This is a genomic window from Pedobacter nototheniae (genome assembly GCF_032678625.1).
Classification (GTDB): domain Bacteria; phylum Bacteroidota; class Bacteroidia; order Sphingobacteriales; family Sphingobacteriaceae; genus Pedobacter; species Pedobacter nototheniae_A.
Genome location: NZ_JAVTSO010000002.1, coordinates 692059 through 807401 on the forward strand (window position 1 = coordinate 692059; position 115343 = coordinate 807401).

103 protein-coding genes (2 of these 103 only partly in view) are annotated in these 115343 nt (G+C 35.6%); 57 read left to right on the forward strand and 46 right to left on the reverse strand.

From position 1 onward, the window contains the following. Positions 1–736: the 3' portion of a glycoside hydrolase family 125 protein gene (locus R2Q77_RS08670; RefSeq protein ID WP_316803325.1), read on the forward strand. 689 nt of this gene lie to the left of the window's left edge; only the last 736 of its 1425 coding nucleotides appear in the window; its start codon lies off the left edge, out of view; the stop codon is at positions 734–736. Positions 737–2109: 1373 nt separating this feature from the next. Here R2Q77_RS08670 and R2Q77_RS08675 read toward each other — a convergent pair. Further along, positions 2110–3069, reverse strand: coding sequence for an alpha/beta hydrolase (locus tag R2Q77_RS08675; protein ID WP_316803326.1), 960 nt, complete (start codon positions 3067–3069; stop codon positions 2110–2112). A 189-nt stretch (positions 3070–3258) separates the two neighbouring features. Between R2Q77_RS08675 and R2Q77_RS08680 the strand changes: the two genes are divergently transcribed. After that, the gene (locus R2Q77_RS08680) at positions 3259–4302 is read left to right on the forward strand and encodes a metallophosphoesterase (protein ID WP_316803327.1); all 1044 of its coding nucleotides are present in this window, start codon (positions 3259–3261) and stop codon (positions 4300–4302) included. Positions 4303–4305: 3 nt separating this feature from the next. On the opposite strand, the gene R2Q77_RS08685 is transcribed toward R2Q77_RS08680, so the two are convergent. Further along, positions 4306–5538, reverse strand: a complete 1233-nt coding sequence (locus tag R2Q77_RS08685; protein ID WP_316803328.1) for a GAF domain-containing sensor histidine kinase — start codon at positions 5536–5538, stop codon at positions 4306–4308. Between the two features lie 139 nt (positions 5539–5677). Between R2Q77_RS08685 and R2Q77_RS08690 the strand changes: the two genes are divergently transcribed. Beyond that, entirely contained in the window at positions 5678–7153 is a 1476-nt protein-coding gene (locus tag R2Q77_RS08690; protein WP_316803329.1) for a glycoside hydrolase family 130 protein, read from the forward strand. A gap of 123 nt (positions 7154–7276) precedes the next feature. Here R2Q77_RS08690 and R2Q77_RS08695 read toward each other — a convergent pair whose 3' ends face one another. Beyond that, positions 7277–9547, reverse strand: coding sequence for a glycosyltransferase (locus R2Q77_RS08695; RefSeq protein WP_316803330.1), 2271 nt, complete (start codon positions 9545–9547; stop codon positions 7277–7279). A gap of 136 nt (positions 9548–9683) precedes the next feature. On the opposite strand from R2Q77_RS08695, the gene R2Q77_RS08700 reads away from it, so the two are divergent. The 3 genes from R2Q77_RS08700 (at position 9684) to R2Q77_RS08710 (ending at position 12576) form a co-directional block, all read left to right on the forward strand. After that, positions 9684–10454: a Ku protein gene (locus R2Q77_RS08700; protein WP_316803331.1), complete on the forward strand. Its 771-nt coding sequence runs from the start codon at positions 9684–9686 to the stop codon at positions 10452–10454. A gap of 78 nt (positions 10455–10532) precedes the next feature. Further along, on the forward strand, positions 10533–11375 hold the full coding sequence (locus R2Q77_RS08705) for an AraC family transcriptional regulator (RefSeq protein WP_316803332.1): 843 nt from the start codon (positions 10533–10535) through the stop codon (positions 11373–11375). A 91-nt stretch (positions 11376–11466) separates the two neighbouring features. Beyond that, positions 11467–12576, forward strand: a complete 1110-nt coding sequence (locus R2Q77_RS08710) for an agmatine deiminase family protein (protein WP_316803333.1) — start codon at positions 11467–11469, stop codon at positions 12574–12576. Positions 12577–12666: 90 nt separating this feature from the next. On the opposite strand, the gene R2Q77_RS08715 is transcribed toward R2Q77_RS08710, so the two are convergent. Then, positions 12667–13785, reverse strand: coding sequence for an alpha/beta hydrolase (locus R2Q77_RS08715; protein WP_316803334.1), 1119 nt, complete (start codon positions 13783–13785; stop codon positions 12667–12669). Between the two features lie 148 nt (positions 13786–13933). Here R2Q77_RS08715 and R2Q77_RS08720 point away from each other — a divergent pair, with 148 nt between their 5' ends. From R2Q77_RS08720 to R2Q77_RS08730, 3 genes are read left to right on the forward strand one after another with little or no spacing between them, the layout of a single operon-like run. Further along, positions 13934–14299 (forward strand): STAS/SEC14 domain-containing protein, encoded by a 366-nt coding sequence (locus tag R2Q77_RS08720; protein ID WP_316803335.1) that lies wholly within the window; start codon positions 13934–13936, stop codon positions 14297–14299. 37 nt (positions 14300–14336) lie between these two features. Next, a complete protein-coding gene (locus R2Q77_RS08725; protein WP_316803336.1) occupies positions 14337–14489 on the forward strand; it encodes a hypothetical protein in 153 nt (50 codons plus the stop codon). A gap of 26 nt (positions 14490–14515) precedes the next feature. After that, positions 14516–15322 carry a mechanosensitive ion channel family protein gene (locus tag R2Q77_RS08730; protein WP_316803337.1) on the forward strand — a complete coding sequence of 269 codons (807 nt, stop codon included), beginning with the start codon at positions 14516–14518 and terminating at the stop codon, positions 15320–15322. Positions 15323–15328: 6 nt separating this feature from the next. On the opposite strand, the gene R2Q77_RS08735 is transcribed toward R2Q77_RS08730, so the two are convergent. After that, entirely contained in the window at positions 15329–15697 is a 369-nt protein-coding gene (locus R2Q77_RS08735) for a response regulator transcription factor (protein ID WP_316803338.1), read from the reverse strand. Between the two features lie 130 nt (positions 15698–15827). Here R2Q77_RS08735 and R2Q77_RS08740 point away from each other — a divergent pair, with 130 nt between their 5' ends. The 4 genes from R2Q77_RS08740 to R2Q77_RS08755 all read left to right on the forward strand — a co-directional run bounded on the left by R2Q77_RS08740 (position 15828) and on the right by R2Q77_RS08755 (position 19511). Continuing rightward, positions 15828–18041 carry an ATP-binding protein gene (locus R2Q77_RS08740; RefSeq protein ID WP_316803339.1) on the forward strand — a complete coding sequence of 738 codons (2214 nt, stop codon included), beginning with the start codon at positions 15828–15830 and terminating at the stop codon, positions 18039–18041. 1 nt (position 18042) lies between these two features. Then, positions 18043–18462 (forward strand): response regulator, encoded by a 420-nt coding sequence (locus R2Q77_RS08745; protein ID WP_316803340.1) that lies wholly within the window; start codon positions 18043–18045, stop codon positions 18460–18462. A 91-nt stretch (positions 18463–18553) separates the two neighbouring features. Then, the gene (locus R2Q77_RS08750; RefSeq protein WP_316803341.1) at positions 18554–19138 is read left to right on the forward strand and encodes a biliverdin-producing heme oxygenase; all 585 of its coding nucleotides are present in this window, start codon (positions 18554–18556) and stop codon (positions 19136–19138) included. Positions 19139–19331: 193 nt separating this feature from the next. Further along, positions 19332–19511 (forward strand): hypothetical protein, encoded by a 180-nt coding sequence (locus tag R2Q77_RS08755; protein ID WP_010602585.1) that lies wholly within the window; start codon positions 19332–19334, stop codon positions 19509–19511. Positions 19512–19710: 199 nt separating this feature from the next. Here R2Q77_RS08755 and R2Q77_RS08760 read toward each other — a convergent pair whose 3' ends face one another. From R2Q77_RS08760 to R2Q77_RS08775, 4 genes are all read right to left on the reverse strand, one after another. After that, on the reverse strand, positions 19711–20835 hold the full coding sequence (locus tag R2Q77_RS08760; protein ID WP_316803342.1) for a hypothetical protein: 1125 nt from the start codon (positions 20833–20835) through the stop codon (positions 19711–19713). A gap of 1 nt (position 20836) precedes the next feature. Next, on the reverse strand, positions 20837–21127 hold the full coding sequence (locus R2Q77_RS08765) for a hypothetical protein (protein WP_316803343.1): 291 nt from the start codon (positions 21125–21127) through the stop codon (positions 20837–20839). A gap of 273 nt (positions 21128–21400) precedes the next feature. Further along, positions 21401–22450, reverse strand: coding sequence for an HmuY family protein (locus R2Q77_RS08770; protein WP_316803344.1), 1050 nt, complete (start codon positions 22448–22450; stop codon positions 21401–21403). Between the two features lie 29 nt (positions 22451–22479). Then, positions 22480–24552: a TonB-dependent receptor gene (locus tag R2Q77_RS08775; protein WP_316803345.1), complete on the reverse strand. Its 2073-nt coding sequence runs from the start codon at positions 24550–24552 to the stop codon at positions 22480–22482. A 102-nt stretch (positions 24553–24654) separates the two neighbouring features. On the opposite strand from R2Q77_RS08775, the gene R2Q77_RS08780 reads away from it, so the two are divergent. Then, positions 24655–25578, forward strand: a complete 924-nt coding sequence (locus tag R2Q77_RS08780) for an AraC family transcriptional regulator (RefSeq protein WP_316803346.1) — start codon at positions 24655–24657, stop codon at positions 25576–25578. A 28-nt stretch (positions 25579–25606) separates the two neighbouring features. Here R2Q77_RS08780 and R2Q77_RS08785 read toward each other — a convergent pair whose 3' ends face one another. Continuing rightward, a complete protein-coding gene (locus R2Q77_RS08785) occupies positions 25607–26620 on the reverse strand; it encodes a LacI family DNA-binding transcriptional regulator (protein ID WP_316803347.1) in 1014 nt (337 codons plus the stop codon). Between the two features lie 157 nt (positions 26621–26777). On the opposite strand from R2Q77_RS08785, the gene R2Q77_RS08790 reads away from it, so the two are divergent. The 13 genes from R2Q77_RS08790 to R2Q77_RS08850 all read left to right on the forward strand — a co-directional run bounded on the left by R2Q77_RS08790 (position 26778) and on the right by R2Q77_RS08850 (position 42214). Beyond that, the gene (locus R2Q77_RS08790) at positions 26778–28130 is read left to right on the forward strand and encodes a Gfo/Idh/MocA family protein (RefSeq protein ID WP_316803348.1); all 1353 of its coding nucleotides are present in this window, start codon (positions 26778–26780) and stop codon (positions 28128–28130) included. Positions 28131–28366: 236 nt separating this feature from the next. Further along, the gene (locus R2Q77_RS08795) at positions 28367–28954 is read left to right on the forward strand and encodes an RNA polymerase sigma factor (RefSeq protein WP_316803349.1); all 588 of its coding nucleotides are present in this window, start codon (positions 28367–28369) and stop codon (positions 28952–28954) included. A 77-nt stretch (positions 28955–29031) separates the two neighbouring features. Next, positions 29032–30243, forward strand: a complete 1212-nt coding sequence (locus R2Q77_RS08800) for a FecR family protein (protein ID WP_316803350.1) — start codon at positions 29032–29034, stop codon at positions 30241–30243. 278 nt (positions 30244–30521) lie between these two features. After that, positions 30522–33842 carry a SusC/RagA family TonB-linked outer membrane protein gene (locus R2Q77_RS08805; protein WP_316803351.1) on the forward strand — a complete coding sequence of 1107 codons (3321 nt, stop codon included), beginning with the start codon at positions 30522–30524 and terminating at the stop codon, positions 33840–33842. Between the two features lie 27 nt (positions 33843–33869). After that, a complete protein-coding gene (locus R2Q77_RS08810) occupies positions 33870–35432 on the forward strand; it encodes a SusD/RagB family nutrient-binding outer membrane lipoprotein (RefSeq protein WP_316803352.1) in 1563 nt (520 codons plus the stop codon). 99 nt (positions 35433–35531) lie between these two features. Next, a complete protein-coding gene (locus tag R2Q77_RS08815; protein ID WP_316803353.1) occupies positions 35532–36623 on the forward strand; it encodes an MBL fold metallo-hydrolase in 1092 nt (363 codons plus the stop codon). A 58-nt stretch (positions 36624–36681) separates the two neighbouring features. Beyond that, complete coding sequence (locus R2Q77_RS08820; RefSeq protein ID WP_316803354.1) at positions 36682–37044, forward strand: hypothetical protein; 363 nt, start codon at positions 36682–36684, stop codon at positions 37042–37044. Positions 37045–37115: 71 nt separating this feature from the next. Then, the gene (locus tag R2Q77_RS08825) at positions 37116–37922 is read left to right on the forward strand and encodes a hypothetical protein (RefSeq protein WP_316803355.1); all 807 of its coding nucleotides are present in this window, start codon (positions 37116–37118) and stop codon (positions 37920–37922) included. Position 37923: 1 nt separating this feature from the next. Beyond that, the gene (miaA, locus tag R2Q77_RS08830; RefSeq protein WP_316803356.1) at positions 37924–38850 is read left to right on the forward strand and encodes a tRNA (adenosine(37)-N6)-dimethylallyltransferase MiaA; all 927 of its coding nucleotides are present in this window, start codon (positions 37924–37926) and stop codon (positions 38848–38850) included. Positions 38851–38964: 114 nt separating this feature from the next. Next, positions 38965–39468, forward strand: a complete 504-nt coding sequence (locus R2Q77_RS08835; protein ID WP_316803357.1) for an outer membrane beta-barrel protein — start codon at positions 38965–38967, stop codon at positions 39466–39468. A 147-nt stretch (positions 39469–39615) separates the two neighbouring features. Then, entirely contained in the window at positions 39616–40161 is a 546-nt protein-coding gene (locus R2Q77_RS08840) for a hypothetical protein (protein WP_316803358.1), read from the forward strand. A 97-nt stretch (positions 40162–40258) separates the two neighbouring features. Then, positions 40259–40792 carry a DUF3347 domain-containing protein gene (locus R2Q77_RS08845; protein WP_316803359.1) on the forward strand — a complete coding sequence of 178 codons (534 nt, stop codon included), beginning with the start codon at positions 40259–40261 and terminating at the stop codon, positions 40790–40792. Between the two features lie 132 nt (positions 40793–40924). Next, entirely contained in the window at positions 40925–42214 is a 1290-nt protein-coding gene (locus R2Q77_RS08850) for a citrate synthase (protein WP_316803360.1), read from the forward strand. A gap of 202 nt (positions 42215–42416) precedes the next feature. Here the strand turns inward: R2Q77_RS08850 and R2Q77_RS08855 are convergent, their stop codons facing one another. The 5 genes from R2Q77_RS08855 to R2Q77_RS08875 all read right to left on the reverse strand — a co-directional run bounded on the left by R2Q77_RS08855 (position 42417) and on the right by R2Q77_RS08875 (position 47606). After that, positions 42417–43559: a DUF3667 domain-containing protein gene (locus R2Q77_RS08855; RefSeq protein WP_316803361.1), complete on the reverse strand. Its 1143-nt coding sequence runs from the start codon at positions 43557–43559 to the stop codon at positions 42417–42419. A gap of 25 nt (positions 43560–43584) precedes the next feature. Beyond that, positions 43585–44970: a nucleoside permease gene (locus tag R2Q77_RS08860; protein WP_316803362.1), complete on the reverse strand. Its 1386-nt coding sequence runs from the start codon at positions 44968–44970 to the stop codon at positions 43585–43587. Positions 44971–45163: 193 nt separating this feature from the next. Next, a complete protein-coding gene (locus R2Q77_RS08865) occupies positions 45164–45778 on the reverse strand; it encodes a bifunctional nuclease family protein (protein WP_316803363.1) in 615 nt (204 codons plus the stop codon). 49 nt (positions 45779–45827) lie between these two features. Beyond that, positions 45828–46799 carry an electron transfer flavoprotein subunit alpha/FixB family protein gene (locus R2Q77_RS08870; RefSeq protein WP_316803364.1) on the reverse strand — a complete coding sequence of 324 codons (972 nt, stop codon included), beginning with the start codon at positions 46797–46799 and terminating at the stop codon, positions 45828–45830. 69 nt (positions 46800–46868) lie between these two features. Further along, a complete protein-coding gene (locus R2Q77_RS08875) occupies positions 46869–47606 on the reverse strand; it encodes an electron transfer flavoprotein subunit beta/FixA family protein (RefSeq protein WP_316803365.1) in 738 nt (245 codons plus the stop codon). A 62-nt stretch (positions 47607–47668) separates the two neighbouring features. On the opposite strand from R2Q77_RS08875, the gene R2Q77_RS08880 reads away from it, so the two are divergent. Together R2Q77_RS08880 and chrA are read left to right on the forward strand one after the other, a co-directional pair. Next, the gene (locus R2Q77_RS08880; protein WP_316803366.1) at positions 47669–48004 is read left to right on the forward strand and encodes a tetratricopeptide repeat protein; all 336 of its coding nucleotides are present in this window, start codon (positions 47669–47671) and stop codon (positions 48002–48004) included. Between the two features lie 26 nt (positions 48005–48030). Continuing rightward, positions 48031–49248, forward strand: a complete 1218-nt coding sequence (chrA, locus tag R2Q77_RS08885; RefSeq protein ID WP_316803367.1) for a chromate efflux transporter — start codon at positions 48031–48033, stop codon at positions 49246–49248. 76 nt (positions 49249–49324) lie between these two features. Here chrA and dnaB read toward each other — a convergent pair whose 3' ends face one another. After that, positions 49325–50896: a replicative DNA helicase gene (gene dnaB / locus R2Q77_RS08890; protein ID WP_316803368.1), complete on the reverse strand. Its 1572-nt coding sequence runs from the start codon at positions 50894–50896 to the stop codon at positions 49325–49327. A 200-nt stretch (positions 50897–51096) separates the two neighbouring features. Between dnaB and rlmB the strand changes: the two genes are divergently transcribed. Next, positions 51097–51864, forward strand: a complete 768-nt coding sequence (rlmB, locus tag R2Q77_RS08895; protein WP_316803369.1) for a 23S rRNA (guanosine(2251)-2'-O)-methyltransferase RlmB — start codon at positions 51097–51099, stop codon at positions 51862–51864. A gap of 65 nt (positions 51865–51929) precedes the next feature. On the opposite strand, the gene R2Q77_RS08900 is transcribed toward rlmB, so the two are convergent. Both R2Q77_RS08900 and R2Q77_RS08905 read right to left on the reverse strand, forming a co-directional pair. Then, positions 51930–53021: a mannose-1-phosphate guanylyltransferase gene (locus tag R2Q77_RS08900; RefSeq protein WP_316803370.1), complete on the reverse strand. Its 1092-nt coding sequence runs from the start codon at positions 53019–53021 to the stop codon at positions 51930–51932. Between the two features lie 14 nt (positions 53022–53035). Further along, positions 53036–54004 carry a KpsF/GutQ family sugar-phosphate isomerase gene (locus R2Q77_RS08905; protein WP_316803371.1) on the reverse strand — a complete coding sequence of 323 codons (969 nt, stop codon included), beginning with the start codon at positions 54002–54004 and terminating at the stop codon, positions 53036–53038. Positions 54005–54095: 91 nt separating this feature from the next. Between R2Q77_RS08905 and recQ the strand changes: the two genes are divergently transcribed. The 4 genes from recQ to R2Q77_RS08925 all read left to right on the forward strand — a co-directional run bounded on the left by recQ (position 54096) and on the right by R2Q77_RS08925 (position 58579). Continuing rightward, positions 54096–56285: a DNA helicase RecQ gene (gene recQ / locus R2Q77_RS08910; RefSeq protein WP_316803610.1), complete on the forward strand. Its 2190-nt coding sequence runs from the start codon at positions 54096–54098 to the stop codon at positions 56283–56285. Positions 56286–56365: 80 nt separating this feature from the next. Beyond that, positions 56366–57178 (forward strand): 3-deoxy-8-phosphooctulonate synthase, encoded by an 813-nt coding sequence (gene kdsA, locus R2Q77_RS08915; RefSeq protein WP_316803372.1) that lies wholly within the window; start codon positions 56366–56368, stop codon positions 57176–57178. After that, positions 57178–57897, forward strand: a complete 720-nt coding sequence (locus tag R2Q77_RS08920; RefSeq protein WP_316803373.1) for a DUF2071 domain-containing protein — start codon at positions 57178–57180, stop codon at positions 57895–57897. The genes kdsA and R2Q77_RS08920 overlap by 1 nt, the downstream gene beginning before the upstream one ends. Positions 57898–57913: 16 nt before the next feature. After that, positions 57914–58579: a hypothetical protein gene (locus R2Q77_RS08925; protein WP_316803374.1), complete on the forward strand. Its 666-nt coding sequence runs from the start codon at positions 57914–57916 to the stop codon at positions 58577–58579. A gap of 3 nt (positions 58580–58582) precedes the next feature. Here R2Q77_RS08925 and R2Q77_RS08930 read toward each other — a convergent pair whose 3' ends face one another. Then, positions 58583–60469 (reverse strand): OmpA family protein, encoded by a 1887-nt coding sequence (locus R2Q77_RS08930; protein WP_316803375.1) that lies wholly within the window; start codon positions 60467–60469, stop codon positions 58583–58585. Positions 60470–60507: 38 nt separating this feature from the next. Next, positions 60508–61131 (reverse strand): 7-carboxy-7-deazaguanine synthase QueE, encoded by a 624-nt coding sequence (locus R2Q77_RS08935; protein ID WP_316803376.1) that lies wholly within the window; start codon positions 61129–61131, stop codon positions 60508–60510. 107 nt (positions 61132–61238) lie between these two features. Between R2Q77_RS08935 and R2Q77_RS08940 the strand changes: the two genes are divergently transcribed. Further along, complete coding sequence (locus R2Q77_RS08940; protein ID WP_316803377.1) at positions 61239–61574, forward strand: Rieske (2Fe-2S) protein; 336 nt, start codon at positions 61239–61241, stop codon at positions 61572–61574. Here R2Q77_RS08940 and R2Q77_RS08945 read toward each other — a convergent pair. From R2Q77_RS08945 to lepA, 4 genes are all read right to left on the reverse strand, one after another. Further along, positions 61571–61993 (reverse strand): PIN domain-containing protein, encoded by a 423-nt coding sequence (locus R2Q77_RS08945; protein ID WP_316803378.1) that lies wholly within the window; start codon positions 61991–61993, stop codon positions 61571–61573. The two genes, R2Q77_RS08940 and R2Q77_RS08945, sit on opposite strands and share 4 nt — an antisense overlap. Positions 61994–61996: 3 nt before the next feature. Continuing rightward, entirely contained in the window at positions 61997–62245 is a 249-nt protein-coding gene (locus R2Q77_RS08950; protein WP_316803379.1) for a DUF6364 family protein, read from the reverse strand. A 103-nt stretch (positions 62246–62348) separates the two neighbouring features. Next, on the reverse strand, positions 62349–63230 hold the full coding sequence (locus R2Q77_RS08955; protein WP_316803380.1) for a bifunctional 5,10-methylenetetrahydrofolate dehydrogenase/5,10-methenyltetrahydrofolate cyclohydrolase: 882 nt from the start codon (positions 63228–63230) through the stop codon (positions 62349–62351). Between the two features lie 84 nt (positions 63231–63314). Next, entirely contained in the window at positions 63315–65102 is a 1788-nt protein-coding gene (gene lepA, locus R2Q77_RS08960; protein ID WP_316803381.1) for a translation elongation factor 4, read from the reverse strand. 258 nt (positions 65103–65360) lie between these two features. Between lepA and R2Q77_RS08965 the strand changes: the two genes are divergently transcribed. Then, positions 65361–66581, forward strand: coding sequence for a glycoside hydrolase family 27 protein (locus R2Q77_RS08965; RefSeq protein ID WP_316803382.1), 1221 nt, complete (start codon positions 65361–65363; stop codon positions 66579–66581). An 87-nt stretch (positions 66582–66668) separates the two neighbouring features. On the opposite strand, the gene R2Q77_RS08970 is transcribed toward R2Q77_RS08965, so the two are convergent. Together R2Q77_RS08970 and R2Q77_RS08975 are read right to left on the reverse strand one after the other, a co-directional pair. Continuing rightward, positions 66669–68093 (reverse strand): MATE family efflux transporter, encoded by a 1425-nt coding sequence (locus R2Q77_RS08970; protein WP_316803383.1) that lies wholly within the window; start codon positions 68091–68093, stop codon positions 66669–66671. A 243-nt stretch (positions 68094–68336) separates the two neighbouring features. Further along, on the reverse strand, positions 68337–68756 hold the full coding sequence (locus tag R2Q77_RS08975; protein ID WP_316803384.1) for an acyl-CoA thioesterase: 420 nt from the start codon (positions 68754–68756) through the stop codon (positions 68337–68339). A 359-nt stretch (positions 68757–69115) separates the two neighbouring features. Between R2Q77_RS08975 and rpsO the strand changes: the two genes are divergently transcribed. Then, the gene (gene rpsO, locus R2Q77_RS08980; protein ID WP_131537188.1) at positions 69116–69400 is read left to right on the forward strand and encodes a 30S ribosomal protein S15; all 285 of its coding nucleotides are present in this window, start codon (positions 69116–69118) and stop codon (positions 69398–69400) included. 176 nt (positions 69401–69576) lie between these two features. Next, a complete protein-coding gene (pnp, locus tag R2Q77_RS08985; protein ID WP_316803386.1) occupies positions 69577–71712 on the forward strand; it encodes a polyribonucleotide nucleotidyltransferase in 2136 nt (711 codons plus the stop codon). Positions 71713–71840: 128 nt separating this feature from the next. Here the strand turns inward: pnp and R2Q77_RS08990 are convergent, their stop codons facing one another. After that, complete coding sequence (locus R2Q77_RS08990; protein ID WP_316803387.1) at positions 71841–72536, reverse strand: toxin-antitoxin system YwqK family antitoxin; 696 nt, start codon at positions 72534–72536, stop codon at positions 71841–71843. A gap of 71 nt (positions 72537–72607) precedes the next feature. On the opposite strand from R2Q77_RS08990, the gene R2Q77_RS08995 reads away from it, so the two are divergent. The 6 genes from R2Q77_RS08995 (at position 72608) to R2Q77_RS09020 (ending at position 79144) form a co-directional block, all read left to right on the forward strand. Next, positions 72608–73198, forward strand: coding sequence for a hypothetical protein (locus tag R2Q77_RS08995; protein ID WP_316803388.1), 591 nt, complete (start codon positions 72608–72610; stop codon positions 73196–73198). Positions 73199–73262: 64 nt separating this feature from the next. Next, positions 73263–73934 (forward strand): ribulose-phosphate 3-epimerase, encoded by a 672-nt coding sequence (gene rpe / locus R2Q77_RS09000; RefSeq protein WP_316803390.1) that lies wholly within the window; start codon positions 73263–73265, stop codon positions 73932–73934. A gap of 15 nt (positions 73935–73949) precedes the next feature. Further along, positions 73950–74324 (forward strand): DUF2255 family protein, encoded by a 375-nt coding sequence (locus tag R2Q77_RS09005; RefSeq protein ID WP_316803391.1) that lies wholly within the window; start codon positions 73950–73952, stop codon positions 74322–74324. 67 nt (positions 74325–74391) lie between these two features. Then, on the forward strand, positions 74392–76812 hold the full coding sequence (locus R2Q77_RS09010) for a TonB-dependent receptor (RefSeq protein ID WP_316803392.1): 2421 nt from the start codon (positions 74392–74394) through the stop codon (positions 76810–76812). A gap of 237 nt (positions 76813–77049) precedes the next feature. Further along, the gene (serC, locus tag R2Q77_RS09015) at positions 77050–78123 is read left to right on the forward strand and encodes a 3-phosphoserine/phosphohydroxythreonine transaminase (RefSeq protein ID WP_316803393.1); all 1074 of its coding nucleotides are present in this window, start codon (positions 77050–77052) and stop codon (positions 78121–78123) included. A gap of 70 nt (positions 78124–78193) precedes the next feature. Further along, on the forward strand, positions 78194–79144 hold the full coding sequence (locus tag R2Q77_RS09020) for a D-2-hydroxyacid dehydrogenase (RefSeq protein ID WP_316803394.1): 951 nt from the start codon (positions 78194–78196) through the stop codon (positions 79142–79144). Positions 79145–79379: 235 nt separating this feature from the next. Here R2Q77_RS09020 and R2Q77_RS09025 read toward each other — a convergent pair whose 3' ends face one another. After that, positions 79380–79901: a hypothetical protein gene (locus tag R2Q77_RS09025; RefSeq protein ID WP_316803395.1), complete on the reverse strand. Its 522-nt coding sequence runs from the start codon at positions 79899–79901 to the stop codon at positions 79380–79382. Positions 79902–80019: 118 nt separating this feature from the next. Then, positions 80020–80799, reverse strand: coding sequence for an SAM-dependent chlorinase/fluorinase (locus R2Q77_RS09030; protein ID WP_316803396.1), 780 nt, complete (start codon positions 80797–80799; stop codon positions 80020–80022). Positions 80800–80902: 103 nt separating this feature from the next. Here R2Q77_RS09030 and R2Q77_RS09035 point away from each other — a divergent pair, with 103 nt between their 5' ends. From R2Q77_RS09035 to R2Q77_RS09050, 4 genes are all read left to right on the forward strand, one after another. Further along, positions 80903–81862: a PhoH family protein gene (locus R2Q77_RS09035; RefSeq protein WP_316803397.1), complete on the forward strand. Its 960-nt coding sequence runs from the start codon at positions 80903–80905 to the stop codon at positions 81860–81862. A gap of 147 nt (positions 81863–82009) precedes the next feature. Next, positions 82010–82954, forward strand: coding sequence for a phosphoribosylaminoimidazolesuccinocarboxamide synthase (locus R2Q77_RS09040; protein WP_316803398.1), 945 nt, complete (start codon positions 82010–82012; stop codon positions 82952–82954). Between the two features lie 43 nt (positions 82955–82997). Next, entirely contained in the window at positions 82998–83375 is a 378-nt protein-coding gene (locus R2Q77_RS09045) for an STAS domain-containing protein (protein ID WP_316803399.1), read from the forward strand. A gap of 73 nt (positions 83376–83448) precedes the next feature. Continuing rightward, positions 83449–84354 (forward strand): ribonuclease Z, encoded by a 906-nt coding sequence (locus R2Q77_RS09050; protein ID WP_316803400.1) that lies wholly within the window; start codon positions 83449–83451, stop codon positions 84352–84354. A gap of 70 nt (positions 84355–84424) precedes the next feature. Here the strand turns inward: R2Q77_RS09050 and R2Q77_RS09055 are convergent, their stop codons facing one another. The 3 genes from R2Q77_RS09055 to R2Q77_RS09065 form a co-directional block, all read right to left on the reverse strand. After that, positions 84425–85378, reverse strand: a complete 954-nt coding sequence (locus R2Q77_RS09055; RefSeq protein ID WP_316803401.1) for an MlaD family protein — start codon at positions 85376–85378, stop codon at positions 84425–84427. A 195-nt stretch (positions 85379–85573) separates the two neighbouring features. Further along, complete coding sequence (locus tag R2Q77_RS09060; RefSeq protein ID WP_316803402.1) at positions 85574–86353, reverse strand: N-acetylmuramoyl-L-alanine amidase; 780 nt, start codon at positions 86351–86353, stop codon at positions 85574–85576. A 27-nt stretch (positions 86354–86380) separates the two neighbouring features. Then, positions 86381–87244 (reverse strand): N-acetylmuramoyl-L-alanine amidase, encoded by an 864-nt coding sequence (locus R2Q77_RS09065; protein ID WP_316803611.1) that lies wholly within the window; start codon positions 87242–87244, stop codon positions 86381–86383. A gap of 74 nt (positions 87245–87318) precedes the next feature. Between R2Q77_RS09065 and R2Q77_RS09070 the strand changes: the two genes are divergently transcribed. From R2Q77_RS09070 to trxA, 5 genes are all read left to right on the forward strand, one after another. After that, positions 87319–89973 carry a putative LPS assembly protein LptD gene (locus R2Q77_RS09070; RefSeq protein WP_316803403.1) on the forward strand — a complete coding sequence of 885 codons (2655 nt, stop codon included), beginning with the start codon at positions 87319–87321 and terminating at the stop codon, positions 89971–89973. Between the two features lie 4 nt (positions 89974–89977). Next, the gene (locus R2Q77_RS09075) at positions 89978–91219 is read left to right on the forward strand and encodes a competence/damage-inducible protein A (protein WP_316803404.1); all 1242 of its coding nucleotides are present in this window, start codon (positions 89978–89980) and stop codon (positions 91217–91219) included. Between the two features lie 61 nt (positions 91220–91280). Beyond that, positions 91281–92624: a dihydrolipoamide acetyltransferase family protein gene (locus tag R2Q77_RS09080; protein ID WP_316803405.1), complete on the forward strand. Its 1344-nt coding sequence runs from the start codon at positions 91281–91283 to the stop codon at positions 92622–92624. Positions 92625–92656: 32 nt separating this feature from the next. Then, positions 92657–93301, forward strand: coding sequence for a hypothetical protein (locus R2Q77_RS09085; RefSeq protein WP_316803406.1), 645 nt, complete (start codon positions 92657–92659; stop codon positions 93299–93301). Positions 93302–93350: 49 nt separating this feature from the next. Further along, positions 93351–93647, forward strand: coding sequence for a thioredoxin (gene trxA / locus R2Q77_RS09090; protein WP_316803407.1), 297 nt, complete (start codon positions 93351–93353; stop codon positions 93645–93647). Here the strand turns inward: trxA and pdeM are convergent, their stop codons facing one another. Both pdeM and R2Q77_RS09100 read right to left on the reverse strand, forming a co-directional pair. Further along, positions 93648–94286, reverse strand: coding sequence for a ligase-associated DNA damage response endonuclease PdeM (pdeM, locus tag R2Q77_RS09095; RefSeq protein WP_316803408.1), 639 nt, complete (start codon positions 94284–94286; stop codon positions 93648–93650). 6 nt (positions 94287–94292) lie between these two features. Continuing rightward, positions 94293–96770, reverse strand: a complete 2478-nt coding sequence (locus tag R2Q77_RS09100) for a ligase-associated DNA damage response DEXH box helicase (RefSeq protein ID WP_316803409.1) — start codon at positions 96768–96770, stop codon at positions 94293–94295. Between the two features lie 144 nt (positions 96771–96914). Between R2Q77_RS09100 and R2Q77_RS09105 the strand changes: the two genes are divergently transcribed. Further along, positions 96915–97631, forward strand: coding sequence for an outer membrane beta-barrel protein (locus R2Q77_RS09105; protein ID WP_316803410.1), 717 nt, complete (start codon positions 96915–96917; stop codon positions 97629–97631). Here R2Q77_RS09105 and R2Q77_RS09110 read toward each other — a convergent pair. Together R2Q77_RS09110 and R2Q77_RS09115 are read right to left on the reverse strand one after the other, a co-directional pair. Continuing rightward, on the reverse strand, positions 97628–99223 hold the full coding sequence (locus tag R2Q77_RS09110) for an ATP-dependent DNA ligase (protein ID WP_316803411.1): 1596 nt from the start codon (positions 99221–99223) through the stop codon (positions 97628–97630). The two genes, R2Q77_RS09105 and R2Q77_RS09110, sit on opposite strands and share 4 nt — an antisense overlap. Before the next feature lie 3 nt (positions 99224–99226). After that, positions 99227–100255 carry a ligase-associated DNA damage response exonuclease gene (locus tag R2Q77_RS09115; RefSeq protein WP_316803412.1) on the reverse strand — a complete coding sequence of 343 codons (1029 nt, stop codon included), beginning with the start codon at positions 100253–100255 and terminating at the stop codon, positions 99227–99229. Positions 100256–100381: 126 nt separating this feature from the next. Between R2Q77_RS09115 and R2Q77_RS09120 the strand changes: the two genes are divergently transcribed. After that, the gene (locus R2Q77_RS09120; protein WP_316803413.1) at positions 100382–101020 is read left to right on the forward strand and encodes a SatD family protein; all 639 of its coding nucleotides are present in this window, start codon (positions 100382–100384) and stop codon (positions 101018–101020) included. Further along, positions 101020–101727 carry a DUF3307 domain-containing protein gene (locus R2Q77_RS09125; protein WP_316803414.1) on the forward strand — a complete coding sequence of 236 codons (708 nt, stop codon included), beginning with the start codon at positions 101020–101022 and terminating at the stop codon, positions 101725–101727. The genes R2Q77_RS09120 and R2Q77_RS09125 overlap by 1 nt, the downstream gene beginning before the upstream one ends. Before the next feature lie 57 nt (positions 101728–101784). On the opposite strand, the gene R2Q77_RS09130 is transcribed toward R2Q77_RS09125, so the two are convergent. The 7 genes from R2Q77_RS09130 to R2Q77_RS09160 all read right to left on the reverse strand — a co-directional run bounded on the left by R2Q77_RS09130 (position 101785) and on the right by R2Q77_RS09160 (position 110893). Further along, positions 101785–103953, reverse strand: coding sequence for a S9 family peptidase (locus R2Q77_RS09130; protein WP_316803415.1), 2169 nt, complete (start codon positions 103951–103953; stop codon positions 101785–101787). Between the two features lie 93 nt (positions 103954–104046). Then, a complete protein-coding gene (locus R2Q77_RS09135; RefSeq protein ID WP_316803416.1) occupies positions 104047–104697 on the reverse strand; it encodes a hypothetical protein in 651 nt (216 codons plus the stop codon). A gap of 26 nt (positions 104698–104723) precedes the next feature. Beyond that, complete coding sequence (locus tag R2Q77_RS09140) at positions 104724–105500, reverse strand: enoyl-CoA hydratase/isomerase family protein (RefSeq protein WP_316803417.1); 777 nt, start codon at positions 105498–105500, stop codon at positions 104724–104726. A gap of 43 nt (positions 105501–105543) precedes the next feature. Then, the gene (locus tag R2Q77_RS09145; RefSeq protein WP_316803418.1) at positions 105544–107637 is read right to left on the reverse strand and encodes a ComEC/Rec2 family competence protein; all 2094 of its coding nucleotides are present in this window, start codon (positions 107635–107637) and stop codon (positions 105544–105546) included. 3 nt (positions 107638–107640) lie between these two features. Then, complete coding sequence (locus R2Q77_RS09150) at positions 107641–109671, reverse strand: helix-hairpin-helix domain-containing protein (RefSeq protein ID WP_316803419.1); 2031 nt, start codon at positions 109669–109671, stop codon at positions 107641–107643. Further along, entirely contained in the window at positions 109661–110461 is an 801-nt protein-coding gene (locus R2Q77_RS09155; RefSeq protein WP_316803420.1) for a hypothetical protein, read from the reverse strand. The genes R2Q77_RS09150 and R2Q77_RS09155 overlap by 11 nt, the downstream gene beginning before the upstream one ends. 96 nt (positions 110462–110557) lie before the next feature. After that, positions 110558–110893 (reverse strand): MerR family transcriptional regulator, encoded by a 336-nt coding sequence (locus R2Q77_RS09160; protein ID WP_131537154.1) that lies wholly within the window; start codon positions 110891–110893, stop codon positions 110558–110560. A 116-nt stretch (positions 110894–111009) separates the two neighbouring features. Between R2Q77_RS09160 and alaS the strand changes: the two genes are divergently transcribed. Then, positions 111010–113625 (forward strand): alanine--tRNA ligase, encoded by a 2616-nt coding sequence (gene alaS / locus R2Q77_RS09165; RefSeq protein ID WP_316803421.1) that lies wholly within the window; start codon positions 111010–111012, stop codon positions 113623–113625. A gap of 66 nt (positions 113626–113691) precedes the next feature. Here the strand turns inward: alaS and R2Q77_RS09170 are convergent, their stop codons facing one another. From R2Q77_RS09170 to R2Q77_RS09180, 3 genes are all read right to left on the reverse strand, one after another. Next, a complete protein-coding gene (locus R2Q77_RS09170; RefSeq protein WP_316803422.1) occupies positions 113692–114201 on the reverse strand; it encodes a hypothetical protein in 510 nt (169 codons plus the stop codon). Positions 114202–114325: 124 nt separating this feature from the next. Next, positions 114326–114853: a hypothetical protein gene (locus tag R2Q77_RS09175; protein WP_316803423.1), complete on the reverse strand. Its 528-nt coding sequence runs from the start codon at positions 114851–114853 to the stop codon at positions 114326–114328. A gap of 226 nt (positions 114854–115079) precedes the next feature. Beyond that, positions 115080–115343, reverse strand: partial view of a hypothetical protein gene (locus R2Q77_RS09180; protein WP_316803424.1) — the 3' portion only. It continues 339 nt past the right edge of the window; 264 of the gene's 603 nt are visible here — the last part of the coding sequence; its start codon lies beyond the right edge, outside the window; it ends in the stop codon at positions 115080–115082.

Sequence of the window (115343 nt, forward strand, 5' to 3'; positions counted from 1 at the left end):
CGAAACCAATAAGCCTACAGATAGTTTACCAATGTCTGGTTATGGTTTTCCGGTTAACCCGGTTGGTTTGATTTGCTCGGCATTCCGTCCAAGTGATGATGCAACAATTTTTCCTTTCCTAATTCCATCTAATTTCTTTGCCGTAACCAGTTTAAAGCAGGCAGCAGAAATGATTAAGGCGTTGCAAAGCGATAAAGCCTTAGAAAGCAACTTATTAAATTTAGCTAATGAAGTAAATGAAGCCATTCAAAAACATGGCATTATTAACCACCCAAAACATGGTAAAATTTATGCTTTTGAAGTAGATGGTTTTGGAGGTGCTTATATCATGGACGATTCTAATGTACCGAGTCTTTTAAGTTTACCTTATTTAGGCGCGATTAGTGCTGATGATCCGATTTATAAGAATACCAGAAAATTTGCCCTTTCAAAAGATAACCCATATTTCTTTAAAGGAACAGCAGGCGAAGGAATTGGTGGCCCGCATTGTGGACAGGATATGATTTGGCCAATGAGTATAACCATGCGTGGTTTAACCTCAAAAGATGATGCTGAGATTAAATGGTGTATTGAAACCCTTCAAAAAACACATGCAGGTAAAGGTTTTATGCACGAATCGTTTCATAAAGATGATCCTGCAAACTTCACCAGATCTTGGTTTGCATGGTCTAATACACTTTTTGGCGAATTATTATGGAGAACTTACCATGAAAAACCAGCTTTATTGAAGGCATAAATAGTAAATAACAGGCAAGGATACGGAGCAATTTACTCCGTGTCCTATCTGAATCATTCATATGGCTAAGTTGAGTTAAAATGATCGGGCAGCAACGGGAGCGGGGCTGCAGCTCCCTGAATGCGAATAACTGCTCATTTCCTGATTTTAATTATTAATTGACACTCCATTAAATAATTTTCTTATCAGGCTTTTGGTTGGTGTTATTACCAATCAAAGGAAATTACTTTGATAGCTGGTGATAACACCAGTCGAAGGAAAAATGCTATACGCTCCAGCTGCTCATTTCCTGGCTTACATCATTGCGAGGAGGAACGAGGAAGCAATCTTTGAAGCTTAAAAATAGTATTCAATAATTTCTTTTATATTTTTTTTGAAAGCAAAGCCTGCGGTTCTTCACAAACTTTGTTCATGCTTTACGCTGTATCCCGATAGAAAAAATCGGGGATGCCGCTGCAATCAGGTTTATAAATGCAAATCAGCATTTTAAAGAACTCACTTTGTACCTAAACCCGATCAAAGTGAATGCCGATCTTTCATCGGGCAGCAACGGGAGCGGGGCTACAGCTCCCTAATTGCGAATAACTGTTCATTTCCTGATTTTAATTATTAATTGATATTCCATTAAATAATTTCTTATCATGCTTTTGGTTGATGTTATCACCAATCAAAGGAAAAGGATACGTCATTGCGAAGAGGAACGAGGAAGCAATCTTTGAAGCTTAAAAATAGTATTCAATAATTTCTGCTATATTTTTTTGGAAAGCAAAGCCAGTGATTCTTCGCAAACTTTGTTCCTGCTTTACGCTGTATCCCGATAGAAAAAATCGGGGATGCCGCTGCAATCAGGTTTATAAATGCAAATCAGTATTTTAAAGAACCTGCTTTGTACCTAAACCCGATCAAAGTGAATGCCCCGATATTTCATCGGGCAACAACGGGAGCGGGGCTGTAGCTCCTAAATGCGAATAACTGTTCATTTCCTGATTATCTTTTATTAATTTTCTTATCATGCTTTTGGTTGGTGTTATTACCAATCAAAGGAAATTACTTAGATAGCCGGTGATAACACCAGCCGAAGGAAAAATGCTATACGCTCCAACTGCTCATTTCCTGGCTTACGTCATTGCGGGGAGGAACGAGGAAGCAATCTTTGATTTTTAAAAATAGTATTCAATAATTTCTGTTATATTTTTTTTGAAAGCAAAGCCAGTGATTCTTCGCAAATGCTGTTCCTGCTTTACGCTGTATTCCGATAGAAAAAATCGGGGATGCCGCTGCAATCAGGTTTAAACCTTAAAGGTTTCCATGAGCTATATTTACCTAAATCCGATCGAAGTGTTTTCATGGGCTGGCAATTTAAAAATTAGAATCTAATTTTTAAATTGCTTATCTAAAAAGCCAACCATTAAATCAGCCAGTTGGTTAAACCAGGGATTAAACAGCCAAAATGGATGTGGTGTATCGGCTAAGGTATGTACTTCCGTATAAATATGGTAAGGCTTTATTTTTGCTATTAAATCATCTCTTCCTGCATGGAAACGCGGCAATGCGCTATTAATAAACAGCATAGGGACACTATTTTCACCCGCATGGCTCAATGCCGAAGCGGTATCCCAAAGTTCAGGATTTGTTTTAATGCTCGCGCCCAGCCATATTTCAGCTACAGATTTTTTATCAGGATCAGTACTAATTTCAGAAGATTCGGGATGATTAAAGGCTAATACGCCATCTACATCAATAAGCGCTTGCACATTACTGCTTTTATCGTTGATTTTTTCGCCATCAAAAGCTTTAAATCCATTGGTTGTAGCAACAAGTGCCGCTAATTGTCCACCAGCCGAAAAACCAGTGATCGCAATTTTATTGGTATCTATATTAAACCGCTTAGCATTGGCTTTAATCCAGCGAACCGTATTTTTTAAATCATAAACAGCAGCCGGAAACGGCGCATGCGTTGAAAGCCTATAATCTGTAGTAATCGCTACATAGCCATTTTCGGCCATTTTTTGAGCGAGCGGGATATTTTGAGCACGATTACCCGATCTCCAGCCACCACCAAAAACAAATAAAACAGCTGGTAAAGCTTTGTTATACTTAGTTTTAGGGTATACTACATCAAGTGCTAAATTACCTGTTGGGTATTTAGCATAAACAATATTGCTTTTGGTTAAAAAATTACCGGCTTTTAAAGGTTCAGCAATGCTAATGTATGGTCTTTTCTTTTTCTCTTTAATATAAGTGCTGTATACGCTAAAAGAAGTATCGGGTTTTATGGATTGCGCAGCAGCAGATAGATAGAATAAACTGAGGATGGGGACAAGGTATTTCATTACAGTAAATATATAGAAATTGTTTATTTAACTTATACCAATGGCCACTTGGTATTTTTTTATAAAAGCAGAAAATTCGGTTATTACCATTCCCTTAAAACGAAAGATTGGTTATTTTGTTAAGTTTGGAACAAGAAACATTTAATGCGGAAATTTTTACAACGTTTATTAGGAAATTGGGTAATCCGAATGTCGAATAGGTTTGGCTCAAGGCCTGATCTTAAGCGCATTCACCGTGCTTTAAGTGCGTTGTATAAAACCATAAATAAACAAACCGGCAAAAGGGGGCTTATATTTAATTTAACCAACGAAAATAAGTTTATCATTTTTTCCGACCAGCATAAAGGCGCAAGAAATAATGCCGACGATTTTGCCATTTGCGAGCAGAATTACTTAAAAGCACTGGAACATTACAACCAGCAGCAATTTAATTACATTAATTTGGGCGATAGCGAAGAACTTTGGGAAAATCTGCTTGAACCCGTAATTAAGCACAATAAACAAACTTTTGAATGTGAAAAAGCATTTATTGTTAGAAATGCCTTTACCAAAATATTTGGCAACCATGATTTGTACTGGGACAACGATCCTTTAGCAGGCTTTAACCTGAACCGCATTTATGGAAAGAAAATCCCTATTTACGAAGGCGCAATTTTAAGGACAAACATTAAGGGAAAAGTTTTAGATGTATTTTTAACACATGGGCATCAGGGCGATTTACAAAGTGATGGAAACTGGTTCAGCAAATGGTTTGTAAGTATGGTTTGGGCACCACTACAATCTTATTTGCAGATTAACCCCAATACACCCGCATACGATAATCAACTTAAAACAACCCATAATACGCTGATGTATAAATGGGTGGCAGCACATAAAAATATTGCCTTAATTACAGGCCATACTCATCAACCGGTATTTTCATCGCTTACGCATTTAGAAAGGATTTATGTGGCATTAAGAATGGCGAGAAAACAAAATGATAAACTTAAACTTGATGAGCTGAATGCAGAATTGGGTAAAAGAATCGGAAAAGGAGATAAAGCGCCCGCATTCAGAAAATATAAACCCAATTATTTTAACAGCGGATGTTGTTGTTTTAGTGATGGAGACATTACCGGCATTGAAATAGAATCGGGTGTAATCAGGTTAATCAAATGGTCGTGCAAAAACAATGGAACACCAGAAAGGGGCGTACTTGAAGAAATGGAATTGGCAGATTTAATAGAAGATTAGGCTCTACTTAACCGGAAGCTCAACAAAAAAAGTACTTCCCATATTCTTTCCTTCACTTTCTGCCCAAACCTTGCCTTTATGTAAATCAACCAGGGTTTTAACAATAGATAAGCCTAAACCGTCAGATCGTTCACGTCCTGTTGGAACGGCACTAAGTTTTGCAAACTTTATAAAAAGCTTTTTCATGTCATCGGCTGATAAACCAAGACCATTATCCTTTATTGAAACGGTAACCGTAGGATTTCCGCTTGCCAAAGCCACGATAATTTCTGAGCCCATTTCAGAATATTTAGAAGCGTTGCCAATTAAATTCCCGAATATGTCTTTAATTTTTTCCGCATCGGCATAAATCTCAACAGGATCATTATACGGGATTGATATTTTTTGCTTTTTATTATCTAAAATAATTCCGAAATCAGACACGATCTCCTTTAAAATTTCCGTTAAGTTTATCTTGGTTTTAACCAGTTTGATATTGCCATGCTCATTTCTGGCAGCAGTTAAGATGTTGTTTAGACTGTCGACAATATTTTTTGATTGCTGGTTAATTTTTCCGGCAATCAGTATGGCTTTATCATTCATTTCCGGTAATCTGCCAATTAATTCCGATTGTAGCGAAATTGTGGTCATTGGGTTTTTTAAATCGTGTACCAGCATATGTAAACGATCATCATGTGCCCTCAGCGTTTTACGTGTCGAAATCCTGGATTCTAACTTTTCGACTACAATAACCGAGAGCATTTGAAGCATATTCAGTTGTTTCTCTGTTGGTTTTCTCGCAACAGAATCTACCACACATACGGTTCCTAATCTAAAACCTTCGCTGGTTTTTAAGGGTGCCCCGGCATAAAAACGAATCCCACCATCGGCAGAAACGTAGGGGTTGTTTAAAAATTCAGGAAAAGCATGCGTATCTTCAAAAACGGTAACTTGCTGGTCTAAAATAGCAAGCGAACAAAAACTTTCATCCCGCTTAACTACATTACCCTCTAAAGCACTGAAATTGGCCTTAAAAAATACCCTGTCCTGATCAACAAAAGTTATAAATGCACTTGGTGCCTCAAAAATCTGTGCCGCAAGTAAAGCAATGGTATCGAAAGCATTTTCTGGAGGTGTATCCAGAATTTCATAATGTCTGAGCTTTTTCAGACGAGTTTCGTCGTTATCCGGTATTATACTTTTCGGTAGGGTGTAGCCAGGCATGTAATTAATTATTTCGGCTATAAAGATATGCATTATGTGTTTAGGTACTCTATATCCATTCGTTTATATTAAATCTAAACAGATTTTTTATAAACAATAAGTCGTTAATTTAGTTTAATATTATTAAGAGTTTATTTAGCCTTAACCCATCATCCTAACTAATAGCAAAACAATGAGATTACACATAGATCGTAAGCCTGTAAAGGTATATCCGGATACCAAACGCGTAATTGCCCGTTTCTTTTTTAATGGAGAAGAGCGTGCATTGGAAGTCATTAAAAAAGTATTAGAATTTTCTGATGAAAAGGTATTCTCCCTTATTTCTCCAATATTGCAGGAATATTCTAAAAGACATCGCAACATCACCAAAATATTAACCCGCCATTGCAAAAAGCTTAAGAAACAATTTACCACATTAGGAACAGCCTTTGAAGATATAGACGAATATACACGTTTGCTGATTGGAGCTTATTTTACACACGAATATTCGATTGAATCGGCGGCATTTTTTAATCCAAGTATTGTGGATGATCCCGATCAGACGGATTTGGTTGAAGGCGAAAAAAGAGTGATTATTAGTTTCAGGGCTGTAGGCGAAGGACATATTTCTTCTATTGTTTTTAGAAGGGCCTTGATTGATGCACAAAATAATATACAGGTTTTACCTGTAGGCAATTATGTTGATGAAGCTGAAGTAATTAAAAATGCCATTTATGTTAAAAAACTCTTTTTAAAGAAGGCCGCTTATGCCCAGATTGATCCTTCAGTTTTAGAAGAGGTAGAAGGTAAATTAGATGATAAATTTGAATACACAAGCCTAAGTAATGTAATTAAAGATTCTAAAAGCTTGAATAATGATAATCCACAGCGATTAATAGAATATGATAAAGTTTTATGGTTATCCGATACTTACCACACTATAATTTTCTCCAGGGATACGGATATCTCTGATCGCGTAATTTTCCCAATTTCAGAGTTTGAGCGAAAAGGAATTGAAGATGCCCGTTTCGTGAAATTTATTAAGGATGATGGTAAGATACTTTATTATGCCACTTATACTGCATTTGATGGCTCATTAATTATTCCTAAACTGGTACAAACAGAAGATTTTTACGAATTTAAAGTTATTCCACTTTATGGCGACGGGGCGCAGAATAAAAACCTCGCACTGTTTCCAAGAAAAATTAAAGGAAAATATGTAATGATGAGCCGAATAGATGGCTGGAATAATTACCTCATGTTTTCTGATAAAGTTAATGTGTGGGAAAATCCGATTTTACTGAAACAACCACGCTATTGCTGGGAACTGGTTCAAATTGGGAATTGTGGTTCGCCTATTGAAACCGAAAAAGGCTGGTTAGTCATTACACATGGTGTTGGGCCCATGCGCAGGTATTGTATAGGCGTAAGCTTGTTGGATTTAGATGATCCAACCAAAGAGCTGGGTCATTTAATTGAGCCTCTAATTATACCTAATAACGATGAACGCGAAGGTTATGTGCCTAATGTGGTTTATTCCTGCGGTTCAATTATCAGTAATGGCGAACTCATTATTCCATACGGTTTGTCTGATTACAGTTCATCATTTGCCACTGTAAATTTAGAATTGCTGCTTAATAAGTTGTTAGAAGAAAAACCACAGTTATAAATCATGCTTGTAGTAGCTATATTTGATTTAGGAAGCGTTATGCCATAAACGAAAATAATGTCCAAACGAAAAAAAGCAGCTATCCGGTTTGGTTAGCTGCTTTTTTTTATGCCATTAAATTAATTAAGAGCACTGGTCGGCCTCCACTAAGGGCGAGGCTAAACTTTCATACTCCGTTTCTGCTGCTTTTAAAACGGCTAAATGTGAAATAAAATAAGCTAATGTGCTTTCTGCCCCCTGATTTCTGTTTACGCTGTTAAATTGCAAACCATCTGCACAGCCCTGTGTTTCAAAATCGTATAATGGAATATGTAAACTGTTTTTTCCTAAAAACCATTCGTAACTGGTATGCATCAAAGTTAAATAGCGACTGTCGTTTGTAAGGGCAAAGGTTTTGGAGTATAATAAAACCATCGCCATAGTTTCTATTGCCTGCTGATCGTAAATAGGGTTTTTACCGTTCTTTTTCATCCAGCCGGCATTTCCAACCGGACTTAAATAGCCATTTTTAAAAGAGAAACCATTTAAAAATTCAATGCTCTCCATTGCAATTTTAAAAGATTGCATATTTCCGGTAGCTTCGTAATGGCTTAATAATGCCAGTGGTAAAATGGCATTATCATAAGTTAAAATGTCTTCAAACCAATGCCAGTTGCCATCCTTATTTTGTTCGTAAGCTTTAACTAATAAACCAGAAAGGCGGTTAATTTCTGCGATCAATAACTCATCACCCGGATGTGCATTTAAATAGTAAGCTATACCGATAACGGTATTTGCCATACCGCGTAAATATTTTAAATTCTTAAAGTGCGGAATGGAGTGAGAAAATAATTCTTTACCAAATTCCCGGTAGGAATTATTCGGTCCGGCGCAAATTAAATAACCTAAAGACCAAATGGTGCGGCCGAAAGAATCTTCGGAACCAACTTCGTCAAGGTAAGTCCGGTTAAAGCTTAAAAAATTTCTAAAATTACCATCCTCGCGTTGCATATACTGGATAAAACTTAAATAGATGGGCATTAATTTAAGTGCCTTTTGATTCTTATCCTGGTCGTAAGCCATTAGAGTCATAATTAAGGCACGGGCATTATCATCTATACAATATCCTTCTTTTAAGTTGGGTATACCAAATCGGGCATGTTGAATAATTCCGGTATCATCCGTTAAAAGTGATAGGTGATTTAAATTGAGGACCGGCATGCTTTCTACATCTATAATAGGTGGCACCACTCTTTGCGGCTTACTTCCATCATTTAAAGCATTTTCCAGTACATTTAAATAAACGTTTCCAATAGCTGGCCACCTTAAGTTTAAACCATAGCGATAGGCATTTTCTTTCAGCTGTTTATGTTTATCTTCATCATTTAAAAGTGTATTCAATATGTTAGCCAGTTCCTGGTCGTTTTTAAAGTCGAATAACTTGCCTCTGTTATCGGCCAGCAATTCTTGTGCATGCCAGTAAGGTGTAGAAACTACTGCTGCACCCGCGCCTATGGCGTAAGAGAGAGTACCGCTGGTAATTTGTGCTTCATTTAAATATGGCGTAATGTAAATGTAACAGGCCGTAAGGTATTGATGTAATTCTTCTTCTGAGACGAATTTGTTTACAAAAGCCAGGTTTTTTTCGACGCCCAGATCTTTGGCCAACGATTTTAAGCTGTCTCGGTATTCTTCACCATTATGCCTTACCACGCCGGGATGAGTATTTCCTAAAATAACATACAATACATCAGGATGCTGATTTACAATTTTAGGCAAAGCCTTAATTACGGTTTCCAAACCCTTATTTCTGCTGATTAAACCAAAGGTAAAAAGTACTTTTCTATCTTTAAATAAATCACTTTTCGAAATTTCATTATCAGGCATTGGCTCTAAATCAGGTACGCCATGCTCAATCAGCTTAATTTGCGAAGAAGGAATTTGGTAAATACTATTTAAAAACAAAACTGCTTTTTTACTCATCACCACAATTTTTGATGATTTAGCTGCAATTTCTTTAATAATGGTTTGCTGCATAAAACTCGGTTCTTTTAAAACCGTATGCAAAATGGTAATAAATGGTTTTTTAAGCTTGTTGATCAGTGATAGTAAGAATACACCGCTATTGCCTCCGTAAATACCAAATTCATGCTCAATTATACAGGTATCAACCTCACTGTTGTTAATAAAATCTGCAGCTTCAATGTAATCTTCCTGGTTTTGCTGGCGGATAACAAATTTTACTTCGTTAGGGTAAGCGTGTTCGTTAAGATCATCAGATTCGTTCAATGCTACAATAAAACTTTTTTCTGAGTTATATGATGGATTTAAGCCTAAAGCGTTAACTAAATTTTGATTAAACGTAGCTAAGCCACATTCACGTGGCGGATAAGTGGATATATAGGCGATTTTCATAAATAAAAAGGGGTAAATTTTAATAGAATAACATATAATAGAATAAATAGTTTCAAATTCACTTATTTTAACTCTTTTATTCTCAAAACAATATGATTTAACCTCTTGTTAATAAATGAAATTTAAAGTTTTTATTATGAGATCGATATGGAAAGGTTCAATTGGTTTTGGTTTGGTTAATATACCAGTTAAATTATATTCGGGTGTGCAAAACAGTAACCTTGATTTGGATATGCTTGATGAACGTGATCATGCTAAAATTAAATTTTTAAGGGTTAATGAAAACAGCCACAAGGAAGTGCCTTATGAAAAAATAGTTAAAGGATATTTTTTAAAAGATCAATATATAATTTTGGATAAGCACGATTTTGAAGATGCGGCACCTGAAAAAACCAAAATAATAGAACTGGAAAATTTTGTTGATATTAAGGAAATTAACCCGGTTTATTACGAAACGTCTTATTATACCGAACCAGAGAAGCAAGGCAAAAAGGCTTATGCGTTATTGTTAAAGGCCTTAGAGAAATCGGGGAAAGCGGGAGTGGCCCGGTTTGTACTGCGCAATACAGAAAACCTGTGTGTTATCCATCCGATGGATGGCGTATTGGTGATCACTAAAATCAGGTTTAACCAGGAGGTGAGAAGCCTTGCCGAAATAACCAAGGTAGATGATGTAACCATAACTAAAAAAGAAATGGATGTAGGTCTGGCGTTGATTAAACAATACAGCTCAAAATTTGATTTAAGTTCGTTTAAGGACGAATACAGTAATGAACTGTTAAAAATTATCAAGGCGAGATCTAAGGGTAAACGGGCTACGGTTAAAAAGATGAAACCTCAAATGGCCAGTAGCGACGATTTATACGAACAATTGATGCAAAGCCTGGGTTCAAAGAAGGGCGCGTAAATTTAGTTTGATGATGTGTTTTGCTTTTAGTTAATTTGTTTATTGTAACGTTTGCCTGATTTAATAGATAAGAGCTGAATGGAAATGAATATTTCTACAAATACGAACCTATATTGTGTGTATAACGTTTTAAACTTTATTGAAAACAATTACGATCAGTATATTTCAATAAAAGAACTGGAAGAGGTTTCAAATTACTCTTACCGGAATATTCAGCGAATATTTAAGTATACCTGCGGAGAAACGATTGGCGCATATCAGCAAAGGCTTAAAGTAGAAAATGGTTACAAACTCATCATTTATACTAAAAGTACCCTTACGGCCATTGCGCTACAGGTGGGATTTGCAAACCTGGCATCGTTTTCTAAAGCCTTTAAGCTGCATTTCAAAATTTCGCCCAAAATGGCGAGATTAAATAAACCTTCTTTATTTTTAGAAAGCCGGCTTATTCCGGTCATCTCTGAAGAAGAAATAAAACCCGAAATAATATACCTTAAACCTTTAAAGATCTATTATGAGAGCACCCAAACTTCCTATATAAATGCAGATATAGAGTTGCTGTGGGATCATTTTATGAAACATAAATTTCCGGATCATGATACCGAATACTTTGGTGTTATTGCAGACGAGCCCTTGATAAAAACACAATTGAGTTATAGATATGATGCCTGTGCATCTGCCGCCTCAAAATCTATTAAACTCCCTTCAAAAAGTATATTTGGGGGCAGATATGCGCAATTTATCCATCAGGGTAGGTACGAAACCATAGAAAATACGTACACAAAAATATATGCTGGTTGGATTTTAAATAGCGGACTTGAATTTGCGCATACTCCAATTATTGAAAAGTACATTAAACATATTGATAATACAAATCATATCGATGAGCAATTAACGGCAATATTATTACCGCTTCAATAAGATTGTCAATTCAGGACAACATTGTGGCTATTCTTCCCGGTAATTTTGTCTCATTAAATAAATGATTTGAATGATGTTAATTATTAAGAAAATGGGAAATATACTCATGTTATTACCTGCAGTTTTATTATCATGCACTAAGGGCGATCTGGATAAAATTTCGGTGCCTGCTGATACGAATGTTGTTTATACCATGCCTGACGAATCTTCGCGGCATGAAGGCACCTGGTTGCAATGGCCACACCAATATCAATATGGGGTAACATACCGCAACCGGCTTGATGCAACATGGATTGCGATGACTAAGCAATTGGCTTTAAGTGAAAAAGTACACTTAATTGCCTATGATGAAACAGAAAAGACCCGGATTATATCCTTGCTGCAAGCTGCCGAAATTCCGCTCACGAATGTTGATTTTAAAGTTTACCCTACAGATGATGTATGGATACGGGATAATGGCCCTATTTACGTTAAAGATAAAAATGGACAGCTTTTTATTCAAGACTGGGGATTTAATGGCTGGGGTAAAAAAGCAGCTTATAAAAACTGTGATGCGATACCTTCAACAATTGCAGCAGCTCAGGGTATCCAGAAAATTGACCTTAATGCTGTAATGGTAAATGAGGGTGGAAGTGTTGAGGTAGATGGAAAAGGTGTTTTAATGGCTTGTAAAAGTTCTATAATTAATAAAAACAGAAATCCAGGAATGAGTTTGCAACAGGCTGAAACAATATTTACAAAATACCTGGGCATAAGTAAGTTTATCTGGCTTGAAGGTAAAGCCGGTTTGGATATTACCGATATGCATATAGATGGTTTCGCAAGGTTTGCCAATGCATCAACAATTATAACGATGAACGAAGATGATTTAGATTACTGGCAGGTTCCGGAGCATGATGTTAATACCTTATATGCGGCTAAAACCACCAATAATTCAGCCTATACTTTTGTGAAAGTACCTTTAACAAAAAATGATGTGGTAACTACTTACGGCAAAAACCTTGGAAAAGCTTCTTATGTGAATTACTATATTGCCAACAACAGGGTGTTGGTGCCCAATTATAACGATCCTAATGATTTAATCGCAAATGCAATTATTCAGAAATTATATCCGGATAAAAAAGTTGTTGGAATTGATTGCCGCAATTTATTTGCTAACGGTGGAATGGTTCATTGTGTTACCCAGCAACAACCTTTGTAAAAATTAACCAACAGCTTGCCCGAAATTAAAAAGGGTTGTGCCTAATCTAAAATTGATTGGTGTACAACCCTTTTTTAATTTATATTTTCTTTATTTAAAAGCTGCCTTTAATTGTTCAGCCGCATAAGCCTGGGCTTGTTTAGCTTCTGGTACTAAAGCTGCCATACCAAAAAATTCGTGGGTTACCCCTTCATAGTTTTTACTGTTTACACTTACACCGGCAGCCTTTAACTTATTGGTAAGCATTACGCCATCGTTATTTAAAGGATCAATTTCTGCAGTAATTATAGTAGTAGGTGGTAAACCTTTTAAATTGGCATTCACCAAAGATATTTTAGGATCCTGAGCTTCCAGTATACTGTTAACATATTTTTCTGTAAACCAAGCCATCATTGCCTTATTTAAAGGTTTAGCATTCGCATACATTTTATAAGATTCTGTATCCATATTAGCCTGGGCAATTGGGTATATTAAAACCTCATGTACCGGAACCATGATGTGTTTATCTCTGGCCATAATAGATACATTGGCCGCTAAATTTCCACCGGCGCTTTCGCCAACAACCGCAATCTTAGCCGGATCAGCCTTTAAGTTCACTGCATTTTTAACTGCCCATTCGTAAGCAGCAAATGCATCATTATGGGCTGTTGGAAATTTATTTTCGGGGGCCAAACGGTAGGCTACAGATACTACTATTGCCCCAACCTGTTCTGACAGTGCCTGAGCAGATGCATTGTACACATCAATATTTGCAATTACAAAACCACCGCCATGGTAATAAACAATTAAAGGAAAAGGGCCTTTACCTTCTTTAGGCGTGTACACTCTTAAATGAATTTTAGTTCCATTTACATCAATATCCTTGCCCATGGTATCTACTTTTGGAGCAGGCAGGCTTATGTTATTTTGTTTAATCAAATCCATCACAGCATCAGTAGGTGTATGGTTTTTACGGGCATCAACAGCACTTAACTGTTCAATAGGTTTATCCCCATAACTGCCAAGCTTTTCAATTACAGCCTGCATTTCCGGTTTAATGGTTTTACCCCATTCTGGAGCAGGTCCCGCGGGTTTAATTGCCACAACTTTGCTGCTGTCGTTTAAAGTAGTATCGTTTGAATTGCCTGTTTTTGTGCCGGAGTTACAAGCCGTAAAAAGTATTCCGAATGCACAAATTGCTGCAGGAATTTTTATAAAATTAGCTTTCATAGGGTTAATTGTTGGTTTCAATAAAATTTATATCTATAACACGATCAATAAGATAACTGTTTTAAAGATTGAACAACTTTTAAGAATTTTTCTAATTAAAAACTTCTTTTACAATTAGGTTGTTCTATTCATTATAACTTATAAAATTATGTTAACAGAGATAGCAGGACTACCGGAAAATGTTTTTGGTGTAAGGGCAACCGGAGAGGTTAATGCCGATGATTTAAAAAGTGTTTTATTACCCGGTTTAAAAAAACTTGTCGATCGTTTTGGCGAAATCAGGTATTTACTCGTTTTAGATACGGATGTAAAGAACTTTACAGCGGGCGCATGGGTACAAGATGCTAAAGCAGGTTTGCAAAACTTTAGCAGCTGGAAAAAAATTGCAGTATTAAGCCACGAAAAAGGAGTAGAATGGTTTACCGATGTATTTACAATGGTTACCCCGGGTAGTTCTAAAGGCTTTAAACCTGAAGAACTAAAGGAAGCTAAAGCCTGGTTAACAGAAGAATAAATGTGTAATTGATGTTTAAACGATAAAAAAAATCAAAATGAAAAATTCAAAAACCTCAGCAGAAGAAAGTAAAGCCACAGCACCAAAAAGTGCAAAGGCAAAAGGCGCAGATGATCAAGTAACATCAGCCAAAGATGCAAAGAAAGTAAACGTAACTAAAGACGAACCCGCGAAACATAAAAAACCCTAATTAATACATCATAAAACATCCCTAATATGATAGCAGATACGAATAATATTAATCATTTTTATGATAAAGCTTATGATTGGATAATAGATAGAGGACCCTCCATATTACTTGGTATAGGGCTTTTAGTAGTCGGTTTTTGGGTAATTAAATTAATTGGTAAATGGTTGCAGTCGGGTATGCATAAGAAAGATGTAAACCCTTCTTTACGACCTTTTTTAACCAGTTTACTACTCATAACCTTAAAAATTATACTGGTGCTAACTGCCACGCAGGTAATTGGTTTACAGCTAACATTTTTAACCGTTCTTATTGGCGGTATGGGCGTTGCCGCAGGTTTAGCACTTTCTGGCACTTTACAGAACTTTGCCAGTGGCGTATTAATTTTATTGTTAAAGCCTTTTATAGTTGGCGATAATATTGTTGCACAGGGACAGGAAGGTACCGTGAGCTCTATACAGATATTTTATACCATTGTAACCACTTTTGATAACCGCACCGTAGTAATTCCAAATGGTAAATTATCTAATGAGGTAATTATAAACATCAGCAAAAAAGGGAGTAGGAGACTGGATATAGAAATGAAATTTAGTTACGGTATTGATTACGAAAAAGTAGTAGCTGCATTTAATAAAACGGTTAATGAATTTAAAGAATGTTTAAAATCGCCAGAACGTAGAATAGGTGTTTCTGTTTTGGATGATAGCGGTTTTAAAGTAACCTTAAATGTTTGGGTGCAGGCACATGGTTTTACAGATACTAAGCTTAATTTTCAAAAAGAATTATTGGAAAACCTCAAAACCAGCGGACTTAAATTACCTGGAATGGCAGATTAAGGATGGTTACTTTTTTAGTAAAGCGTAAATTTTGTCCATCAGCTCGTCTATATTAAACGGTTTCGCCATAAAATCGTCGGCTGTAACCTCATCCAGCATATAATTATTGGCGTTGTAACGTGCAGAAATCATTAAAACCGGAATATGAGAAACAGAATTTTCGTTACGTAAATCTTTAAGTAAAACCCTGCCATCAACATCGGGCAGCATAATATCCATAATAATTACGTCAGGTTTAATATCCTTTACATGTTTGATAAAATCAGCACCCTTATTTAAACCAACAACATTAAAGGCTTCACTTTCAAGGATTAGTGTAATTACATCTAAAATTGCATGGTTATCTTCAACCACTAAAATTGTTTTCTTAGCCAAGGGATTTTAATTTGCAGCAAAGATAGAATAAAATACAACTTAGAAAACCCAATTAAATAAACTATTTAAGAGTATAAATAAGTTTTGAAGCTTAAACAAATCTTATATTTTTGTGTTACTAATACCTAATATGACTAAATTTTCTGTAGATCTTACCAACTGTGATAAAGAACCAATCCATATACCAGGCAAAGTCCAGTCGCACGGCTTTTTAATTGCTGTTGATAAAACAAATTTTAGGATTAGTTATGTAAGTGAAAATGTATCGCTGTTTATAAACGATACTGCCAAAAATTTACTTGAAAAACCGCTTGCGGCTTTAAATTCTTTTTTAACCCAGCAAGAACCGGATTTTAACATAGAAGATTTGTTAAAATTGGGCATCATCCGGAAAAGTTTTGATGCGATTACGCCACATCCTTTAGAAATTAACGAAAAACCCTTTTATCTGATTATTTCGCCATCAGTAAACGATTGGCTGCTTGAATTTGAGCCCGTTACTCTTCAATACGATATTCAAAGTACTGTTGGAAGATCGGCTGCGGCCATGTTAACGAATAAAAATATTTCCGAATTACTTAAAAGTGCAGCTATAGAGATTAAAAAGCTGATCAATTATGATCGGATTATGATTTACAAATTTTTGGATGACGGGCATGGCGAAGTTGTTGCAGAAGAAAAAGAAAATCATTTAGAACCTTTTTTTGGCCTGCATTATCCGGCATCTGATATCCCGAAACAAGCACGCGAACTGTATAAGCTTAATTTAACAAGACTTATTGCAGACGTAAATACAGAAGATGCACCCATTTTAACATTCAAAGAAAACACTCCGCTTGATTTAACAAATGGCTGTTTGAGAGCTGTTTCGCCTATTCACATTCAATATTTAAAGAATATGGGCGTATATTCGAGTTTCAGCATTTCGTTAATTTTGCATGGCGAACTTTGGGGGCTGATTGCCTGCCACAACTACAGTCCTAAATTTATAGATTATAAAGCAAGAGAAGGATCAAAGCTAATCGGGCAGATCCTTTCTTCCGCATTAGAGTTTCGTCAGGAAGAAGAAGATTCAGAAATTATTGAGCAGTTTAAAGATACGGCTGCGGTATTAACAGAACATTTAAACCGTGATAAATATTTACTCGAAGCCATTACAGGACATTCCCGAAGCATTTTAAACGTGACTAAAGGAACAGGTGTAGCCGTAATATTCGAGAATAAGTTAAAAACATTAGGTCAGGTGCCGGCAGATCAAGATATACTGGAACTTGCGGCCTGGCTAAAATCATCAAACGATGAATCGATTTATTATACACACCGTTTAGCCGAAATATTTTTACCGGCTAAAAAGTATAAAACAGTAGCTTCGGGCATATTGGCCTGTGTGTTAAGTAAAGAGTTGTCAGAAATAATCATATGGTTTAAGCCCGAACAAATTTCAACGGTGAACTGGGCCGGTAATCCCGAAAAACCTGTAACTTCATCAGAAAACGGCCTGTTAAATTTATCTCCAAGAAAATCATTCGAAACCTGGTCGCAGGTTGTCAGTAATACTTCCGAGCGCTGGCTCCCTGAAGAAATTGCTTCTGTACTGCGTATTCGTGAAATTATTATCACCGATGTAAATAAGAAGGCCAACGAAATCAGGCTGCTAAATGAAAAGCTACAAGCTGCTTATGAAGAACTTGATACCTTTAGTTATACCGTTTCGCACGATTTAAGAACGCCACTTACCTCTATTAAAACTTATACAGAATTATTGCTTAAAAATAAAAGCATTGATGAAATGGGCAGGAGAATGCTCGACCGCATTTTAACGGGTGCCGATAAAATGAATTTCCTGATCAAAGAGATCTTAAATTTAGCAAGGGTTGGCCGTTCTGACATTAGTTTTGAAACCGTTAATATGCAAACGCTTATCAAAGAAATAAGTACTGAGGTTTGGACTGCATTTAAAGCCGATAAAGTTGAACTGATTTTAGGTCAATTACCAGATTTAAAAGGGGATAAGACCATGATTGCGCAAGTGTTTACCAATTTAGTTGGAAACGCAGTTAAATACTCTTTAATGGTCGAAAAACCATGTATTGAAATTTCAGCCTATGTAGATGGAAACGAAACCATTTACGCGGTTAAAGATAATGGTATAGGAATTGATAACCGTTATTATGATCGTGTGTTTGAATTATTTAAACGAATGGATAATGTTAAAGACATTGAGGGAACAGGAGTTGGCTTAGCCATAGTAAAAAGAGTTGTCGAGCGACATAATGGTAGAGTTTGGTTTGATAGTACGCTAAACGAAGGTTCTACTTTTTATGTAGCTTTTAAAAATAGATAAAATGAAAACACCGGATATATTTTATGTAGAGGATGATGTGGATTATGCATTTTTTATGCAAAGTGCCATACAGGAAGTTAAGGATACGTTAAGCATTAGCATTGTGGAAGATGGCACAGAAGCCTTACTTAAACTTCAGAATTTTGCTGAAAGTAAAACCAAGCCTAAATTAATATTGCTTGATTTAAACCTGCCTGGTTTATCAGGATTGGATTTATTAAAGATTATAAGAGATATTCCTTATCTAAAATCAATTCCGGTAATTTTATTTTCCACTTCAGATAATCCTGATGACGTAAAAGCCTCAATAGAATTTGGGGCAAACGCGTACCTCACCAAACCCGATGGTTATGATAACCTGGTTAAATGTGTACATTCCGTACACGACTTTTGGTTTAACCAACACCTAAGATTAAATTAATATTTTATAAATTTTATATTTTCAGGAAAGATTCGGGTTAAAATCCGGATCTTTTCTTTTTAACCACCTGTACTAATTTTAATATTTAAATATGATTGCCAGTTTATTAAGAACCGAAACCGCAGAAAAGCACAAAGAATTAGAATCGTTAATGTTTGTTAACGAAATAATGGCCAATTCGTTAAGTATCAGCAATTATAAAAAGCTGTTAACCATTAACTATATCATCCATCAAAAATTGGAACATAAACTCATCGCTCAGCTTGATGCAGCAGTGGCTGGAAAATTAGAAATGGATAAGAGAGTAAAATTACCGGCACTTGAAAAGGATCTACACTATTGGAAAATAGATACAGACACGCTTCCCGATTTAAACTTTGAAATATTTGCACCCGCTAATCATACCGCCGAAATTTTAGGTGCTTTGTATGTGCTTGAAGGGGCCACATTGGGTGGAAACGTAATAAAAAAACACATTTTAGCCAATCCCGAATTTAAAAATGATGCTGCCGGACTTAGTTATTACGGTGTGTATGGGGAAGAATTAGGCGCAAAATGGAAAACATTTGTAACCTTATTGAATGAAAGTGTTGCAGAAGCTGATTATGCTAAATGTGTAAACAGCGCAAATGCCACATTTGATAATTTGATAAACTTATCAAAACAGTTCGGATAAGTAGTTTGCTTAAGACGAAAATTTATAGTTAAAAATTTAAAAAATACGTTCAATGTTGTTTTAGGGGCATGTTGACTGCTTAAAAATGTGTAAAACTTCTTCCAAATAAATATTAAGTTTCTCTTGTTAATTCAAGGTAAATATGTATTATTGAAAAAATAAATTTTTTAAACCTTAAAAACATCAATTAGCGATGGAAAAATTCTCAAAAGTTAAAGCTGCAGTTGCTGCTATCGAAGCAGATGTAGAAAAATTTTATAATGCTGGCAATGCAGCTGCTGGTACTCGTGTGCGTAAAGCAATGCAAGATCTTAAAGTTTTAGCACAAGAAATCCGTGCAGAAGTAACTGACAAGAAAAACTCTGGAAAATAATATTTCGCGAGTAGAAACAAAAAGGGTTCCGAACATCGGAACCCTTTTTGCATTTATAGCCATTTATACATCTTAATCCTTTAGTTAAGCAACTCTTTTCATGGTTTGCCTTAATGATGAAAATAAAACACTGTAAAAAGATAAAGCTTCCCATCGCGGAGAGCATTTATCCAACTAACAAGACATATTTATACTATAATTATTTAAATGTGTCAGTTCCTGTTCTCCATGTCGGTATGATAAAACCTGAGTTGCCAGTATTAGTACTTATATTAACTGAAAAATTTCTCGAATCTTCATAATCACTGCTTATTACATTATTATAGTATAAAGGAATTATAAATTCATAATTAGAATTTACGCTGATAGGATATGGATCATCTGGTCCCAATAGAATAACATGAAATCTCACACTAGCATCGGGAATTTGTTGCAGAATTTTTATTTTATTTCCAGTAAGTGAACCATTTACGTCATACATCGGAGTTTTTGTTATTGTAAAACTATTTGGTTGTTGTAGCGGAAATGTAATAACGTTACTATAGCTTAGGGTATATCCATCTTTTGCAACCCTCCTTATAGCTTTTCCAACCTGTGGAGGATAATTGTAATCTTTCCTATTCGGACCAGGTATGTTCTTAGGAGTTCCATCATTTTCGATATTATCCCAGTCATAACTAAAAGATGTGGATGAATTACTCAGAGGTTCTGTTCCAATTATTTTTGGAAAATTTAATCCTTGAGTATCTTCTTGAAAAGAAATTATGTTATTAGAAATATAAGGTCCACCTGTTGGTTGCGTATCAGTGCCTGTTACAGTGATACTGTATCTTGTATTACTATATCTAATTATATCTAATTTTTTTTGCGTGTCATAAAACTTATATCTTAATAAAATTTTACCTTGTCTTTTATTGGTTGGAAGTTTTGCACCAATGCTTTTATCATTAAATAATGTAGCTGTGGCGTAGTTATAGTCTGATGAGGTTAGGTTTTTAGTTACTGATAATTCTATTGTAGAAGGATCAGATTCGTAGTTAGGAGAATAGGGTGCACTTGTTGCTTCTTTTAGACTTAGAAGTGATTCTGTGTATATTATTGTGACAGCACAGTTTCCAGATTCGTATCCACCAGTACTTAGTGCTCCCCTTTGAATTGCAAACTGAAATTTGAAAGGCGTTTCTCCATTTACATTAGTTACCTTTAATGTATTATTCACCAAATATGAGCTTTGAATTTCAAACTGACTCAATATGAATGTTTGAGCATTTGCTTTAATTATAAAGCAAAAAATGCTTATAAATACTATTATGTGCTTTTTCATATTACTTTTCGTAGTTGGCTTTATATTCGTTAGCTAAATCATATCTTGTTTGGAGATCGTGTAGGCTCTCTTTGTACCAGCCATAAACTATAAATTCTTTTTTCTCCTTATCATAAACTACTTGATCGAGTGGTGCACCTAACGTGATGGATAGAAATCTAATTTCTTTAGAAAGATCTAATTCCTCCATTTTAGTTTCATTGATGACTCTATCCTTTTTACATGCTGATACACTTAGCAAGCTACATAGCACAAAGGCGTAAACGGCCCATGTTAAATTTGTTTTTTTCATTTTTAATAGATTTTATTGTTTATTCGATTGTTTTTTTATTTAACGAAATATTGATATAGATAAATTTTATATATAACAATTTGACTTACTGTCGTAAAAATGCTCTAAAGGATGTAAGAATTAAATCTATGCGCTTAGGGACGATTGCGCACCAAACATATCCGAATGGAATTGTTATTGACCAAGAGATTTTAGAAAAGATAAAGCTCCCCATCGCGGAGAGCATTTATCCAACTAACAAAACATATTTTCAATAAGAGCGTTAAAACGATCTTAAGCTTTTTTAACTAATTTATATTCGATAACCGGTTTACCACGCTCACCGCCATCACCAGAAATATAACTATTGAATTTTAATTTATAGATGTTTCCTGTTCCATCTTTAATAAGATAGAAACGATCAGTTTTAACAGCGCCACCTGTACCTGTTTGACCTGGAGAAGTTCTCCATTTTGTACCAACTACATCTTTTGCCGCTGAAAATATAACTTTAGCACTTGTAAGATTAGTTTCTGTGAATGATGCGTATTCAAAATCTGTTTTTAATATTTCTGCAGCTTGTACACCTCCTAAGTTATTTATTGAAATAAAGTCTTGTACCCAGTACGGAGAACCTAAGCCTGAGTTGTTAGTGCTATAACTCCACGATATATCCCATGCTTTTTTGTTAGGCTCTGCCTGAACTATTTTATTGTTTTCTAATGATGCAAATACAAGATTGTAATCATTATTTTTAGCTACATCCAAAGTTTTAATAGTAGTTTCTCCAATTCTTGCATACTGAACTTTATATCCATTTGCACTGCGGGTAACCTTAACTTTAAACCACTTTTCCTTATCTTTATTTCCTTCATAGCTTAATAGATAAACCTTATTGTCAGCATCATTAGCACTTACTTCTGCAAATGCCGTCTTAGTAATGTCACCATCCCAGTAATCAACTAAAGAAACGGTTAAAGGATCCATGATATCATGGTTTAAATTAACATTAGTCCCAGGATCAGCTAATGTTACAGCTGTAATGTCAGTTTTAGAAGTAGCAACTGCTGTAGATTGGTATGATGCGTTAAGTACTACTCTAAACCTACTATCAGAAGTAAAGCCTAAATTGAAACTTTTTCTGTCTATCGATACTTGTTTGTCAGTACTTAAGTCTACAGAAACGATGTTAGTATAATTCGATTCAGCAGTTTTACCGTTTAAAGTTAATGTACTACCATCCGAAGGCGGAACAACAATAACAGGTTCATTGCTATCTTTTTTACAAGCGGTAAAACTGGCTGCAACAATTGCCAGAGTGATAATTGAGTTAAATTTATTCATGTTTCCTTTTTTAGTATTTATAATATTTATTAAAATTTGTTCCAGTTATAAGTTAAACCAACAAGGTAAGAACGGCCGTAAGTATAAGGTACAGCAGTACCACCAGTACTGTGCGCTCCACCTGTTGCAACAGATGTATTGGTTAATTGAGTTACATTAAATAAGTTTTTTACGCCTGCATTAATGTTTAAACCCCTGTATATTTTTTTATTAATCATGAGGTCGGCCAGGTTAAATGCACCAACCTCACCCAATATGGCGGTTTGGACATTATTAACTGTGGAGAGCTGGTAATTTGGTTTTTTACCCACATATTTATAGAAAACACTTATACTTCCATTTATTTTAGTAATGCTGTAAGAAACGCTTGCATTTACTTCGGTACTCCAAACAAAGTCGGGAATATCCAACGATGGTACGTTTTCTAAAATTTCATTATAGTTACCGATATAAGAGAAGCCCAATGAGGCAGTAATATTTTTGAAGATTAAGGTGTTTTCTAAAGTTCCGCCTGTTGTTTTAGATTTAGAAACATTAAGTAAAGTAGTAACCTGAGGATTTACAGGATCGGTAGCAAATATGATTCGGTTTTTATATTGATTGTAAAATCCAGATAGGGTAGAGCGGAATTGTAAATCCTTTTTATGGATGCCAGCCCAGGCTAAAGAGCCGTTAAAACTGTTAGATTGCTCTGCTTTTAAATTTGGATTGCCATAAATGGTATGACTTGCATCAACAAAATCATAATAAAGTTCCCGTAAAGCCGGCGCACGGAAGCCACGGGCATAAGAAAGGCGTAAATCTAAACTTTCGGTTAAGCTAAATTTTGTATTTAGTGATGGAACAACCGGTGCATTATAAACCGAATTTTTAATAATCCTCAAACCCGGACGTATATTGATGCCTTTAACAGGCTTAATTTCAGAAGATAAGAAGAATGCATAATCGCTGATTATCGGAGTGCCCGAAATTCTTGCACCACTTCCTGCATCACGATTAAACTCAAAACCTGGCTGAAAGGAAATATACGAATTGGGTACATATTGTGCCGTTGATCTAAAAATAATTGAATTGAATTTTGCTACATCCTGTTCACCGGCTTCTGTGGTTAAAGTTTCGCTGTTCGTTGTAAAATCATGTATTACCGTACGGGTTCCTCTTTGTAAATTGGTGTAACCAGCAATAGCCGTTAAATTAAGCTTCGGATTTAATTTCCATTCTGATTGGATTTGCTGCGTATAGCGATTGGTGGTATAGGTTGCGAATTTAGCTTTATAGTTATTTGGATTTAAGCCGCCCCGAACGTCAATGGTTTCATTTAAACCATCTAAACGATACCAAATGTTAAAATTATTATTTCTGTAACCAATTTTGGTGTTGCCTAACCATTGTTCTTTGGGTTTCCAACGGTTGGTATCTGCATTAACTTCATCATTTGTAGCGGTTTTTGAGGCTAAGTTCCATCCTCCAAAATCGTTGTGGGTAAAACCAACCAAAGCATTCCAACCTTTATTCTGCCAGCTGGCGCCAACGTTTTGCATATGTTGTCCTTTACCACTAAAGGCTTCATATTCATTGCCCGCAGTTTCTTCCTGTACTCTTGCCGATAGGTTTAGCATAGATTTGCCTGCACCTTTCGTTATAATATTAATAACTCCTGCCAGAGCATCCGATCCGTAAACAACAGACATAGGACCTTCAATAATTTCAATACGGTCAATGGTATTAATATCAATCTGGTTTAAACTTTCACGGGCATCAGAACGGTCAACCATAGGTACACCATCTAATAATATCTTAATGTTTCTTCCACTCATGCCCATTAATTGAACATCCGTTGTGCCTAAAGTTAAATCGTTGCTGAAGCGAAAGCCTAATTCGGTATTTAAAATCTGCTGTACATTTGTTGCTGCCCTTAAACTTATTTTTTCTGCACTTATGGTACGAACATTATAAACGGAGTTTTTTAAAGACTGCGGGCCAAATTGCCCGGTAATAACCACATCTTTTAAATCTTTTGCCTTAGTTGTATCCACCTTTGCATCCTGACCCAACGCAACAAAACCACTTAATATTAAGGCAATTGATAAATATATTTTCATTTATTTAGACTAATTATAAATAATTGTGCAAATTTGTTAATAATCATTCTAAACAGATAACGTTAAACGGATAATTTATACCGTTAAACGGATTAAATAATTATGGAATTAAAACGCTCAGAACATATTTCAGAAAAAGTCCTGTATAAAAACAGTTATCCGGAAAATTTTGACGGACAGCATGATATAGATGCGGCTGAGCAATATATAGAAGAGGACGCTTTACAAATCCATTTTAAAGAAAAATGGTTTAATGGTATTCACATTAGCATTGTGTCTGTTACGGCCAACGATGCCATGTTTTCATTGCAGGTTAAACCTAAACACCATGGTTTTTTGTACAGTATGGAAGGTGCTTTAAATATTCATACGGTTGATGGCGCGGTGAGTATTGAGAAAAACCAGCAATATATTTCCTTTGATTCTCCATTAAATTTAACGTTTAACGTACACCGAAATACCAAATTCATATATATACAATTAACACCTTCTTATTATCAAAAATTAACAAACGGTTTGTTTAAAGAAGAACTGCTTGCAAGTTGCCTGTGTGATATACCCGCAGATGTTAATTTGGTAATCCAATCGCTAACCAATCATAAATACTCAGGCAGGGTTAAAAGACTTTTTCTTGAATCAAAAATTTATGAATTGCTGATCTGTTATACTCAAAGAAATAATTATCTGGCGGCCGTTTCTTTGAAGCAGGAGGACGTAGATAAAATTCTACTGGCAAAAAAACTGGTAGAAAATGATTTACAAAATCCAAATTCACTTTTAGAGCTTTCGCGCAAAGCAGGTATTAATGATTATAAACTTAAAAAAGGTTTTAAGGAAATAACCGGGCATACCGTTTTCGGTTATTTATATAAACTCCGCATGGAAAAAGCTCATGCTATATTAATCAATGAAAAGAAAACGGTAAACGAAGTTGCCTTTCTTGTTGGCTACAAAAATCCACAACATTTTATCGTTGCTTTTAAAAAACAATATAATATTTTACCTGGAAGTTTGAATAAATGTTAAACTCAACGCAAACGTTTGAGTCATTTAATTATTTTTCTGAATTTATAATCAAATCAGACTCTACAAGTGTATTATAGTAGGCCTGATTTTCTGTATTTGGACTGTTAATCAGATCTAATAGGATATTTGCAGCTTTTTGCCCTTGTAAATAAGGATATTGCTCAATTGAGGCAATAGGTGTATGGTCTAAATAGCTTATAAAAGGTAAATTGGCAAAACTAACTACATCAAAATCATTAACTACATTAGCCTTTTTTAAGTATTTAATTAAAAATAGGGCCACATAATCGTTAAAGGTAACTATTGCTGTGGGTTTACGTTTATGGTTTATAAACTGATTTGCTGCATCAATGGTTCCTTGTTCTGTTAAATCACAGTTTATAATTAAGGAAGGATCAAATTTTAAGCGGTTAAAGGTAATGGCCTGCATGTAACCCTCTTTACGCTCTTCGCTCGCAAAAAGAGTTGTTGGTCCATTAATCATTCCAATGGTTCTATGTCCTTTTTTTAATAAGTAATTAACGGCCTTCACAGTAGCGTTTTCAATGCTGCAGGCTACATAGTGTACATTTTTAAAAGGAGGGATACGGTCAAAAAATACAACCGGAATATTAAAAGAGTTTAAACGTTCAAAATGGTCGAACTTTGAAGTGTCTTTACTAATGGATACGAGCAAGCCATCAACACGTTGGTTTTTCATTTTTTCCACCAGTTTTACTTCCTGCTCATAATCATCGTGCGATTGGGCAAAAATGACAGTATAATTTTTTTTCAGGGCTTCATCTTCAATTGCAGATATGGCTGTAGAGAAAAAATGTTCAGAAAGTTCGGGTAAAATAACACCAATCGTATATGTTTTACCTTTTTGAAAGAGAATTGCAGCGTTATTGGGTTGATAATTTAAAGATTGGGCCAATTGTTTTATTTTTTCTCTGGTTACCGCTCCAATACTGGGATGATCATGCAAACCCCTTGATACACTTGAAGGTGAGATGTTTAAAATTTTAGCAATTTCTTTAATTGTGGTTGGTTTCGATGACATATTAAGCACTAAACTACATTAAATTCTTCCAATGGTAATAATACGAAATTAATCAAACGTTTGCGTAGTTTTTTTTGAGCTGTTTTTTTTCAGTCATGGTAAATATCTATACATTCGAATAAATTCAATTAAAACCTATACACACAATAACCAAATTATGAATAGAAGAGATTTTGTGAGAAACGCGGGATTAACTACGGCGGCTTTCGCAGCTATCCCAGATCAAAGCTTATTTGCTTCACAGGCACAGGAAAAAATTAAAGTTGTAATGATTGGCGTTGGTCTTCGCGGGCAAAACCACCTGTCGCTTTTATTAAAAAGAGACGACGTAGATTTAGTGGCCATTTGCGATGTAGACGACCGTATGCTGCAAATGAGCAAAGCCATTATCTCAAAAAGTGGCAAACCAATGCCTAAAATTTATACTGGCAGCAATGATGCATGGAAAAAAATGCTGGAATTAAAAGGCATTAAAGCTGTCGTTATTGCTACACCCTGGGAATTCCACAAACCAATGATCTTAGGATCAATTGATGCCGGAATAAAATATGTTGCAACTGAAGTTATTCTCGGAATCAATATTCAGGATCACTGGGATGTTGTTCATGCAGCAGAGAAAAACGATGCGCATGTGATGATGCTTGAAAATGTTTGCTACCGCAGAGATGTAATGGCTGCTTTAAACATGGTTAGGCAAGGTATTTTTGGCGAGATTTTACATTTACAAGGTGGGTATCAGCACGACTTAAGAGAAGTTAAATTCAATGACGGTGTTAATGCTTACGGGCATGGTGTAGAATTTGGTGAAAAAGGATTTTCGGAAGCCAAATGGAGAACAAACCATTCCGTACACCGCAATGGCGATTTATATCCAACCCATGGTATTGGTCCCGTGGCACAATGTGTTAACGTAAACCGTGGTAACCGCTTTTTAAAATTAAATTCATTTGCAACAAAATCAAGAGGCTTACATAATTATATTGTTGAAAAAGGCGGTGCAGACCATCCGAATGCAAAAGTTAACTTTAGACTGGGTGATATTGTAACCACAACAATAGATTGTGCTAATGGTGAAACCATTATTTTACAACACGATACCAACTTGCCAAGACCATATTCTTTAGGTTTTAGGGTTCAGGGTACTAAAGGTTTGTGGATGGATGTTAACAGCAGCATTTATGTAGAGGGTGTAAGTAAACCGCACACCTGGGATAAAGCAAAAGAATGGTTAGATAAATATGATCATCCACTTTGGAAAAAGTATGGTAATAATGCACAGGGAGCCGGGCATGGTGGTATGGATTTCTTTGTAATCCATGCCTTTATCGAAGCCGCAAAACGTAATGAACCAACTCCGCTGGATGTTTATGATGCAGCCGCTTGGAGCGCCATTACCCCTTTAAGTGAGCAATCTATTGAAATGGGTAATGAAACCATAGATTTTCCGGATTTTACCGGTGGAAACTGGATGCATAGAAAACCTATTTTTGCCCTTAATGATGATTATTAGATTATAACACCCAAATAATACCCTTAAAGTGCCCCTGTAAAAAGGGGTATTTTTTTGAATGTTAAATTTTAAAACCAAATATTTTATTAAGTTTACTTTAAGTTAATATTAACAACGTTATTTTGATCATTCTCTAATTAAAATTTACAGTGTTATATTTCTCATGTCTAATTCTCTCTCTGTGTTCAACAATATTCAAAGCATGTGTTACAATTAACTCATTGTTTTAAAATAATATGTATCAGGAATTAGATAGTAACTTTTTTATTTTAGTAAAACTAAATAAGGAAAAAGCCTTTCAGCTTGTGTTTGATGCGTATTGGCAGCCGCTATATAAACAAGCTTTAAAAAAAGTTCAGTGCAAGGATATTGCTAAAGATCTTGTTCAGGATGTATTTATATGTCTTTGGGATAAAATAGAATGGCTTGATGCGGAAGGAAGTGTACTGGCTTATGCCCATGCTATTCTGAGGAATAAAATCCTTAAACTTTACGAAAAGAGCGAAGTAAGGTTGCGTTATGCCTTGAGCGTTACCGCAATGGAAGCCCCTTCAGATCAGTATTCTCAATATGCGATTTTAGAAAAAGAATTAAAGGCCATTGTAGACCAGGAGATTGAACGCATGCCACCAAGAATGCGACAAATTTACATTCTTAAAAAAGAAGATGATTTATCAATAAGGCAAATTGCTGAAGATTTAGCCATATCAGAACAGACCATAAAAAACCAGCTTCAAATGGCCTATCAAAGATTAAGAGAACGTGTTAAAAATTACGATTCATCTCTTGCTGTGCTGGCCATTCTTATTGCTAAGCACCTGTAATTGAACTCTTTTCTTTTTTCTCCATAATCTATTGTTCTGCAAACCTGCTTTTTAAAATAAATTTTTAAAAAAAGTAAATGCCCTATGGTACTTTATTAATGTTAAACGGATATACCTACAAAGACCAAACAATTTTGAATACCACTGAATTACAAAAACTATTAAAAAAGTACAATAATAAAACAGCTACTCCCGACGAAAAACGGAAGGTGGAGCTTTGGTATAACAGGGTTGATGGTGATGGGGGAGTATATTTACCCAATGAAATCGAGGAGGTTAAAAATGAAATTTTTGGTCAGATTACGGCTAAGATAAAAAGTAAAAACCAAGTGCCAACTTCAAAGGGCAAACGGAAAATTTTAAGTTTATTTTTCGCAAAAGCAGCAATTCTCATTGCAATTTTAGCTGTAGGTGTATTTTTCTACCTGAAACAAACAAATTCAAAACTGTCTACCTGGGCTAAACAACCCGTAAAATCGACGATTAAACCCGGTGGGAATAATGCTGTTTTAACCCTTGCAGATGGTTCTGCTATAATTCTAAATAATACCGCCGATGGGCAAATTGGCAATCAATCAGGCGTAACCATTACCAAAACAAAAAGTGGCGAACTGGTTTATTCTTTCACAGGTAAAAATAACCCTAAAAATTTAGATATTAACCGGGTAAGTACACCCAATGGCGGACAATATCACCTGATCCTGGTAGATGGTACCAATGTTTGGTTAAATGCAAACTCGTCTATAAAATTTCCGGCAGCTTTTGCCGGAACCGATCGAAAAGTGGAAGTAAAAGGAGAGGTTTATTTTGAGGTATTTAAGGACAAAACAAAACCATTTATCGTTAGCACCAGCCAGTCAGACATAAAGGTACTCGGTACACATTTTAATGTAAATGCCTATGAAGATGAGGTATATGAGAAAACAACTTTGCTGGAAGGCTCAATAGAACTTAAAAAAGGACTGGAGAAAACCATTTTAACACCTGGCAAACAAGCTGTTATTTTTAAAAATTTACCGCAAATTAAATTAAAGGAAGTTGATGATTTAGAGGCTGTTATAGCGTGGAAAAATGGGTATTTTCAATTTGATCATGCCGATTTGCAGTCTGTAATGCGCCAGGTTTCCCGTTGGTATAATGTAAGTGTGAGTTACCAGGGTTCTATACTTAATAAAGAATATTCGGGTAAAATACCGAGAAAAATAACTGCCGAGAAGTTAGTGGATATGCTTTATTACTCCGGCATTAAATGTAAAATAGAAAACAACCAAATAACTGTAAATCCATAATAGAAAACCAAAGCAAACCCTTAAACTCAATATTAATGAAGAAATAATACTAAATCCAAATCATTCATTAATCTCATAAAATAAAAAAACGAGAAGTGTTCGTACCACTTCCCGTCTTAAAGTTTGGGATTAATTACCTGACAGGAAAATCCTAAGCAGGAACCACTAAGTTATCTAAGCTATAATGTTTAAAACCCAAATTCAAAGTTATGAATTTTAGTACATTCTTTGGTACTGTATTTAAGCTACAGTGCAAACCAAAACAAATAATATTGGTAATGAAGCTAACAACAATACTTTTACTTGCTACCCTGAGCCAGGTTAGCGCAAGTGTTTATAGCCAAAACCTCACTTTAAAGCAGAAAAATGCTTCTTTCAATGCAATTTTCAAATTGATAGAGAAGCAAAGCGATTATGTTTTTCTTTACGATGACCTGGAACTTGAAAAAGCCCAGAAAATAAGTATTGATGTTAAAAATGCTTCAATTGATGAAGTATTGAGGATTTGTTTTAAAGACCAACCTCTGAGTTACAAAGTATTCGAAAAAACAATTGTACTTCGTAAAAAAGACCAGATAAGTTATCCAAACTATTTCGAAAGTATACGCGGAAAAGTGACAGATGAAACAGGGTTACCCATTATTGGAGCCAGTATTATGATCAAAGGAACCAAAATAGGTGCCACAACCGATACAAATGGTTCATTTACCATAAACGCCCTAAAAGGAAGTGTTTTAGTAATATCTTATATTGGTTATACCACCACCGAAATAACGGTTGGCGACGATAAAAATTACAACATTAGTCTTCAGCCAGCCAACAACAGCTTAACCGATGTGGTGGTTACGGCATTAGGTATCAAGCGTTCTGAAAAATCATTAGGTTACGCTGTGCAAAAAGTGGCCGGAAAAGATTTACAAACTGTAAAAGGCGTTGATATTGGTACTTCATTAACAGGCCGGGTATCGGGCTTGGTCGTTAAAAATTCTACTGAATTTAATGCAAAACCAACCATCGAATTAAGGGGTGAAGGTGCCTTATTAGTTATTGATGGTGTGCCTTATGGAAATATGACCCTGCGCGATGTTCCTACAGATGATATTGAGAGTATGGATATTTTAAAAGGGCCAACTGCATCTGCCTTATACGGTTCAAGGGCTTCAGGTGGAGTTTTGTTAATTACAACAAAGAAAGGAGCGGGCGGAAAAGGATTTTCCATTGATTTAAACAGCAATACGATGGCTAATTTTGGATATTTGGCTATTCCAGAAGTTCAAAGTGCTTATGGCAGGGGCCAAAATGGAGTACTGGATAACGATTATGTATGGGGTCCAAAATTAGATATTGGAACCACAGCTACAGACTGGAATCCGGTTACCAAGCAATTTGAACCCAATCGCCCATTAGTGTCTGTTGGAAAAGATAACCTGAAAAATTTTATGAATACCGGTTTGGTCTTCAACAACAACATCAGTTTAGCACAAACGGGTGAAAACGGCAGTTTCAGAATTGGCTTGAACGACATTTACAATAAAGGTGCTTTTCCAAACCAAAACCTGAATATGATTAATTTAACCCTTGCCGGTGAAATTAAGATTAACGACAAGTTTAAACTCGAAAGTCACATTGGAATTGGCAGGCGCTGGGCTGATCAAATCTGGGGCGGGGGTTATGGAAACCAGGGTTATTTATACCAACTGGTAATGTGGACTGGCCCTGAATACGATGTACGCGATTATCAGGATTATTGGAAAGTGCCAAACAAAACGCAAAACTGGATGTACACCAACTGGTATGATAATCCTTATCTGATTGCTTATGAGAAATTAAATGGATACCAGGAGAATACCTTAAACGCAAACGTTACGGCTACTTATCAGTTTAACAAAGATTTTAGCTTACTCGCCCGTTTAGGTTATGATAACTACAATAATAAAACTACTTTTCGCAACCCAACAGCCAATATCTATTCTACAAGAGGTGGTGCGGTTAATGGCAGCGGATGGAACGCAAAGGGAATGTATTCTATAAGTGATAAAAGAGGCTTTAGCACCAATGATGATATCATTCTGAATTATAAGAAAAAATTAAGTAAATGGACAATTGATGCACTTGCCGGTGGAACAATTTATTACTGGATAGATGAATCTTTAAACGCCACCACCAAAAATGGCCTTATTAGTCCAACTTTCTATTCTTTAGCAGGTTCTATCGAACCACCTTCAGTTTCTCAAGGCTATTCAACCAGGCAGATTAATAGTTTATATGGCAGGGCTTCATTTGGCTGGAACGATGCGGTGTTTTTAGATTTCACAGGCAGAAATGACTGGAATTCTTCTCAGCCAAAAAATTCTCGTTCTTATTTCTATCCTTCAATTGGCTCGAGTGTAGTCCTTTCGGAATTGATCAAGATGCCGAAAGTAATCGATATGTTTAAATTAAGAGGCTCATGGGCCGTATTTAAAACAGCATTTGATCCTTATGCAATTAACAGGGCTTATGGCACAACTACGGCAGCATGGAATGGCTTAAACGCTGCAAGTTATCCATCGTACCTGATTGGTGAAGGGCTTTTGCCGAGCTCGCAAAGAACCTACGAAATCGGTGCAGCTGGTTATTTATTAGGTAAACGCCTGCATTTTGATGTAGCTTATTTTAATAAATATTATTACAACAGGCAAACAGATTTGAAGGAAAATGGAAACACAGCTTACCTTCCGGGATCAAGCGGCTTTAACATGGCCATCGTAAATACTCAGGAAACCTACGAGAGAAGGGGATTAGAAATTACCGTTGATGGATCGATTATTAAAAATAAGAATTTCGAATGGCATTCAACCATCAACTGGTCTAAACAACACCGTTACTATGTAAATCTCGATCCGGTTTACTCTCCTGATAATCTTTGGGTTAAAAAAGGAGAACGATTGGATACCTATACCGGTAACTATTGGCTTACAGATCCAAATGGGAGTGTAATTTATGAAAGCGGTTTGCCTGTATGGAGCGATTATGTTAAAAAATACGGATATGGTGAACCTGATTTTAGTTTTGGTTTCATTAATAATTTCACCTATAAAAACTGGAACCTTGGTGTTAATATCGACGGTAGAATTGGTGGCTTGATGTACAACTACATATATGATAAAATGTGGGATTCTGGTACAAATCCTGAAAGCGATAACATTTACAGATACAATCAGGTTGTTTTAAAACAAAATAATTTTGTTGGACAAGGAGTAAAGGTAATTTCAGGAAAGGTTACCTACGATAAATATGGACAAATTACCAGCGATACCAGGAAATATGCAGCAAACGATACCCAAATTGGGTACCAGGATTATGCACAATGGTACCGTGGTGGCGATGCTGGTATTCAAAACGAGTCGTTCATTAAACTGCGTGAGGTTTCTTTAGGTTACCGTTTTCCAGCTAAATGGATTGAAAAAGCAGGTATAAAAAGCGCATCGTTTTCTTTGACCGGACAAAATTTATTGATGTGGACCAATTTTAAGTTTTCTGATCCGGATGTGGATACGGAAAACCTGAACTCTCCATCGATGAGAATGATTGGTTTTAACTTAAAAGTTGGATTCTAACATTAACACCTATCTAATACTAATTTTATGAAAAGTAATTTAATAAAATATACATTAATAATTCCTGTTTTGGTTTTATTAACCAATGGATGTAAGAAATTTGATTCAATAAATACCAATCCAAATGTAACTACGCAGGTAAGTTCGGCAATGTTGGCTACAGGTATGATCTTAAATATTACAAGAAGCGATATCAGCTCACAAAAAAGTTTTATGCAACCTTCTTTACTTGGTAAGTACATGACCTGGGGAGAAGGGCAGGAAAATTTCCAGTACAATAAAATCGGAAGAACAGATTTTAGCAGGATCACTTTATTGCGCAACATTGCACCAATGATAAGCTATGCAACAAGCGATGAATTGAAAAAATCGTACACGGCTTTAGGTCACTTCATGCGGGCATGGCAATTTTATATGACCACCATTCAGGTAGGTGATATGCCCTTTACTGATGCAGTTAAAGGTGAAACTGAAAATATCCTGAAACCAAAGTATGATGCACAAAAAACAGTATTTTTAGGTATACTAAATGAACTGGACCAGGCAAACCAATTATTTTCTGAGGGTGCAAACTTTGAAGGCGATCCAATTTATGCCGGAAAAGTAGACAACTGGAGAAGGCTTACAAACAGTTTTGAATTACATGTTTTAATTAATCTGTATAAAAAAACCAGTGATGCAGACCTGAAAGTAATCGAACGTTTTAAAGATATAATGGCCAACAGGCCGTTAATGCGCGATTATAAAGATAATTTTGCATTGGCATATAACGCAACTGCAGGGCAAAATTATCCATGGAGTGATGTACCTGCAGGTTCGGGTAATTCTTTTGTGAAATCTAATTATACCATGTTAACCAATACATTGCTGGAGCCTTTAAAAACCTTAAAAGACAAACGTTTATTTTATTTTGCAAAACCATCTTCCGTTAAAATATCAGCAGGTTTAAGCGAAACAGATTATAATGCTTATCCAAGTGTAGAGCCATCTGATTCTTTCTCAAGTTTACAAACCCGCCGGGTAAATAAGGATTATACCGATATTAATAACCGCTATGTACAATTGGTAAACGCCGAACCTGTAAGTGTATTCAGTTACTGGGATTTAGAGTTTGTATTGGCCGAGGCTACTGTTCGTGGCTGGATAACAGCAGCACCTGCACAAACTTATTATGCAGCAGGTATAACGAATTCGATGAATTTTATTGTTGCAAACACACCCGATTTAGCCGATTACACTCACAATATGAAAATGGACGCGGCCTACATTGCAGCTTTTCCAACTACAGCAGGCGTGGCTTTAACCGGAACAACCGAAGAACAGATTAGCCAGATTATTACCCAAAAATATTTAGCTAATTTTTTACAAGGTAGTAAGTATCAGGGCTGGTTTGAAAACAGAAGAACAGGTTATCCCGTGTTTAAGTTAAATTCTGCCACCAATTTAAATACTCCATCCTCTAATTTCCCATTAAGGTGGTTATATCCTTCAAATGAGTTAAGCTATAACTCAGCGAATTTAGACGCCGCAGTTGCAAGTCAATATGGTGGCAGTGATGACGTTAATCAGTTAATGTGGCTTTTAAAATAAAAACTTATTTATAAATTAGCGCCCGGAAGCCCTTCAGTTTTGAAGGGCTTTTTTTATGAACAAAATTCAGCTTACTTTAGCTTAATTATTAAAATTAAAATGATCGCAATTTATATTCTAATCCTACTGATTATTGTTTTCTTTATCGTAACTAATTTACCCGTTTTTGGGCGTTTACCTAAAGGGAAGCGCTTAAACACCATTCATCATTTAGCTAATTATAAAGACGGCGAATTACAAAACCGCTCATTAACACCCATGCAACCGGGTGGTGTTAGTTTTTTTAAAATCCTTAAAGCCTTCTTACTGGAAAAACACCCCAATAAAAGCCCTTCAAAACCTCTTCAACATATTAAGCCTGCAATAGCAGATGTTAATACAACACCTAATCCCGAAATTATCTGGTTTGGACATTCATCTTATCTCATTAAAATTAATGGTTACCGGATTCTGGTCGATCCTGTTTTTAGCCAAACCCCGTCGCCTTTTTCTTTTATTGGAAGCAAAGCATTTTTAGGAACTGATTTTGTAAAGGCAGCTGAATTTAAGGATATAGATGTATTGCTGATTACACATGATCATTACGACCATCTGGATTATCCGAGCATTTTAAAAATAGCTCCAAATGTAAAACAGATTGTAACTTCAACAGGCGTAGGTGCCCATTTGGAAAGATGGAAAATACCTTCTTCTAAAATAACTGAATTATGCTGGGAAGAAACTACAACTCTTTTCAATGATTTGAAGTTTACGTCTGTTCCGGGAAGGCATTTTACTGGACGAAAATTTAAGAGAAACCAGACTTTATGGTCAGCTTTTGTGCTACAGACACAAAATTATAATCTTTTTTTAGGTGGAGATTCGGGATACGATACTCATTTTAAACAAATTGGAGAAACATATGGGCCTTTTGACCTTGCATTATTGGAATGCGGACAGTATAACGCTTATTGGCCATATATTCACATGTTTCCTGAAGAAACCGTTCAGGCCGCCAAAGATTTAAATGCTAAAACTTTAATGCCTGTACACTGGGGTAAATTCAGTTTAGCCATGCATCCCTGGAATGAGCCGGTTATCAGGGTAGTGGCAGAAGCAGAAAAACAAAAATTAAAGTTGGTTACACCAAAACTCGGAGAAACATTCATTTTAAATCAAGATCACCCTGTAGAACAATGGTGGCTGACATAATAAAATTTAAACAATAAGTAAGCTTACGTGTTTAATCGATATAACTCAAAAAACAATTATGAAAACAGACCTTGTAGAAATTTTTCAGACCATCAGAGCAGGTGTTCAGCCCTATGCAACACGTGGTTATACCGTACATGAAAATTCTGAAACCGGATATGATTTATATAGTGAGAAAAATATAGAAACCCCTGAAGGAAAAACTACTGAACGGTTTTTTATGGGAATATATATTAATGGTAATGATGTTGTGGTTAAAGTGAATACCACTGATTTTGAACCTTCAAATCATGATTTAGCTGACTTAGGAAAAGATTTAAAGGGACTTAAAATTGAAACTTTAGATAATTCGAAGCTTAAAGAAGTACAAACCCTTATTGAAATAATCCATACCCATTTTAAAGAAAAAGAGTGGATATAAACTCAATTTGATCAATGATGATTAGATTTGTAACGGCTATATAGCTTATCACTGTTAAACACCAAAACTGATTGAACATTTCTGCTCAGGCAATCAAATATAATCAAGCCGATTGGCATCAATCACTTAAAGATAGTTTAAGTGATGCACAGTTAGAATACACCGTAAAATCTGAAGGCGATTTTCATTTAATTAGTTTAAATGAAAATCGCTTTATAATCAATTTAGTTAGTATCCAAAATTCGTTTACAACTGAAGTGTTATTAAAATTTCAGCATCATTTTCACCTTCAAAATATAAAACTTATCCATTTGTGGGAAGATGTTTGGCTGAACAGGCCATTACAGGTTTTAGCCAGGATAAATTCTTTACTTGGATTAAACGTTCGCATTCACGGCAGAAAAACCAAGATTTTTAAAATTACCAAACCCGTTGCAGATGCTTTTTTAAATGATTACCATTTACAAGGCCCTGTAAGTAGCCGGTATAAATTTGGTTTGTTTTTAAAAGATGAATTAGTAGCCGTAGCTACTTTTTCTGCTTTACGCCAAATGAAGCACACTGAGAATTATAAATCCGCTGAGTTGATTAGGTTTGCTGTTAAATCTGGTTATTCGGTTATCGGAGGTTTAAGTAAGTTAATTGCCCACTTTCACAAGCTCTTAAAGCCTGACGATATCATGTCGTACGCCGATAGAGATTGGTCGGCAGGAGAAGCTTACACTAAATTAAACTTTGTTCAGACTGATTTTTTAGAACCTATATTTTTTAGTCTAAATAATTCATTCAAAAGAGAATTAAATAAAACTGAAGAAAATGGGTTGAATGCTCAAACTGTTTTTAATACCGGAAGCTTAAAATATTTATTGAAATTTTAACATGCCATCAAATCCACTCATTATTATATTAGGTGCTACAGCCTCTGGTAAAACGCATTTAGCGGTAAACTTAGCACATCGTTTAAAAGGAGAAATTATTAGCGCAGATAGCCGGCAGGTTTTTAAACAAATGGACATTGGTACTGGTAAAGATTTAAATGAATACCATATTAATGGTCAAACCATACCTTACCATTTAATTGATATTTTAAATCCGGGCGAAAAATATAATGTAAATGCTTTTAAAGAGGATTTTTATCACGCTTTCGAAACCATTACACAGAAGGGGCGTTTGCCAATTCTTTGCGGGGGTACCGGAATGTACATCCATAGTTTATTGCAAAACCAGGAATATACAGCTGTTCCGGTAAATGAAAGCTTAAGGCAAACGTTGGAATTACAATCTAAAGAAGAATTAATTAGCCACATCAAATCAATTCCTGATCAGGAACACGTAGATTTAAATTCAAAAAAAAGACTGATCAGAGCAATAGAAATCTCCGAATATTTAAAAGACCACAACTTAGAAATAATAAAAAGACCTGAATTTAATCCAGTTGTTTTAGGTTTAAAAAACACCGTAGAAATTACAAGGGCTAAAATATTAAAACGCCTGGACGAAAGGCTCAGCGCAGGGATGATTGAAGAAGTAGAAACCTTACTTCGGTTAGGCATTAGTGATGAGATGCTAATTTTTTATGGACTTGAATATAAATTTATAGCACATTATTTAGCAGGCGCGCTTAGTTATGAAGATTTAAAGTTAAAGCTTGGCATTGCCATTTGCCAGTTTGCAAAAAGGCAAAGTACTTTTTTTAGGAAAATGGAGAAGGATGGCGTAAAAATTAACTGGCTCAATGCAAGTGAGGAAAATGACCTGTTAAAAGAAGAGGCTTTCAAGCTGCTTGGTAGCGAGGGGATTATATAAAACCATTATTTTGTGACATTAATTGAGTGTTAAAATAATATTAAACTTCCGCTTTGGCACACAGTTTGTATTTGTGAGTCTATATTATTTAATATTAACTCAAAAATCCCAACAATGAAAACAATTACTAAAATTCTTGCTACTTCAGCAGCTGTAGTAGCTTTATTTTTTACAACTACTAATGCAAATGCACAATCAAAATTAGGTGTAGGTATAACTGCAGGTATTCCGACAAGTGATGCTTATAGTGTAGCCTTAGGTGCTGATTTAAGATATCAATTCGATGTAGATAAACAATTATCAATTCCGGTAACTGCTGGTTATACTAATCTATCAGTTAAAGATAAATTTGGAGGTGGTAGCTTCGGTTATATTCCGGTTAAAGCGGGTGTTAAATATTTCTTCAACCCATCTGGTGCAGGTGTTTATGGTTTAGCAGAGTTAGGTGCTGGTTTTGGTACTAAATCTGGAAGTGGAACTTCATTTGTATATTCTCCTGCTGTGGGTTATGCCTGGAGCAATGGTTTAGACTTAGGCGTTAAATATGAAGGTTTATCACAAAATGGTGGTAGTACTGGATTCTTTGGTCTTCGTTTAGCATACGGTTTCAGTTTATAATAAATCGTAGACAGATAAAAAAACCTTCGGGAAATTTCCAAAGGTTTTTTTTTTAAGTTAAATTTTTCTTAAAAAATTGTTTAGTTAAAAAATCTAAGGATGCATATAATTCGTATATAAGCAAAACCCTTAATTAATAATTCTAATATGAAAACAATTACAAAACTTTTCGCAACGGCAACAATGGCCTTTGCACTTTTTACCACAACCAATTTGCAGGCACAAGAAATGTCTACCATGAGCACCAATAGCAATGGTATGGCATTTAAAGTAGGCGTTGGCTTAAATGGTGGTATCTTCAGAGATAAATCTCCAATGGATTATGCATATGGAGCTGATTTGAAATTACAATGGGACTTAACAAAAGATGTAGCCATTACTGCATCAGGAGGTTATACTAAACTAATGGGTAAAGACAATGTACTTGATGTTGATTTTATTCCGGCTAAAGGTGGTGTTAAAGTTTTTGCCATTAAAAGAATGTATTTAGCAACAGAATTTGGAGCCGGATTTGGAATTAAAGATGGTACTAAAACCAATTTCATCTACACAGGTGGTTTAGGATACGAATGGAACAATGGGTTAGATATTGGCGTACGATATGAAGGTTATGTTAACGATAGTGCTTCTACAACGTACTTCAGACAAACTGGACAATATGCTTTACGCATCGGTTATAATTTCAAATTATAATTGTAAAATCATATAATTTAGAGCCTCCGAATTTTCGGGGGCTTTTTTTGTGCTTTTAATATTTAAATTGCTATTTTGAACCCAAAACCAAATAACAATGAAACGGATACTCGGAATAGCCATATTAGCTACTACGTTAATGGCCTGCAATCAAGCAGAGAAAAAAGCATCAGATACCAAAGATTCCACAACAAAAGATAGTTTAGTTGCTAAAAGTAATGTGGTTCTAAAAGACACTAAAATCAATACGATTTTTACACAGTACGAAGGCGTTAAAAATGCACTTGTCAAATCAGATTCAATCGCAGCTCAACAAGCCGCTGCTTCATTGCAAACAAGTCTTGTAGGCTATAAAGGATGTGAATCTACAGCAGTAACGGCCAAAAAAATTGCCGACAGTAAGAATCTGGTTTCCCAAAGGAAAGATTTTACCGCGCTAAGTTCGGATTTAATCGCATTATTTAAACATGCAGATTTAACCGAAGGCACCATTTATGTGCAGCATTGCCCAATGGCCAACAAAGGCGATGGGGGAGATTGGTTATCAACAGAAAAGGACATTAAAAACCCTTACTATGGAGACCAGATGTTAACCTGTGGAAGGGTTACAGAAGAAATCAAAACAAAATAAAATGTAAAGCAATTTTAAATTAAGCACGATTGTTACGTCTTTCTGACTAAGAATTCACATTAATTTAACAGATTTGCTATGCATGTATATTAATTTTACATAATTTAGAAGCTATAAACATAAGATAATAATATGTCAGATATTGCAGAGATTAAAGTTGATGGTAATACAATTGAATTACCCGTAATTACCGGAACAGAAGATGAAAAGGCTATTGATATTTCGAAACTTAGGGATTTAACCGGTTTTGTTACTTTAGATACCGGTTTTAAAAATACAGGATCGACAAAAAGTAAAATTACTTTTTTAGATGGTGAGAAAGGGATCTTAAAATACAGAGGTTATTCTATCGAACAACTTGCTGAAAAATCAAGCTTTTTAGAAGTTGCTTATTTGATTATCTATGGAGATTTACCAACACAGAAACAACTGGATGGCTTTCAGTACGAAATCGGTCAGCATACGCTGATTCATGAAGACATGAAAAAGTTCTTTGATGGTTATCCATCACGATCGCATCCGATGGGGCAACTGGGTTCTTTAATCTTCTCTCTTTCAACATTCTATCCGGAGTGTTTAAAGCCAAATCAAACTGCTGAAGAGCAAAATTTAACAATTATTAAGCTTTTAGCTAAATTACCAACGATTGTTTCTTTTATATATAAAAAATCTTTAGGTCATCCGCTTATTTATCCAAAAAATAAATATGATTATGTAACCAATTTCCTTTGGATGACTTTTGGTCAGCGTACCGAAGATTATGAGGTAAACCCGGTTGTGGTTAATGCAATGAACAAATTGTTGATTTTACATGCAGATCACGAGCAAAACTGTTCAGCATCAACTGTACGTATTGTAGGTTCTTCTGATTGTAATTTATATGCATCAATCTCTGCAGGTATTGCAGCACTTTGGGGTCCGTTACATGGTGGAGCAAACCAGGCAGTAATCGAAATGCTTGAATTAATTAAAGCTGATGGTGGCGATACTGAAAAATGGATCAATAAAGCAAAAGATAAAAATGATCCTTTCCGTATGATGGGTTTTGGGCACAGGGTTTACAAAAACTTTGACCCACGCGCAAAAATCATTAAAAAAGCTTGTGATGATATTTTAGAAAACCTGGGTATCGATGATCCAATTTTAGAGATCGCCAAGAAATTAGAAGAAGCAGCTTTAACAGATCAATATTTTATCGATCGTAAATTATATCCAAATGTAGATTTCTATTCGGGTATTATTTACAGGGCATTAGGCTTCCCGTCAGAAATGTTTACGGTATTATTTGCCTTAGGCCGTTTACCTGGATGGATTGCACAGTGGAAAGAAATGCACGAGAATAAAGAGCCAATAGGCCGTCCTCGTCAGATTTACGTTGGTGAAACAGATAGAGAATTTGTTGAGATCAAAAACAGAAAATAATCTGTAGAATAAATAAAAGAAAGCCCCCGAAAATTTATTTTCGGGGGCTTTTCTGTTTAAAGATTATTATAAATAATGGGCTTAACTGGTTTCAGTATTTTTTAACAATGAAATCTTAAACTAAATGACCATCATTATTTAAGTGCACTAAGTCAGTAATAATTACAAACTGAAGTTTCGAATTCTCCGGCACAATTTAAAATTAGGCTAAGAAGTAATAAATAAGATTTTCGATTACCATTTCAGATAAACTAAAGGCAACGATGTAAAGAATTACGATTAAAATCAGTTTTTTAATGGTTGCATTTCTGCTTCTTTGATAAAATACTTTTAAGCCCGTATACATGTACCAGATTACGGCCGCAATAACAAGCCATTTAATCCCGATACTGATAAAAGAATCCTCACCAAAAACGTACTGTTGTAAAGGAACAGTCGCTATTTTCAAAAGGAAAAAGGCAGTCATCCCGTGGATTGTAAATATCAGATGATCTAAATAATAAATGTAATTACGTCTAAAAATACGCATGATGAAAAAAGCGAGCAAAGGCATCAGTAAGAAATACTGCTTTGGTCGGTAATGTTCAACTTCTTCTGATAAAGACCAAAAGCCGTTTGACGATTTTTGTTTAATGGAAATATCTCGTTTTTTCAACAAACGTTTATACCAGTTATCCCGTTCATCATCCGTTAATTTGCGTTGGCGTAATAAATAAGATTCGTATGTACTATCTTGTTTAATGATGTGAAATTCCCGGTAATCATCAAGAATTTCATCGATAGAATCTTGATTGGCAGTTGTTCTTTCTTTTTCTAAATTTCTAATTACAGTATCCTGTGCTTTAAAAGATAATTTCTTAAATTCTTTAAGCGTAATGCTATGGCTTATCCTGGTTACTGCACTATTAATAAGATTTTGACTGAGGCCAATTTCCTCTAATTCTTTCCCGACAGTATCTTTAAGGATTTTTGTGGTTTCTTTTGCGGGTATTTCTACTTTTGGAGCGTGTTTATCTCCTGATCCATGCTCTCCAGAAGCTTTTGGTACAATTAAAAAGTAAACAATCGATACAAAAATGTACATGCTCACCGGATTAATGTAACGCGCACGTTTACCTGCTAAATAATCGAGGGTAACCTGGCCGGGCTGGGTAATTAAAGGTTTTAAGGTTTGAAAAAACTTATTGTCAAAGTGAAAATAATGTGCAACGCTATGGCTTATAAACTCCCAAAAATTTTCTTTTAATTCTAAATTTGGCTGACCACAGTTGCTGCAATAATGTTTTTCTACTTGCGAACCGCAGTTTAGGCAGTTGTGTTCTTTTCTATATTTACCGGCTGACATGGTTAGGGATAATTCGAGGTTAAAATTAGTGGGTAATTTCTTCTATAGCTTTTTCTTGTGCTTTGGTATGCTTATGTTTAAATAAGAAGGCAAAGAAAATAGTAATCACCAATGCATAAATGGCAAATGTAAGCCACACACTATGCCAATCTATAATAGGAATTGATCTGCTCAACTGTCCGTTTTCCAATACTGAAATTCCTTTTGTGCCTAAGAAATTAAGTAAAAGCTTATTATTTGCTTCAGAACTTACCAATGTAGCTACTTCCTGAATGCTTGTATAGGCTTTAGTAAAATATTTCTGGATAATCCATCCTGATGTTAAACTACCCAATATAGCACCAAATCCATTCGTCATCATCATAAACATGCCTTGAGCCGATGAACGTGTTTTTGGTGTTGTAGAGGTTTCTACAAATAAAGATCCCGAAATATTAAAGAAATCGAAAGCCATTCCATAAACAATACAACTCATTACAATCATCCATAATCCATCTCTAGGATTTCCAAAAGCAAACAGGCCAAATCTAAATACCCATGCCAGCATTGAAATTACCATAACCTTTTTAATGCCATAACGCTTTAAAAAGAAGGGGATAGCTAAAATAAATAGCGTTTCTGAAACCTGCGAAATAGATAGAATTAAGGTTGACCTTTTAACTACATATAATTCAGCATACTTAGGAAACATCTTAAACTCATCTAAAAATACATCTCCATAAGCATTGGTTAGCTGTAAGGCACCACCTAAAAACATAGAGAAGATAAAGAATAAGGCCATTTTGTAATCACCAAATAATTTGAATGATTCGAGCCCTAATTTTTGAACTAAAGATTTTTTCTCGCTAATTAATTTTAAAGGTTTACAGGCTGGTAAAGTAAATGCATAAACACCTAAGGCCAAAGCACTTACTCCGGCAATATAAAATTGGTTTGCACTGGCTTTATTGCCTGTTAAATTGGTAATCCACATGGCAACAATAAAACCTACAGTTCCCCATACACGTATTGGCGGGAAACTTTTAACTACATCGTATTCGCTGTTTTTAAGTGTGGTATAACTAATTGAATTACTTAATGCGATGGTTGGCATATAGAAACACATGGCCAATAGCATTACCCAAAAGAAACTGTGCGGGCTTGTTACCTGCGGCAGGTAAAACATAACACAAGCATACAGGATATGAAGTATAGCATATAACTTTTCCGCGTTGATCCATTTATCCGCCATTATTCCGGTAAGGGTGGGCATAAACAAGGATGCTATTCCCATAGTCGAAAAGATGATTCCAAAATCTGCGCCGTCCCACTGTTTGGTTCCAAACCAATAATTAGCGATCGTAATTAGCCAAGCTGCCCATACAAAAAACTGCATAAAGCTCATCAGCGTTAAGCGAAACTTAACATTCATAATAATAGTTTAGTTGTTGTTTTGAAAGTAAAAGTTGAATATAGAACTATTTTAAAACAAAATCTAAAATGCGCTTAAATTATTATACACAATTCAGATTCTCTTAATTATTAATGATTTTCGGGTAGAAATATTGGGCAAAAATAGATTAATTAACCAATTAAAATAAAGTGAGTGCTATTTTATTTAAAATTTAGCCCGAATTTCTTTTATTTAACTCGTCTCTTAATCTTGCTGCTTTTTCATAAGCCTCTTCAGCAATGGCTTCCTGTAGTTTTTCCTGTAATTCTTCGAGGGTTAATTCGCCATAGCCTTGTTGTTTGGTAGAAGTGGGTAGGCTATCAGCATCGGGTTCTTTGGCAATGTTATCCATATTTTCCAAAAACAGAAAGTCATTCCCTTCAATAACTATTCCGGCAGAAGCCAGAATGAATTCGTAAGTATAAATCATGGCGTTAAAACGTACAGCTAAAGCAATTGCATCAGATGTACGAGCATCGATTTCATGCGTGTTTTTACCATCACCACAAATTAATTTTGCATAAAAAACACCATCAACCAGGTTGTAGATAATAATTTCCTGTACATTGATATGAAAAGTTTCGGCAAGCGATTTAAATAAATCGTGCGTTAGCGGCCTGCTGGGTGTCATTTTTTCAATTTCAATAGCAATTGCCTGAGCCTCAAATGCGCCAATAATAATGGGTAAACGACGGCGTCCGTTAACTTCACCTAAAACCAATGCATAGGCACCGGACTGTGTTTGACTGTAGGATAAGCCAACAATATCTAATTTAACTTTTTTCATATTTATGGTAAGACCTCATAGGCTAAACACCTACAAGGTCTGTAAAATATTATCCTTTATGTGCTTTTAAAGCTTCAATTAATTTTGGTACAACTTCAAATGCATCGCCAACAATACCATAATCAGCAACTTTAAAGAAAGGTGCTTCAGGATCTTTATTGATTACAACAATTACTTTTGAAGAACTTACACCAGCTAAGTGCTGGATTGCTCCGGAAATACCAATAGCTATATATAGGTTAGGGCTAATGGCAATACCTGTTTGGCCAACGTGTTCAGAGTGCGGTCTCCAATCTGCATCAGATACAGGTTTAGAGCATGCGGTTGCGGCACCGAGTAAACCTGCCAATTCTTCAATCATTCCCCAGTTTTCAGGGCCTTTTAATCCACGTCCAGCTGATACAACTAATTCTGCATCGGGTAAAGAAACTTTATCTGTTGCTCTAACGATATCTTTAATTACAGTAGCTAAATCTGATTGTTTCACATCAGCAGCAAAATTTTCAATTGCAGCATCAGTTGCATTTTCCTTAACTCCAAAAGCATTTGGATTTAAAGCTATAATTTTGTTTGAAGAAGTTAATTCAGTGATGGCAAAAGCTTTACCTGAAAATGCAGTTTTCTTAACTTCAAATTTGCCGCCATCAGTTTTTGGCAATTCTACTGCACCATCGGCCAAACCAGCTTTTAATTTCACCGCAATACGTGGTGCCAGGCCTTTACCCGAGAATGAGTTAGATAGCACAACGATGTTAGCGCCTTCTTTTTCTGCTGCTGCAGCAATTACACTTGCATAAGCTTGGTTTACAAAGGTTTTTAACTGATCAGCGCTTACGTTTAAAACTTTAGACGCACCGTATTTTCCAAGCTCTTTTAATTCTCCTTCAGCTACATCTCCGATAGATATTGCGGTTAAGTTGGTCGATTGTTGATCTGCAATGGCTTTAGCATAAGAAACTGCTTCAAAAACAGATTTCTTAAATTTACCCTCAGCTTGTTCTACATATACTAATACTGACATATATTTATTTCTTGATCCTGTACAGGATGTGTGATACTTATTGTTAATTTTTATTTGTTAAACCGTAAATTAAATTACTTTAGCTTCTGAATGCAATAAATCAATTAATTGTTCTGCCGCATCAGCAGGAATAAGTTTTACAGTACCACGAGGGGCGGGGGTTTCATATTTTGCAACTTTAGTTACTTCTTCAATTGCAACCGCCTCAATAACATTTAAAGGTTTGGTTCTTGCACTCATAATACCGCGCATATTGGGTATTCTTGGTTCTGCAACACCTTCGGCACAGCTGGCAATAAACTTACCGTTTACAGTTACCACTTCTTTACCACCTTCAATTTCACGTTCTAAAGTAGCTGAATCTCCATCAACATCTAATTTCTTGATAATTGAAATGGAAGGGATGTCCAAAAATTCGCCTACCATAGCCGCTACCTGATTGCCATTATAATCGATAGATTCGCGTCCGGTTAAAATAATATTGAAATCTTTATCTTTTGCATATTCTGCAATCTGTTTTGCTACAAAATAAGCATCCCGAGGCGCTGCGTTTACTCTTACAGCATCATCAGCACCAATTGCAAGGGCTTTTCTAATGGTTGGATCTGTGGCCGCTTCGCCAACATTGATTACGGTTACGGTGCCTTTGCCGCCTTCTGTTAACTCAATAGCTCTTGATAAAGCGATTTCATCGTATGGATTAACAATATATTGTACTCCTGCGGTATTGAATTCGGTATTATCGTTGGTAAAAGTTATTTTTGTGGTTGTGTCTGGCACGTTACTGATACAAACTAATATTTTCATATTTATTATGTTTATTATATAAGGTCTTTCTGCAAATTTAATTAAAAAAGCAAGGAATTAAAATGTCAACTACCCGATTAAGTAAGTTATTAGAGTTTTTACAAAGTGAACCCAATGATCCGTTTATACTATATGCCTTAGCCACAGAGTATAACGCTCAAAATGATAAGGAAAAAGCGTATTCTTTTTACCTTCAGTTAACGGATAAACATCCGGATTATGTAGGTACTTATTACCATTTGGGTAAATTATACGAAAAAGACAACCAAAAAGACCAGGCCATAGCAGTATATGGCAAAGGAATGGAAGTGGCGCGGGCAAAACGAGATATGCATGCCTTTTCTGAATTGCAGGGTGCTTTCAACTCTGCCTCTGGGCTGGATTATGAAGATGATTAAATTGGCCGTTTTTAGTAATTAGTTTAATGCAAATAAAACCTATAGCTGCAAAAAAGCAGTGGCTGTTTATCCGTAATGTTGTTTTTTTTACGTTTACATCTTTTGGCGGAGCGCAGGCGCACCTGGCTTTGCTTTTAAAATACTTTGTACATCAAACAAAGTTTGTAACAGAAGAAGAATTATTGGAATTAAATGCACTGGCTCAAGTATTACCGGGGCCTGCCTCAACACAAACTTTAGTTGGAATAGCCTGGAAGGTAGGGCGCCTGAAACTGGCTTTGATTACCTTTTTAATCTGGATTTTTCCTACCGCTGCAATTATGACTTTTGCTGCCATAAGCTTTGGGTTGCTCGATCAGAAACAAAAATTTATAGATATTCTGCAATATATTCAACCCATTGCATTAGGTATCGTGGCTTATGGGGCATATAAATTAGGAAGAAAAGTGTTAACCACCCAGGTTTCTGTTTTTTTAGCAGTTGCAGCAATTGTAGCCACATTTGTTTTAAGAAATGCTTATGTTTTTCCTCTGGCTATATTAATTGGCGGAATGATATCTTCTGCAATGGAAACACCAAAAGAAGAAACTGAACTTCGGGTTAAACTTTTTTCAAATGTAAACCCTAAAAAACTGATTTACTTTTTAGGCGCATTACTGTTGTTTGCAATGGTGGGGGCAATTATTAACCGTACTTCGCCTTTTAGTTTACCCATTCGTTTACTCGAAAATTTTTACCGTAACGGAATATTGGTTTTTGGCGGTGGACAGGTTTTGGTACCCTTAATGTTTACCGAGTTTGTAGAAATGAAGCACTACATTGCATCATCTGGCTTTCTTTCCGGTTTTGCTTTACAACAGGCGCTTCCCGGACCAACCTTTTCATTTACCAGTTATTTAGGTGCTTTAAGTATGCGTAATTTTGGTTATGGCATTTGGGGGCAAGTATTGGGTGGTTTAATTGGTGTAATCGGAATCAATTTACCGGGTTTAATCCTCGTGCTTTTTATTGTGCCTTTCTGGGATGATTTAAAGAAAATTTCGAGGATAAAACATAGTTTGTCTGGCATTAATGCTGTGAGTGTAGGTTTTATTATAGCTGCATTTATCTTGCTTTTAATTCCGATGGGCTTTAATTTGCTCTTTTTAGCAATAATGGTTGCAACGTTTTCCTTGCTCAACTTCACCAAAATAAGTCCACCCGTAATTGTTTTAGTGGGTATATTGATTGGGTATTTATTTTAGATCGAATTTCTTTAGACAAACAAAAAGCCAGTAACTTTAATTTTACTGGCTTTTTGTTTGTGCTTATATTTTTTAATTAAAATGGTGGATCATCGTCATTATAATCATCCATTTTAGAAGGTCTTATAATTACATTGCTCTGAGGGGTAGGGTTATGAAAACTATCAAATGACCCTGAAGGTAGCATTCCAGCACTTGTTTCTCCTGAACCTAAAGAAGGAGCATTAAAATCATCTTCTAAATCCACAAATTTAACAAACTTACCAATGAATTTAAGCGGTACAATTCCGGTTTCACCATTACGGTGTTTTGCAATAATAACCTCACCAATACCGGCCTGCGAACGCCCCTGTTCATCTTCGGTAATTCCATAATATTCCGGTCGATATAAGAACAATACCATATCGGCATCCTGCTCAATGGAACCAGATTCACGTAAATCAGACAACATCGGTCTTTTACCTTGCAAACCCGGTCTGCTCTCTACCGCACGACTTAACTGGGATAGGGCCAGCACAGGAATATCAAGTTCTTTGGCCACAGATTTAAGTGCCCTTGAAATACTACCAATTTCCTGTTCACGGTTACCACCACCTTTACCTTCGCCTTTACCGTGCATAAGCTGCAAGTAATCGACAATAACCATCTGAATATCGTATTGTGCTTTTAAACGGCGGCATTTTGCCCTAAATTCAAAGATATTTAGCGCTGGGGTATCGTCAATTAATAACGGAGCTTCTGTTAATCTTCCTATTTTACTGTGAAGTTGCTGCCATTCCCACTCGGCTAAGTTTCCTTTTCTGATCTTTTCCTGCTCAATTTCAGCTTCTCCTGAAATCAGACGATTAACCAATTGAACGGATGACATCTCCAGTGAAAAAACTACACAAGGTTTGTGGAAATCTACAGCAGCATTTCTGGCACAGGTTAAAACAAAAGCAGTTTTTCCCATCGCCGGACGGGCAGCAATAATTACTAAATCCTGTTTCTGCCATCCACCTGTAATTCGATCTAAACCGGTAAAGCCTGTAGGTACACCTGTTAAACCGTCGGTTTTGGTTCTTAACTCTTCGAGTGTTGCTAACGACTGTTTGATAATGTCGTCCATTTTTTGCGTATCACGGCGAAGGTTATTTTGGGCAATTTCAAAAAGACCTTTTTCTGCCTGATCCAGCAAATCGAAAATATCCGTAGTATCTTCGTAAGCGTTGGTAATAATTTCTGTCGAAATCCGGATTAATTCACGCTGAATGTATTTTTGTGAAATAATTCGGGCATGAAATTCTATGTTTGCAGCTGATGCAACCCTGTTGGTTAAATTGGTGATGTAATAAGCACCGCCAACCATTTCCAACGAACCCAGCGTACGCAGTTCGGCAGTAACGGTTAGGATATCAACCGGGCGCGATTTTTCAAATAAAATATGGATGGCTTCAAAAATTTTCTGGTGAGCTGCATTGTAAAAAACTTCAGGCTTCAATACATCAATTACAGCAGATAAGGCATCTTTTTCAAGCATTAAAGCCCCTAATACAGCCTCTTCAAGATCGAGTGCCTGTGGTGGGATTTTACCTTGTGAACTAATTGTATTGCTAAGTCTGCTCTTTCGGGCAGTCATGCTATTCTTTCCGCCTTGTTCATTATCCATGCCACAAAAGTAGCTAAATTTTGTCCGTTTTGTTTTAATTAGTTCCTACTTCTTTGTTAACAAATTGAAGCCTAAACGGATTAATTTTTCATGGATTTCGGCACTTTTAAAAATTTCTGCACAATTAAATGTTAATAAGGAAGCGATTGATACAAGGCAAAACAATTATTTGCTTTACTTTTGTCTAACAATTTTTAAACATGGATAATTTTAGAAGACCACAGCGCGTAAAAGAGAATAATGAATTTGTTTTTGGTATAAGAGCAGTGATTGAGGCCATTAAAGCCGGAAGAGATATTGAAACAATTTATTTGCAACGCGGCTTAACTGGTGGTTTGTTTCTGGAATTAAAAACGCTTTTAACAGGAACTTTAATTCCTTTAAACTCTGTTCCGATTGAAAAATTGAACCGCATGACCCAGAAAAACCATCAGGGTGTTATTGCTGTAATTTCTCCAATTACTTACCAAAATATAGAAGATATTATTCCGGCCATTTTTGAGAAAGGAGAGGTGCCTTTAATTTTGGTTTTGGATAGCGTAACGGATGTTCGTAATATGGGCGCTATTGCACGTACTGCCGCTTGTGTTGGTGTGCATGCTATTGTAGTACCTTTAAAAAATGCAGCCCAGATTAATGCTGATGCCATTAAAACCTCGGCCGGCGCTTTATTTAGTATTCCAATTTGCCGTCACTCCAATTTACATAAAACCTGCTTATTTCTGCAAGAAAGCGGTTTACAAATTGTTGCCTGTACAGAAAAAACAAACGATTTTATTTATGCACCCGATTATACTATGCCAACGGCAATTGTAATGGGATCAGAAGATGAAGGAATTTCAAACGAACTTTTACGGGTTGCCGATCATTTGGCTAAAATTCCAATGGCCGGAAAAATCGAATCATTAAATGTCTCGGTAGCTGCCGGCGTAATTTTATACGAAGCCGTTAGGCAGCGCACAGTTTAAATTTGATGTAATAATAATTAAGGTGGATAATGTGCAGAAATTTCTGACATTATCCACCTCACATATTAAATGAATTTATTTCCAAATCTGGATTTAACTTCGGCTACAATTTCTTTAACTTTTTGTTCTTCATCCCTTGGGCATATCATTAGCATATTGTTGTTTTCAACCACAATATAATCATGTAAGCCCTGTAAGATAACGAGTTTATCTTTCGGTACGTTAACCATACAATTAGAAGAATCGAACATAATAACCTGCTCAGAAGGGATTACGGCATTGCCAACATAATCTTTGTCTGCCATTTCATAAATAGAAGCCCAGGTACCTAAATCCGACCAGCCGAAATCGGCAGGAAGCACATAAACATTCTCCGCCTTTTCCATAATTCCAAAGTCTATAGAAATGTTGGTGCACTGCAGATAAGCATTATTGATAAAAGCCTTTTCTGTTTCGGTATTCATTTCTGATCTGCCCAGATTAAAAATTTCGTACATATCTGGCAGGTGTTTTTCAAAAGCACTTAAAATAGATTTAGCCGACCAGATAAAAATGCCCGCATTCCATAAAAAATCTCCGCTTTGAAGAAAGGATTTAGCCAGCTCAAGGTTTGGCTTTTCTGTAAACGTTTTCACCTTATGCAAACTCGGATCGGTAACTAAAACATGATCCGTATGTTGAATATAACCATATCCGGTATCGGGACGATTAGGCATAATCCCTAACGTAATTAAGCAATCATTTTTAGAAGCGGCATTTAAAGACTGGTTAATTGAGCTATAAAAACCATCAAGATTGGCTATAGTATGATCGGAAGGGGCAACAACAATTGTGGCATTAGGATTAATTTCTGCGATTTTTAAAGATCCATATGCGATACAAGGAGCAGTATTCCGTAAAAGTGGCTCAGCCAAAATTTGGTTGTCGCTAAGCTGTGGTAATTGTGCTCTAATTAAATCAGTATAAATTTCATTGGTTACAATGAAAATATTTTCAGGTGGGCATATTTTTAAGAATCGATCGTAGGTGCTTTGGATTAATGTTTTTCCGACGCCGAAAAAGTCAATAAATTGTTTAGGGAATTCTGTTCTGCTTACAGGCCAAAAGCGACTTCCAACGCCGCCAGCCATAATTAATGCATAAAAATCTTTATTCATTTTATAATTTGAAACTACACAATACCTTCTTTTAAAAGATCGTGTAAGTGAATAATGCCAAAGTAAGTATTTTGTTGTAAAACCAACAATTGAGTAATGTTATTTTCTCTGATTATTTCGAGGGCTTCTACAGCCAAGGCATCAAATTGAATGCTTTTAGGGCTTTTCCCCATAATATCTTCAGCCTTTAAATGATCAATGCTGGTACTGTTTTCAAGCATTCTTCTGATATCACCATCCGTAATTACGCCCAATATTTGGTTTTCATTATCAATAACAGCTACTGCACCCAAACGGTTTTTACTAATTTCAATTAAAACCTCTTTCACTGGTGCTGAACGTTTTATATGCGGTTTTTCATTCGATAAAGCTAAATCTCCGGCTTTTAAGTAAAGTTTTTTACCGAGCGCACCACCTGGATGATATTTGGCGAAATCGACTTCATTAAAATCCCTGGATTCAAGCAAACAAATGGCCAGGGCATCACCAAGGGCTAATTGCGCCGTTGTACTGGTTGTTGGGGCAAGATTATGGGGGCATGCCTCTTTTTCTACAGCAGTATTTAAAATCAGATCAGCATGTTGCGCTAAGTAAGAATTTAATTCACCAACCATTCCAATCAAAATATTGCCCGATGTTTTCAGTAGAGGGATTAAAACTTTAATTTCAGGTGTGTTTCCACTTTTAGATAAGCAAATAACAATGTCGTTTTGCTGGATCATCCCCAAATCCCCGTGAATAGCATCAGCCGCATGCATAAAAATAGCCGGTGTACCGGTAGAGTTAAAGGTAGCCACGATTTTTTGTGCAATAATTGCACTTTTACCAATTCCGGTAACAATTACACGCCCGTTACAGTTTAAAATATTTAACACCACCTTTTCAAAATCGGCATTAATATTATTGGCAACATTTAAAATTGCAGCAGCTTCTAAGGCTAATGTGTCTAAAGCTGATTGAGTTATTGATTTTTTACTTTTCAAAGAGAAAAAAATTGTCGGTTAATACTTGAAATTCTTGTAAAATTATGTTATTTTGGATACAAAAATAGCATCGCATATTTTATTACACAAAATGGACGTGAAAAAGTCGTTATTTGATAACCTGCAAAATTTCTTTGGGTTTGATAATTTCAAAGGTGATCAGGAGTCGATCATTACAAATATTTTAGAGGGCAATAATACATTTGTTATTATGCCAACAGGTGGGGGGAAGTCTATTTGCTACCAATTACCTGCTTTAATGAGCGAAGGAACAGCAATTGTGATTTCGCCACTTATTGCATTAATGAAAAACCAGGTGGACCAATTAAGGGCATTTGGGGGTAATGACAGCATTGCTCATTTTCTAAATTCATCCCTAAACAAATCTGAAATTACACAGGTTAAAACTGACCTTTTAAGTGGTCAGACTAAATTGTTATATGTGGCACCAGAATCGCTGGCTAAACAAGACAACATTGATTTTTTAAATTTGATTAAAATTTCATTTGTTGCGGTTGATGAAGCGCATTGTATTTCTGAGTGGGGACATGATTTTAGACCTGAATACCGAAAAATCAGGCAAGTAATTAGTGGTTTAGGCAATAACATCCCTATCATTGCATTAACCGCAACAGCTACACCAAAAGTGCAGCAAGACATTATTAAAAACCTTGGTATGAGTGATGCAACTTTATTTAAGTCATCATTTAACCGCCCAAATTTATTTTATGAAATCCGTCCCAAGCGTGATATTACCAAGGAGATTATAAAATACATTAAATCAAATACGGGTAAATCGGGTATTATTTATTGTTTGAGCCGTAAAAAAGTAGAAGAAGTTGCCGAAGCTTTAAATCTTAATGGCATCAGCGCTTTACCATACCATGCTGGTTTAGATCCAAAGGTAAGGGCAGAAACGCAAGATAAGTTTTTGATGGAAGATGCAGAGGTAATCGTTGCAACCATTGCTTTTGGTATGGGAATCGATAAACCTGATGTTCGTTTCGTTATCCACCACGATGTGCCCAAAAGCATGGAAGGTTACTACCAGGAAACCGGTAGAGCCGGGCGTGATGGCGGTGAAGGTGTTTGCCTTGCATTTTATGCGCAAAAAGATGTAGATAAACTGGCGAAGTTTATGAAAGATAAACCGGTTGCAGAACGTGAAATCGGTACGCAAATATTAAAGGAAGTAATTGATTATGCCGAATCGGGCGTTTGCCGTCGTAAACAGATTCTTCATTATTTTGGCGAAAATTTTAATGAAACCGGTTGCAACTGCATGTGTGATAATTGCAAGAAACCTAAAAAGCAATTTGATGCTGAAGAAAGTCTTTCTACTTTATTAAAGTTTATTGATAAAACCGGAGAAAAGTTTGATGATGTACATTTATTAAATGTTTTTCTCGGCTTGGAAACTGCTCAAACCATTGCCTACGAGCACAGTAAATTGCCAGAGTTTGGCTTAGGCAAAGAGGACGGAGAATTAATGTGGAAATCGATTGTTCGGCAGGCGGTATTAAATAATTTCCTTTTTAAGGATATTGATAATTACGGCCTATTAAAATTAACCAAACAAGGTAAAGATTTTATAAATAACCCATATAGTCTTAAATTTATCTTAAACGAACCGATTGAATCGGGCGTTGATGATGACGATGATGACTTAAAACAAGGTACGGGCGCACTGGATACGCAACTTTTACAATTGCTTAAAGATCAGCGTAAAAAAATAGCCAAACAAAAAAATGTACCTCCTTTTGTCGTTTTTCAGGATCCCTCTTTAGAAGAAATGTGCACGCATTATCCAATTACCATGGAAGAATTGCGACAAATTTCTGGTGTAGGTTCTGGTAAAGCCATGAAATTCGGTTCTCCGTTTATTGAGTTGATCAAAAAATACGTTGAAGATAATGATATTGAGCGTCCGATTGATTTAATTATCAAAACACAGGCCAATAAATCTCAAATGAAAGTGTCTATTATTCAGAATATCGACAGGCAAATTGGCCTTGAAGATATTGCAGATTCAAAAGGCATTACTTACGAGGAAATTTTAAAAGAAGTAGAATCTATTGTTAATTCAGGCACCAAGTTAAACCTTAATTATTTTATCGATGAGGTTATTGATGACGACCGCCAGGATGAAGTATTTGACTATTTCAGGGCAGCTGAAAATGATTCAATTGATGAAGCCTTAAACGAGCTCGGCGAAACAGATTATACCCGTGAAGAAATCCAGCTAATGCGGATTAAATTCATGTCGGAATTAGGAAACTAATCTTTATATAGATTAGTAAAATGGAAGATGGGTATCAGTATTACCCATCTTCCATCACAATTTACATAATACCCCAATACATGTTAAACTACTTAGATAAAATAAAAAATACAGATTCAGGAAACTTTTTTTTAATGGCTGGACCATGCGCAATAGAAGGTGAGGAAATGGCTTTACGTATTGCAGAAAAAATTATCTCGATCACGGATAAACTTAAAATTCCATATATTTTTAAAGGATCTTACCGCAAAGCAAATAGAAGTAAAGGCAGCTCTTTTACCGGCATTGGCGATGAAAAAGCATTAAAAATCCTTGAAAAAGTAGGGCGAGAATTTAATGTACCAACCGTAACGGATATTCATGAAAGTAGCGAAGCGGCTATGGCTGCAGCTTATGTAGATGTACTTCAAATTCCCGCGTTTTTATGCCGCCAAACGGATTTATTAATTGCTGCTGCCGAAACAGGAAAAGTTGTTAATGTAAAAAAAGGACAGTTTCTTTCTGCAGGATCGATGAAATTTGCGGTAGAAAAAATTGTAGAAGCTGGGAATAATAAAGTGATTTTAACAGACAGAGGAAATACTTTTGGTTACCAGGATTTAATAGTGGATTACCGCGGTTTACCTGAAATGCAAAGTTTTGGCGTTCCTGTGGTTATGGATTGTACGCATTCTTTACAACAACCTAACCAAAGCAGTGGTGTTACTGGTGGTAAACCAGAATTAATTTTAACCATTGCCAAAGCTGCCATTGCAGTAGGAGCCGATGGATTGTTTATTGAAACGCATCCTGATCCTGCACACGCAAAATCTGATGGTGCCAATATGCTGCATTTAGATTTGCTGGAAGAAACTTTAGCAAAATTGGTTCGTGTAAGGCAGGCCATTATCTAATGGATTTAAACAAAAGGGTATTTTTAACTGCCGAATGGCGAAAACTTGCTTTAGCCAATTACGCTGTAGATCAGGATATCCTTTTGAAATATTTACCACCTCATGTTGAATTAGACGACTGGCAAGGAAAATATTATGTAAGCCTGGTAGGCTTTATGTTTGTAAATGTTAAACTTAAAGGTTTAAATATTCCATTTCACAGTACTTTTGAAGAAGTTAACCTTCGTTTTTATGTAAAATACAATGAAAATGGAGTTTGGAAACGGGGCGTAGTATTTATTAAAGAAATTGTTCCTAAACCGGCCATTACTTTTATTGCAAATACCATTTACAAAGAGAACTACCAAACCTTACCCATGAAACATTTATGGATTGAGCAGGAAAATCAACTCGAAGTAGAATATCAATGGAAAACCAAAAACTGGAACAAATTTTCCGTAACAGCTTTGTCTAAAAGTGAATCCATTGCGCTTGGTAGCAAAGAAGAATTTATAACTGAACATTATTGGGGTTACACCAAAGTTGGGGTAAATAAAACATCAGAATATGGCGTTGAACATCCCGTTTGGGAAGTTTATCCTGTTAAAGAATTTACCATTAATGTTGATTTTGGAACAAACTATGGTCAGGAATTTAGTTATTTAGCGCATACTGAACCAGATTCCGTTATGCTGGCAGAAGGTTCTGAAATTAGCGTGCTTAGCGGGAAAAAGATATAAAATATTATCTTTAGTGATGAGTTACACTATAATTAGAAACTTTAGCCTTGTCGTATTATCGTTATTTTGTGTTTTAACGTCTTGTAATAAACCTGTTGAAGTAAAGCAGACGTTTAATTTTGAAACTTCATTACGACCAGGTAATGACAGAATGGAAGATTTTACAAACAACATAAATAAAGTGTTGAGGAACAATGCAGAGACCTCGGGTGCAGATAGCACGATCCAGTTTCAATCAAACGAAGATGAAAAAAAACCAATTTACGAAGACGTTGCTTTTTTGCCTGTACTTACAGCTGAAGCATTAGATCAGATTATTGGTGATTATGCAGAAAAAAGATTTAGAAGAAATGGCGAAGATCATTCTGCCCAGGTAAACTCGATAGATTTTACTAAAAACCTCGTATTTCTGGTTTCTCATCCTAAAGCACCGATGATGGTTTTGGGAGAAGTTAATGATAGCGGACACGCGATTTACTTAGATAGAGTTTTAGATGATGGAACCAAAGATAACAAACGACTAATCAAACTACAATCTAAGCGATTGGGTGATGTAGCTTCGGGCATGGCTTCATTAATGCAAAAGTGGGAATCCACTGTTTATATTTTAGAAAAGAAAAATGAAGATAGTTTATTGGTCGAAATAGATAAAACTGTTTACCCTTTTAGTTTAAAGAAATAATATTTAAACTTTCGTAATTACAAACGACGTTCGGCGGTTATTCTTTCTGCCCGATTCTGTTTTATTATCTGCAATGGGTTTACTGGCACCAAAACCTTTAAACATAAGTCTTTTTGTATTAATATTATTTTTAATTAGGTATTCGTAAACTGCATTCGCTCTGTTTAATGATAATTTTTCATTCAATTTATCGTCGCCAACATTATCGGTATGTCCTTGTATTTCAATTTCAACAGTTGGGTTATCATTTAAAAATCCAATTAAAATTTCCAGTTCTTTTATCGAAGCCGGTAAAAGATTGTATTTATTGGTGTCGAAAAATATATTTTTTAAGGTTACATTGCCACCTGCCTTAATTTTTTCAATATAAACTTCAATCTGGTAGGGTTTATTAATATCGCCGGCCTTGAGTTCAAAGTTTTCTGAATAAAACATGTATCCCTCGGCATTAACATTGAACATATAATTGCTGCCTACCGGCATTACCGCTAAGAAACTTCCGGTTGAGGGATCGGTATAATCGTCAAAAACAGTTTTATTTGTTCTTAAATCAACAACCTGTACATTACTTTCAATTGTTTTTTGGCTGTCTTTATCTTTAACAATACCTTTTACATAACTTACTTTTAAGGGTCTTGCTTGTTCCGGAATGCCAAAACTATAAATATCCTGCCCGCCGTAACCATCTTTCAGGTTAGAAGAAAAGAAACCTAAATTACCATCTGCGCTAACAATCAAACCACTTTCATCCTCGAAAGAATTAATAGGATAGCCTAAATTAACTGGTTTTTGCCACTTACCAGAATCATCCAGTCTACTGTAAAAAATATCTTTATTGCCAAATCCTGCCCAGCCATCTGATGAAAAATATAAAGTTTTACCATCAGCATGGAGAAAAGGTGTATTTTCATCAAAGGGTGTGTTAATTTCGGGACCAAGGTTTACGGCTGGTCCCCATTTAGAATCCGCTGTAATGGTACTTTTCCAGATATCGTAACCTCCTGAACCACCAGGTCTGTTGCTTACAAAATAAAGTGTGCTTCCATCCGGACTAATTGCAGGTTGAGATTCCCAGTATTCAGAATTTACAGGACTACCAATATTATAAGGTTCGCCCCAATCTACACCTTCTCTGTGCGAAACATAAATGTCGCATCTTCCTAAACCATCAGGGCGGTTACAGCCGGTAAAAAATAAATATTTACCATCAGGCGATATGCTTTGTGCACCTTCGTTATATTTTGCTGTATTTATCTTCATGGAAAGCGGAACGGCTTTAGCCCATTCATTGTTTTTGAACTGCGATGTCCAGAAATCTTCGTTACCATTAATTTGTCGGGTGAAAATTAATGTTTCTCCGTCAGCGGTTAAAGCTGGGAAATATTCGGCATTTGCCGTATTTACACCTTCTCCGAGGTTTTTAGGTGTATATTTTACAGGTTTTTTAATGGCCTCTATCGCAAATTCGCAATCCACCAGGTACTTTTTTGCTTTCCTACTTCTTTCAGATGATTTATCAAGAACGATAAACGCTTCAAAATGCTGTTTCGCTTTTAAATATTCTGAAGTGGCAAATTCCATTTGAGCGAGGTTAAAAGTAACTTCCGGCAAAATATTTTTATTAATGCCAATGGCTTTTTCGTAGTTGGCTTTCGCCTGCGGATACTTTTTTTGAATACGATAAACATCGCCCAAAACAATTAATGCATTTTGATATTGTGGATCGGCCTGAATGGCACTCTCCAGCAGTTGGGCAGCAGCATTGTAATCTTGCTTCTGGATAAAAGGATCTGCTTTCTCAAATAAGTTTTGCGCTTTTTTATTTGATGGATTTTGTCCAAAACAATAAAAGCACAAAATGCTAAACAAAATGATTAAGCCATGCTTCATTACATTAACATTTGGTTATCAAAGCTAATGTAAACTATTTACGGAATATTTAAAAATTTGTGCGTTTGTAAAGAGATTTCCCATTTTGGATTAGCCATTACATAATCTATAATTAAAGGGGTCATTTCCTTTGATTTAGACCATTCAGGCTGCAAATATAGTTTACAACCCGGAGAAACAGATTGAGCATATTCTTCTGCCCATTTAAAATCACTTTTATTAAATACAATAACCTTCAATTCGTTGGCAAAAGGCGTAATATCAGGTCGTGGAGCCTTGAATTTTTTAGGAGACAGGCAAATCCAGTCCCAACTGCCCGATAAAGGATAAGCACCGGAAGTTTCAATAAAAGTCAAAATTCCTTCAGCCTGTAGTTTGGCAGTCAGGTAATCGAGGTTATAAATTAAAGGTTCGCCACCGGTAATTACAACAGCCTTTCCAGGATATTTCTTTGCATTTTCAACAATTACATCAGCAGGAGTAAGCGGATGCATTTCGGCATCCCAGCTTTCTTTTACGTCGCACCAATGGCAACCCACATCGCAACCGCCCAGGCGGATAAAATAAGCCGCTTTACCTGTGTTAAATCCTTCGCCCTGTATGGTGTAAAATTCTTCCATTAAAGGAAGTAATGTGCCGTCTTCTGGTATGTCTTGTTTCATTTTTGAGGATGCAAATATCCTAAAAAAATCGGTGTAAAACTTTATCTTAGTGAAAAATAACCCTTAGATGAAGAAACAAATAAATATTCATCTTAAATTTTGAAGAAATGCGCTGGTTTAAAGCTTTAAACAACTTCCAGATTCCTAAAGAAGATGCCATTAATATGGTTAAAATAGAAGGAAAACAAATTTGTATTGTTAAAGAAGGCGAACAAATTTTTGCAACCCAGGCATATTGCCCGCATGCTGGTGGTCATTTTAGTGGGGGCTGGTGTAAAAATGGAAATTTAATTTGTCCGGTTCATCGTTATGAATACAGTTTAAAAACCGGCAGGGGTGCCGAAGGTCAGGGCGATTACATAAACATTTACCCAACAGAATTACGGGAAGATGGACTCTACATCGGCTTTGAGGAAAGCTGGTGGAGTAAGCTTTGGTCTTAAACCGAAAGATATTGTTTAAAAAATGCTTTACAATTTAATACTTCGATCTCCGAAAAATAGAAATCTTCAATATCTTCTGTTATTATACATGCACAGCCTTTCTCCTTGGCGGCATAATATTCTAAACCATCTTCAAAATCATGAATAGCCTTATTTATTAAGGTATGATGAACGCCATGCATAGAGTTTTGGGCTATTTTGATATGCTTACAGAGCAAATCTATCTTTTCTTTAGCCCTTTGAGCATTCTGTTTTTTTTCTGCAAAGTAAAAGGCTATTGCAAGGCAAAGAGGAGAGGTGTAGACTTCAAACTTTGGGTTTGAGGCAAGGCTTAAAATTCTGGAAGAATAAGTAAATAATGGATATTCTTTATTGAGAACAGAAACCAATACATTGGCATCTAAAAAAATCTTCAGCATTAATTACTTTTTGGAAGAAAAGAATTCATCTTTTGAAGATTTAGATGTTTTTTTATACTCAACTTCTCCTTCGGCAACCATGCTAACCCAATCAGAAATAGGGTACTCTTCCAATGATTTATATTCGTTGGAAGTAACCTGAGTTAAAAGATGCTCAATAAGGCGAGATAAACTGATGTTGTGATCAGCAGCATATTTTTTAGCCTTAGTTACAACTTCCTGATCAAAGCTTAATGTTAATTTGGTATCCATCTCTTTATGATTTACACAAATATACATTTTAAGTACGTGATTAAAAAATATTTAATACGTATAAAAATAACAATATAAGATTCTTATTATCAGCTAATAATATTTATTTATAAATCTCTTTTCTTGCAGATGAAAGTGTATTTTTTAACAAACCTACAATAGTCATTAAACCTACACCACCAGGAACAGGAGTAATATAAGATGATATCGGCGCTACGTTTTCAAAATCTACGTCGCCAAATAATTTGTAACCAGATTTAGTCTCTGTAGAAGTTTCGCGGTTAATGCCAACATCAATAATAATCGCACCTGGCTTAACCATATCAGCGGTAACAAAATTCTTTTTACCAATAGCAGCAATTATAATATCGGCCTGCAGTATTTGCGCTTTTAAATCTTTTGTGCGCGAATGTGTAAGAGTTACTGTACAATTACCGGGATTTGCATTACGGGCCATTAAAATGCTCATAGGGCTTCCTACAATGTTACTTCTGCCAACTACCACACAATGTTTACCAGTTGTATCAATATTATAGGCTTGCAGCATTAATAAAATGCCATAAGGAGTAGCCGGAATGAAACACGGTAAATTGCGCATCATTCTGCCTAAATTAACAGGATGAAAGCCATCTACATCTTTACGGTAATCAATTTTTTCTGTTACCTTCTCCGGATCAATGTGTTTTGGAAGAGGTAACTGAACAATTAAACCATCTACATCGGCATCCTGGTTTATTTCCTCAATCTTTTGCAATAATTCAACTTCACTAACAGTATCATCATATCTATATAGAGAAGATTTAAAACCTACTTTTTCGCAGTTTTTCATCTTGCTGGCCACATAAGTTTCACTTCCACCGTCATTGCCAACCAAAATAGCAACTAAATGAGGCTTACGGCCACTGGTTTTTAAAAAATCTGCAGCCTCTTCAGCGATTTGAAGTTTAACGTTTTCTGATACGTATTTTCCGTCGAGTAATTTCATTTTTACGAGATGTGAAATTATAGATACTGAATTTAAGATTTAGAATGTAGACCGCACAATCTAAAATCCAGTATCAAATCTATATTAATCTAATTTCAAAACTGCCATAAACGCCGTTTGCGGAATTTCTACATTTCCAACCTGGCGCATGCGTTTTTTACCTTTTTTCTGTTTTTCCAATAGTTTACGCTTACGCGAAATATCACCACCATAACATTTAGCCGTTACATCTTTACGTAAAGCACTAAGGGTTTCGCGGGCAATAACTTTAGCACCAATAGAAGCCTGGATTTTAATTTCGAATTGTTGACGTGGGATTAATTCTCTTAATTTCTCACAGATTTTTTTTCCGAAATCGTATGCATTGCTACGGTGAATTAATGATGATAAAGCATCAACCGGTTCATCATTTAACAACATATCCAGTCTTACCAAATCAGATTTACGGTAGCCAACCTGATGGTAGTCAAATGAAGCATAACCTTTTGAAATGGTTTTTAACTTATCGTAAAAGTCGAATACTATTTCGCCCATTGGCATTTCAAAGATCAATTCAACACGATCAGATGTTAAATAAGATTGATTGACAATAATACCTCTTTTCTGAATACATAGCGACATTACAGGACCAACAAACTCAGCCTTTGTAATGATGTTGGCTTTAATGTAAGGTTCTTCAACAGAATCAAGTTTACTTGGATCTGGTAAATCAGATGGATTATTTACAATAATTTCATCGCCTTTAGTGGTGTGCGCAATATAAGACACGTTGGGAACCGTAGTAATTACGGTCATATCGAATTCGCGCTCTAAACGCTCCTGGATAATTTCCATGTGCAGCATGCCTAGGAAACCACAACGGAAACCGAAACCTAACGCTGCCGAACTTTCAGGTTCGAAAACAATAGATGCATCGTTTAACTGCAATTTATGCATCGCTTCGCGAAGTTCCTCAAATTCGTCTGTGTCAACTGGATAAATACCAGCAAAAACCATTGGTTTAACTTCTTCAAAGCCTTGAATAGAATTTAGAGAGGGTCTGTCAACAGTTGTAATCGTATCCCCAACTTTTACCTCACGGGCTTCTTTAATCCCGGAAATAATATAACCAACATCTCCGGTTTTAACCGAACTTCTTGGCGACATATCCAGTTTCAATACACCAACTTCATCCGCTAAATATTGTTTACCAGTATTGATGAATTTCACTTTATCTCCCTTCTTAATTTCGCCGTTAACAACCTTATAGTAAGCGATAATCCCTCTGAATGAGTTAAAAACAGAATCAAAAATTAACGCTTGTAATGGTGCTTCCGGATCACCAACGGGTGCAGGAACACGGTCAACAATGGCTTGAATAATTTCAGGAATTCCCAAGCCTGTTTTACCAGATGCCGGGATAATATCTTCGCGTTTACAGCCAATCAAATCAATAATCTGGTCTTTAACCTCTTCAGGCATTGCACCAGGCAAATCCATTTTATTTAAAATAGGAATAATTTCAAGATCGTGCTCTAAAGCAAGGTATAAGTTAGAAATGGTTTGAGCCTGTATGCCTTGTGAGGCATCTACAATTAACAAAGCACCTTCGCAGGCTGCTATTGAACGAGAAACTTCATAAGAAAAATCTACGTGTCCAGGCGTATCAATAAGGTTGAAATTATATTCAATTCCACCAACTTTATAATTCATTTGTATGGCATGACTTTTAATCGTTATGCCTCTCTCACGCTCCAAATCCATATTGTCGAGCAATTGTGCTTGCGCCTCACGCTTCGAAATTGTCTCGGTGTATTCTAATAACCTATCGGCCAGGGTACTTTTACCATGATCAATATGTGCAATAATGCAAAAATTACGTATATGCTTCATCTTTGCGCAAAGATAGCTTTTTTAAGGTAAATTTTAAGTGAGAAATTGTTGTATTACTTTGCAACTGTTTATAATAGAATATTTATCATTTTTAGGTTGTTGAAATCTAACTTTTTTAATTCTTTCTGAATGTTATAGCAGGCGTTTTATAAGGTATAATTTAGAAAATTTTGTCTAATTATCCATGATTTATTTAACTCTAATTGATTGTAAGGTGAAAAATGTATATTCGAAAAATTTAATCTAATCTCAGAATTCATGACCTTGAAATATTTTTTCTGCGGCCTCCTTTTATCATTTGCTTTAGCCAGTTATGCACAAGAAAAGTCTTCAAATCAGAAGACTCCAGTAATGGGCTGGTCGAGCTGGAATAATTTTCGCGTAAATATTAATGAAGATATAATTAAAGCGCAGGCTGATGCAATGATTTCATTAAAATTGAAAGATGCTGGTTATAAGTTTGTAAATATTGATGATGGTTTTTTTGGTGGCAGAAACGAAAAGGGAGAGTTACAATTTAATAAAAAACGTTTTCCTAATGGAATGAAATCTCTTGCAGATTATATTCATAAAAAAGGACTTAAAGCTGGTATTTACTCTGATGCAGGCATAAATACCTGTGCTTCAGAATGGGATCAGGATACAATAGGGGTGGGTTCTGGCTTATATGGACATGATGCAGCAGATTTGAATTTAATGCTTAACACCTGGGGTTATGATTTTATAAAAGTAGATTGGTGTGGTGGCCAAAAACTAAATTTAGATGAAGAGCTTCGATACAAACAAATTGCCACGCGGATAAAACAAATTAGAAGTGATGCTATTTTTAATATTTGCAGATGGCAGTTCCCTGGCAAATGGGCCGTTGAAATTGCTGATTCCTGGCGCATATCAGGCGATATAACCAATACTTTCGAATCAATATTAAGTATCGTAGATAAAAATGCTGATTTATGGAAATACAGTTTGCCAGGGCATGTAAATGATATGGATATGCTTCAGGTTGGTCGTGGAATGACTTATGAAGAAGATAAAACTCATTTTACGATGTGGTGTATTATGAATTCCCCTTTGTTATTGGGAAATGATTTGCGTAATGTATCCAAAGAAACAGTATCCATAATTACCAATAAAAATATCATTGCCCTTAATCAGGATATTCTTGGCTATCAGGCAAGAAGAATTAGTAAAGACAATGGTGCTGAAATTTGGGTAAAACCACTTATTTCTACCATGAGCGGCGAAATCGCAGTAACCTTACTAAATAGAACAGAGAAACCAGTTGCTATAAGTTTTGATGTAGATAGTGTGGGCATTAAATCCAATCAGGGATATGTTGTGCATAATTTATGGGAATCGAAAGATAATGCGCCGTCAAAAAATAAAAACCAAACCTTTGAAATTCCGAAACATGGCGTGGTTGTTTTAAAACTTGTAGGAAAAGCTGTTCCCTTTAATGTATTTCAGTCTTCTAAATAGCGATTACCTTTTTCAGTTTAATAAAATTGATTTGAAAGACATTGAAGAAAAAACCTCGGTCATTTTAAATGACCGAGGTTTTTAAAATTAAACTAAGGTTTTTTTCCATTTACCCCGTTTAAATAGAATGTAGGCGGCAATGCTTATCCCAACTTCTGCTGTTGGGATTGCTATAAAAACACCAGTAGGGCCTAATGCCATGTATTTAGCAAGGAAATATGCGAATGGAATCTGAAATACCCAAAAAGCAAAAACATTAATTTTTGTAGGTGTCCAGGTATCTCCGGCACCATTAAAGGCACTTGTTAAAACCATTCCCATTCCATAAATAATAAAGCCACCACTCAAAATTCGCAGTGCTTTAGATGCAACATCAATAATTAGTTTATCCTTGGTAAAAAATGCCGCAAACAAATGCCCACAGGTTAAGAATAAAACACTTACCACGGCCATAAAAATGATGGTATATTTCATGGTTTGAAATACTGATTTCTCTGCCCGGTCTATATGTCCGGCGCCTAAGTTTTGTCCAACCAATGTTGCAGCGGCATTACTTAGACCCCAGGCAGGAAGCATAAAGAACATCATTAATCTAAGTGCCGTTTGGTAGCCTGCCGAACCATGATCGCCACCTGTTGTAGCAACCAGTTGAGCTAAAAACACCCAACTGCAGCTGGCTATAACGAACTGAAGTACCCCTGGGGCGGCAATTTTAATTATTGCTTTAATTTGCTCCCATTCTGGAATTAGAAAACCTAATTTTATTTTTAAAGCATTTTTACCGTTAAATAAATGATAAACCTGATAACAAACACCTAAGCCACGCCCAATAGTTGTTGCAATTGCAGCACCAGTTAAGCCAAAAGCCGGAACAGGACCAAAGCCATTAATAAAAATAGGGCACAGGATGATGTTCGCGATATTGGCTATCCATAAACTTCTCATGGCTATGGCGGCATTTCCTGCTCCTCTAAAAATACCATTGATTAGAAATAACAGGACAATAATGATGCTTCCGCCCATCATAATTCTAATAAATGGCGTTCCGTGTTCTGCAGTTTCTGTCGATGCACCCATAAGCATCAGGATTTCGCGTGCATAAAATAAACCAAATGCGCTTATAATCAGGTTTATAAAAACAGCAATAACAATGGTTTGCATACCAGCTTTACCTGCAGCTTCAGGATTTTTTTCGCCAACCCGCCGGGCCACCACTGCCGTGGCAGCCATACTTAAACCAATGGCTAAAGAATAAATTATCGTTAAAACAGATTCTGTTAGCCCAACCGTTTGTATGGCGTGACTACTGTTTTCTAAATGACCTACAAAATAAAGGTCGACCAAAGCAAAAACAGACTCCATTGCCATTTCAAGCATCATTGGGATGGCTAATAAAATAATGGCCCTGTTTATGCCTATTGATGTTAAATCTACTTCTTCACCTTTTAAGGATTGTTTTAAAACGGTATAAAAAGAAGATAATTTGCCCTGTGTCTTTACTGACTGTGACATATGTATTATTGTGAAAATTTGTGAAATAGACCTTTACGTACTTATAAAAAAGTACATAATTTAAATTCGGAAAGGAGGAATCCTTGGTTATTTAAAACCTCAAACGGATTACAGATACTATCATTGCTCTGGTCTTATTGATAAAGCAAATATAAATATTTTTTTTAATTGTCAGGTTTTGATGACGGATTTTTATTAAAGTGATTAACTTTTTGGATTACAGGAAAGCAGGAGATAGTTGTATTATATACTATATGCTTTTATCATTTCTTCTGAAACTTTAGTTCCTCTGCTTGTATTCAGATCAATTAATACGTAATCGAAAATACCGTCAGAAGCTACTTTATTTGTTTTTTTATTGATGATTTCAAACTGAACAGAACATCCTTTTTCGTGCATGGTCAATATTCCGGTTCTAATCAACATTAAATCGTTCATTAATAACGGCCGTTTAAAGCTAATATCAACGCGGCTTACTACCCAACCTAAGCCTTGTTTGGTAAAATGCTCCCAGGGCATTCCATAGAATTTCTCCATTTGTTCATAACGGGCCGCTAATACATAATCCAGGTATTTGCTGTTGTGCACATGATTAAACATATCTATATCATCAGGTCGGACGCGTAATTCACTTTCAAAAATGCTGTATTGGTTCTTTTTCAAAGGGCTGTTGTTTGGTGGCAAACTTATGAATTTATCTTTATCAAAGAATATATGAACAGAGAAAACCTTGAAAATGGAAGCCCTAAATGGTTTGAAATCTAAGATATTAATCCTGATTTGGTAGATTTTTTTTCCTGTCATGCTGAGACAGGAAGCATCGGTTCATTGCTTGCCGGCATTTCGTGCCTTTTTGCAATGGGGCTTGGATTGGTGTTGCCGTAATCTATTGATCATCAGTGTTTATTTGCACTCTAATCATCTTTATTTTGAAGATTAATTATCACTTGCTTATATATAAAAGTTAGCGTATCTTTGCACTCAAATTAATTAATTTTTAATCACTTTAATATTATTCAAGAATGTATTTAAGTACAGAAAAGAAAGCCGAAATTTTTAAAACACACGGCGAAGTAGAAACTAATACTGGTTCTGCTGAAGGTCAGGTAGCGTTATTTACATACCGTATTGCGCACTTAACGGAACACTTAAAGAAAAATCGTAAAGATTTTTCTACTCAGTTGTCACTTCAAAAATTGGTAGGTAAACGCCGCGGTATTTTGGCTTACCTATACAAAAAAGATATTGAGCGCTATCGTGCTATCATCAAAGCTTTATCGCTTCGTGATATCATTAAACAAAAATAAGCGTAATTTTATCAACAAGAGCCATTCTTTAGGGAATGGCTTTTTAATTTTGTTAGCTTTACATTTTAAACGCTGATAAAATGCGATTTACCGTAAAGGTTTATCTAAATTGCAAAACAAAAAACATATATAACCAGGTGTGTAGAAAGAGGAAAACACACCATAATTCTTTTTAAATGAATGTAATAAAAAAATCGTTCGATTTGGGCGATGGCAGAATTGTAGAAATTGAAACTGGTAAATTAGCTAAACAAGCTGATGGTTCGGTGGTCGTGAAAATGGGTGATACCATGTTGTTAGCAACAGTTGTATCTACTGTTGGTGCTAAACCAGGTACAGATTTTTTACCGTTATCGGTTGATTATCAGGAAAAATATGCGTCTACAGGTCGTATTCCAGGAGGCTTTTTACGCCGTGAAGCAAGATTATCTGATTACGAAGTTTTAATCTCTCGTTTAGTGGATAGAGCTTTACGCCCGATGTTCCCATCAGATTATCACTCGGATACCCAGGTGATGATTTCACTAATTTCTGCTGATAAAAATATAATGCCTGATTGTTTAGCTGGTTTAGCTGCATCTGCTGCATTATCAGTTTCAGATATTCCTTTTAATGGTCCTATTTCTGAAGTACGTGTAGCTAAAATTGACGGTAAATTGGTGATCAATCCATTAGCCAGCGATTTAGAACGTGCAACTTTAGAATTTATGGTTGCTGGTTCGGCTAACGATATAGGTATGGTTGAAGGTGAATGTGATGAGATTCAGGAAGACGAAATGGTTGAAGCTTTAAAATTTGCACACGATGCAATTAAAGTTCAATGTGCCGTTCAGGTTGAATTAACTGAAGCTACAGGCAAAACTGTGAAACGCGAATACAACCACGAAGATCACGATGCTGATTTAAAAGCTAAAGTTTATGCTGATACTTATGATAAAGTTTATGCTGTAGCAAAAGCTGGTGGCAATAAAGATGTTCGTAAAGAAGGTTTTACCGCTATCATTAACGAGTTTTTTGAGGCTATGCCAGAAGATACTGCAGATTTAACTAAAGCAATGGCTAAACATTATTACCATGATGTTCAGTACGATGCAATTAGAAATCTATTGTTAGATGAAGGCATTCGTTTAGATGGTCGTAAAACAACTGAAATTCGCCCAATTTGGAGTGAAGTAGGTTATTTACCAGCAGCACACGGTTCGGCTGTATTTACCCGTGGCGAAACTCAATCGTTAACATCAGTTACTTTAGGTAGTAAAGATGATGAGCAAATGATTGACGGCGCTTTCTTTAATGGTTACAACAAATTCTTATTGCATTATAATTTCCCTGGTTTCTCTACTGGTGAGGTTAGACCTAACAGAGGTGCTGGTCGCCGCGAAATTGGTCACGGTGCTTTAGCGCAACGTTCATTGAAAAAAGTATTGCCTCAAGGTGAAGCTAATCCATATACCATTCGTATCGTTTCTGATATTTTAGAATCTAATGGTTCATCATCAATGGCAACGGTTTGTGCCGGTACATTAGCCCTTATGGATGCTGGTATTAAAATTAAATCTCCGGTTTCGGGTATTGCGATGGGTTTAATTACAGATGAAAAAACTGGTAAATATGCAATCCTTTCGGATATTTTAGGTGATGAAGATCACTTAGGAGATATGGACTTTAAAGTAACGGGTACTGAAAACGGTATTGTTGCTTGTCAGATGGATTTAAAAATTAACGGTTTATCTTACGAAGTTTTAACAAAAGCATTGTTACAAGCTAAAGAAGGTCGTTTACATATTTTAGGTGAGATGAAGAAAACCATCAGCACACCTAATGAAGATTACAAACCACACGCTCCACGTATTGTTTCTTTAACTATTGAGAAAGAGTTCATTGGTGCAATTATCGGCCCTGGAGGTAAAATTATCCAGGAAATGCAACGCGAAACTGGTGCTTCAATCTCTATCGAAGAAGTTGATGGTAAAGGTATCGTAGAAGTATTTGCAGATAATAAAGCAGCTATTGATGCAGCAGTTACCCGTATCCGTAACATCGTGGCCAAACCAGAAATAGGTGAGGTTTACCAGGGTAAAGTAAAATCAATTATGCCATTTGGTGCATTTGTTGAGGTTATGCCAGGTAAAGATGGTTTATTACACATCTCTGAAATTTCATGGGAACGTTTAGAAACTATGGATGGTGTATTAAAAGAGGGTGATAAAATCGAGGTTAAATTATTAGACATCGATAAACAAGGTAAAATGAAACTTTCTCGTAAAGTTTTATTGCCAAGACCAGAAAAACCAGCTGCGCCACAAGCGTAAGTAATAATTCGTCATGCTGATTTATGTTAGCAGCTTACTTGTTAATAAGACCTTAAAATAAATTTAAGATGACGAACTAAAAAAGCCCTTTCAGTTTTACTGAAAGGGCTTTTTTTTATGAATGCTGCTTATGGTTTTAGCTTTACATCATTTTTGTAAACTTCTTTGCGGGTAACTTTTCCATTTTCATCGTAACAAATCATTTCGCCTTCTTTTTTACCTTTTACAGAGAGTACTGCACATTTAACCTGACCATTTTTGTGGTAAGTTGTTTGCTTTCCATCAGGAAGATTATTTTTCCATTCAGAAATATCCTCAGGTTTTCCATTGTCATAATAAAATTTCCATTCTCCATCCTGAAGGTTTTTAGCAAAGTTCCCTACACTTTTTAAAACACCATTTTCGTAGTAACTTGTCTCAATTCCATCTCTCACATCATCTTTATAGTATCTGGTAAGTTGCAGTTTACCACTTGGGTAATAATATTTGAAAAAACCTTCTTTAATTTCCATAAAATCTTTATAAACAAAAGTTTCTTCGGCCTTGATAATACCATTATCATTGTAAAATTTCCATAAACCAGATTTCTTATCTTTTGTGAAGTTTCCTGTAGCTTTAAGGTTTCCGTTTTCGAAGTAGTAACTCGCTAAACCTTCTTTTTTTCCTTTTTTCCAGTTTTCCGATGAACCCAGTTTTCCATTGTCGTAAAACTGCTTGCAGGTACCTTCCTGTAGCCCATCTTTAATTCCACAGGGTTTTTCTTTTTGAGAAAATGCCAGGTTTGCTGTAAATAGTAAGCATAAAATAAAGATATATTTTTTCATATGAGTTGTTTTTTTGGCTAAAATAATATAATTATGTATTCTGAAACATCTAAAAATAAAAAAATCTAAATATGAAAAAAACACATTTGATTTTAACAGTGCTTATATTACTTTTTTCGGCAGTAACATTAAAAGCTCAGAAGGCCGCTTATTACCCACAGGTTCCGTTTGATTCTTTACAAGCAAAAAACATGCTGGCATTAGGTAAGTCGTCAATTGAAGGTGTGGCATTTACGCGCCCAAAAAATGGCTATGGAATGAAAGTAGGATCAAAAATATTGGCCCAAAATGTTGTGGTAACCTTGTACCCGGTTACTTCTTATTTCGAAGAATGGTATAAACTAAGAGGTAAAATGGAGAATAAAAAAACAAGTGTTTTCATGTCTGAACAAGCTTTTAGATACCGGATTACAGTAACAACAGATGCGTATGGCAGATTTAAATTTGATAAAATGAAGCCAGGTAAATATTTTCTTCAATCTTTTGCCAGTTATAGCCGTTCAGGATCCACACCGGTATACCGGGGAAGTGGTTACAATAATTATGGAGGCAGAACAGATTATTACGATTATCAGAATTATACCAATAACTATACTGACCGGATAGAAGAATTTGTAGAGGTAACCAGAGATGGACAAGCCATTGAAATGAAACTGAAATAAGATATAAACCTTTTGCATAAAGCAAAAGGTTTTTTGTTTATGGCTATTTCTTTATCTTTATAAAATGAAACATTTAATTGCACCATCCATTTTATCTGCCGATTTTGGCAACCTTCAAAGAGACGTTGAAATGATTAACCAAAGTGAAGCCGACTGGTTTCATGTTGATGTGATGGATGGCGTTTTTGTTCCCAATATTTCTTTCGGTTTTCCGGTAATGGCTGCTGTAAAGAAATACGCAACAAAACCCTTAGATGTTCATTTAATGATTATTAATCCTGATCAGTATATAGAAGATTTTGCAAAAGCAGGCGCTTCAGGCATAACGGTTCATTATGAAACTTGTACGCATTTGCACAGAACGGTTCAGGCCATAAAAGCTGCCGGCTGTAAAGCTGGTGTAGCCATAAATCCACATACGCCGGTAACTTTGCTTCAGGATATTATTGCCGATTTGGATTTGGTACTGATTATGTCGGTTAATCCTGGTTTTGGCGGACAACAATTTATTCACAATACATATAAAAAGATTAAAGATTTAAAAGCTTTGATTCAGGGGGTTAATGAAAACCTGATTATTGAAGTAGATGGAGGTGTTGGTTTGCAAAACATCGGGATGTTAATAGAAGCGGGTGCCAATGCTTTTGTGGCTGGAAATGCCATTTTTGCAACTGATAATCCCACAACAACAATTTCTAAAATGAAAGAATTAAATACCGCTGAGAAATTCATTTGAGTAACCTAAAGCAAATTGGAAAATTTAACTAAAATAGTTGTTGATTACATCAATAAAAACAATTTAACCGGACTGAAAGCGGGTACGGACCGTGATTCATTTTTAGAAATATGGATGGTTACAGTTGGTGATAGAATTTTTGCCCGTTCGTGGGGTTTCGCGGAAAAAAGTTGGTACAATACTTTTATAGTCAATAATAAAGGAAAAATAAAATGTGGTCGCTCTGAATTTAATATTCAAGCCATTATTCCTCAGGATTTAACAGCTATTACGGATGAAATCAATAAAGCGTATCTCAGCAAATATAACTATGGAGAAAATGCGAAGTATGCATTGGGCATTACAGAGCAAAAGCACATAGACAAAACGCTTGAATTTATTGTTTTCTAAATCAAAAGCAAGAACATAACTTGCCCTGAACGATTGATTTTTTAACAACAGCACTTAGGAAATATAAATGCTCAAATTACGGCTCTTATTCTTTTTTCTGTTTGCAGGATTTGGTTTTGCATTTGCACAGCCTTTAGTAAGAATTTCCGGGATTGTTTATAACGAAGAAAAAATGCCACTTGCCCAGGTTACCGTAATGGTGTTAGGACAAGGGCAATCTACCGTTACAGATGAATTCGGTGCGTACACCATTTATTCAAAATCCCGGAATTTCAATATAAAATATTCGCTTTTAGGCTACCAATATCAGATACTAAAATTTAATGAACGCTCAGGGGCACGCATTAGCCAATCGGTAGGTTTACGCATTAATATTAATGAGCTGGAACAGATCAATATTACCAACAAGCAAAATCAACTTAGTAATACCACAACGTTGAATGTAGGCGATGTTTCTTTTATGCCTTTAGTATCAGGTAATTTCGAAACCATGCTAAAAACCCTTCCGGGTGTATCTACAAATAACGAATTGAGTGCTCAATACAGTGTACGTGGTGGTAATTTTGATGAGAACTTAATTTACATCAACGATGTTGAAATTAACCGGCCCATATTGATTAGAAACGGGCAGCAGGAAGGATTAAGTTTTATTAATGCCGACTTGGTTAGTAAAGCAAAATTTTCTGCCGGTGGTTTTGAAGCCCGGTATGGCGATAAACTTTCTTCTGTTTTAGATATTAAATATGATAAACCAGATAGCAATCAAACTGTATTAAGTGCCAGCTTTTTAAATACCTCCATTTCAACCAAGAGGACATTTAAAAATAGCTTTTTATTGGCTGGTATCCGATATAAAAACAATTCGAGCGTATTGATTAAGCAGGATGAAAAGGGAAGCTATAATCCTAATTTTGCCGATGCTCAATTGCTGTATCAGTATGATTTTTCTCCAAAATTTAACATTGGTTTTTTAGGTTTTTTTAATGGCGGGCAATTTAAACTGGTTCCTGAAAGCAGAGAAACGCAATTTGGCACTTTAAGTACTACTTTAAGGTTAAATGTAGATTATAAAGGTCAGGAAATAGACGATTACCGGACCATAGGCAGCGCTGTAACTGCAACTTTTACACCTAAACCAAACCTTGTTATTAAATTTATTAACAGCTATTTTAATACTGTAGAGCGCGAAAGATTTGATATTGATGGAAGCTATATTTTCGAGGAAGTTGATAATTCTTTTCCCATTGATGATTTTGGCCCTGTTAAAAAAGACAGGGGTATAGGATCTTACTATAATTACGGGCGAAATAGCCTGGATACAAGAGTATTTACTTCTGAAATTAAAGTTGACCAGAACTTTAATAACCATGTGTTTTCATGGGGGCTAAAATTCGAACAGTCAAAATATAATGATCGATTAAATGAATATAATTACACAGACTCAGCAGGTTTTGTTGTACCTGGTAATTCGAAAAACATTGTACTTCAGGATGTTATAAACATTGAGAATGACCTCAGTATTAAAAATTACAGTGCCTATATACAGGATAGCTATTCGCTCTCGGAGCACGCTGAATTACAATTAGGCGCAAGGGCAAACTTTAATTCGTTAAGCAACCAGTTATTGTTAAGCCCAAGGATGCTCATCGCTTATCGGCCAAATTCAAATAATAAAATTTTTAGGTTTACAGCGGGTGTTTATCAGCAGCCACCGTCTTACCGGACCATTAGAGATTTTAATGGAATTTTAAATATTAATCAGCGGGCACAACGTTCTTACAATACCTCTCTCGGTTATGATTATGCATTTGATGCATTTGGAACCCGGCTAAAATTTACTTCAGAAGCTTACTTTAAATATTCGGATCGTTTAATCCCTTATAAAATTGACAACCTGCGAATAAAATATTTAGCAAATGAATTGTCAAAAGGGTATGCATATGGAGCCGATTTTAGTATTGGAGGAGAGTTTGTTAAGGATTTGGTTTCTTATTTCAGGCTTTCTATTATGCATGCCAATGAAGATATAATAGGAGATCGTTACATTGAAAACGGTACAACTATATATCCTGGTTATTTAAAGCGCCCAACAGATCAGCGTGTTAATTTTTCTATATTTTTTCAGGATCGTTTACTCAATAGCCCAACTTATAAAGTTCATTTAAATGCGCTATACGGCTCTCGACTACCAATTGGCCCATCGTCAACAGACCGATATTTAGATAAATTTTATATTCCGGCTTATAAAAGGGTCGATATTGGTTTCTCTAAGGATTTTTTAGATGATGCTGCAGCGCACAAACCCAAGTTTCTCGATAAGAACTTCAGTTCGGTAATTCTGTTTTTCGAGGTTTTTAATATGCTAAACATCAATAATACAGTTTCTTACCTTTGGCTAAAAGATGTAGATAATGTACAATATGCGGTACCGAATTATTTAACAGGCAGGCAGTTTAATTTGAAATTGATTGTGAAATTGAAAAATTAAGCCCTGATTATTTTATGCTTGTAACCGCAAGAAATTTTAAAAGGCTATTGGTTACCTTGCTTACCTAAATCAAAAGAAATCGGTCATTTACAGTTAAACGTTTTAATTACAAAAACTGCAATAAATCCATTAACTTTTGGCTTTTTTTTAACAAAATTTAATTTTTTATCATACGATTTTATAGGCATTACTGCTTTAAAAATTTTACATTTACGGCGTAAAACATTAAATAATAAGATGAAGCATAATTTTGGCGCAGGCCCTTGTATTTTACCTCAAGAAGTGTTTAAACAAGCCGCACAGGCAGTTTTAGATTTTAACGATGGATTATCAATTTTAGAAATTTCGCACAGGACAACCGAATTTGAGGCCGTTGTTGCTGAAGCTGATAAATTGGTTAAAGAATTATTAAATGTGCCTTCGGGTTATTCCGTTTTATTTTTACAGGGTGGAGCAAGTTTGCAATTTGCAATGGTGCCAATGAATTTATTGGGCGACGGACAAAAGGCAAGTTACCTCGATACCGGCGTTTGGGCCACCAAAGCCTTAAAGGAAGCTAAATTTATTGGCGATGTAAATGTAGTTGCTTCTTCAAAAGATGCAAACTATACTTTTATTCCAAAAGATTACGAAATCCCGGCGGATAGTGCTTATTTCCATTATACTTCTAACAATACAATTTACGGAACTGAACTTTTTGATGTTCCACAAACTGCAGTACCAATGGTTTGTGATATGTCTTCAGATATTATGAGCCGTGTGATCGACGTTTCCAAATTCGATTTAATTTATGCCGGTGCGCAAAAGAATGTTGGTCCGGCAGGTTTAACAATTGTAATTGTTAAGGATGAAATTTTAGGCAAATCAGGTCGTAAAATTCCTTCCATGTTAAATTATCAATCGCACATTGATAATGGTTCAATGTATAATACTCCACCTGTTTTCTCTATCTATGTAGCATTATTAAATCTCCGCTGGTTAAAATCAAAAGGCGGTGTGGCCGAAATTGAAAAAGAAAATAAACAAAAGTCTGAAGCGCTTTACAGAGAAATAGATCGTAATCCTTTATTTAAAGGAACTTGTGCTATTGAAGATCGTTCAAGAATGAATATTTGTTTTGTAATGGAAAATCCGGAACTGGAAAAACCATTCTTAAAATACACTGAAGACCTTGGTATAGTTGGTATTAAGGGGCACAGAAGTGTTGGAGGTTTCAGGGCTTCGATGTATAATGCTTTGCCAATTACAAGTGTGCACGCTTTGGTAGAAGCCATGCAGTTATTTGAAGAAAAACAAGCAAAATCAAATTAAGATAAAATTATAATCGAACACGGATTGATTGCAAACATTTTGTAATGTCAATCGGTGAAATCAGACTAAAATGATTAAGATATTAGCAAACGATGGAATCGACCCTATCGGAAAAGAATTATTAGAAAAAGCTGGATTTGTAGTGGATACAGAAACCATTCCGCAAGATCAGTTGGCTGAAGCTTTAAAAAACTATGATGCCATTACAGTACGTAGTGCAACAAAAGTTAGAAAAGAATTAATTGATGCCGTTCCAAATATTAAATTAATTGGCAGAGGTGGAGTAGGCATGGATAACATCGATGTAGAATATGCCCGCAGTCAGGGTGTTGCAGTAGTTAATACACCTGCAGCTTCATCATTATCTGTTGCCGAACTGGTGTTTTCGCATTTATTTACGGGGATTAGATTTTTACAGGATGCTAACCGCAAAATGCCGGTTGAAGGTGCCACTCAATTTAATAACCTTAAAAAAGCTTATGCAAAAGGAACTGAATTAAGTGGTAAAACAATTGGCATTATCGGCTTTGGTCGGATTGGTCGTGCTACTGCAAAAGTTGCTTTAGGTTTAGGTATGAATGTTCTGGCTTATGATTTATATCCTTTAGAAACTGAAATTACTTTAGATTTTCAAGGTGGTATTTCCGTAAATATTCCAATTAAAACAGTAGCTCTTGATGAAGTAATAACCGGAAGTGATTTCATCAGCTTGCATACTCCATTTGCGGATAAACCTATTTTAGGCGAGGCCGAGTTTGCAAAAATGAAAAACGGTGTTGGAATTGTAAACTGTTCAAGAGGAGGAACCATTGACGAACCTGCATTAATTGCGGCCCTGGATTCAGGAAAAGTATCTTTTGCTGGTTTAGATGTTTTTAACAACGAGCCTACGCCGTTGGCAGGTATTTTAACACATCCAAAAATTTCATTAACGCCTCATATTGGTGCTTCAACAAATGAGGCTCAAGAGCGTATTGGAACGGAGTTAGCAACCTTGATTATCGAGCATTTTAAAAAATAGATCGTCTCATCATCCTGAACTTGTTTTAAAAGTTTTTACCTAAAGAGATGATGAAATAAGTTCAGTATAACAATTTTAAGGAAAGACCAATCGATTGATTGGTCTTTTTTAATCCAAAGCATTTGTAAGTGCCCAATAGCGATATCCCAGAACAGCCTTTTGAAAGGTGCTTAATTTTGAAGGGTCTTTTTTATACAAACTCGGTAAAACAGCATTATTGATTTTTACCAAAACCTTAAACAGCGCTTTTTTCATACTTCTTTAGTTTTTTGAAGAAAAAATAACTTCCTCCAGCCATAATAAGGATTAAAAAAACAATAATATAAATTGAGATATTTTTTGCGCCCATATCTCTATGTGCTTCATTTTTGATTTGTGTATTTTGATCCTGAAGTTTTTTTATTGTACGCATGTAATTCTCAATCCGCTCTTCCGAATTGCTGGCATCCACTACAACTTTTTGATTTTGAACATCTTTATAGTCCATCAGTACCTTTAATTCTTTAAAGATATTGTTATCATTTAATACAATTTGCCGAAGAATTTCATTTGAATTTTTAATATCCTTTTTTGTTTGCCAGCCAAAAATTCCTGTTTTTTCATTCAGGCTTTGATCGTATTGACCAAATTTTATACTTCGATCATTTAATAGGGCATTTATTTTAGCCCTTTGCATCTGATAGGCGGAAGTATCCTGTTGCGCAAAAGCAATAAAACTAAAAATAGAAAGGCAGAGAGTAAGCAGATGTTTTTTCATAATGGAGAAACAAGCGGAAAACAAAGATGTTTTTATAATTTTTTACATCACATTAATATAAACCATAATAATTTATATTACAGTATTTTAATTCTTGTGATAGTAAGCTATTCTTTACTTAATTATGAAATTCTACTCTTACAATATCGCCAAGATGTAAGCCTAATAAGCCACTTGCTTTGCCTTTATTAATTGCAATTTCCAAATGGTTACTAATGCCAAATAAGCAAAGTTTTTCGCCTTCCTGTACTTCATTGTAATGCCAGCTGAGCTGAGTAATGGTTTCACTTTTTCTAAAGTATAAAGTGAAATCCCTATTTTTTTGTATTCTGGTAAATAGATCTTTTGTAATATTGGTAATAACATTGCAAAATGTATCAATATAAACTACACTGCCCCGAATGATATCTTTCTCTATAACAGGGTGTAAAAGCATCTTTTGCTCAATCTCTGCTACAGGTAAGCCAATATCTTTAAGTTTGCCGCCTTTTGCTAAATGTGTTGCCGCTTTTACAAAAATATCAACCAATGGAAAGTGGAGGTACTTTAAGTCCTGCATAATGTTAAGCTCTACAACATCTTCAGGTGTATCATCAAAAAGAAGTGAAAAAATTCCATTATCGGCACCCACAAAATAATGGTCTTTGTGTTTTATAGCGATATATTTGGTGTTCTCACTGTACACAGAATCTATCCCAATTAAATGAACTGTATTTTTTGGAAAATAAGGATAAGCGTTTTTTAGAACAAATGCTGCATAAGAAATGTTGAAAGAGGGAACCTCGTGGGTAATATCGACCAAATTAACAGTAGGCATAAGCCTTAGCAGGCTACCTTTTAAGGCGGACTGGTAAAAATCTTTTGAACCTAAATCTGTTGTTAAAGTAATTATACCCATTAAAAATTCATTAATTATGCTTATTCTTGTGTAGGGGCTAAGCGCCTACAAATATTCAAATTTAAATTAAATATAAGCCTGCAAACTTAAAAAATACTACAGCTTGAACGAATTAAAATTAACATTGGATACCGTAAATCCTGCGCAATTCTGGGGACCGAACAACGAAAATTACGAAATGATTAAGGGCGCTTTTGCTAAATTAAAGATTGTAGCGAGAGGTAGTGATGTTAAGGTTCTTGGTGATGAACAGGAACTTAAGGTATTTGAACAGAAGTTTATCCAACTGGTTGGACAACTCGAAAAATACAGTTCCTTAACCAATAATGATGTCGAATCTATCCTAGGGCAAAAGGCAGATGGGGTTGTAAAAAAAGATGTTTCTGAACCAACCGGAGGTGGCGGAGAGGTAATTGTTTTCGGTACAAACGGTCTTTTGGTTAAGGCCAGAACCGCAAATCAGCGTAAAATGGTTACCAGTATTGGTAAAAATGATATACTTTTTGCCGTTGGGCCTGCTGGTACAGGAAAAACTTATACTGCCGTTGCTTTGGCAGTTAGAGCTTTAAAAAATAAAGAGATTAAAAGAATCATCTTAACTAGGCCTGCGGTGGAGGCAGGAGAAAATCTTGGATTTTTACCAGGAGATCTGAAAGAAAAGATTGATCCTTATTTACGCCCGCTTTACGATGCGCTGGATGATATGATTCCGGCAGAAAAACTAAAGTTCTATATTGAAAACCGTACGATAGAAATTGCTCCTTTGGCATTTATGCGTGGCCGTACATTAGACAATTGTTTTGTAATTCTGGATGAAGCACAAAACGCAACTGATATGCAGTTGAAAATGTTTTTGACCCGTATGGGACCAACGGCTAAATTTATCGTTACAGGTGATGTTACGCAAATTGATTTGCCTAAAAAGCAAATGTCGGGATTGTTTAATGGTTTAAGGATTTTAGAAGGCATTAAAGGCATTGATATTATTTACTTAAGCGGAGAAGATGTAGTGCGGCATAAACTGGTAAAAGATATCCTTAAAGCCTATGGCGATATCCAGTAAATAACCGGATGATTTTAAAAGCCTGGAATCTTGAATATACGATCTTTACAGAGATAAGAATTTAAGGCTCCAGGCTTTTGTATTTATTGAGCCTTAGAACGAACTTATTCTTTCAGACTTCCTGACTTTTTTGTATTTTTATCGCCAATGAAAGCACTAAAAGAAACCCATTTCAATTTCCCTCAACAGAGTAATTATTATAAAGGAAAGGTTCGTGATGTTTATACCATTGCCGATAAATTTATGGCGATGGTTGTTACAGATAGAATTTCCGCATTTGATGTAGTTTTACCAGAGGCTATTCCATTTAAAGGGCAGGTTTTGAACCAAATTGCAGCAAAATTTTTAGCAGCTACACAAGATATTGTACCCAACTGGGTGCTGGAAGTTCCTGATCCAATGGTAACCATAGGCAGAATTTGTGAACCTTTTAAAGTAGAAATGGTGATTCGCGGGTATTTGGCCGGACATGCATGGAGAGAGTATAGTGCCGGTAAAAGAAGTGTTTGTGGTGTGGCTTTACCTGATGGCTTAAAAGAAAACGATAAACTCCCAAAACCAATCATTACACCAACAACTAAAGCATCTGTTGGGCATGACGAAGATATTTCCCGTGAGGATATTTTAGCTAAAGGAATTGTTTCCCTGAGCGATTATGAAAAACTGGAACAATACACTTATGGCTTATACCAGCGCGGTACAGAGATTGCTGCAAAAAGTGGCTTAATCCTGGTAGATACGAAATATGAATTTGGTAAAGCTGATGGTGTGATTTATTTAATTGACGAAATCCATACACCAGATTCGTCGAGGTACTTTTATGCTGAAGGATACCAGGAACGTCAGGATAATAACGAAGCACAAAAACAACTTTCGAAAGAATTTGTACGCAAGTGGTTAATTGAAAATGGATTTCAAGGCAAAGATGGGCAAGTTGTACCAGAAATGACTCCAGATATCGTTAATTCTATTTCCGAGCGTTACATCGAGTTATATGAACAAATAGTTGGAGAAAAATTTATAAAAGCTGATGCCGATTCGATTTCAAGCCGAATTGAAGCTAATGTTTTAAAGACAATAGAAAAACTTTAATTCGAAAGAAAATATATACATTAGTAAAATAAAGATTAGAGAGATGAAATTTTCAGTAGATAAACATGAAAAATACGTAACCTTAAAGTTAAAAGAAACTAAGTTTACAAATGATAATGCACCTGGTTTAAAATCAGAATTTTATTTACTAAACGCCGAAGGCTTTAAAAATATAATAATTGATTTATCACACGTTAAAGAGTGTACAGATGCACAGGATTTAAGTTGCTTATTGGTAGGAGACAGGCTTTGTAAAAATGCAGGTGGCTTATTCATTGTAACTGGTATTAATGATGCAATAGCTCATATTATAGAATTATCAAACATATTCCAGTCTGTAACGTTTGTAAATACATTAGCAGAAGCAACAGATTTCATTTTTATGGAAGAGTTGGAAAAAGAATTCAGAGGCGCAAAATAAAAACGCATTAACTTATTTTAAAAAAAGCCTCGTAGCATTTAAACCTACGGGGCTTTTATATATCTTTAGAAATATGAAGTTTGAAGTTACAATTTTAGGAAGTAGTTCTGCAACCCCGGTTTTTAACCGTAACCCTTCGGCGCAACTTTTAAATTGTAATGAAAAATACTATTTAATTGATTGTGGGGAAGGTACGCAACACCAGCTCATCCGGTTTAATATTAAAGCAGCCAGGATTGATTATATTTTTATAACCCACCTGCATGGCGATCATTATTTAGGCCTTGTTGGGCTTTTATCCAGTTTGCACCTAAACGGGCGCATAAAACCCATGCAAATTTTTGGTCCTGCGGCTTTACTGGAAATTTTGGAAATTCAGTTTAAATATTCAGATACTACTCTTAGATACTCAATTGAATTTTTTGCTATTGACGCAACAAGTCCGGCCCAAATTTTTGAAAACAGTGATCTGGTTGTAAGAACAATTATTTTAAACCACAGGATTCCGTGTACGGGATTTGTTTTTGAACAAAAGCAAAGGCAACGAAAATTAATTAAGGAAAAAAGTGATGACGTGCCTATGGCTTATTATACAGCCTTAAAGAAAGGAATGGATGTTACACTTCCAAACGGGGATATTTTGCTAAGCGAAGAATATACTAAGCCGGCTGATGCCCCGAGGTCATACGCTTATTGTTCTGATACTTTATTTGATGAACGGTATTTTCCCTCCATAATGAATTGTGATACACTATACCATGAAGCTACTTTTCTTCATGAGTTATTAGATAGAGCAAAGGAAACTCACCACACAACCGCATTACAGGCTGCAGAAATTGCCAATATTATTCATGCGAAGAAATTATTAATCGGCCACTTTTCTTCCCGCTATAAAACTTTACAAATGCTTTTAGAAGAGGCGCAATCTGTTTTTGAAAATACCGAACTGGCAATAGAGGGGCGAACTTTTCAGCTATAAAATAGGCCACTCAGCTATAAAAAAAGCCCTTGCATTTAATTGCAAGGGCTTTTTATTTGAATAAGTTTTATTATTTATCTTTCTTATTGCCTCCGCCAAATACAGAGAAATGTACATAACGTTTAGGATTAGCTTTTAAATCAATCATCAGCTCATCCAGATTTTTAGAAGCGCTGCTTAAGTTATCATACATTTTGGTATCGTTTAACAATAAGCCTAAACTACCTTTTCCACTTTTAATTCCTGTAATTACGCTTTGCAAATCTGCAATGGCACTATTTGCATTGTCAAGAGTTTGTTTAAAGTTAGCAGCGGCAAACTTATCGGTAACGGTATTAATATTAGTTAAAATATCGCTGATCTTTTTATTGTTGTTGTTTAAATTAGCCGTAATGCCTTCAACATTTTTGAAAATTGCAGAAATACGCTGACTTTCTGATCCAACTAATCCATCCACTTTTTTAGAAGTCGTTTCTAAAGAGGCCAATGTTCCGGCAATACTATTAAAGCTCTTATCAACATTTTTCTGAAAATTTGGACTTAAAATGGTATTTACACTACTTAAAATAGAATCCATTTTACCAATAATTAACTCTGCTTTTTTCTGAATCGGCTGAACCTGTTCCATTAATCCCTTTTCTACATTGGCATTTAAGGTGGCGCCATCTTCCGCCATTTTTTTTGAATTACCCAATTCCATAATAATGGCTTTGCTACCTAAAAGATCTGTACCTTCTAAACGGGCAGTACTGTTATCCGGAATATCGTATTTGCTGTTGATGCTTAAGGTGGCCAGGATGGTACCGCCTGGTTCCAATTGTAGCTTGGCTACACGACCAATTTGATAACCATTGATTAAAACAGGCTTCGATACCGTTAAACCATCCACTCTTGAATATCTGGCAAACAAACTTGTTTCACTTGAGAAGATTGAATTTCCCTTTAAAAAATTATATCCAATAATTAATAAAGCAATGGCAAATGCAGCTAAAATACCTACTTTGGTTTCGTTCTTAATTTTCATGAGTGTTTCTATTTAATGGCTACAAGTTCCGAAAGTGTATTAAATCTTCAGTACCTATAAGAGCGCTTTCTTATTTTATGATGCTTTTCATATCTAATAATAGATAATACCTGCATCAGGACTTTTGTTTTGGTTTATGTTGTTAATTGTGTAATTAATATTCAAAGGTAAACTAACTATCACTTATAATGCCAATTATCTTACCTCAATATTTTTCTTATATTTTTTAATTGCATCCACAATAGAGTCTGCAATTTCGTTTTGCCCCTTTGCAGAGTTTATATATTTTTCTTCCTGCGTATTCGATATAAAACCTACTTCTGTAAGTACAGCTGGCATACCGCATCTTTGCAGTACTAAAACACCTTGTTCTTTTACACCACGGCTCAATCTTTTATCTCTTGCGATGTAGCTGTTTTGAATAAGCTTGGCAAATTTAATGCTTTTATCTCTAAACGCGTTTTTTAATAACGACAAAATAATAAAAGTTCCCGGATCGTTTGGATCATAACCATCATACTTGGTTTTGTAGTTCTTCTCTAATTTTATATCGGCATTCTCTCTTATTGCTGCATCTTGTTCTTTTAACCTGTGCGAACCAGCCACTAATGTTTCAACACCTTTGATGCCTTTATTACCTGCGGGCATTGAATTACAATGTACAGATATAAAAAGATCGGCATTTGCATCATTTGCTATTTCCGCCCTGCGGTATAAATCAACATCAATGTCTTTTGTTCGGGTATAAATAATTTTTATACCTGGCAATTCATCTTTCAATTTCTCGCCTAATTTTAAGGCAATTTTTAAGGCAACATCTTTTTCTTTCGAAAAACTTCCCGATGCGCCAGGTTTTCGGCCACCATGGCCGGGATCTATCACAATAGTTTTAATTTTATATCCCTGGGCAAAAGAATTTTGTATGCTGACAGATGATATTAAAATTAAAAAAATAACCAGAAGTTTAAGCTTCATTTAAGCAGGGATATTTTTGAGTGTTTATTAAAATGATGTTTCGGCTAAGCGTTTGTAGTTTTTAATGGCTTTAATAATTCCGCTTACAATTTCATTCTGTCCTTCAGGCGAATTCATATAATCTTCCTCTTCAGGATTGCTCACAAAACCAATTTCAGTTAATACGGCTGGCATGGCCGCACGAGCCAGTACGGCTAAGCTTTTTTCCTGTACACCACGATTTACACGCCCTGCATTAATATATTCTTGTTGAAGCATGGAGGCAAATTTTAAGCTTCTATCGCGGTTGGTTTGTTTCATTAATGAAATCATAATGTCACTCTCCGGTGTATTCGCAATAAAACCTTCATAATTTTTCTGGTAGTTATCCTCTAAAAACATGGAAGCATTCTCCCTTTTAATTACTTCATCTTGCTCGCTCAATCTGCCAGTACCCGAAACAAAAGTCTCAGTTCCATGTGTCGAAGTACTTTTAGAGGCAATTGTACGGTAAACCGGTACTTTTTTCCCTCTTACTTTTTTGTAATAATCCACTACTTTGGATACCCTTACCGGCATATCGTTTAAGTGGATAGAAATAAAAAGATCGGCTTTTGCATTATTGGCAATATTAATCCGTTCGTAGAGCGGAATAAATACATCGGTTTCTCTTGTATAAATTATTTTAATATCCTTAATGCTGTCTTGAAGTGCTTTTCCAAGGTTTAAAGCGGTTTTTAGAGCCACATCTTTCTCTTTTGAATACACCCCGTGGGTAGCGCCGTCTTTACCACCGTGACCGGCATCAATAACAATTGTTTTAATTTTATATTGCTGTGCAAATGCTTGATTATCAATTGAATTTAATGATATTGTACAAATAATAAAGGCTAAAATGGTTTTAAGATACATCAATGGTATATTTTTCACTAATTTTGGACGTTTTTGATTAAACACTTTTGCAAAAATAACATTCAAATACGAATTTGAAACTTCTGAACAACTCTATTTTACTAATTTCTGTCATTTTATTAACACTCTGTGTTGGTAAAGCTAACGCATTTTCTGGTTTTTCATTGCAACAAATCATTAAACAAGACACGGCTAAGAAAGATACAGCCAAAGTAAAAACCAAAAGCAACAGCGATCTCGAACAAAAAGTAGAGTACAAGGCCGATGACTCTGTAAGAATGAGTAAGGATAAGAATATTATCTATTTATATGGCAATGCGAGAATAAAATATGGTGATTTTGAACTGGATGCCAATTATATAAGGGTTGATCAAAAAAATCATACCATTTTTGCCAAAGGAACCAAAGACCCTAAAACAGGCCGTTATGTTGGACGTCCGATTTCGAAATCTGGTGCAGAAGGGTCGGCAATTGCCGATTCAATTTTTTACAATACAGAAACAACCCGTGGAAAGATTTACGGAGTTTTTTCGGAGCAGGAAGGCGGATTTTTCTCTGGCGGGCAAAGTAAAAAACAAATCGACGATGAAATACACATCAAAAATGTAATGTACAGCACCTGTAATTTACCTCATCCGCATTTTGGATTAATGATTTCAAAAGGGGTGGTTACTGAAAAACAAATTATAACCGGGCCGGTCTACATGAAAATAGAAGATATACCCACACCGCTGGCATTACCTTTTGCTTTTTTTCCGAAGCCCAATAAACGATCTTCCGGGTTTATTTTGCCAACACCCGGAGAAGATGCCACCAAAGGATTCTTTTTACAAAACATAGGTTATTATATTGGATTGAATGATTATTGGGATGCCAAATTTTTAGGTACGATTTATACCAATGGTTCTTACGAAACCAGTTTATTGAGCAACTACACCAAAAGATATAAGTTTAACGGTAATATTAACTTTAATTATAGCAGTTCTAAAAACGGATTGGAAGGAACTGAGGCTTTTAACAACCCCGCTAAGGTATTTCACCTGGCCTGGACACACAGTCAAAATGCCAATGCAAGGCCAGGAACAACTTTTAGTGCAAGTGTAAACTTAGGTTCGAGTACCTATTTTAAGGCAACAGGGGCCAATGCAACTTACGATCAAAGAGCAATTGCAACCAATACCATGAGTAGTAGTATTAGTTATGCAAAAGCTTTTCCTAATGGAATGAACTATTCATTATCATTAGGAAGTGATCAAACATTAAGCACAAAAGACATTTCTGTCAGGTTTCCAACAGGTACCTTTAACGTGCCTACTTTTAGCCCTTTTGATTCGAAAAACCGGGTAGGGGAACAAAAGTGGTATCAAAAAATTACGGTAGGTTATGGCTTACAGGGAACCAACTCTGTTACCACTAAGGATAGTTTATTGTTTCAAAACGATGGTTTAAAAAGATTACAGTCGGGTTTCCAGCACACAATCCCAATCAGTATGTCTTTTACCGCACTGAAATATTTGAATTTCTCTATGGGTGGTACCTATAACGAAGTCTGGAATTTCCAAACCACCAAAAGTAGTTATACAACTTTTGCTGATGGAACCTATACCAGCAGAATGGATACCATCAGTGGTTTTAAACGAGCGGGCAGTTACAACTTATCAACCAGTTTAACTACAAATATTTATGGTAAAAAGGTTTTTAATAACCTGGGTAATATAAAAGCACTAAGGCATGTAATGACGCCCAGTATTTCCTTTAACTATTCACCAGATTTCACCAAACAAGGTAACGGACCCTATAGAAATGCCATTGACCAAAATGGTAATTTTATTTATGATGCCAATAACCAGCAAATTAAATACTCAATTTTCCAAACCAGTGCCTTTCCAGGGTCTTTTTCCGGCAAAACTGCTTCAATTGGTTTTGGTTTAGGAAATATTGTAGAGTTAAAGGTGAAATCCAGCAAGGACACGACAGGTACCGGAGAGAAAAAAATTCCGATTATTCAAAATTTAACCATTAATGGTTCCTATAACTTCCTGGCGCCGATCCATAAATTATCTACATTAAGTTTGGCAGGGCGTTCACAGTTTACCGATAAACTTGGTATTAATTACAACGGTACTTTCGACCCCTATGCATTGGATGAGAGCACTGTTTCTGGGGTAAGAACTTTTACCAGAAGTAACGATTTTACCTGGTCAAGGGGTGCTAAATTGCCCAGGTTAACAAATTTTGGTTTCTCTTTTGATTACAGCTTAAACCCTGAAGCTTTAAAAAGTAAAAATGAAGCCAACGATAAACTTGCAGATGCAGCAAAGAAAAAAGGTCTGTCAGATATTCAGTCGGAGCAATTGGCTGCCATAAGCCGTGATCCAAATGCTTTTGTTGATTTTAACATTCCATGGAATTTCTCTTTTTCTTACAGCTTTCAATATTCTAACGATTTAGGCGTTAGTTCTACAAGTAATACCTTAAACTTTAACGGCGACTTTAATTTAACGCCAAAGTGGAAATTTACTTTTAACTCGGGTTACGATTTTAAAAATAATGGTTTAACTCCAATGAATATTGCGATTTACAGAGATTTGCATTGCTGGGATATGAGCGTTAACTGGGTACCCTATGGTGCTTATAAAAGTTATTCGGTAACCATTAAGGTAAAAGCATCTATTTTACAAGATTTAAAATTAAGCAAGAGACAAGGTTTCTACAGTACCTACCAATAAAAATATGTTAGCTGAAATTATTACTATAGGCGATGAAATTCTGATTGGACAAATCGTTGATACAAATTCTGCCTGGATGGCAAAACAATTAAATTCAATTGGCGTTTCGGTTAAGCAAATTACCTCGGTTTCTGATGAAGAACAACATATTCTTGAGGCTTTGGCACAAGCAGAAACAAGGGCTGATTTAATTTTAATTACTGGCGGTTTAGGTCCAACCAAAGATGACATTACGAAACTAACCCTTGCTAAATATTTTAATATGGGTTTCAGAAATGATCCTGAATCATTAGAAATTATAAAATCCATTTTTGAAAAATATAAGCGGCCAATGCTTGATGTAAATATTAAGCAGGCCGATGTACCGGATGGCTGCAAAGTGATATTAAATAAAAACGGAACGGCCCCATGCATGTGGTTTGAAGAGCATGGAAAGATTTTTGTTTCTATGCCGGGTGTGCCTTACGAGATGATGTATTTAATGGATGATGAAATTTTGCCAAGAATTAAAAGCCAGTTTAAACTCCCATCCATCGTACACAAAACCATCCTTACCTCTAACATAGGCGAATCCTTTTTAGCTAAAGAAATTGAAGAAATTGAGGATAGCTTGCCTGCACATATAAAACTGGCTTATTTACCAAAATTAGGACAGGTACGTTTACGGTTATCTGCCAAAGGCGAAAATGAAGCAGAACTTCAATCAGAAGTGGAAGTTTATGCCCGTTTGATTATAGAAAAGGTTAAAAACTTTGTTGTTATTGATGAAGATATTCCTTTAGAGAAAGCGATATTGAATTTAATGAAGGATAGAGGACAAACGCTATCTACAGCAGAAAGTTGCACCGGAGGTTATATTGCCCACTTAATTACCCAGCATCCGGGTTGCTCGTCTGTATATTTGGGTGGGGCAGTAGCTTATGCTTATGAACTTAAGGAATCCATTTTGGGTGTAAAAGAAAATACCCTAACAAAATATGGCGCTGTAAGCGAAGAAGCCGTTACTGAAATGGCTGAAGGCGCATTAAAGAATTTTAAAACAGATTATTCTATTGCGGTTAGTGGCATTGCTGGCCCTGATGGTGGTACAGAAGATAAGCCCGTGGGTACGGTTTGGATTGCGGTTTCCAATGCACAAAAAACAGTAGCTAAAGTGTTTAATTTCAGCAATAAACGCATACAAAATATAGAACGATCAGCTGCCTCTGCGCTAACAATGTTATTAAATCTTCTTAAAGAATCGTAATGTAAACAATAAAAAACTGTATTTTTGTCGCATTACCAAATAAAAACATACTGTAATAAATATGGCTCAATACGAACTATTGTTACCAAAAATGGGTGAAAGCGTTGCAGAAGCAACGGTGATTAAATGGGTGAAACAACCCGGAGATACGATTGATTTAGACGATACTGTTTTAGAAATAGCAACTGATAAAGTTGATTCGGAAGTACCTTCTCCTGTAGCCGGCAAATTGGTGAAACAATTATTTAAGGAAGATGAGGTGGCACAAGTAGGCGATGTAATTGCTATTATTGAAACTGAAGGCGGAAATGAAGTGAAAACTGAGGAAACTGCTGCACCTGTTCAAATTAAGGAAGCTGAACCTGAATCATCGATTCCTGGTGTAGATCAATTAGAAACTTCAAAAAATAGTGTAGATTTTAATTCATCAGAACGCTTTTATTCTCCTTTAGTTAAAAATATTGCTGCTCAGGAAAATATTTCAATCGAAGAGTTAGATCGTATTAAAGGTTCAGGAGCCGATGGTCGTTTAAATAAAGACGATTTATTGAATTACATTAGCAGTAAAACAGGCGAAAAACCAGCAATTACAACTTCAAAACCTGAAACTGAAACGGTTCCGGAAACTAAAGTTCAACATTCAGCACCTCAGGTTGCTCCGGCTGCAAGTAAAACGTCTACTACAAGTGTAAGCGGTGGTGATGAAATTATAGAGATGGACAGAATGCGTAAACTTATTGCCGATCATATGGTAATGAGTAAAACAACTTCGCCTCACGTAACTTCATTTGTTGAGGCCGATGTAACCAACATGGTTTTATGGCGCAACAAAGTAAAAAACAGTTTCGAAAAACGTGAAAATGAAAAAATAACCTTCACACCAATTTTTGTGGAGGCTGTAGCAAAAGCAATAAAAGATTTTCCAATGATTAATGTTTCGGTTAATGGAACACAAATTATTAAAAAACGTGATATAAATATTGGTATGGCTGCAGCTTTACCAAGCGGAAACTTAATTGTGCCCGTTATCAAAAATGCCGATCAGCTTAATTTAGTAGGCTTAACTAAAGCTGTGAATGATTTAGCAGGAAGAGCAAGAATTTCTAAATTAAAACCTGATGAAACCCAGGGCGGAACATTTACGCTAACAAATGTGGGTACTTTTGGCAATGTAATGGGCACACCAATTATAAACCAACCACAAGTGGCTATATTAGCGGTTGGAGCCATTAAAAAGAAACCTGCTGTTTTAGAAACAGAACATGGCGATGTAATTGCCATCAGACATATGATGTTCTTATCTCTATCTTACGATCACAGGGTAGTTGATGGTTCATTAGGTGGAATGTTTGTTCGTCGTGTAGCGGATTATTTAGAAGGCTGGGATTTTAACAGAGAGATTTAGACAATAGAAAAAATTGAAGTCCATTATATTTAATGGACTTCTTAATTACTAATTATAAGAAGATGCTTGATTTTAGTTTGAAGAAAATAGTTGGCGATAATGTACTGCATGCTAAATGGTTAAATACATTATCTTACATGGAAAATGCAGGTGCTAAAAAAATCTCTGCATCAGAACATAAAGAAAATGTAAACCTGATTATTTTAAAACATGCTGCAGAAGAACATCGCCATGCGTATTACTTAAAAAAGCAGATTTCGAAGGTTGATGATGCACTTTGCAAAACCTATAAAAACTCAGAATTACTTTCTCCAAATCACACAAAATTCTACTTACACGCTTTAGATATTGCTGTCTGCAGATACCTGAAAACAGAATTTAACCTATCGGGTTATGATTTAAAATTTGCAGCTTATCTTTTTGTAACCTATGCTATTGAAGTTAGGGCGGATGAATTGTATCCTATTTATCAGGCTGTTCTTGACCAAGCCAAAAGCAAAGTGAACGTTAAATCAATTATTTTGGAAGAAGAGGGGCATCTGGAAGAAATGATGAATCAACTGGTGGAGTTTTCTCCAGATTGGGAACACCACGCTGCTGAAGTAGTTAAAATTGAAAAATCTCTTTTTGAGAACTGGGTTGAAGCCTTAAATGCTGAATTGCCGGTTACGGCCTAACAGCAAACCAAAAAGGAAATTCATTTGTTTAGCTATAAACAATAAAATTATGTCCAAATTTTCTGATTTAATAAATGGTGATAAACCCGTTTTGGTCGACTTTTTTGCAGAGTGGTGTGGGCCATGCAAAATGATGAAACCCATTTTAGAACAATTGAAATCACAGATTGGCGATCAGGCATCAATTATTAAAGTTGATATTGATAAAAATCAGTCAGCTGCAAGTGCCTACAATGTTCAAAGCGTGCCAACCCTTATTCTTTTTAAAAAGGGCAAACCTGTTTGGCGTCAAAGTGGTGTAATACAAGCCGCACAATTGAAACAAATTATGGATAGCCATCAATAATTAAACTTCTATAACCTGATCGGGCGTTACTGCAAAAATACGCTCATTCATTTTTGGCCTAATGTTGTAAAGGCCTGTGAAAAGGCTGAATGCAGGTAAAACTGCATGTTTTTGACCAAAGTAAAAACATGGAAATTTTAAACGTTGCTTGGCTTTTCCCACAATGGAAACACCTGGATGGATATGTCCACTAATAGAATAAAGTTCTTCCTGTGTATGCTTTGGGCTGTCGTGTATAAAGCAAAATGGACCTAAACAAAAATTAGGCTCATGGATCTCAATGCCTAAATCTGCATAATTATTGGCCGATAACCTGTCGTGATTACCTTTAACAAGTAAGAATTTCAATTCAGGGTACTGTTTTTTCCAGTTCGAAAAATCATCTATATCGGTATTTAAACCATGATGAAACATATCTCCGTTAATCAATAATGTTTTTGGGTTATATTTCTCTATTAATGCACTTAATCTCTGTAAGTCGCTTTTAGCGATGGTAGATGGTACTTGTAAACCGGCCTGACGAAAATGTGCAGACTTTCCTAAATGTAAATCGCTAATGGCCAAAAGATGATGTTTGGGTAAATATAAAGCCCGTTCTTTATCTAAAATCAGTTCTTCTCCCTGGCTTGTTATTGTCATTCTTCTCTATTTAATCTTTTCAATTTCAGCTTTCATTCTTGCAATTCTCTGCTCCAATTCTTCCGAACTCATGTTTTCCCTTAAACTGTCTACCTTTATAGGGAAGGAAAGCGGTGTAAAACTTTTAGGATTGGTTATAATAATTATGCCTTCCTGGATTCGTTGCAAAGCAGCTGCAAGCCTGGGTTCTTCCAGTTGCTGGTAAAATACTTCATCGTAAGCCTGGCGCAAAAGTAAATTATGTTTGTCATAATCACTAAATACATTAAAAAATAAACCGGCTGATGACTGCAAATGTTTATTTGCGACGTATTTTCCAGGATAGCCTTGAAAAACCAATCCTGAAATGCAGGCAATATCCCTGAATTTTCGCCTCGCCATTTCAGTAGAATTGATACTTAATGTAATGTCTTCGGTTAAATTTTTAGGCGAAAACACTTCGTAAGCGATGGACTCGTCCATAGGAATTTCAGTTTCACTCAGTAGTTCAAAACCATAATCATTCATGGCAATTGAAAAACTGATTGGTAATAATTTACTTAACCGATAGGCTACAAGTGCAGCTAAAACCTCGTGCACCAACCTTCCTTCAAAAGGATAAGCAAATAGGTGAAATCCCTCTTTATTATTAATTAACTCTATTAACAATTCATCGTTTCTTGGTACATGAGAACGTTCTTCCTGTAAAAGGAATAAAGGATAAACAACATCCAGCTCTTCGTCTTCATGGTTTTTATCCAGGGCTTCATTATACTTTTTGCGAAGAACAGCCCCGAGATTGGATGACAAAGGCAATCGTCCACCATTCCAGCTTGGCGAAACAGCATTTTTTTGTTTACTGTTGCGCACAATTACCGTCATATCCTTAACATGGATAAACTCCAGCACACGACCAGCTAATCTGAAATTATCGCCAGCTTTTAACCGGGTTACAAAATACTCTTCTACCATACCAATATAGCCTCCAGAAAGAAACTTGACTTTCAGCATGGCATCGCTTACAATTGTACCGATGTGCAGACGGTGGCGCATGGCTAACATTCTGCTTTTAACTTTCCAAAGCCCATCTTCATCTTTGGTAACTTTTTTAAACTCATTGTAGGCACTCAGGCTATCTCCGCCGGAAGTAATAAACTGCATAACCCAATTCCATTCCTCAGGTAAAATTAATTTGAACGCATGTGTATTTCTAATTTCTTCATAGACGATTTTATCATCAAAACCATCACCAATAGCTAAGGTAACGAGATATTGTACCAGCGTATCGAAAACCATAATAAAGGGCTCTCTACGCTCAATGTTATTGTTTTTTGCAGCCTCTTTAATGGCAGCAGCTTCTACCAGTTCCAAAGCATGTGTAGGCAGAAAATATATTTTAGACGTTTCGTTAGGTGAGTGCCCTGAACGCCCCGCACGTTGTAAAAAACGGGCAACACCTTTTGGCGATCCAACCTGAACCACAGTGTCAACAGGTTTAAAATCTACACCCAGGTCTAAGGATGACGTTGCAATTACGGCTTTTAACTGTCCGGTATGTAAAGCATCTTCAATCCAGTTTCTAAGTTCAAAATCTATAGATCCGTGATGAATGGCAATCCTTCCTGCCAATTCAGGTTTAAGGTTGAGCAAATGCTGATACCACATCTCCGATTGCCCGCGGGTATTGATAAAAATTAGGGTGGTTTTACTTTTCTCAATAATAGGCAAAAGTTTATAGGCCAGTTTTAGGCCCAAATGGCCTGCCCAGGGTAAAGTTTCTATATCGTCAGGAAGGATTGACTTAATGAGGATTTTCTTTTCAAGATCAGCTTTAACAATGATTCGCTTTGCAGCAGGATCAGGTTCTAAAACCTCCAGGGCTTCATCAATATTTCCAATAGTTGCTGAAATTCCCCAAACCCTCAGATATTGATGTTTTTCTAACTTTTGAAGCCCTTTTATTCTTGATACTGCAAGTTCTACCAATACACCGCGTTTACTGCCTAAAAGTTCGTGCCATTCATCGGCAACTATACATTTCAGGTTTTTAAACAAGGTTGATGAGCCTTTCTGTGCCAATAACAAATGCAAACTTTCCGGGGTAATCAATAAAATCTCAGGCATCGATTTCTTTTGTTGTAATTTTTCAGCCTGCGAAGTATCTCCATTTCTAACGCCAACATGCCAATCCATTTCAAGCTCTAATAACGTTTCTCGCATGGCTCTTGCAATATCTTTGGCCAGTGAACGGAGAGGTGTAATCCATATTAACTGCAGTCGATCTTTTGCTTTTTTATTGTTTACAGACGAATCGTTTAAAGCCTCAATGGCAACTGCTAAAAATAAGGAGAAGGTTTTACCAAAACCAGTAGGAGCATTAACCAAGCCACTATAACCATTAAGATAATATTGCCAGGCATCTTCCTGAAATTTAAAAGGCTTTCGTTGGTTTAATTTTAACCATTGCTTTATTTTTTTGTAACCTTTGGTCTTGGTTTGATCCATATTCCTTTAATAAACATTATAAGGATAATTTTGTGTGGTGATTTGTTATAATAAAGAAACAAAAAACTTTATGAGATTTTGTTTTAATGTTAATCAGTTAGTATTTTAGCAACTCATCACCTCAAATTAATTAATCTCTCAAAAATGAAAAGAATAATCTTTTTTCTATGTGTTTGGCTTGGCTTTTTAAATCTTTCGGCACAAACAACTAATCAAAAATCTTTTATTGGTATTTCTGTAGGTCCAAGTTTTCCTGTTGGTGATTTTGCCAATAAAAGTGTATCTAATGAAAATTCGGGGCTGGCAACAACTGGTGGGTTTTTAAACCTTAATTATGGATATAGATTCTCCAACAATTTTGGGGCTATAGCCATTTTAAGAGGTAGCATTTATGGTGTGGATAGTCAAAGTTTAAAAAACAACTATTCACTTCCAGATGGTTCAGGAGGAAGTATCTCATTTGATGCTGGTACCTGGAAAACGGGAGCCGTTATGGTCGGGCTTTTTCAGGGAATATCTCTTGGCACGAATAAAGACTTTGTTTTGGAAGCAAGAGGAGCAATTGGTGTACAAAGAACTTCATCTCCATCTTTGAAAATAAAAGGTTCGATTACAGGTTTTGGAACTTTTGAGGGGGAGCAAAAATCAGTTTCGGCTACTGCTTTTGCTTACCTGGTGGGCCTGGGCTTAAATTATGGATTAGGCAATAACCTAAGTTTAAAACTGCATGGCGATTATAGTGGCTCTAATCCAAAATTTCAAGATATTACGGCGTCTTCATATGCTGCCGGAACGAAAATAACATCCAAACAAAACATAAATACGATAGATGTTGGTGTAGGTTTGGCTTTAAATTTCTAAAGCATTGTAGATTTTAAAAGCTGTTGTAAATCCTCAAGCGTATTGATTTCTTCAGCTTTTTTATCTTTTCTCCACCTTAATATTCTTGGAAAACGTAAGGCCAAACCAGCTTTGTGTCTTTTACTTTCGGCAATCCCTTCAAAAGCAATTTCAAAAACCAGTTCGGGTTTTACGGTTCTTACCGGGCCGAATTTTTCGATGGCATTTTTGGTTACAAAAGAATTTACTTCTTTAATTTCTTTATCGGTTAAACCAGAATATGCTTTGGCAATGGTAACCAGATTTTCGCCATCACGAACGGCAAAAGTATAATCGGTAAAGAAGTTAGCTCTTCTGCCGCTGCCTTTTTGCGCATAAATCATTACGGCATCAACCGTGTATGGATTAATTTTCCATTTCCACCAATCTCCGCGTTTACGGCCGCTGTGGTAATTAGAACTGAGTTTTTTTAACATAATACCTTCACTGTTAATTGATCGTGAAGTTTGTCTTAATGCGGCTAACTCTTCCCAGTTATTACAAATGATAACCTCTGACAGCAAAACAGGAGAGTTTGCGTCTAATTTTTCAATAATTTTCTCCAGTGTTTTCCTTCTTAAGGCCAAAGGCTTATCTCTAAAATCTTGAGCTTCAAATTCAAGTAAATCATAAACAAAGAAACCAATCGGGGCATCTTCTAACTGCTTTTTATTAATTATTTTTCTATTTAAACGCTGCTGTAAAGTGCTAAAAGACAGAACGTGTTTGTTTTGTACGGCAAGTATTTCACCATCCAAAACAATACCATCTGGTAAAACATCCTGTAAAAAATGTAATTCTGGGAATTGCTCTGTCACCAGTTCTTCACCTCTCGACCAAATGAATAATTCTCCGTTTCGCTTTACAATTTGTCCTCTAATTCCATCCCATTTCCATTCAGCCTGCCAATCTGTTATTTCTCCAAGTTTTTCTGGTTCCTGCTCTAACGCATAAGCAAGGCAAAAGGGGTAAGGCCAGGAATTGTCGGTATTAACATGAATGCCATTTATAAGCTCATTAAAAGTAATGATATAAGGATCCCATTTTCCCATAATGCTATGCATAATTTGGGCACTATCCAAGCTGCTTTGCTTAGCTAAGGCATTTACCAGCATTTTATTGGAAACACCGATTCTAAAATTTCCTGAAATTAGTTTGTTGAAAATAAAACGTTCCTGGGTTTCGAGCGTGTTCCATGCAGACAAAATAAATTCTTTTTTAGTTTCATCATCTTTGCCTTCAAGGTTGTGCAAATCCTCAATCCATTTGTGAAGCTGAAAATCAGAAGTAAATTCTGCCGGAGGGAGCAATAACGCAATGGTTTCACTTAAATCTCCAACATTAGAATAGCTTTCAGTAAATAGCCATTCAGGGGTTTGGGTAATGTCAATTGCCCAGTATTTTAATAGAGATGATTTTATTGGTCGTTTAGGTTTCTTCCCGGTAAACAATGCTATTACCCAAACTTTATCTTTATCATCTGCATAATTAAAGTAATTAACCAGCGCAGCAATTTTATCATTAGTTTTATTGCTAAGTTCCAGTTGCTGAATAAGTTGGGCGAAACGTTTCATGGATTATTTGTTTTCGGACTGATCTGCTAAATCTACTTTGTTTTCTTCGTCATCTTCCTGTCCAAACTTCGTGGTAACCTCTGAAGCTTCAATTCCATTATCATTTAAAAAACGACTAAAAGCAGCTGTAAAACCATGTGTAACATATACTTTTTCGGCACCCGTGGCCGTTATGGCCTCTATTAAGCCAGGCCAGTCTGCGTGGTCGCTTAAGGCAAAGCCAGCATCTGCACTTTGCCAACGGCGGTGCGCTCTTACCTGCATCCACCCAGAGCAAATGCCTGTAACCGGGTGGCTCAAGTTTTTAATCCAACGGCTATCTCTCATGGCAGGAGGAACAATAACAATTCCTTTCTGTAAATCATCTTTTGTTGTTTCCGGGGTTATTCTGATAGTTTCGGGTAGGTTTACACCGGCGTTAATAATTACTTCGTTTAAGTTTGCAATGCTATTGTGTACATAAATCGGAACATTTCCGCTTAAATTTTTAATTAACCGCTGTGCCTTGCCTAAACTATATGCAATTAATACACTTGTTTTTTGTTGTTGTATATTATCATGAACCCAATTTTTTATTCCATTAAAAACAATTTCCTGTTTTTGCCATTTATAAACAGGTAATCCAAAAGTACTTTCAGATACAAAAGAATGGCATTTTATGGGTTCGAATGGCGTAGTTATACCATCATCTTCTATTTTATAATCACCAGAAATTACACATACCTCACCTTTATATTCTAATTTAACTTGTGCTGATCCAATAATATGGCCGGCTGGATAAAAAGAAATGCTTACCCCATTTCTAACAATTTTTTGACCATAAGCCAAGGTTTCTACACTTAAATCCTCACTGATTCTTCTTTTTATAATTGGTTCTGTTAAGGTATGGCAGAGGTAGTGTTTATTTCCAAAGCGAACATGGTCACTATGTCCATGTGTGGTAACAGCATAATCTACAGGCCACCATGGGTCAACATAAAAGTTGCCCTGTTTGCAATAAATACCTCTTTTCGTAAATGTGATTAACGCCATATCGAATAAACAAAATCCGGAAGCTTTAGTTTTAAATTAATATCGGCTAAATACCCGATAATCCTAAATATCGGCTAATTACCCGATAATCCTAAATATCGGCTAATTACCCGATAATTTGGAAAATTGAATAATAAATTAGATATTGGTATTATGATTTGCATTATAACAGGTGATATTGTAGGCTCAAGAAAGATAAAAGACAGTTGGCTATTGAGCTTAAAATCTGCCTTAAAAATAGTTGCTTTGAAAAATAGCAAATGGGAGATTTACCGTGGAGATAGCTTTCAGGTAGAAGTTAAGCCAGAAGATGCAATTAAAGCTTCTGCTTATATTAAAGCCTGCATTAGAACCAATAAACCGGCAGATGTAAGAATGGGAATTGGTTTAGGCGACATTAAAACTAAGAATAAAAAACTTACCGAAGCCACCGGTGATGCTTTTATTTATTCGGGTTTCGCCTTTGATGGCTTGAAACAAGCAAAAGTAAACCTGGCGATTAAAACGGCCTCAGCAGATTTTGATGAGGAAATTAATGTACTTCTAAAACTTTCATTAATTGCAATGGATAGCTGGGGCATTGTAGCTGCAGAAATGGTTAAACATGCGCTTGAAAATGAAAATATTTTACAAAGTGAGCTGGCTGTTATATCCGGAAGAACACAATCATCGGTTAGTGAAGCTTTAAAAAGAGCTCATTATGCCGAGATTTTAGAAATGGACAAGCTGTATCGTAAAAAATTGAACCAAACAGAATTTAAATAATGGATATCTTCCTAATCAAAATTATTCTTGCACATTTAATAGGCGACTTTTTCTTACAGCCTAATTCCTGGGTAAAGGAAAAAGAAAGTAAGAAATTAAAATCTGGTAAATTATACCTCCATATAGCCATTCATATTGTTTTAATATTTGTTGTTTTTTGGAGCTTTAATGTATGGAAATTAGCTTTATCAATAGGCGTATTACACTTTGTTATTGATGCTTTAAAACTCATTCTGCAAAAAAAGAAAAATGCAAGGTTATTGTTTTTTGCAGATCAGGTTTTCCATTTTATCTCTATATTTTTCGTCTGGCATATTTTTTACTCCGGAGCACTTAATTTTAGCTTTTTAAATGATCCAAAAGTGTGGCTGGTTATTTCATGCTTAATGTTTCTAACCATGCCTACATCAATCATTATGCGGGTAATTATCAATAAGTGGATTCCGGCCAATCGGGTAGAAGATCAGCAGTCATTGCAGGATGCAGGTAAATATATCGGCGTTTTAGAGCGTTTATTGATTTTTCTCTTTATTTATACCAATCATTTTGAAGCGGTTGGCTTTTTATTGGCTGCAAAATCTATTTTTCGTTTTGGAGATTTAAAAGATGCACACGACATTAAACTTACCGAATACGTACTGATTGGAACCTTATTGAGTTTTGGCATTGCCCTGGGCATTTCCATGCTTGCCTTAAATTATAAATAGAAAATCCATTTAATAAAAAAAATGCCTCCGATAATCGAAGGCATTTTTTTTAGGTAGTTATTTTGCTCCCGGAGGACAATTCTCTTTCAAGAATTTGGTGTAAGTTAACGATAGATGCTCGCTTGTTCCTTCGCCTTCGTTAATGCTGTGTGTGCGGTTAGGATAACTCATTAATTGAAAAACTTTCCTGTTTTTAATCAGCTCGTTAATCAACATTTCGGCATTTTGGTAATGAACATTATCATCGCCTGTACCATGAATGTACAATAAATTACCTTTAAGGTTTTTAGCATAAGTAATTGGAGAACCTTTTACATACGCTTCTTTACTTGGAAAAGGAGTACCCATATAACGTTCCTGATAAATGTTATCATAAGTTAACTGGTTTCCAACTGCTGCAATGGCAATACCTGTTTTATAAATTTCAGGATATTGAAACATTAGGTTAAGGGTAGATGAACCACCACCGCTCCAGCCCCAAACTGCTACACGGTCTTTATCCATAAAAGCATTGGTTGCCAATAATTTTTTAGCTGCCATCGCCTGATCACGGATGTTAAGCGTTCCAATGTTTTTGTAAATGCTTTTGCGCCAGACAGCACCTTTTGGTACCGGAGCACCACGGTTATCCATAGAAATGTAGATGTAACCATCTTTAGCCATATCACCATTGTAAAGGAAATTATAGCCAGCTCCGTAAGTATCTGCAGCCGTTTGAGAAGCAGGTTCTCCATACACATAAAATACAACCGGATATTTTTTATCCGGGTTAAAATTATCCGGTTTTTTCATCCATCCATCCATTTCAACGCCATCTTCAGTTGTAACTTTAAAAAATTCAACTTTATTTTTTGAAGCACCTTGTTTGGTCAACTGTGTTGTAATGCTCCCGTCCATGGTAAAAGGATTACCAGTGGTAAAGTTCATCCATTCGGTTACCGGCCTGATTACAGAACTGTTATAGGTATGGCGGGCAAAAGCTGCATTCGGAGAAATATCATAATTGTGCGTGCCCGGTAAAACAGAAGGCGTAACCATTTCCAGCTTACCTTTACCATCTAATTTGGTTCTATACAAATATTTCTGTGTTGCATTTGTTGGTGAAGCTAAAAAGTAAACCAGGTTATTTTTTTCATCAATAAGTTTAATATCAATTACATCATAATTTCCTTTGGTTACCAACGTTTCTTTCTTGCCATCCCTGCTAATTCTGTAAAGATGTTTCCATCCGTCTTTTTCGGTTAAAACAGTAAATTCCTTGTTATCGTTTAACCATTTCCAGTTATCATTGGCATCTATCCATGCTTTATCCGTTTCGGTATAAACAGCATTTACATTTCCGCTTTGAGCGTTACAAACAAATAATTTGCTTTGGTTCTGCTCACGGTTTAACTGCTGTAAAATAATTTCATTGCTGTTTGGAATCCATTCCATGCGTGGGATATAATGCTGTACATTATCACCAGGAACATTAACCCAGTTCGTTTTGGCTGTAGCAATATCCACAATACCCACTTTACAGGCCGAAGGATTTTCGCCTACTTTTGGATATTCAACCGGAATGGTGAATGAATAAATAGAATCGGTATTGTCGATCATTAAAAAGTTTTTGATTTTAGTTGCATCAATTTGCCAGTAAGCAATTGTTTTACCATCAGGACTCCATCTAAAACCATCACGACAATCAAATTCTTCTTCATAAACCCAATCAAAGGTGCCGTTAATCATTCTATCGGTACCATCTGTTGTTAAAGCTTTTGAACCAGATCCGTCAATGTTTTCTACATATAAGTTATGTTTGCTCACATAAGCTACTTTACTGCCATCGGGCGATAGTTTGGCAAACATTAAAGACGAAGCGGGCTTATCTTTTCCGATTTGAGTAATTTTATTGGATGTTAAATCGGCAAGCCAATAATCGCCGCGCGTATCATAACGCCAAACTTTTTTACTATTGGTATAAATTAAGGCTTTAGTTCCATCATCAGAAAGTTGAAAACTTCTTACTGCAATAGAATTATCCTTTCCGGCAGGCGTTAATAAAGCCCTGGATATTATTGTTTTTCGCTCATTTTTTGGCAGCGTTACTGAAACGATTTCGCCACCCGCGATTTGGTAATAAGCGTTACCATCCTTTGCCCAGTTTATACCCTGTGCCTTGGCTTCAATTAACGGGCATATTGAGATGCAGATAACTGATAATTTGAGAAGGAATTTTTTTATCATAAATTTTTAGTCATAAAAAAAGCTTTTTAACTTTTGGCTAATTTAAATAAAAAGCCGGCAGTTAAAAAGCCTTAAAATATTCGAAATGGTTAATTATTCACCACCACCTTGCATTGCTTTTAATTCGGCATAAGTAACTTCATCATATCCAGCAGGAATAGTTGTAACAGAAAGAACACCAACTTTATCAGCGGCAATAGATTTCATTGTTATCGTTGCTTTTTCACCAGAAAATTTAACAACAGTTCCTTTAACATCTTTAAATTCAGAAGTGATGATATTTAAAGGCGTTTCTAATTCTGTAGTAGCCCATAATTCGTATGCAGCACCTTTTTCATCTTTAAAAGTATATTTTTCAGCATTGTATCCTGCAATAGCTACTTTTTCGCCAGTGGCTTTAAAGTCAGAGAATTTTGGTTTTGCAGCATTAGCTTCATCTAAATCAGCTTTAGTCATTTTTGCTGCAATTTGTTTTTGCGCAACAGGTACATCAACTAAAACTAAGCCAGTTTGGCTTTTAGTATCTAAAAATACATTAACCGTAGCCGGACCAGCTTCAATTTCCAATTTAGAAATGTCGCCATTAAATTTAACTTTTTGCTCTTCAGGTGCTCCCGGAGCCTCTACTTTATACTGTATACCATATACAATACTGCCTTCTGTAATTTTCTTCTGTGCATGCGCAATAACTGCGGTACTTACCAGAATTACAGCTAAAACGCTTGTTTTGATTGATTTGAACATATTCTTATTTTTAGTTTTAATTAAGTTTACCAGTTAATTTTTTCTTTATTTAAAAAAGCAGCAATGCCTTTTTTAAAATCATCACTTTCTCTAACACGGGCATTAATCTGTACCGCTGTTTCAAGGCTTTTTTCAAATAGGGGATTTGTTGTTTGGGTAATTAATTGTTTTGTAATCATTAACGAATTGCCCGAACTTTCTTTACACAAACTTAATGCAAATTCTTGTACTTTAAGATGAATTTCTGCTGAAGATGTTACAAAATTTATCAATTTATAATGCAGTGCCTGTTCAGCTTTAAATGTCTTTCCGGTTAATAATATCTCCTTTGCAATGGTTTCATTTACTTTCCGCATTAAAAAACACGATACAATAGCGGGTACAAAACCAATTTTTACTTCCGTATAGCCAAAACTACTTTCAGGGGTAGCAAAAACAATATCGCAAACTGTGGCCAAACCACAACCACCAGCAATTGCATGTCCTTCTACCTGGGCAATAACAATCTTGGGCAGGTAATAAATGGTTGTAAAAAGCTTTTTCAGGTTATTGGTATCCGCTACATTTTCTTCAAATGTATTATGCTGTAATTGTTGCAGGTATTCTAAATCAGCGCCCGCACTAAAAGCATCACCATTAGCCTTTAAAACAATTACTTTAACCAAATCATCTTCTGACGCCTGAATAAAATTTTCAGTTAATGCTGCAATTAAATCTGGGTTTAATGCATTACGCTTTTCCGGTCTGTTAATGGTAATCGTTGCGATGCGATCTGCAACCTGATATAAAACTAAGTCATCCATGTAAATGTACTATTGGTTAGGTTTTTATGTAAAAAATTTTGGTCTAAGGCTTTAAATCGACCAAATATGCTTTATTTTTCTTTAAAACATGAATATCAATCTTATTATTTTCAGCGAAAAGTTTAAATGCATTAATTCTGTAATCTTTATTGCTTGCATCAACCAAAATATCTTTAAACTGGAGCGATGGCTTTAACTTTTCTAACTTATATTTTGTATTTTGATGTAGCCAGATACTCGAAAAGTGCATTTGGTTATTTATCATTTTATAATTTAGCTTTTCATCTATGATTAGCATTTTATATTGATGAAAAATAATTTGCTGGTTTTTTAAAATGAAATCTTTAAAAACTGTATCTGATTTAAGGCTTATTAAATTTAACCTTTTAATTTGCCTTTGCTGTAGAGCAGGATCTACAAAAAACTTATAGTTTTTATTTTCGATATTTAAATCTGTTAATAATATAGCGTGTCTGCCATCTATAAATGCTACTGCGTAATTCTTATTTAAGCTAAAGAAAATAATTTCCCGTTGGTTTAATGCTTTTATATCATCAGAAATAACCAGCACCTGATATATAATGAAAATTATAAAGGCAGCAAAAAGACTTCGTTTATTAAAATAAAAAATTGCGTAAATAAATAATCCAAGCACCAGGCTCAGTAATATAAATTCGGATAAGTTAATCCATATAGAAGAAAAAGTAGATAATGGTAAATTCGAAATCCATTTAAGCGTTTGGTTGGTAAAATTAATGATCCATTCAAATAGCGGAGCCAAAAAACTTAGGCCAGGTATTAAAATCAAAATACCCAAATACATCATTACAACAAGCGGTAGCGTAATAAATAAGTTTCCAAGCAAGAAATAAACAGGGAATTGATGGAAATAGTAAATGCTTAAAGGAAAGGTAATTAATTGAGCAGCTAAAGATAAGGCTGTAAAATTCCATAATTTATCCAGCCATTTATTTTTGATAAAAAGTAGCCCATAAATTTTGGGTTGTAAATAAATTAGTCCAAAAACAGCCAGGTAAGAAAGTTGAAAACCCACATCCCACAACAAAAAGGGATTATAAACCAACTGACAAAATGCCGAAAATGCTAAAATATTATAACTGTTTTTATCTCTCGAATAGGTTTTGGCGGTTATAAAAATGGTAATCATTATTGCTGAACGAACAACTGAAGGAGATAAACCGGTGATTAATGCATAAGCCCATATTAATGTACATATTAAAATAAATTTGACGATTTTTAGTTTTAGTGTTCTTTTCCTGTTTAAAAACATTAACAGGAAATCCAACACTACATAAATAATAGCAACATGTGCCCCCGAAACTGATAAAGCATGGATAGTGCCGGTTTTTGAATATGCCGTTAAGGTTTCTTTACTTAAATCTGCCCTATAACCTAATATTAATGTAGATGCAACCGCAAATGCTTCATCATTTTTAATCAATCTTCTATACTTAAAAATTTGCTTTTCTCTTAAACCTAAGGCGAATTTTATAATGGGATTGCCAGAATTTTTATAGATTTTAATTAATTGATTCTGGTTAAGGAAAGTTTGGTGAAAAATATTCTGGTTAGCCATCCAGCTTTTGTAATCAAATTCTGCTGGATTAAAGGAAGGTTCAATTGCTGTATATTTTGATGTAATAATTATTTCATCGCCATATTTTAACTTAAGGGGACTAAGGCTGTCTAATTTTAAAGCCACAAGTAATTCACCGGAAAGTTTGACTTGCTGTTGGTGGTAATAACCAGATAAGACAACGGCTTTAAAGCGTAAAATACCATTGTTTTGATCCGGTTCATTATTTACCCGAACTTTTAAAGCGGGGTAATCGCCATTGGTAAAATATTCTCTTTGCAGTTTATTGTTGTTTAACAGGCAAAGCATTCCTCCAAAAAGGAAGAAAAATATAAAAAATGAAATTCCTAATAGGCCTTTAAATTTATAGCCATCTAATTTTTTATATATTATATTAATGATAAGCAGTGTAAAAAAAAGAATAGTGGTGCAAATTACAGTGGTCAATAATAATTTTTGGTTGGGTAGATAGTAGAATAAACCGATCCCGAATAAGAAGGGAAGTAATATTCTGACGAAAATATATTCTGCTTTAAACATAATTTAAAACTGATAACGGATTTGAATCTTAATTTCCGACTTTTTATTGCCTTCAATTTCATCTAAATATGAACCTATACTTTCTACATTTTTATAATAAAACAAAGCATACCGCAACCAAAAATTAATCTTTTTACCTACATCATATTTAATGTTAAAGTACGTTCTATAACCTTTGCCACTATACATACCAAAAGCAAAGCTGTATAAAACATCATCTTCGTAAACATAAATACGACTGTTGTAACTCGGTGTATTGAAATAGGCAAGTCTGAAATTTCCTGAAATCTTCGAGAATGGAGGGGCGTAATTTACATCCTGATAAATTAAGTAACCAAATTCTCTTGGTATATGGCCTTTCTTATATTGTGAAACTTCGGCATGGTGCTGAAAGCTGATCCTTCTATTCAAACGCCAGTTGACTTCTAAACGATAAGCTTCTTTTTTTACTTCTTCTAAAAAGTTAATGGGTACATCAAGGTCTGTATTTTGTTGCTTGTTTTCTGTTTTAAACCTTGCCAGTACTTTCAGTGTTTTACTTGGTGTGTAAATAGCTTGTGCTAATAGTTCATAACCTTTAGATGGTGCATTAATTCTATATTTTAACCAGGGAAACTGGAAATAATCTCCATAAAATGAAAAGGCCCAGCGTTTATCAGGTATAATGTTGAGTCCGGCGTAAACACCTTTTTCATTGTTAGCCTCTCCGGATTCAGCCATTGGCTGGTTGAAAAAATTGTGATAACTTTTAGAATAATTACGATAAACTATAGCCGCAGATGTGATGGATGACAAGCTAATTAAAGCACCATTAATATAAGCAATCCCACTATTTAAGCTCTTTCCGGCTTCGCCAAAAAAATAAAAATTTTTGTAGGTATAGTTGTAATGTAAACCTAAGTTGGTTAAGCTATTGCCGGTAAAACTAAAATGATCATAAACTACATTTTGTGTGATGAAAGAATTACTGTATTTACTTTGATAACCAATAAAACCAATGCTTAATTCACTTTTATTGTATTGTAATACTGCACCATATATTTGTTGACCTAAAATATTTCTATTTGTAATTTCGCTTGGAGTTCGGTGTAAACCCGTTTGATTTATGGTTGATTGGACTAAATTTCCATTTAAATCAAAGTCCTGGCGGGCATCTAATTTTCTAAAGGATACAAAAGGCGTAACATCTATATTTTTGTATACGTTTATTGTGGCCGAAATTCCCCTGAAAAATGAATATTCGTTTGTTGAGGTATAAGGTCGTAAGCCTAAATCTTTTTTTGCAACGCTTGTTACGTCAGGACCTTTACCAAAAGCAAATCCCGACCATAGTGTTAAACCTTGGCCAAACTGCAAAGTGTAATCTCCTAAAACAACTTTTTTTATACGGCCAAGCTTGAATAATGCTATACCGCCAGAGAAGAAATCGGTGGGAGTACTCATAAATTTTTCACCGGCATCTTTTTCAAGTGTAATTGCTGCAGAAGCAATGGCGCTATAAGTATACCGGTAACGCAGTTGAAATTTTTCTGGTGAACCTAAATAGCTGCTTCCGGGTAAATCTGTAAAGCCTTTTTGCTTTTCTAATGTTTGTGCAAACCTGGTGATTAAATCGTTTTCGCCAAGTTTAGCTATATTTTTAAAGGTGAGTTTTTCGAATTCGGTATTTCCGGTTAAGGTTACAAAAGGAAGTAAGTTTTGAACCGTTTTAACATCAAACCCATCTATCGCCTGCAGTTCCAAAACATCAGCAAGATTTCCATTTTCTTTCAGATATTCGAAGAAATTACTGATTTGCAACGGAGAAAGGAAAATGAAAGCTTTAAGTTCATCAGGATTGGTTTTATTCAGATTAACAGGATGTTTTTTAAGCTTTGACAAGATTTCCGTTAATTCTGTAAGGTCGTAATCATCAGGCAAATCTTCAGCTACACTTTCAATAATATCATGAATTACTGTTTGTTCATTATTTTGCGCATTTGCAGTAAGGAAACCAAACAGGAGCGGGGCGATTAACAATTTTTTAAAACGCATAACCAATAGCGATTTGAGGTGTATAGCCAAGATTTGGATCATAAGCAGTAGCCATATCCATTGAGAACTTTTTATAATTAAGCCCAAACCCCGCATACTGTTTAAATGGTTTAGCACTTAAACCTGCACGTAGACTTAATAAATCAAGAATTTTATAGTCGAGCCCAATGCTTACATCAATTGGTTCTTTTAATATTTTTGCAACGGTAGCTGCAATTAATATCCGGTTTGACGGGACGTAGCTTACACCGATATTAAAGGATGACGGGATTTTTGCCTCAATTTCTTTATTGCTGTATTTTTGTTTGGAGGGATTACTTGCAAAAGCCCCGAAGGTTAAGTGTTCATTAAAATGATAGCGCACACCAGCATCTACAGAAAAACCAGAAGATGCACCATAGTTGGTGATTTTAACTTGAAAATAATTGATGTTTAATGCAATGGACAGCTTTTTATGAAATTGTTTAGCATAAGCAAACCCCACTTTCATTTCATTGTAATCAGATAAGCCATATCGTTGAAAGCTTAGTCCTACATAATTATTGCTAAATGGAGCTACAGCAGCAAATGACTGTGTACTTACCTCATTACTGAAAAGATGGCGGGTGTAATTTAGAGAAATGGATGTACTGGTTATTCCAGTTATGCCTGCCGGATTGGCTTGCAAAGACCATATATCGGTTACTGAAGCTCCATTATTACCCATGGCAGTAAGCCGTGGACCCAGGTTGTTTTGAGCAAAGAGCGGAGCTGTTGCTATTAATAATAACAAAAAACTAAATATTTTCATGAGCTGGCGTTAACCGGGACGTTAAAAATATAGAGTGATTTGTTTACATCATAAATGTAATTAAAATTTTTATAAGTTGTATAATAAAGTTTACTTTTATAGTTCTTGAGAAAGATTAACTAAAAATCCTTTTAATTTTTCTAAAGAATCAATAATTTTTTGGTTCTCTTTCACATCACCTTTATTATTTTTTAAATAATCTTTCGCACCTTTTAAAGTAAAGCCCTTTTCATCAACCAGGTTAAAAATTATTTTAAGGTTTTCAATGTCCTCAGGAGTAAAGAGGCGATTGCCTTTTTTGTTTTTCTTAGGCTGAAGAATGTCGAATTCTTTTTCGTAAAAACGAATTTGTGACGCGTTTACATTAAACATTTCAGTCACTTCGCCCATGGTATAATACATTTTATTAATGTCTCTTTCTTTATACGGCATAATTTGTGCTTGATTATGAGTGTTTTATATCGATTAATTAAAGTGTTCAAATGTAGCTCGATTTTTCCTGATTAACGCAATAAAATTTTAATTTTGTTGCTTCAATATTATATGTAATGACAGCAAAAGAGATCAGACAAGCATTCCTTAGTTTTTTTGAACAAAAGCAACATCATATTGTTTCATCGGCACCAATTGTGGTTAAAAACGACCCAACATTGATGTTTACCAATGCCGGTATGAATCAGTTTAAAGATCTTTTCTTAGGAGAAGCTCCAATTAAATACGCACGCGTTGTAGATACTCAACGCTGTTTACGTGTTTCGGGTAAACATAACGATTTAGAGGAAGTAGGGATCGATACCTACCACCACACCATGTTTGAAATGCTTGGCAACTGGAGTTTTGGCGATTATTTTAAAAAAGAAGCCATTGCCTGGAGCTGGGAGTTATTAACCGAGGTTTATAAAATTCCAAAAGATAAATTATACGTAACTTATTTTGAAGGTGATGAAAAAGAAGGTCTGGAAAAAGACCAGGAGGCATATGACCTTTGGAAACAATATGTAGATGAAAGCCATATTTTACCAGGCAACAAGAAAGATAACTTTTGGGAAATGGGCGATACAGGCCCGTGTGGTCCTTGCTCTGAAATCCATGTTGATTGCCGTACTGATGAAGAAAAAGGGGCTGTTGATGGCGCAACGCTGGTAAATGCAGATCATCCGCAGGTTATAGAAATCTGGAACAATGTATTTATGCAGTTTAACCGTTTAAAAGATGGTTCATTACAAAGTTTGCCTGCTAAACATGTTGATACCGGAATGGGTTTTGAACGTTTGGTTCGGGTTTTACAAGAAAAAACTTCAAATTACGATACAGATGTTTTCCAGCCTTTAATTCAGTTTATTGCTGAAAAATCGGGTATTAAATATGGTGTAGACGAAAAAACGGATATTGCTATGCGTGTAATGGCTGATCACATCAGGGCCATTTCTTTTGTGATTGCCGACGGGCAATTGCCATCTAATAATAAAGCAGGGTACGTGATTCGCAGAATTTTACGCCGTGCTGTACGTTATGCTTATACTTTCCTGAACTTTAAAGAGCCATTTTTAAATCAATTGGTTCCTTTATTAGCCGAACAATTTAAAGGTGTTTTTGACGAATTGTATGCGCAGCAGGATTTCGTCCAGAAAGTAGTATTGGAAGAAGAGGTTTCCTTTTTGAGAACTTTATCTACAGGGATACAGCGTTTCGAAAAATACCAGGCAACTAATAATGTAATTGAAGGTAGTTTTGCTTTCGAATTATCAGATACATTTGGTTTTCCGATTGACTTAACCGAGTTAATGGCTAAAGAAAAAGGCTGGATAGTTGATTTAACTGCATATGAGCAGGCACTAAAAAAACAGAAAGATGATAGCCGCGCGGCCACTGCTATTGATACAGGCGACTGGATTATTGTAAATGCAGATGATCAAAGTGAATTTGTAGGTTATGATGACCTGGAGATTGAAACCGAAATATTAAAATATCGTAAGGTAAAAGCAAAAGGTAAAGAACAATATCAGATTGTTTTACGCCAAACGCCATTTTATGCAGAGAGTGGTGGCCAGGTGGGCGATACCGGAAGATTGGAAGACCACAGCCGTCAGTTTTGGGTTGATATTACCGATACTAAAAAGGAAAATGGTTTAACGGTACATTTTACGGATATCCTGCCGGATAATTTAGAAGGCAAGTTTTGGGCTGTTGTTGATGAAGATAAGCGCGTTTTAACCGAAGATAACCACTCGGCTACGCATTTGCTTCATGCCGCTTTAAAACAGGTTTTGGGCCAGCATGTAAACCAAAAAGGATCGTTGGTGAATCCGGATTATCTGCGTTTCGATTTTTCTCACTTCTCTAAAGTAACAGATGAAGAGTTGGCACAGATAGAACAAATTGTTAATCTCAAAATCAGGGCAAACATTAAACTTAAAGAACAAAGAAATGTACCTTACCAGGATGCTATAGAAAGTGGGGTAACAGCGTTGTTTGGAGAGAAATACGGCGATTTTGTTCGAATGATTACTTTTGACGACCATTTTTCAAAAGAATTATGTGGTGGTACCCACGTAAAAGCAACCGGACAAATCGGATTTTTTAAAATTATAGCAGAAAGTGCTGTTGCAGCAGGTGTTCGTCGGATCGAGGCCATTACCGCAGATAAGGCAGAGCAATATTTCTTAGATCAGAACAATGAAATCGCGCATCTAAAAACACTATTAAATGGAAGTAAAGATTTAGCCGCTTCTGTACAGGCTTTGTTGGATGAAAATACTAAACTTAAAAAGGAGATAGAAAAGTCTACAAATGAAAGGGTAAACACCCTTAAACATGAGATTGTTCATCACATGAAAACCATTAATGATGTGAATTTAGTTGCTGCCCACATTGATTTACCAAGTGCAGATGCGGTGAAAAACCTTGCCTTTGCTGTAAAAGACTTAGTAGATAACCTATTGTTGGTATTTACTACAGAGATTGATGGTAAACCGGGCGTTACAGTCATGTTATCAGATAACCTGATTAAAGATAAAGGATTAAATGCTTCGAACATTGTACGCGAGCTGGCTAAAGAAATCCAGGGCGGGGGCGGTGGACAACCTTTTTATGCAACGGCTGGTGGTAAAAATCCGGCTGGATTAAAATCCATTCTGGAAAAAGCAGAGCAATTAATTTCTTAAGTAGCATTATAAAGATTTCAAGAAATTTAATCATAAAAAAAGAGGCTTTAAGCCTCTTTTTTTATTTTAATGTCTTCCTCTGTTTCCTCTGGAAGAATGATTATTTCCATAACGGTTCTGATTTCTATTATCATGTTTACCATTATTATAGTGCTTGTAGTCAGGCCTGTAATTTCTATAAGAATTATTTCTTGCCGGACCTCTTCCTCCATAATAACTGTTGGTATAATGAACGTTATTGGCATATCTAACGCGGTGTGTATTGTAACTTCTGTAAGGATTATTACCATACATTACAATTTTGCGTCCGTGGTTTAAATCATAATGTCTGTACCTGGTTGGTAAATAACTCGATCTGATCCATCGGTTTCCACTTAAATAAACAAACTGCCTTTGCGGAACATAATAATAAGATTGAACTTCTGGCAGATAATAATAGTTTACATTTTGATAACCTGCCGGAACCCATGCAGGCTGCGAACCGATATTTATGTTTAAACTAACCTGAGCGTGAGATTGATTAGATGTTAAAGCCACGATACCTACAATCGCGGAGATGATTAATAACTTTTTCATAATCTATAGTATTTGTGTGTACCAATTTAAATTCAAACGCTGTGCCAAAATTTCTATTGTAACAGAGATATAAAAAAAGGGAAATCTCTCGAAATCCCTCTTTTAAAATTAGTTAATAAAAAATTTAATGTTTGTCATGTCCCTCGCCTTTACCGTTGCCGTGACCTTTGCCTTTATTATACTCTTTGTTGTTTTTACCATACATTTTTTTTGCTTGTCCGGGAGGCATTCCGTGGGGATGACCTTTTACAACATAGTATTTTTCTTCTCTACTATCTCTGATAATAACCTGCTTTTTACCATTTCCACGATATTTTTCATACTTAACTTTATCGTTTTTGAAGTTTAAATATGGTTTTGGAGAATTAATTACAACCTTATATCCGTTATACAAATCATAATTTCCATAACGAGAAGGCAGATTATTAGCGAATACCCAATCGTTACCATTTAAGTAAACAAACTGTTTTTTGGGTACGTAATAATAACTTTCTACATCAGGCAAATAATAATAATCAACATGATCGTAGCCTGTAGGCCCCCAAAGTGGTTGCGAACCAATATTAACATTAATGTTTAATTGGGCTTTTACACTATTTAAGCTGAATAATGAAATCATCATAATTACAGCAATTAAAGGTAACTTTTTCATTTTCTTAGATTTAAAGGTTTTTTATGTGTTGTTATTAACCTATTCATTTTACGTGCCACTTTAATTATTACTGTTTATTTTAACAAAATTTAACTGAAAGATGTACTTAATAAAGCTGCATTTATCTAATTTTCAGTGCCTTTATTTGGTATGCACACATTGATTGATATAAAAAAAGGGAAATCTTCCGAAATCCCTTTTTTAAATTAATCAACCAAAAAATCTTTTAATGACGCTCATTGCCTTTGCGCTGCTCTCCACCTCTTTCTCCTCGGCCATTGTTATTCGCTTCTCTTCCTGGCCTTTGATTATTGTTTGTTGGTTTAGCAACCTGATTGTTACGGCTGGGCCTGTTATTATTAGTAGGGCGGTTTACCTGAACATTATTTGGTCTGTTATTGCCATTATAATTTGGATGGCCTTTAACCACATAATATTTGGAATCGCGACTATCTCTTATAACTGTTTGTTTGCCACCATAATTTTTATA

Bases quoted from the DNA above. Each gene is read 5' to 3' on its own strand.
- recQ (WP_316803610.1), top strand. From the start codon at position 54,096: ATGGACGTGAAAAAGTCGTTATTTGATAACCTGCAAAATTTCTTTGGG.
- R2Q77_RS08715 (WP_316803334.1), bottom strand. From the start codon at position 13,785: ATGAAAGCTAATTTTATAAAAATTCCTGCAGCAATTTGTGCATTCGGA.
- miaA (WP_316803356.1), top strand. From the start codon at position 37,924: ATGCCATCAAATCCACTCATTATTATATTAGGTGCTACAGCCTCTGGT.
- R2Q77_RS08950 (WP_316803379.1), bottom strand. From the start codon at position 62,245: ATGGATACCAAATTAACATTAAGCTTTGATCAGGAAGTTGTAACTAAG.
- R2Q77_RS09130 (WP_316803415.1), bottom strand. From the start codon at position 103,953: ATGATAAAAAAATTCCTTCTCAAATTATCAGTTATCTGCATCTCAATA.
- R2Q77_RS08845 (WP_316803359.1), top strand. From the start codon at position 40,259: ATGAAACGGATACTCGGAATAGCCATATTAGCTACTACGTTAATGGCC.
- R2Q77_RS09105 (WP_316803410.1), top strand. From the start codon at position 96,915: ATGAAAAGAATAATCTTTTTTCTATGTGTTTGGCTTGGCTTTTTAAAT.
- chrA (WP_316803367.1), top strand. From the start codon at position 48,031: ATGCAAATAAAACCTATAGCTGCAAAAAAGCAGTGGCTGTTTATCCGT.
- R2Q77_RS09150 (WP_316803419.1), bottom strand. From the start codon at position 109,671: ATGCGTTTTAAAAAATTGTTAATCGCCCCGCTCCTGTTTGGTTTCCTT.
- R2Q77_RS09045 (WP_316803399.1), top strand. From the start codon at position 82,998: ATGAAATTTTCAGTAGATAAACATGAAAAATACGTAACCTTAAAGTTA.
- R2Q77_RS08765 (WP_316803343.1), bottom strand. From the start codon at position 21,127: ATGAAAAAAACAAATTTAACATGGGCCGTTTACGCCTTTGTGCTATGT.
- serC (WP_316803393.1), top strand. From the start codon at position 77,050: ATGAAGCATAATTTTGGCGCAGGCCCTTGTATTTTACCTCAAGAAGTG.
- R2Q77_RS08805 (WP_316803351.1), top strand. From the start codon at position 30,522: ATGAAGCTAACAACAATACTTTTACTTGCTACCCTGAGCCAGGTTAGC.
- R2Q77_RS09050 (WP_316803400.1), top strand. From the start codon at position 83,449: ATGAAGTTTGAAGTTACAATTTTAGGAAGTAGTTCTGCAACCCCGGTT.
- R2Q77_RS08705 (WP_316803332.1), top strand. From the start codon at position 10,533: ATGGAAATGAATATTTCTACAAATACGAACCTATATTGTGTGTATAAC.
- R2Q77_RS09155 (WP_316803420.1), bottom strand. From the start codon at position 110,461: ATGAAAATATTTAGTTTTTTGTTATTATTAATAGCAACAGCTCCGCTC.
- R2Q77_RS08690 (WP_316803329.1), top strand. From the start codon at position 5,678: ATGAGATTACACATAGATCGTAAGCCTGTAAAGGTATATCCGGATACC.
- R2Q77_RS08875 (WP_316803365.1), bottom strand. From the start codon at position 47,606: ATGAAAATATTAGTTTGTATCAGTAACGTGCCAGACACAACCACAAAA.
- R2Q77_RS08700 (WP_316803331.1), top strand. From the start codon at position 9,684: ATGAGATCGATATGGAAAGGTTCAATTGGTTTTGGTTTGGTTAATATA.
- dnaB (WP_316803368.1), bottom strand. From the start codon at position 50,896: ATGGATAATGAACAAGGCGGAAAGAATAGCATGACTGCCCGAAAGAGC.
- R2Q77_RS08730 (WP_316803337.1), top strand. From the start codon at position 14,516: ATGATAGCAGATACGAATAATATTAATCATTTTTATGATAAAGCTTAT.
- R2Q77_RS09160 (WP_131537154.1), bottom strand. From the start codon at position 110,893: ATGCCGTATAAAGAAAGAGACATTAATAAAATGTATTATACCATGGGC.
- R2Q77_RS08780 (WP_316803346.1), top strand. From the start codon at position 24,655: ATGGAATTAAAACGCTCAGAACATATTTCAGAAAAAGTCCTGTATAAA.
- R2Q77_RS09065 (WP_316803611.1), bottom strand. From the start codon at position 87,244: ATGTATCTTAAAACCATTTTAGCCTTTATTATTTGTACAATATCATTA.
- R2Q77_RS08835 (WP_316803357.1), top strand. From the start codon at position 38,965: ATGAAAACAATTACTAAAATTCTTGCTACTTCAGCAGCTGTAGTAGCT.
- R2Q77_RS09175 (WP_316803423.1), bottom strand. From the start codon at position 114,853: ATGAAAAAGTTACCTTTAATTGCTGTAATTATGATGATTTCATTATTC.
- R2Q77_RS08685 (WP_316803328.1), bottom strand. From the start codon at position 5,538: ATGCATATCTTTATAGCCGAAATAATTAATTACATGCCTGGCTACACC.
- R2Q77_RS08920 (WP_316803373.1), top strand. From the start codon at position 57,178: ATGGATTTAAACAAAAGGGTATTTTTAACTGCCGAATGGCGAAAACTT.
- alaS (WP_316803421.1), top strand. From the start codon at position 111,010: ATGACAGCAAAAGAGATCAGACAAGCATTCCTTAGTTTTTTTGAACAA.
- R2Q77_RS08795 (WP_316803349.1), top strand. From the start codon at position 28,367: ATGTATCAGGAATTAGATAGTAACTTTTTTATTTTAGTAAAACTAAAT.
- lepA (WP_316803381.1), bottom strand. From the start codon at position 65,102: ATGAAGCATATACGTAATTTTTGCATTATTGCACATATTGATCATGGT.
- R2Q77_RS09080 (WP_316803405.1), top strand. From the start codon at position 91,281: ATGGCTCAATACGAACTATTGTTACCAAAAATGGGTGAAAGCGTTGCA.
- R2Q77_RS09145 (WP_316803418.1), bottom strand. From the start codon at position 107,637: ATGTTTAAAGCAGAATATATTTTCGTCAGAATATTACTTCCCTTCTTA.
- R2Q77_RS08745 (WP_316803340.1), top strand. From the start codon at position 18,043: ATGAAAACACCGGATATATTTTATGTAGAGGATGATGTGGATTATGCA.
- R2Q77_RS09140 (WP_316803417.1), bottom strand. From the start codon at position 105,500: ATGGATGACTTAGTTTTATATCAGGTTGCAGATCGCATCGCAACGATT.
- R2Q77_RS08785 (WP_316803347.1), bottom strand. From the start codon at position 26,620: ATGTCATCGAAACCAACCACAATTAAAGAAATTGCTAAAATTTTAAAC.
- R2Q77_RS08775 (WP_316803345.1), bottom strand. From the start codon at position 24,552: ATGAAAATATATTTATCAATTGCCTTAATATTAAGTGGTTTTGTTGCG.
- R2Q77_RS08840 (WP_316803358.1), top strand. From the start codon at position 39,616: ATGAAAACAATTACAAAACTTTTCGCAACGGCAACAATGGCCTTTGCA.
- R2Q77_RS08865 (WP_316803363.1), bottom strand. From the start codon at position 45,778: ATGAAAAAAGTTAAATTAGATATTGTTGGCTTATCCTACAGTCAAACA.
- R2Q77_RS08810 (WP_316803352.1), top strand. From the start codon at position 33,870: ATGAAAAGTAATTTAATAAAATATACATTAATAATTCCTGTTTTGGTT.
- R2Q77_RS08955 (WP_316803380.1), bottom strand. From the start codon at position 63,230: ATGAAATTACTCGACGGAAAATACGTATCAGAAAACGTTAAACTTCAA.
- rlmB (WP_316803369.1), top strand. From the start codon at position 51,097: ATGGATAATTTTAGAAGACCACAGCGCGTAAAAGAGAATAATGAATTT.
- R2Q77_RS09135 (WP_316803416.1), bottom strand. From the start codon at position 104,697: ATGTTCAAATCAATCAAAACAAGCGTTTTAGCTGTAATTCTGGTAAGT.
- R2Q77_RS09100 (WP_316803409.1), bottom strand. From the start codon at position 96,770: ATGGATCAAACCAAGACCAAAGGTTACAAAAAAATAAAGCAATGGTTA.
- R2Q77_RS08725 (WP_316803336.1), top strand. From the start codon at position 14,337: ATGAAAAATTCAAAAACCTCAGCAGAAGAAAGTAAAGCCACAGCACCA.
- R2Q77_RS08675 (WP_316803326.1), bottom strand. From the start codon at position 3,069: ATGAAATACCTTGTCCCCATCCTCAGTTTATTCTATCTATCTGCTGCT.
- R2Q77_RS08680 (WP_316803327.1), top strand. From the start codon at position 3,259: ATGTCGAATAGGTTTGGCTCAAGGCCTGATCTTAAGCGCATTCACCGT.
- R2Q77_RS09085 (WP_316803406.1), top strand. From the start codon at position 92,657: ATGGACTTCTTAATTACTAATTATAAGAAGATGCTTGATTTTAGTTTG.
- R2Q77_RS09115 (WP_316803412.1), bottom strand. From the start codon at position 100,255: ATGGCGTTAATCACATTTACGAAAAGAGGTATTTATTGCAAACAGGGC.
- R2Q77_RS08935 (WP_316803376.1), bottom strand. From the start codon at position 61,131: ATGAAACAAGACATACCAGAAGACGGCACATTACTTCCTTTAATGGAA.
- R2Q77_RS08790 (WP_316803348.1), top strand. From the start codon at position 26,778: ATGAATAGAAGAGATTTTGTGAGAAACGCGGGATTAACTACGGCGGCT.
- R2Q77_RS08710 (WP_316803333.1), top strand. From the start codon at position 11,467: ATGGGAAATATACTCATGTTATTACCTGCAGTTTTATTATCATGCACT.
- kdsA (WP_316803372.1), top strand. From the start codon at position 56,366: ATGTTAAACTACTTAGATAAAATAAAAAATACAGATTCAGGAAACTTT.
- R2Q77_RS08860 (WP_316803362.1), bottom strand. From the start codon at position 44,970: ATGAATGTTAAGTTTCGCTTAACGCTGATGAGCTTTATGCAGTTTTTT.
- R2Q77_RS08990 (WP_316803387.1), bottom strand. From the start codon at position 72,536: ATGAAAAAATATATCTTTATTTTATGCTTACTATTTACAGCAAACCTG.
- R2Q77_RS08750 (WP_316803341.1), top strand. From the start codon at position 18,554: ATGATTGCCAGTTTATTAAGAACCGAAACCGCAGAAAAGCACAAAGAA.
- R2Q77_RS08880 (WP_316803366.1), top strand. From the start codon at position 47,669: ATGTCAACTACCCGATTAAGTAAGTTATTAGAGTTTTTACAAAGTGAA.
- R2Q77_RS08855 (WP_316803361.1), bottom strand. From the start codon at position 43,559: ATGTCAGCCGGTAAATATAGAAAAGAACACAACTGCCTAAACTGCGGT.
- rpe (WP_316803390.1), top strand. From the start codon at position 73,263: ATGAAACATTTAATTGCACCATCCATTTTATCTGCCGATTTTGGCAAC.
- R2Q77_RS08940 (WP_316803377.1), top strand. From the start codon at position 61,239: ATGCGCTGGTTTAAAGCTTTAAACAACTTCCAGATTCCTAAAGAAGAT.
- R2Q77_RS09170 (WP_316803422.1), bottom strand. From the start codon at position 114,201: ATGAAAAAGTTATTAATCATCTCCGCGATTGTAGGTATCGTGGCTTTA.
- R2Q77_RS08720 (WP_316803335.1), top strand. From the start codon at position 13,934: ATGTTAACAGAGATAGCAGGACTACCGGAAAATGTTTTTGGTGTAAGG.
- R2Q77_RS08870 (WP_316803364.1), bottom strand. From the start codon at position 46,799: ATGTCAGTATTAGTATATGTAGAACAAGCTGAGGGTAAATTTAAGAAA.
- R2Q77_RS08970 (WP_316803383.1), bottom strand. From the start codon at position 68,093: ATGTCACAGTCAGTAAAGACACAGGGCAAATTATCTTCTTTTTATACC.
- R2Q77_RS08850 (WP_316803360.1), top strand. From the start codon at position 40,925: ATGTCAGATATTGCAGAGATTAAAGTTGATGGTAATACAATTGAATTA.
- R2Q77_RS08930 (WP_316803375.1), bottom strand. From the start codon at position 60,469: ATGAAGCATGGCTTAATCATTTTGTTTAGCATTTTGTGCTTTTATTGT.
- R2Q77_RS08770 (WP_316803344.1), bottom strand. From the start codon at position 22,450: ATGAATAAATTTAACTCAATTATCACTCTGGCAATTGTTGCAGCCAGT.
- R2Q77_RS08760 (WP_316803342.1), bottom strand. From the start codon at position 20,835: ATGAAAAAGCACATAATAGTATTTATAAGCATTTTTTGCTTTATAATT.
- R2Q77_RS08815 (WP_316803353.1), top strand. From the start codon at position 35,532: ATGATCGCAATTTATATTCTAATCCTACTGATTATTGTTTTCTTTATC.
- R2Q77_RS09020 (WP_316803394.1), top strand. From the start codon at position 78,194: ATGATTAAGATATTAGCAAACGATGGAATCGACCCTATCGGAAAAGAA.
- R2Q77_RS08740 (WP_316803339.1), top strand. From the start codon at position 15,828: ATGACTAAATTTTCTGTAGATCTTACCAACTGTGATAAAGAACCAATC.
- pdeM (WP_316803408.1), bottom strand. From the start codon at position 94,286: ATGACAATAACAAGCCAGGGAGAAGAACTGATTTTAGATAAAGAACGG.
- R2Q77_RS08900 (WP_316803370.1), bottom strand. From the start codon at position 53,021: ATGAATAAAGATTTTTATGCATTAATTATGGCTGGCGGCGTTGGAAGT.
- R2Q77_RS08995 (WP_316803388.1), top strand. From the start codon at position 72,608: ATGAAAAAAACACATTTGATTTTAACAGTGCTTATATTACTTTTTTCG.
- pnp (WP_316803386.1), top strand. From the start codon at position 69,577: ATGAATGTAATAAAAAAATCGTTCGATTTGGGCGATGGCAGAATTGTA.
- R2Q77_RS09030 (WP_316803396.1), bottom strand. From the start codon at position 80,799: ATGGGTATAATTACTTTAACAACAGATTTAGGTTCAAAAGATTTTTAC.
- R2Q77_RS08695 (WP_316803330.1), bottom strand. From the start codon at position 9,547: ATGAAAATCGCCTATATATCCACTTATCCGCCACGTGAATGTGGCTTA.
- R2Q77_RS09025 (WP_316803395.1), bottom strand. From the start codon at position 79,901: ATGAAAAAACATCTGCTTACTCTCTGCCTTTCTATTTTTAGTTTTATT.
- R2Q77_RS09055 (WP_316803401.1), bottom strand. From the start codon at position 85,378: ATGAAAATTAAGAACGAAACCAAAGTAGGTATTTTAGCTGCATTTGCC.
- trxA (WP_316803407.1), top strand. From the start codon at position 93,351: ATGTCCAAATTTTCTGATTTAATAAATGGTGATAAACCCGTTTTGGTC.
- R2Q77_RS08800 (WP_316803350.1), top strand. From the start codon at position 29,032: ATGCCCTATGGTACTTTATTAATGTTAAACGGATATACCTACAAAGAC.
- R2Q77_RS09060 (WP_316803402.1), bottom strand. From the start codon at position 86,353: ATGAAGCTTAAACTTCTGGTTATTTTTTTAATTTTAATATCATCTGTC.
- R2Q77_RS09075 (WP_316803404.1), top strand. From the start codon at position 89,978: ATGTTAGCTGAAATTATTACTATAGGCGATGAAATTCTGATTGGACAA.
- R2Q77_RS08945 (WP_316803378.1), bottom strand. From the start codon at position 61,993: ATGCTGAAGATTTTTTTAGATGCCAATGTATTGGTTTCTGTTCTCAAT.
- R2Q77_RS09110 (WP_316803411.1), bottom strand. From the start codon at position 99,223: ATGAAACGTTTCGCCCAACTTATTCAGCAACTGGAACTTAGCAATAAA.
- R2Q77_RS09040 (WP_316803398.1), top strand. From the start codon at position 82,010: ATGAAAGCACTAAAAGAAACCCATTTCAATTTCCCTCAACAGAGTAAT.
- R2Q77_RS09010 (WP_316803392.1), top strand. From the start codon at position 74,392: ATGCTCAAATTACGGCTCTTATTCTTTTTTCTGTTTGCAGGATTTGGT.
- R2Q77_RS08925 (WP_316803374.1), top strand. From the start codon at position 57,914: ATGAGTTACACTATAATTAGAAACTTTAGCCTTGTCGTATTATCGTTA.
- R2Q77_RS08755 (WP_010602585.1), top strand. From the start codon at position 19,332: ATGGAAAAATTCTCAAAAGTTAAAGCTGCAGTTGCTGCTATCGAAGCA.
- R2Q77_RS09125 (WP_316803414.1), top strand. From the start codon at position 101,020: ATGGATATCTTCCTAATCAAAATTATTCTTGCACATTTAATAGGCGAC.
- R2Q77_RS08965 (WP_316803382.1), top strand. From the start codon at position 65,361: ATGACCTTGAAATATTTTTTCTGCGGCCTCCTTTTATCATTTGCTTTA.
- rpsO (WP_131537188.1), top strand. From the start codon at position 69,116: ATGTATTTAAGTACAGAAAAGAAAGCCGAAATTTTTAAAACACACGGC.
- R2Q77_RS08820 (WP_316803354.1), top strand. From the start codon at position 36,682: ATGAAAACAGACCTTGTAGAAATTTTTCAGACCATCAGAGCAGGTGTT.